A 95,838-nucleotide genomic window follows, 5' to 3' on the forward strand; every position below is an offset into this window, starting at 1 on the left:
GATCCACGTCGGGTAGGCGACCGGGCGATCGTAGACCGGGCCGTCGACGGCGACGGTCGAGGGGTCGACGTCGACGATGCGCTCGCCCTGCCAGTCGATGATGAGGCGTCCGTCGCCGGTGACCTCGCCGAGCACGGAGGTCTCGACCTCCCACTTGTTCACGACGGCCATGAACGCGTCGAGCTTCTCGGGCGCGACGATCGCCATCATGCGCTCCTGCGACTCCGACATGAGGATCTCTTCGGCGGTGAGCGACGGGTCGCGCAGCAGCACGTTGTCGAGCGAGACGTGCATGCCGCTGTTGCCGTTGGCCGCGAGCTCGGAGGTCGCGCACGAGATGCCGGCCGCGCCGAGGTCTTGGATGGCCTCGACGAGCTCGCCGCGGTACAGCTCGAGGCAGCACTCGATGAGCACCTTCTCGGCGAACGGGTCGCCGACCTGCACCGCGGGGCGCTTCTTCGGTTTGGCGGCGCCGGCGCCGTCCTGGGTTGCTGAGCCTGTCGAAGCATCGAAGGTGTCGGAGGCGAGGATGCTGGCGCCGCCGATGCCGTCGCCGCCGGTGCGGGCGCCGAAGAGCACGACCTTGTTGCCGACGCCGGTCGCGTTGGCGAGCTTGAGGTCCTCGTGGCGGAGCACGCCGACTGCGAGCGCGTTGACCAGCGGGTTGGCTTGGTAGACCGAGTCGAAGACGGTCTCGCCGCCGATGTTCGGCAGGCCGAGGCAGTTGCCGTAGAAGCTGATGCCGCTGGTCACGCCGTGCACGACGCGGGCGGTGTCGGGGTGGTCGATCGCACCGAAGCGCAGGGCGTCCATGACCGCGACGGGGCGGGCGCCCATCGAGATGATGTCGCGGACGATGCCGCCGACGCCGGTCGCCGCACCCTGGAACGGCTCGATGAACGACGGGTGGTTGTGGCTCTCGGCCTTGAACGTGACGGCCCAGCCCTCACCGACGTCGATGACGCCGGCGTTCTGGCCCATGCCGACCATGAGGCGTTCCTTCATCTCGTCGGAGACCTTCTGGCCGAAGCGGCGCAGGTAGTTCTTCGACGACTTGTACGAGCAGTGCTCCGACCACATGACGGAGTACATCGCCAGCTCGCCCGAGGTGGGGCGGCGGCCGAGGATCTCCTTGATGCGTGTGTACTCGTCGTCCTTGAGGCCGAGGGCGCCGTACGGCTGCTCCTTCTCGGGCGTCGCGATCGCGTTCTCGACCGAGTCAGGGACGTGCTTGTGGACAGGTGCAGGGGCGGTGGTCACGCGCACTCCAAAGGAAGGGGCCGGCGGGGCGCCTTCAGTCTACCGGCGCGCCCGGGCTGGCTCTCCCGTGCCGGCACCCGCCCGCGCCCGAGCCGGTGCGAGCGTGCATGGGGCGCGCGGCGTGAGCGGGTCAGGAGGCGGGCGCGAGCTCGCGGCCCAGCGCCATGCCGAAGGCGAGGGCCGGCGTGGCCAGCATCCCGCCGCAGAAGGCCTGGCCCTGGAGCATCCCGGATCCGAGGCTCTCGCCCATGGCGTACAGACCCTCGATGGGCTCTCCGTCGCCGTCGAGCACGCGCAGCTGCTCGTCGACCGCGATGCCGGCCGCGCTCGTGACCGAGGTGGCGTGCACGGTGATCGCGTGATACGCGGCCTGCGCGATCGGCCGCGGGCGCACGATGCGGCCGAGGGGGTCTTCGCCGTCGAGATTCTCGTTGTACGCGGCGATCGTGTCGCGCAGGGAGTCGGCCGGGACGTCGATCTTCGCGGCCAGCTCGTCGATCGTCGCCGCGGAGTGGAACATCGGATGCTGCCCGCACCGGGCCCGGATGTCGTCGGCGGTCCAGCCCGGGATGAGCGGCGGGGCGTCGCGCAGGATCGCCTCGTCGAACACGATGTGCCGGATCTGCTCGGGCTGCGCCAGCAGGGCGCTCTCGCGGGCGTCGACGCTCGGCTCGTCTTCGGCGACGAACCGCTCTCCCCGGCGATTCACCGTGATCTCCCACGGGTCGCGCACCTCGGGGCGGTGCTCGGGCCGGCACAGCGTCGCCGAGGGGTAGTCGTATCCGTCGAGGACGGCGCCGAACGAGCTCCAGAAGTTCTCGGCGCCGCGCAGCCGTCCGCCCACCGCCTGCACCATGAGGTGCCCGTCGCCCTGCGACCGGCGATACGCGTCGTCGGCGTAGAGCGTGCGTCCCGAGATGCGCTCGAAGAGCTCGGGGTTCGCGTTGTAGCCGCCGCTGGCGATGATCGTGTGCGCGGCCGTCAGCTCGCTCTCGCCGTCGGCGTGCGAGACGCGGACTCCGACCACGCGCGACCCCTCCCGCAGCAGCGCGGTCACCCGATGCCCGGGCCGGAAGTCGACCCGGCCGGCATCGACGAGCGGACGCAGCTGCGCGTCGAGCACCGCGAGGATCGACCGCGCCCAGTCGGTGCCGACGTAATAGCGGCGCTCGGTGTAGGGCTCGTGGTTGAAGCCGTAGAGGGGGCACTCGGGCGCGAGCGCGAAGCCGCGCTCCATCAGCCAGTCGACGGCTCCCGGCATCAGCTGCACGGCTTTGCCGGCGAGGACCGGGTCGATGGTGCCCTTCGAGATGCGCATCAGGTCGTCGAGGTGCGCGGCCGGGGTGTCGTCGATTCCGTGCGCCCGCTGGATCGCCGTTCCGGCACCGCTCAACCAGCCGGATGCGACGTGCAGGGTGCCGCCCCACTCCGGCGCCGCATCGAGCAGTGCGACCCGTGCTCCCGCCTCGCCGGCCGCGATGGCGGCGGCCATGCCCGACGTGCCCGCGCCGACGATGATGAGGTCGTGCTGCGTCATCGCGGTGTCAGTGCCCGCTCGGTGCCGCCCAGAACGCGAACTTGCGCTTGAGCAGGCGGATGATCGTGTGGCCGATGATGCCGAGCAGCGACAGCACGATCAGCATCGCGAACATGCTCGCGACGTTGAAGTCGTAGTTGTACTGCAGCATCTGGTAGCCGAGGCCGGCCTTGGCGCCGACGAACTCGCCGACCACCGCGCCGATCACCGCGAAGATGATGCCGAGGTCGAGGCCGGCGAAGATGAACGGCGCCGCGTTCGGCAGGCGGAGCTTGAGGAAGATCTGGTACTTCGACGCGCCGAGCGAGCGCATCATCTCGAGCTTGTCCTGGTCGACCGATCGCAGACCCTCGATCACGTTGATGAGGATGGGGAAGAAGGAGATGAACGCCGTCATCACGATCTTCGACAGCAGCCCGAAGCCGAACCAGATGAGGAACAGCGGGGCGAGGGCGATCTTGGGGATCGTCTCGAACGCGACGACGTAGGGGAGGATCGCCTTCTCGATGATCCTCACCTGGGAGATCAGGATGCCGAGCGCGAAGGCGATGATCACGGCGATGAGGTAGCCGATCCCGATCTCCTGCAGCGTCACGCCGAGGTTCTCCCAGAAGGTGTTGGTCTGCACGTGGCCGATGAGCGCCCGCACGATCGCGCTGGGCGGCGGGAGGATGTAGGCGGGCACCTTGAGGAGGGCGGTCAGGCCCTCCCACAGCGCGACGCCGACGATGAAGATCAGCGGGACGAGGACGTACTCGGGCTTCTCCTTGAGTCGTCCTCTCAGGCTGGCGCCGCGAGACGGCTCAGCGGAGAGTTCCGGCACGGCCAGCGTGCGAGTCGAGGTGGTCAATCGATCGCTCCTTCGGCGTTGAAATACGTGCGGATGCGGCTGGTGTAGACGCCGGCTTCGGGGGAGTTCATCATCTGCAGTGCGCGCGGACGCGGGAGGTCGTCGTCGAGGATCTCCTCGATCTTGCCCGGGCGCGGCGACATGACGACGACGCGGTCGGAGAGGAACACGGCCTCCGGGATCGAGTGGGTGACGAAGACGATCGTCTTGCCCGACTCCTTCCAGATCTTCAGCAGCTCGACGTTCATGTACTCGCGCGTCATGGCGTCGAGTGCTCCGAAGGGCTCGTCCATCAGGAGCACCTCCGGGTCGCTCACCAGGGCGCGGCAGATGCCGGCCCGCTGCTGCATCCCGCCGCTCAGCTCCGACGGATACTTCTTCTCGAACCCGTCGAGGCCGACCATCTCGAGCAGGTCCATCGCGCGCTTGCGGTAGACGCTGCGGTCGAGCCGCTGCACCTCGACCGGCAGCATGACGTTCTCGAGGATGGTGCGCCACGGCAACAGGGTGGGCGCCTGGAAGACGAGTCCCGTCTCGCGCATGGGGCCCTTGACCGTCTTGCCGGCGATCGAGACCGATCCGGAGGAGTGCGGGATGAGGCCGGCGAGGATCTTGAGCAGCGTGGTCTTGCCGCATCCGGACGGGCCGACGAGGCTGACGAACTCGCCGCGCTGCACCGTGAGCGACACCTCGGTCAGCGCCTGGACCTTCTCGCCGGTGCGGGTGGTGTAGACCTTGGTGGCATCGTCGACGACGATCCAGCGGCTGGGATCGACCTCGCTCGCCGCGTTCTTCGTGGCAGTCTGCGCCATGCTGATTTCCCTTCGGCTGAGCGACCATTCCGTTCAGAGGAACGGCGTTCCTGTATTGCGAGACTAGACGGTGCTCCCGGAGGCGTCAATAGACGAACCGGTCGAGCCGAGCGCTCCCATGATCTCGATGACGTGGTGCACCGCGTGACGGTAGTCCTCCAGGCGCACGTGCTGATTGGGGTCGGATGCACCCCACGCCCGCCCCACGCCGATGCCCACGATCGGCGGACCGGCGAGGGCGGCCTGGTTGCCCACGAGCGGCGTGAGCGGCTCGATGGCGGGACGGATGCCGAAGGCCCGCTCACCCGCGGCGGCGACGAGCTCGACGAAGGGATCGCGATGATCGGTCGCATGCGGTTCGGTGGTTCCCATCACCTCGATCTCGACGTCGTCGAAGCCCTGCGCCGCGAGATGCGCGCGCAGGGCGTCGAGCACGGCTTCCGACGACTGACCGGGGACGAGCCGGAACTCGAGGGTGGCGGATGCCGCGGCGGGCAGCCGCAGCGTCACGGAGTCGACCGGGCTGCCCGACTCGATGCCGGTGATCGTGAGCGTCGGCTTCAGCCGCAGCGATCGCGGGGCGTCGTCGCCGAACGCCGTCGGGTCGAGCCCCATCATCTCGCCCAGGCGCTCGGCGTCGAACTCGGCCTCGTCGATGAGGCCGAGCGTCTCGTCGTCGACGCCGCGCACGTCGTCGGCGAATCCCGGCAGCGGCACCCGTCCCTGCGCGTCCTGCAGCGACGCCAGGCAGTGCGCCAGGCGCAGTGCGGCGTGGGGGAGCACGCTCGAGTTCTGCGAGCTGCCGTCGCGGCGCAGCCTGCGCACGGTGAGCCGCACGTAGACCAGACCCTTCTCGCTGAGCTTCAGCAGCAGCCGTCCGCTGTCGTCGAACCAGGAGTTCTCCCACAGCGTCGCATCGGAGCGCAGCTCGTCGGCGTGCGCCGCCGCGAAGCTCGCGAGCCCGGGGCTGTGCAGGCTCTCCTTGCCCTCGTGCAGGAAGACCACGGTGGTCGGGAGCGGGAGGCCGGCATCCGCGAATGCCCGGGCGGCGTGCACCCGCGACAGCAGGGCGGCCTTGTCGTCGGCCACGCCGCGCGCGTAGAGCTTGCCGTCGTGGATCTCGGCGGCGAACGGCGGATGCTCGAGGTCGCGGTCGTCGCCGGCGGGCTCGATCTCGACGTCGTAGTGGTTGTAGTGCAGCAGTACGGGCGCGCCCTCGGCGGCCTCGATGCGGCCGAGCACGTAGGGGTGGCTGTCGGCCCACGGGATGCTGCGCGCCTCGGCCCCGTGCGCACGCAGGCTCTGCACCAGGAACTCGCTCGCCTCCTGCATCGCCTCGGGCTGCCAGCGGCGACTCGGGATGCGGCACAGGGCTCGGAGCTCTTCGATGTTGCGGTCGAACGCCGCGTCGGCGGCGTCGTGCACAGGTCGGAGGGCGGGCGTGTATGTCGTCATGAAGCGGACCTCTCGCGGGGAGTCGGCTAGTATTCGGAATACTGTTCCTGTATAGCGAACGCTAGCACGGAGCTCCCCGGTAGTATCCTGCTGGGCTAGCCGCCGGTACCCGGCGGAGCAAGAAGAGGGGGATCCGTTGCCGAAGGAAGCGAACGGCGTCGAGACGGTGAGCACCGGCGTCGACCGGGCACTGCAGATCATCTCCACGATGGCCTCTCACGGCGAGCCCGACATGGGCATCTCGCAGCTCGCCCGCGAGACGGGCATGTCCAAGGCGGTCGTGCATCGGATCGTGCGCACCCTCGTCGCCCGCGACTTCTTCTCGTACGACGACGGCAGTCAGCGCTACGGACTGGGCTCGGGCGCGCTCGTCGTCGGCCTCGCCGCGCTCGAGCGGATGAACGTGCCCGAGATCGCCGCGTCGTACCTGCAGCGGGTGGTGGAGGAGACCCACGAGACGGCGACGCTCTCGGCGCGCATCGGCCATCACCGCACCTACGTCAGGCAGCAGCTCTCCCCGCGCGAGATCCACATGTCGATCCGCATCGGGTCGCAGTTCCCGCTCTACCGCGGCGCATCGTCGCTCGCGATCCTCGGCGCACTCGACGACGACGAGGTGCACTCGATCCTCGACGAGGGCACCGCCGCCGAGCCGGCCATCGACACCGCCCGCGTGCTCGACCAGGTCGCCGAGGTGCGCGAGCGCGGCTACGCCTACTCGCGGGGCGAGCGCCAGCTCGGCGCGGCATCCGTCGCCTGTGCCATCCGTCTCGCCGACGGTTCGGTCTGGGGCTCGGCATCGGTCTGCGGACCCGCCGACCGGTTCACGCCGGAAGCGGTGGCCGATTACTCGGGTCGCATCCACAGCGCCGCCGCGTCGATCTCGCAGGACATCGGCTTCCGCGGCGACATCTACTGACGATCCGACCGGGCGACGCCTCGGTCTCTGCGCACCGCCTTTCTCCGGCGGTGATGCGGCGTGCGCCGACGCACGTTCTTTCGCGTGTTACAGGCAGGCAACATCTGGATGCGACTGTTGACACTGCCCCGGGGTCGACCTATCTTGAGTCGGGAACGTACCGTTCAGTGGAACACCGTACCCCTGGAGGAAACATGAAGTTCAGAACAGCACTAGGAGCCCTGGCAGCATCGGCGCTGCTCCTCACCGGGTGCGCGGCGGCGGAAGGCGGCGACAGCGGGGGCGGGGACTCCGGCGCCGGAGAAGAAGCCGAACTCGTCTACGTCGGCGCGGCGGCCGTGCCCGGTTCCACCCAGATCGGCATGTGGGCCGTGCCCGACGAGCTGGGCTTCTTCGAAGAAGAAGGACTCACCGTCACCCAGGAGCTCGCCGACGGCTCGACCGCCGCGATCCAGGTCGTCGCATCGGGTTCGGCCGACTACACCAACGCCGGCGTCGTCTCGATCATGGCCGCGGTCAACACCGGGGTGCCCGTGCAGGGATACGGCGCGATCGCCCAGAACTACCCCTGGGTGCTCGCGGTCGGAGCCGACTCCGACATCGAAGACCCCGAGGACTTCGCGGGCAAGACGGTCGGCATCATCTCCCTGGCATCCGAGTCGAACGCCTTCGCCCGCGCATGGATGTCGGAGAACGGGCTCGACCCCGACTCCGACGTGACCTTCGTGCCGGTCGGCGCGGGTGCTCCGGCGCTCGCCGCCCTCGACAACGGCGACATCGACGCGCTGGCGCTGTACACCGAGATGTACGCGGCGCTGGAGAACGGCGGGGCGGAGTTCCGGTACTTCGACAACCCCGCGCTGTTCGACGAGATGCCCTCGATCGCGCTCACCGCCAGCGCTGACGTCATCAACAGCGACAGCGACGTGCTCGCCCGTGCGGCCCGCGCCATCTACAAGGGCCTGCTGTTCTCGTACGCGAACCCCGAGGCCGCCGTCCGCATCGGCTACGAGTACTACCCCGAGAAGCTGCCCGAGTCCGGCGACCCCGAGGAGAACATCGAGAACGACACCCGCACGTTCTCGGCCTGGATCGCCAGTGTGATGCCCGAAGAGGGCGATCCCCTCGAGTGGGGCGACTTCGGCGTCATCGAGCCCGACGTGCTGCAGGGCGTGCAGGACTTCGCCATCGCCAGCGGCAACCTCGAGCAGGAGGTCGATCTGGAGAAGGTCTGGACCGACAAGTACGTCGCGCAGATGAACGACTTCGACCGTCAGGAAGTGCTGGACCTGGCCGAGTCCTGGGCGCCGGAGGACTGACCTCTCGAGAAGACCGGGCGCCCCGTCGACGACGAGGCACCCGGTCGTCGGTCATCCCATGCTGATCCCCTTCTCCTCGCTGAACGAGGTCGCCGCCTATCACCTGCTCACGCAGACCGTCGTGCCCCGGCCGATCGCCTGGGTGCTCAGTGCGGATGCCGGAACCGGGCGGCTGAACCTCGCACCGTTCTCGTTCTTCACGGCCATCGCCTCCGACCCGGCGCTCCTCGCGTTCAGCGTGGGCAACCGGCTCGGGGGGCGTGTGAAGGACACCGATGCGAACGCGATGATCGGCGCCCCGCTGGTCGTGCACATCCCGGGCCGCCGCCAGCACGCCGGTGTGCAGGCATCGGCGGCGCCGCTGCCGAATGACGAGAGCGAGCTCGACGACCCGTCGGTCGACGACGCCCTCGACGCGTCGTGGGAGTTCCCGCTGCCGCGTCTCGCGGAGAGCCCGGTCGCCTTCGGCTGCACCGTCACGCGGCGCGTCGAGCTCACCGACGAGCCGGGAGCCCAGATCCTCGTGATCGCGCGGGCGGAGCTCGCCTGGGTGAGCGACGAGGCGGTCGGGCAGGACCGCAAGGGTCGTCTGCGCATCGACCCGCAGACGGTCGACCCGCTGAGCCGGCTCGGCGCCGGACGCTTCGGGGCGACGATGCCCCTCTGAGCCGTCGCCCGCGGGCGGCGTCAGGCGTCGAGCGTCGCCGCGAAGGCGTGGAGCTCGTCCGCCAGGCGCTGGGGCGCGCGCACGCCGATCTGGCCCGGGAGGCCCGGCAGCTTCGCCAGCCGCGCCCCGATCATCTCCGCGCACCGGCGATCGGCGTCGGCGAGGGCGTCGTGCTCGGCGGTGAGGAACAGGACGGGGATGCCGAGGGCGACGAGGGCCGGCACCGGGTCGTAGCGGAAGGTCGCGTTGTAGCCCCAGTTGTAGTGCTCCAGCGCGCCGAGTGCGTCGAGCACCGCCCGGTTCTTCGCCGCGAGGGGCGGGGCGTCCCAGATGCGGGTGTAGCGGTCCCACATGTCGGCGAGGTGCGACCCGTCGGGGGAGACCGCCTTGTCGGGCGCCCAGTGGGCGAGCCGGTCGGCCCGGGTCTCGGGGTCGTAGGCGGGCAGACCGAGGAAGACCGCTCCCCGCGCCTGGCCCTCGGCCTGGCGGGCGACCTCGAGGGCGATCGAGGCCCCCGTGTGACAGCCCAGCACGATGAAGGGCTCGTCGCCCACCGTCTGTCGCACCGCGACGAGCAGGGCGGCCGCGTAGTCGGGCACCTCCCACGACCGCTCTCCCGGCGTCGACCCGCCGTAGCCCGGGGTGTCGGGCAGCATGACGCGGAAGTGCTGCGCCAGCGGCTCGATCGCGGGCTCGTAGACGCGCCACGACAACGGACTCTCGTGCAGCAGCACCACCCACGGGCCGCTGTCGCCCGCGGTGACGACGTGGATCTGCCCGTGCGCGACGTCGGCGTAGGCGCGTCGCGCGGTCATGCGTCGAGTCCGTACAGGCGGGCCGCGTTGCCGCCGAGCAGTGCGTCGAGCGATTCGGGCCGCAGGTCCATCGCCTCGAACTCCTCGATCGCGCGCTGCGGGCGGATCACCGGGAAGTCGGTGCCGAACAGCACCTTCTCGCGGCCGAACGTGTTGATGTAGTGGATGAGCTTCGGGTCGAGGTGCTTCGGCGCGTAGGCGTCGGTCCCGATGTAGACGTTCGGATGCTTGTAGGCCACCGCGATCATCTCCTCCGTCCACGGCCAGCCCACGTGGATGCCGACGAGCTTCGCCTCGGGCAGTTCGCACGCGATGGTGTCGAGGGTCATCGGTCGGCCGACGCTGGGCAGCGGCGCCTCGTCGGAGTAGCGCAGGCAGTGGCCGACCTGCATCTGCACCGGGATGTCGAGCTCGATCGCCTTGGCGTAGAAGGGGTAGTAGCGGCGGTGGTCGGGTGCGAGCTCGAACCAGTGCGGATAGATGTGCGCACCGATGAAGCCGTACTCCTTGACCAGCATCTCGAGCTCGCGGGTGCCGCGCACGCCCTCGGTCGGGTCGATCCCGGCGAGCCCCGAGAACCGGTCGGGGTACTTCTGCACCGCATCGATCACGGCGGCGGGATCGAGCCGCCAGCTCGTCGGCAATCCCACCCGTCCCATCTTCGGGGCGATCAGGAAGGCCCGATCCACGCCGGCCTCGTCCATCATGTCGATGTGCTGCTCGACCGAGAGCCCGCCGAGGGTGCCTTCGCCGGCTCCGATCTTGCCGCCGAGGAAGCTCGTCGACCATGACGGCCGCGACGAGACGACCTCGGGGGTGTACAGGTTGCAGACCGCGTCGATGCGCGGCGTCTTCCGGGTTTCGGACATGTCAGGACGACCTTTCGTCGACGAATCTGCGGGGTTTCAGTGAGCCGGTGGCGCCGTGGATGTCGAACAGGGCGACGCGTTCCACGCGCGGGGTGACGCGGATCGCGGCGCGCACGGCCCGCTGCACGGCATCCGCATCGAGCGCGCCGTCGGCCGTCTCGACGACCCGCAAGACGAGCTCGTCCATGCCGTCGGATGCCGTGCGCACGACCGCCTGGTGCTCGCGCACGCCGTCGACGGCGCCGACCGCCGCGCCCAGGACGGTGACGTCGAACAGGTTGCCGCGCACCTTGACCATGCTGCCCTCGCGGCGATGGTGGGCGACGACGCGTCCGCCGGCCCAGCCGCACTCCGGACACGGTTCGATCGTGTACTCGACGACGTCGCCGAGCACGTAGCGCAGGAAGGCGGTGCCGCGTCGGTCGAGGTGGGTGAGGGCGAGCCGCCCGGGCTCTCCGTCGGACGTGGGTGCCCCGTCGTCGTCGATCGTCTCGAAGAAGAACTGATCGGGCGCCGGGTTGTGGAAGCCCGTGCCCGGCACGCACTCCACGAGACCGCACTGCAGCTCCGACGCGCCGAAGCTGTTCGAGACGACGGCATCCGGCGACCCGACCTCGGCGGCGAGCTGCGTGAGCTGCGCCTGGAGGGCGGGAGGGCACGCTTCGCCGGAGGCGGCGAACATGCGGATGCCGGTGAGCGGCACGTCGGCGCTGCGCGCCGCCTCGAGGATGCGCGCGAGGTAGCTCGGCACGCCCCAGAGCACGGTCGGCTGTGTGCGCTCCAGCATCCGCACGATCTCGGTCGTGCGCCGCGTGACCGGATAGTCGTCGGCGGCCGCGCCGCCGAGGCCGACGACGAGCTCGCATCCGAGTGCCGCCGCGGCGTGGTTCGCCCGGGTCCACGCGCCGTGCGGCTGGGTGGTCAGCGGGAAGAGGTTCGCGATGCGGTCGTCGGCGCTCATCCCGCGGATCGCGGCCATGTGCAGCTGCGCGGTGAGGATGGCGCGGAAGTCGCGCGCGGTCTGGAAGATCGGCGTGGGAGCCGAGGTCGATCCTGACGTGTAGGCGATGTCCCACAGGATGTCGGACGGGTCGGCGGCGTCGAGCCGATACGCCTCGGGGTCGGACGCCAGATCGGACTTGCCGGTCGGAGCGATGCGCGCGAAGTCGTCCAGCGACGCCACCTCGGCGCCCTGCAGCATCTCGCGGTAGCGCGGATGCCGGGTGCGCAGCCGATCGAGCTGCGCGGCGAAGCGCTCCTCCTGCAGGGCGCGCAGCGCCGCGGGGTCGGAGTACACCGCACCCAGGGCGGCCACGCGTGCCCGTGCGCCGCTCACCGGGCGAGCTCCGGTCGCAGCGCGTCGAGGACGTCGGCCGAGGTCGCCACCTGGGCGCTGCTGTAGGCGACGAGTTGAAGCGCCGCGGTGTGGGCCTCGTCGGCCGTCATCGGCGGCAGCCCGTCTTTCGCCGGTACGGGAGGGCACGCCGTGAGGTCGGAGAGGACCGTCACGTCGAAGTCGAGGGCCGCCGCATCGATCGCCGTCGCGAGGCAGCACGAGTGCGTGGTGACCCCGAGGATGACGAGGTGGTCGGCGCCGAGCCTGCGCAGCAGGAGGTCGAGGCCGGTGCCGACGAACGCGCTCTGGCGGCTCTTCTCGATCACGATGTCGCGCTCGTCGATGTCGAGCCCGGGCAACAGCGCGGCGTCAGGGTACCGATGAGCACGCGGATTCCCGAAGCGCGCCGTGCTGCGGCCGAGCGGCCGCGCGTCGGGGACGGCGAACGCGGTGAAGATCACCGGGATTCCGAGCTCGCGCATCCGCGAGAGGAAGGGAACGGCTTCGGCGACGAGGCGTTCCCCGTCGGGGACGGGGAACAGCGCATCGGCGCCGATGAACTCGCTCTGGAGGTCGATGGCGATCACGGCCGTGCGGTGCGTCGGCTGCGGTTCGTTTCGGATGGTCACCGAGGTGCACTCCCCTCTGTCCGTCGACGGCGCCTGACGGGGCCGCCGACATCTAACTTGCCATGACGGATTGACGACCGCAAGCAAAATGGAATACCGTTTCTCTCAGCGGAACGAATGAGAGGGCGACACATGGCGACGACGCACGGACCACTGGAGGGCCTGCGGGTGCTCGACTGCGCCACCATCCTCGCCGCGCCCCTCGCGAGCCAGATCCTGGGCGACTTCGGCGCCGACGTGATCAAGATCGAGCACCCCGAGCGGCCCGACGCCATGCGCGGGCACGGCGAATCCGTCGACGGCGTCGGGCTGTGGTGGACCGAGGTCGCCCGCAACAAGCGCACCCTCGCGCTCGACCTGCGCGACGCGCAGGGCGCCGACGTCTTCCGCCGCCTCGTGCGCACGGCCGACGTGCTGGTCGAGAACTTCCGCCCGGGCACGCTCGAGCGCTGGGGTCTGGGGTGGGACGAGCTGCACGCCCTCAACCCCCGTCTCATCATGCTGCGGGTGACCGGGTTCGGTCAGGAGGGGCCCTACGCCTCGCGACCGGCGTTCGGCACGCTCATCGAGGCGATGAGCGGATTCGCCCACATGACCGGCCAGCCCGACGCCCCGCCCACGCTGCCGGCCTTCGGCCTTGCCGACTCGATCGCCGGGATGGCGGCCGTCTCGGCCGTGCTCATGGCGCTGTACCACCGCGACGCGAACGGCGGCGACGGGCAGATGATCGACCTCAGCCTGCTCGAGCCGATCCTCACCGCGGTCGGTCCCGCGCCGAGCGTCTACGACAAGACCGGGGTCGTGCCGGTGCGACAGGGCAACCGCTCGACGAACAACGCTCCTCGCAACCTCTACCGCAGCCGCGACGGGCACTGGCTCGCCGTCTCGACCAGCGCCGACAGCGTCGCGCGCCGTGTGCTGACCCTGGTCGGCCACGCCGAGGTGATCGACGAGCCGTGGTTCGCACGCGGCTCCTCGCGCGCGCAGCACGCCGACCTGCTCGACGAGTACGTGGGCGGGTGGATCGCGCAGCGCGATCGCGACGCCGTGCTCGAGGCGTTCACCGACGCCGGAGCCGCGATCGCCGCCGTCTACTCGGCCAAGGAGATCGTCGACGATCCGCAGGTGCAGAGCCGCGACACGCTCGTGCGCGTCGCGCACCCCCACCTCGGCGACGTGCTGCAGCACAACGTGCTGTTCCGCCTGTCGGAGACGCCGGGCGGCATCCGCTTCGCCGGGCGCGATCACGGACAGGACACCGACGACATCCTCGCCGAGCTCGACATCGCCGCCGAGGACCGCGACGCGCTGAGGAGCCGCGGCGTTGTCCGCTGATCGCCGGAGCCACCGCAGCTACCTCTACGTGGCCGGCTCCGATCCCCATCGCTTCGAGAAGGCGCGGCACTCCGGTGCCGACGCGATCGTCCTCGACCTGGAGGATGCCGTGGCGCCCGACGCCAAGGCGTCGGCCCGCGAGCACGTCGCCCGGTACGCCTCAGCCGCCGTGGCCGACGAGACCCGCGTGCACGTGCGGATCAACACGATCGCGGGAGAGGTGCCGCACGATGATCTCGCCGCCGCCGTGTGGCCCGGGGTCGAGGCGCTCCGGGTGCCCAAGGCCGAGCATCCCGACGACATCCGCCGGCTCGACGACGCCATCACGGCCGTCGAGGAGCAGCGCGGCATGCCTCCGGGCTCGGTCGCGCTGACCCTCCTCGTCGAATCGGCGCGTGGTGCGCTCGCCATCGCCGACACGGCGGCCGCCTCGGCGCGGGTCAGCGGCATCGCATTCGGATCGAGCGACTTCCTGGCCGACATCGGCGCCGACGGGGGCGATGCGACGGCCACCCTGCACGTGCGGTCGCACCTGGTGCTGGTGGCGCGCGCACAGGGCCTGCTCGCCCCGATCGACAGCGTGACCACCGCCGTGCACGATACGGATGCCGTGGCGCGCGAGGCCCGGTCGGCCCGGGCCCTCGGCTTCTTCGGGAAGTCGCTCATCCACCCGCGGCAGATCCCCGCCGCGCACGACGCCTTCTCGCCCTCCCCCGAAGAGCTCGCCGTCGCCCAGGCCATCGTCGCCGCGGCCGACGACGCGCTCGCCGCCGGGGCGGGAGCCACGACGTTCCAGGGGGAATTCGTCGACCCCGCCATCGTCGCGCGGCACCGCGCGCTGCTCGCAAGGAGGAGCACCCCCTGATGACCACCGCTCTCATCGACACCGTCCGCCGCGGAACCGAGATCTTCGACCTCGGTCGTCCCTTCGTGCCGGGGATGCCGCAGTCGCCGAACCACCCGGCCTACACGCACGCCCTGCAGCGGCGGCACGGCGACATGGTCCGCCCCGACGGAGGATCAGCCGCCAACGACTTCATCAGCATGGGAACGCACGTCGGCACGCACATGGACGCCCTCGCCCACGTGTCGCACTGCGGCGAGCTGTACGGCGGCGTGCCGGTCGAAGACGCCGTCTCCGGCGGACGCTTCTCGCAGCTCGGCATCGACACGGTGCGGCCGCTCGTGACGCCCGGCATCCTGCTCGACATCCCGTCGGCGCGGGGCGTGGAGCAGTGCGATCCGGGATACGAGATCACGCCCGACGACCTCGATCGGGCCGTGGCCGTCCAGGGCGTCGAGCCGCGCGAAGGCGACGTCATCCTCGTCCGTTCGGGATGGGACCGGAACTGGGACGACCGCGAGCGCTACATCGGTCGCGACTCGGGTGTGCCCGGTGTCGGAGAGGCCGGAGCGGAATGGCTCGCCGCGCGCCGACCGAGCGCCGTCGGGGCCGACACGATCGCCTTCGAGCAGATCGCCCCGGGCAAGGGGCACGCGGTGCTGCCCGCGCACCGGGTGCTGCTGGTCGAGCACGGCATCAACATCATCGAGACGATGAACCTGCAGCGCCTCGCCGAATCCGGCCACCGGTCGTTCGTGTTCGTGGTCTCGCCCCTCGAGTTCGTCGGGGCGACGGGCTCGCCCGTGCGTCCGCTCGCGATCGTGGCGGCGGCATGAGCGCCGACGTCACCCGCCGGATCGCGTCCTTCGCGCACGAGGTGCGGGTCGGCGGAGCTCCCGACGACGTGCGCCGCAGCGCCCGGCAGCGCATCATCGACATCGTCGGGCTGCAGCTCGCCGCGCTGCGTCTGCCCACGAGCCAGGCCGCCCTGCGGTTCGTCGCCGAGCAGGGCGGCGCCGCTCAGGCGAGCGTCGTGGGGGCGCCCGCGCGCGTACCGGCGGCCTGGGCGGCCTTCGCGAACGGAGTGCTCGCGCACTCGCTCGACTACGACGACACGCATCTGCCCAGCGTCCTGCATCCGTCGGCCGGCGTGGTCCCCGCCGCGCTCGCCGTCGCGGAGTCGGTGGGCGCCGAAGGCGATGCCGTGCTCGACGCGGTCGCGGCGGGCATCGAGGTGACCGTGCGGCTCGGCATGGCCGGCTACGACCGCGAGAGCAACAACTCGATCTACTTCGAGCATGGGCAGCACGCCACCTCGATCTGCGGCACGATCGGCGCGGCCGTCGCCGCGGGCATGCTGCACGGATTCGACGCCGACCGGCTCACCGACGTCATCGGTGTGGCGGCGTCGATGGCGTCGGGCGTGATCGAGGCCAACCGCACCGGCGGCACCGTCAAGCGCATGCACTGCGGGTGGGCCGCGCACGCCGGTGCGACCGCGGCCGAGCTGGTGCGACACGGTTTCACCGGACCTCCGACCGCGCTCGAGGGCCGCTTCGGCCTGTTCGAGGGCTTCCTGCACGGGCGGGTCGACCTCGCCGCGGTGACCGACGGACTCGGCGAGGAGTGGGCCGTGCCCGGCATCTTCTTCAAGCCGTACCCCGCCAACCACTTCACCCACACCGCGGTCGACGCGGCGCGGCGCGTGCGCGAGCGCGGCATCCGTCCCTCCGACGTCACGGCGGTGACGCTCGAGGTGGCGACGCCCACGGTCCGCACGATCGGCGAACCGCTGGCGGTCAAGCAGAGTCCCGAGACGGGCTATCAGGCGCAGTTCTCGGGCCCTTTCGCGGTGACCGTCGGCGTGTTCGGCGGCGAGGGTCTCGGGGCGGGTCTCGGCGACTACACCGACGAGCTGGCGCAGGATGCCGAGCGCCGCGCGCTCATGGCGAAGGTCGAGGTCGTCGGGTCGCCCGAGTGCGACGCGATCTACCCGTTCCAGTTCCCGTGCGTGCTGCGGGTCACCACCGCGGCGGGCGACACGGTCGTGGAGAAGGTTCTCGTGAACCGCGGTGGTCCCGCCGACCCGCTGAGCGACGACGAGCTCGCGGTGAAGTTCTCGACCAACGCGCAGCGCGCCCTCGCGCCCGAGGCGGTGGCGACGCTGCTGTCGACGCTGTCGGACCGACTCGACGTGGTCGCCGCGAGCGGCGTGCTGCGCACCGCCGCGTCGTCGCCCGCCCTCGCGACAGCGGTCGCAGGATGACGACCCGATGATCACGACGTCGGAGGATGCGGCCGACCTCGTCGACCGGTACCTGCAGTTCTGCGAAGACCGCGATCTCGCCTCGGCGAGTGCGCTCTGGGCCCCCGGCATCCCCCGCATCGAGTTCCCCGGCCCGGTCGTGTACTCCTCGCTCGACGAGCTCGTCGCAGCGAGTCGCGCGCAGTACGCCTGGGTGCGCAAGCGGCGCGACGAGTACGCGGTGGCGACGGATGCCGACGGGGCGTGGACCGTGACGAGCATCGGCCGGCTGTACGGGGTGGGTCTCGACGGCGCCGATTTCGCCGACGTGCGCTACGTCGACGTGTTCACGGTCGGAGGCGACGGCATCCGTGCGCAGCGGGTGTGGAACGACCTCGTCATCGCCGGCATCGTGCCGCCGGTGCGCTGACCGCGAGCCGATCCTCTTTCCGCCCGAGGCGCTGACCGCGAGTCGTTCCTCTTTCCGCCTGGGCGGGACGCGACGATGCCCGGGCGCGGCCGCAGCCGCTCTCCCGGGCATCGTCTCTCCGGTCAGCTCAGCGGGCGGTGCAGGTACTCGCCCCGCGGGTCGCCCACGATCGCACCGTCGACGAGGATCTCCTCGCCGCGCAGCAGCACGTCGGTGACCCGGGCCGTCATCTCGAACCCTTCGAGGGCCGAGTACTCCTGGCTCGATTCCGAATCCTCGGCGTGCACCGTCCAGGGCGAGTCGAGGTCGACGAGGGCGATGTCGGCGTCGTAGCCCGGAGCGAGCAGGCCCTTGCGCGCTCCGAGGCCGTAGCGCTCGGCCGGGGTGCGGCTGGTCATGCGGGCGATCGCGGGCAGCGAGAGTCCGCGACGCAGGCCCTCCGACACCAGACCGGGAAGCAGGTACTCGGCGCCGCCGAAGCCCGACTTCGCGAGGAAGACGTCGTCGCGATCCTCACCGAACTTCATCTCGTCGCGGCAGCAGGCGTGGTCGGAGACCACCCAGTCGATGTTGCCCGCGAGCACGTGGTTCCACAGCTCCTCGACGTCTTCGCGCGGACGGATGGGCGGGTTGACCTTCGCCCCCAGAGGCGCGGTCGTCACGTCGGCGAGGAGGTGCGCGATCGTGACCTCGCGGCGGAAGTCGATGTGGGGGAACGTCGCGGCCATGCGCATCGCGGCATCCAGCGCCTTGGCGCTCGTCAGGTGCAGCAGGTTGATGTTGGCGAGGTCGGTCTCGTGCGCCAGGTAGCTGGCGATCGTGATGGCCAGGCCCTCGGAGTGGGGCGGACGCGAGGCGGAGTACGCCTCGAGGCCGGTCAGGTCGCCGCCCTCGACGATCTTCGTGTACGCGGCCATGATCTCGGCCGTCTCGCAGTGCAGCGACAGGGAGATCTGATCGGCCAGCTCGGGATGCGCCTCGCGGGCGCGCTGCACGCCGCGCATGACGAACTCGAAGTGCGCGTAGTCGTAGCGCTCGTCGGGCGGCGTCATCAGGAACGAGCTCTGATCGGACGAGCGTCCGTGCAGTCCGTGCGAGCCGTAGAACATGAAGATCTTGAACGACGAGACGCCGTGCTCGGTCACGAGGTCGTCGATCTCGTCGATGTGCTCGGCGGTCATCGGCGCGAGGTGGAACGCGTAGTCGATGGTCGAGCGACCTTCGGTCAGCGCCCGCACCTCGGGGAAGAAGTCGGCGTAGGAGCCACCGCGGTTGAGGTAGTACTGGCCCGTGCGCATGTAGGAGATGCCGGTCGTGACACCGCCCTGCGCCGCCGCGCGCGACTCGCTGCGCGTGTCGATGTCGAGCGGGTTGTAGATGCCCCAGTGCTGGTGCGCGTCGACCGCGCCGGGGAAGGCCGTCCGCCCTCGCCCGTCGATGACCCGCGAGGCCCCGGCCGGATCGAGATCGGCGGCGACCTCGACGATCTTCCCGTCCTTCACGGCGATGTCGGCGATGACCGTATCGTCGTGGTCGGGCCGGACCACCTGGACGTTGCGGATCAACAGGTCATTCATGCCAGCTCCTTCTCGTCGGTCCGGCCATGCTATCGAGGCGTTCCTCTCAGCGCAACACCGTTCCGCTATGGGTTGCGGCGCGTTGTGACCCCTCGCGGAAGCTGGGCGCACGTGCGTGCGCCTCATGGACGTGCGGCCGCGACCAGCCGGTCCCTGATGCAACTCGTGAGTTGCATCGGAGCCGCACATGTGCAACTCTGTAATTGCACATAGCGAGCAGGAGACAACATGACGACCCCGACCACGACCACAGTCCCGACCCGCGTCCGCCCCGGCGTCGTGCTCGCCGTGCTGTTCACCGGGGCGTTCGTGATGGGCTGCGCCGAGATGCTCGTCGTCGGGATGATCGACCTCATCGCCGACGACCTGTCGGTCTCGCTCGCCGCCGCCGGAGCCCTCGTCACGGCGAACGCGCTCGGCCTCGCGCTGGGCGGACCGCTGCTCACCTTCCTCACCACGCGGTTCGACCGGCGGTCGGTGCTGCTGGCCGCGGCATCCGTCTTCCTCCTCGCGAGCCTCCTTCCGGCGCTCGTCGCCGACTACCCCGTCTTCCTCGCCGCGCGGGTCGTGATCGGCGCCGTGCAGGGGCTCTTCATCGCTGCGGCCATGGTGACCGCGACGTCGATCGTGGCGCCCGAGCGCTCCGGGCGGGCGATGGCCGTCGTGATCTCCGGCTTCGCGACGTCGAGTGCGCTCGGCCTTCCGCTGGGCACCCTGCTCGGCCAGGCCGCGGGATGGCGCGGATCGTTCCTCACGGTGGTCGTCGTCGCCGCGGCCGTGCTGGCCCTGCTCGTCGTCGTGCTGCCGTCGGTGCCCACCGGTTCCGGCAGCGGCGCCCTCGGCCAGGCGCGCTCCGCGTTCGCGCCGCGCGTGCTCGCCGTGCTGAGCGTCAGCTTTCTCACCTTCGCCGCCATGCTGGCCGCCATCACCTATCTCGTGCCGTTCCTCGACGCGGTCACGGGCGTCACCGGCCCGCTGGTGACGGTGTACCTGCTCGTCTACGGCGTCTCGACGACCCTCGGATCGGCGCTCGGCGGCCGCTTCGCCGATCAGAACGCGTCGCGCATGCTCGTCGTCGGGGCGATCGGGGTGCTGATCGCGCTGGGCGTGATGCTCGCCTTCGGCGCAAGCCCGTGGGCGGTCGGCCTCGCCGTGCTCGGCATCGGCGCGCTCGGGATGGGCACGGCCCCGTCGATCCAGCATCGCGTGGTGACGCTGGCGGGTCGCGGCGCTCCCCTCGCCGCATCACTGCCCGCGTCTGCCGTGAACGCGGGGATCGCCTTCGGCTCGCTCGCGGGCGGCATCGCGCTCGAGCAGCGGGGCCCGTCGTTCGCGGTGTTCACGGGGATGGGGATCGCCGTGGTCGCGATCGCCGCCGCCTGGGCGACCGGGTTCCTCCGGACGAGTTCGTGAAGAAGAAGCTCATCCGAGAGGTCGAGCATTCGCGGAACCAGGTGAAACCCGGCGAGCAATTCGCCGCGGTGTGACGGGCTCGACGCGCTCGTGGGGTCAGCCCGCGCCGCCGTTCCCGTTCCCGTTCCCGTTGTTGTTGCCGTTCCCGTTGCCGTTCTCGTTGTTGCCGTTCCCGTTGTTGCCGTTGCCGTTGTCGTTCCCCTTGCCCTTGGGGGGATCATCGGCGCCGTCAGCCGGTTCATCGACGGGTGGCGCACCGTTCCCCGGGTCGGCCACACCCGGCTCGACCGCGTCGACCTCGATCGCCGGGTCGTCGACGGTCACCGCCTCGACCTCGTTCACCGGCGCATCGCTCATCGTCGCCTCGGGCGCGACCTCGGGCTCCAGTGCCGTGCGCACGGCACTCACGGCCGCCGTTCGCCCCGAGTCGCTCGATGCGGGAGACAGCAGCATCGCCCCCGCGGAGAGGGTCGCGGCTGCGACGACGGCCATCGCCCCTCCGGCCACGATCCACCGCCGGACTCGTCCGGCGTCGGTCGATGCGTGTCCGGCCGCGGTGCCGCGCCTTCTCCTTCGGCCTCGGCCGACCGGCCCCGGCAGGATCGCCGTCACCGCGGTGACCGCGCGAGCCACGCCGTCGCTCGGCAGCGCCTCACCCCCCGACACCACCGCGACCGACGCCGCCGCCGGAACCGGATCGGTCGACACGACCGCGGGCGCCGGCATCCGTCGCTCTGCGGCTCCGCCTCGTTCGAGGCGTCGGGCGAGGCGGGCGACCTCGGCTGCGGTGGGCCGCTGGGCCGGTTCCAGTCTCGTCATCCGCTCGAGCAGATCGCGCCACGCGGGGTCGACCCCGTCGGGGATCATCGGCGGACCCATCAGCCGGGCCACGGCGGCCGCACGGCCCGACACGAGCGACGAGTACCCGCGCTCTCCGGTCAGCGCCTCGAGCACCACGAGCCCGAGCGAGAAGATGTCGCACGCGGTGCCGGGCTCCTGCCCGCGCAGCTGCTCGGGAGCGATGTAGGTCAGCGTGCCGAGCACGATGCCGGGCGAGGTCAGCCGCGACTGATCGAGCGTGCACGCGATCCCGAAGTCGGCGAGCTTGGCGCGACCCGGGTCGGCGACGCGGTCGCGCGGCTTCGTGAGCAGCACGTTCGACGGCTTGACGTCGCGGTGCACGATGCCTGCCGCGTGCGCCACGGCGAGGCCCTCGGCCAGGTCGCGGGTGATGCGCGCGACGGTCCGCGCGGGCAGGGGGCCGTCGGCCATGCGGTCGGCGAGGGTCGGTCCGTCGATGAACTCCATCACCAGGTACTGCGGTCGCCGCGGCTCGAGCTGGGCGTCGAACAGCGCCACGAGAGAGGGGTGGCTGAGCGACGCGAGCACCGCCTTCTCGTTGTGCGCGCGCTCGATCGGATCGACCGGTCCCTCGTCGTTGTGGATCATCTTGATCGCCACGGTGCGGCCGAGGTGGGTGTCTTCGGCGCGGTAGACGGTCGCCATGCCGCCGCGGCCCACGGGCTCTTCAAGCAGATAGCGTCCGTCGAGCAGGGCCGCAGTCGGGGAGACGACCTCGATCGTCATCGCTGGCTCCTCGTCGGTGCATTCGGGTGCATGGTCAGAACGTATTCGGCGGAGATTCCTTCGTCAGCGGCCTTGACGCGGCGCGAAATCCATGGATGCCGCCTCGACGCGAGGAACCGGCCTGCGCGGCACGGCGTGTCAAGGGCCTCTTCGCCGTCGGTGGCCTCCCGTAGGAATGAGGGTGGACGGAAGGGGTACGGCCATGGCCGCAGGAGACATCGAGACTTTTCAGCGCGACGGGATCTGGTTCAACCGCATCGAGGGGGAGTCGCGCACCCTGGGTGCCAGCTTCCTCACCCGGGAGGAGGCGGTGAAGGTCGGCCGCGGGGCGGCAGTCGCGCGGCAGGTCGAGCACACGGTCCGCACCGAGGAGGGGCCGTCGGTCGATGAGAACCCGCACGACGCCCACCCGCGCGACCTGATCTGGTGATGCAGGCGTCATCCGCACCGGGTCCCGCATCCGCGCCCGCGCCCGGGCCCCAGCCCGGGTCGGCGCTCGGGCACGCGTCCCGCGCCGGCGAGGGGATGCTGCTGCAGGCGTGCGTCAACGGCGCGCGCGACGTGGCGCAGCATCCGTGGTTGAGTCTCGATCCCGCGGTGATGGCGGAAGAGGCGGCCGGTGCCGTCGCTGCGGGTGCGCAGGCGGTGCACGTGCACCCGAAGGATGCCGCGGGGCGCGACAGCGTGCACGCCGACGACGTGTCGCGGTGGCTTCGGGCGTTGCGCGCCGCGTGCCCCGACGTTCCCGTGGGCGTGACGACGGGCGCCTGGACCGAACCCGATGTCGAGCGACGGCTCGCCCGGATCGCGGGCTGGACCGAGCTACCAGACTTCGCCTCGGTGAACTGGCATGAGGCCGGTGCCGATGCGGTGGCGGCTCTGCTGCACGATCGCGGCATCGGCGTCGAGGCCGGCATCTGGGATGCGTCGGGCCTCGAGGCGTGGCGGCGCTCGTCGCACCGCGGCCACTGCCTGCGCGTGCTGGTCGAGCTGCCCGACGAGGCGGCTGAGACCGTGCGCGCCCACGCCGAGGGTCTCGTGGCGCACGTCGAGCGCGAGGAGCCCGGCATGCGCATCCTGCTGCACGGCGAGGAGCGGTCGATGTGGCCGGCCTTCGATCTCGCGGTCGAGAGGGGGCTCGATGCGCGGGTCGGCCTCGAAGACGGCATCCTGCTGCCCGACGGGCAGGTCGCGCCGAACAACGCCGCTCTGGTGCGCGCGGCCGTGGGGCGCGCGGGGGAGGCGATCCGATGACGTCGGTGATGACCGGGGGCGTAACATCGGGCTCGAGCACGGGTTCGAGGCCGACGGCCGTCGGCCGACCGCGAACACTTCCGGAGGGACTGCGATGCAACTGGCGATGATCGGACTCGGACGGATGGGTGCGAACATCGTTCGCCGCGTGATGCGCGATGGGCATGAGTGCGTCGTCTACGACGTGAACACGGATGCCGTGCAGGCACTGGTCGCCGAGGGAGCGGTCGGGGCCGACAGCGTGGCCGATCTGGCCGCGAAGCTGGAGGCCCCGCGGTCGGTCTGGATGATGGTGCCCGCGTCGCTCACCGGAGCCGTGGCCGAGCAGGTCGCGGCGGTGCTCGAGCCCGGCGACGCCCTCATCGACGGCGGCAACTCGAACTACCGCGACGACGTGCGTCGCGCGGCTGCGCTGCGCGAGGCGGGCATCGACTACATCGATGTCGGCACGAGCGGCGGCGTGTTCGGGCTCGAGCGCGGCTACTGCCTCATGATCGGCGGACCCGACGAGGCGGTGCAGCGCCTCGAGCCGATCTTCCGCACCATCGCCCCCGGCGCGGGCGAGATCGGACGGACGCCGGGACGCGAGGGCGACCTCGCGCCTGAGGAACAGGGATACCTGCACTGCGGTCCGTCGGGCGCCGGGCACTTCGTGAAGATGGTGCACAACGGCATCGAGTACGGCATCATGGCGGCGCTCGCCGAGGGGCTCAACCTGCTGCACAACGCGGATGCCGGCATTCGCGAGGCGCAGCACTCCGCCGAGATCGCGCCGTTGGAGGAGCCGCAGTTCTACCAGTTCCCGATCGACACCGCGAAGGTGTCGGAGCTCTGGCGCCGCGGGTCGGTCGTCTCGTCGTGGCTGCTCGACCTGACGGCCGCCGCGCTCACCGAGAACCCGTCGCTCGACGGCCTCGCGGGACGCGTGTCGGACTCGGGCGAAGGGCGGTGGACGGTGAAGGCGGCGGTCGACGTCGGCGTTCCCGTTCCGGTGCTGGCGGCGTCGCTGTTCGAGCGCTTCGCTTCGCGCGGTGAGGACCACTTCGCCAACCAGGTGCTCTCGGCCATGCGGCTGCAGTTCGGCGGGCATCAGGAGCTTCCCGCCGGCGACGTGCTCGAGGCGGGCAGCCGCCACGCCGAGTCCGGCGACGCCTGAGTCCCCTGTTCCGGCCCGTTCGTCTCGTTCGTCGAGTGAGGAGCGCACTGCCCCGACGAGTGCACCCGTGGTACGGTCGTCGCGATCGTGTTCCGACCGCAGGAGGTGAGACCCATGTACGCAGCATTCGTCACGGGCGCTCCCCTGCAGCCCACGATCTCGCGACAGAGGTAGTCGCCCGGGAGCGCCGAACAGGCATTTCGCGAAAGGCGACTCCCGTAAACTCTTCCTCTTTCTCTGCTGGTTCTTCATTTGCGGCTCCGTCGCCGTCATCCGGCGCGTCCGATCCCGTCGACGCGACCGACCGGCGCGGCGCGACCGATCCTGTCGACGCGACCGACCGGCGCCCGCCTTCCGGTGAGCGCGCGCTCGTTCTCGGTGGAGGTGGCTCGACGGGCAACGCGTGGCTGATCGGCATCGCGGCCGGGCTGCTCGACGCCGGACTCGACGTGACCGATGCCGACCTGATCGTCGGCACCTCTGCCGGTGCGACCGCGGCGGCTCAGTTGACCGGCGCCGACATCGGCGAGCTGTACGCCGCGAGTCTGGTGCCGCCGCCGAGTCGTCCGATTCCGGCCCGCGCGTCCGACCGTCCGGAGCGCGCGGGCGCACCGGGTGGCGGGTCGAGGCAGGTCTCCTCGTCGGGCGCAGCATCCGCTCGTTCTGGTTCGACGGACGGGCACCCGTCGAACCGACCGGTGATCGATCATCTCGAACGGATGCACCGCCTCATCGCGGCCTCGACGGATGCGGCCGACCTGCGGCGCCGCTTGTCCGACGCGGCTCTCGAGCGCCGCGCGAGCATGGACCCGTCGACAGGCCAGCGGTGGCGAGCCACGGTGGTATCTCGCCTGCCGTCGCCGGCCTGGCCGGACCGTGCCGTGCTTCTCACAGCGGTCGATGCGCGCACGGCGACGCCCGTGGTGTTCGATCGCGAGAGCGGCGTCGATCTGGCGGATGCCGTCGCCGCGAGCTGCTCGAGTGGATTCGCGTACCGCATCGGCGAGCGCGACTTCATCGACGGCGGCTATCGGCGCAACGAGAACGCCGACCTCGCATCCGGCTTCGCGCGGGTGCTGGTGCTGGCTCCTTTCGGCGGGGAGTCGTTCACTCCGGAGGGGTGGGGCCTGAACCTCGCGACTCAGATCGACGAGCTGCGCGCCGGCGGGAGTCGAGTGCAGGTCGTCGGGCCCGAGGCGGACGCCGCGCATCTGTTCGGCGCGAACGCCATGGACGGATCGATGCGTCCGCGCGCGGCGCAGGTCGGGTTCGAACAGGGCCGACGGCTCGCCGACGAGCTCTCGAACTTCTGGCGGTGAGACCCGGGTGCGGTCGGCGGCTCGCGCTCAGCCGGGATGCTCGTTCTGCCGCTGCTTGGGCACCCTCCGGGCTTCGTAGATGAGGATGCCGACGGCCGCGACGATTCCGCCGAAGGTGTAGCCGGCGAGGTGCGCCCAGAAATCGAGGTCGCCGTATGCGATGTCGAACATGATGCTCCTTTCCCGACCATCACCGGCCGGACTTCGTCTCTTCTTGACTCAGCAAAGCACACATACGAGGACGAACCGATATGCTGTCCACCGCTTTGCGTGGGGAGTCACAACACGCCGCATGCCGCCCACCCTTACGGCGTGTCGTGACTCCTCACACCCAACGTGTCCCGCACCGCCCCCTCCCCAGCGCGCCCCCCGCCCCTCCTCAGCGCGCCGCCGGGGCGTCACACGCGCGGCGGCGGCATCCTGTGCCAGGGTGGCGCGTGTGACCGACGCCTCCGCTGTTCCGACCCCGCCGTCCCGCGACCGCCGCACCTCTCTGCTGATCGGGGTCGGCGGCGGCATCCTGGGACTCCTGCCCTGGGTCGTCGGCGGCGGCATCCTCCCCCTCCAGAACCTCTGGGCCTCGCCGACGATGCCCGACGACATGCCGTTCGTGCTGCTGCCGCTGAGCCAGTACTCCGCGACGCTGCTGTTCTCCCTCGTCCTGCTGGGCGGCGTCTTCGCAGGCGTCGCCGTTCGCGTCGTCGCGCGGCGGCGGGAACTGCCGGTGCGGCCGACATCCCTCGGGGTCGCGATCGTGCACCTGGTCGCGGTCGTGCAGGGATTCGCGGTCCTCGCCATAGGTCACGGACTCGGGGTCGGGGGCGACAGCCGCGCCGTGCTGTACGTCGCGGGCATGCTGGGCGGCACGATCGTGGCGGCCGCACTCGCGCAGCTCGGGCTGTGGATGACCTCGCGTCCATCGGTCGCCGTGGCCGCCCTGGGCGTCGCGCTCGCCGCCGTGCCGTTCGCGAGCTGGGTCGCCCGGTGGTTCATCGCGTTCACGGGCGAGGTGTTCCCGCCGCCGTTCCTCCCGACGCTGGTGAACGTGCTGCCGGCCCTCATCGTGGGCGCCGCCCTGGTGTGGTGCGGGGTGCGTCCGGCTCGACGGATCATCGTCTGGATCGTGTCGCTGCTCGCCCTCTGGATGATGCCGGCGTTGTTCACCGCGATCCAGGCGGGGCTCGGCATGCGGGTGCTGCAGGGCGACGTCGTCGAGATGGCGAACGTGTCGGCGCAGGTGTTCCCGATGGCGCTCGCCGAAGTGTGGATGCCGCCGCTCATCGCCCTCGCGATCGCGGTGATCGGCACCCTGGTGCGGATGCTGGCGCAGCGCGACCGTGACGGACGAGGTCACGTGGCTGCGCAGCAGGGTGAGGCGGGGGTCGCGTGACGGACGGCGAGAAGGCACGGCTCGTCGCTTGGGGTGACGAACTGCGGGGCGTGCATCGACGGCTGCGCGAGGCGCTCGCGATCACGCAAGGGGCGGTCGCCGCGGGTGAGCGGCCGGGACGCGAGCTGCTGTTGTTCTGTCACGGATTCTGCACCGCGCTGACCGCACACCATGAGGGGGAGGACCGTGAGCTGTTCCCGGCGATCGCCGCGTCGCATCCCGAGCTGAGCGAGACGCTGCGGAAGCTCGAGCAGGACCACTCGATGATCGGTCACCTGATCGGTGGGCTCGAGCAGGCCGTCGCGTCGGCGGCGACGGCGGACGAACTGGCCGAGCACCTCGAGGGCATCGCCGCGATCATGGAGAGCCACTTCCGCTACGAGGAGCGGCAACTGCTGTCGGTGCTCGACGCTCTCGCGCTGGATGCGGATCCGGCACGGGTGCTCGGCCCGCTCTGAGCGCTCACGGGGTGGCCGGGCCGCCCCCGCGCCAGCCGGACCAGTCGGGCCGATCGACGACGCAGAAGCGGTTGCCCTCGGGGTCTTCCATGATGATGTAGTCGGCGTCGGCCGGACGGCCGTCCCAGTGCACCTCGCGGGCGCCGAGCCTGGCCAGGCGGCGCACCTCGGCCGCCTGGTCGTCGGCGTAGATGTCGAGGTGGATGCGCGGCGGCAGCACCCGTTCCGAGTGGTGGGCGTCGAGCGCGATGCAGGGTGCCTCCGCGTCGCGCGGTTTGAGCACGACCCAGTCGTCGGATGCCGGGTCGCGTTCGACGTAGTCGAGGGCCGCCTTCCAGAAGCGCGACTGCGCCGGCAGGTCGTTCACGCGCATGACGATCGATGCGATCTTCAACATGTGGGTGACGCTAGAGCGCCGGACGGATGCCGCGACAGGCCCTTGCGCCTCGACCGATCATCGCCTCAGAGCCGCATGCATCCGCCGCCGATACACCGCCGACCCGACCGCGCCGGCGATCCCGAGAGCCGGCCCCGCGACGAGCTGTAGGAGCGGATGCCGCAGGGTTGTGATCACGCGCACCGGCCCGAGCGACTCGAGGATGGCGGGACGCGCCCACTCGTCCACGCGCGACTGATACCGCGCGACGGCGGCCTCGATGTCGGCCTCGGCGATCAGGGCGTCCGCGAGAGCACCGGCCGAGCGGATGGCGGTCGACCCGGCGCGGCCACCGGTCGGCGGCATGGCGTGCACCGCGTCTCCGATGGCGGTGATGCGGCATGGCGCCCAGGGGAAGCGCGGTGCTGAGCCACAGCAGGAGATGTGCGCTTCGCAAGGATGAATTCGGCGTATCCGTCCTGTCGAAGTGCACAAGTCCTGCCGAAGCGCACGCGTCCTCGCGGGTGCTTCCAGGGCACCGACGATGTGCCCCACAGCACGAGATGTGCGCTTCGCAAGGACGAATTCCGCGTATCCGTCCTGTCGAAGTGCACAAGTCCTGCCGAAGCGCACGCGTCCTCGCGCGTGTCCCCGGGGCAGTGCGGCGACCGTGGTCAGCGCACGCGTCCGGGCAGGATGCTTCCGGGCACCGACGCTGTGCGCCACAGAAGGAGATGCGCGCTTCGCCAGGACGAATTCCGCGCGCATGCCACCACGCTGCCTGAGCCGCGAGCAGAAGTCACCGGCTGCTGCGCACCTTCCGCCCGGTCGTTGAGCGAGCGAACTTCCCCGGTCGTCGAGCGAGCAAAGCGTGACGGAACACCCCCGACGCCCTTACACCCTCCGTCCGAAGTCGCTCGTCAACCAGCTCTCGATCGACGCGAACGGGAACTCGCGGCCGGCGTGCACTCCCGCGAGAGCGCGCGCCGACCGCATCCGATCGAGCCGGAAGAGCCGCCAGTCGTCGCGGTCGATGTCGTAGGCGACGACATACCAGTGACCGTCGCGCAGGAAGTGCCGGTACGGCTCGACCGTGCGCTGCGTCTCGCGTCCGTGCTGGTCGGTGTAGGCGAGGGCGACGCGGGCGCCGGCGGCGACGGCATCCGCCAGCGTGCCGACGAGGGCGAAGTCGACCGGCGCCGGATCGCCCTGCAGGATCTGCGTCGACAGCGCCGTCGCGGCGGCCCGGCGCCGTAACGTCGGAGACAGGACTTGCTCGAGCTTGGTGCGAGCGACGGATGCCGCGGGGTCGCCGGGCGTCCACGTCTCGAGCACGAGCAACCCGGTGATGATGGTGGCGACCTCGTCGGCATCGAGCAGCAGGGGCGGGATCTTCGTGCCGGGATGCAGTCGATACGCCGCTCCGGGTCCAGGCCGCGATCGCACGTCGTAGCCGAGGTCGCGCAGCCGCTGCGCATCGCGGCGCACCGTGCGGGCGCTGGCGTCGAGGCGCTCGGCGAGGTCGGGCACGCTCCACTCGCCGCCGGTCTGCAGCAGCGACAGCAGATGCAAGGTGCGCGACGATGGGGATTCCACGAATCCATGATCGCTGAGGATGCGGCCGAAATCAGGCCGCATCTCGTCGTACCGTGGCGGAACACGACGAGAGGACGATTATGCGAATCGCAGTCACCAACCCCACCGGCAACGTGGGTCGGCACCTGACGCGGACGCTGGCGCGCGCTGGCATCCGACCCCTGCTGCTGGCGAGGAACCCCGAGAACATCCCCGCAGAGCTGGAACCGTTCGTTGACGTCGCGCAGGCGGACTCGCAGGATGCCGCGCAGGTCGCCGCTGCGACGCGGGGCGTCGACGCGCTGTACTGGGTGGATCCGTCGGTGATGTCCGCCGACCCGCTCGGCGACTACGCGCGCGCGACGGATGCCGTCGTGCGCGCCGTGCAGGAGAACGGCATCGGGCGGGTCGTCTTCCAGAGCAGCGTCGGCGCTGAGAAGCGGCACGGCGTGGGCGAGATCGACGGACTCGCCGCGACCGAGGTCGCGCTCGATGCGCTCGACATCGACATCACGCATCTGCGGTGCGGGTACTTCTTCGCGAACCTGCTGCTCGACCTCGACTCGCTGCGCGCGGGGCGGCTGACGACCGTGCTGCCGGTGGACGCGCCGATGGCGTGGGTCGCTCCGCGTGACATCGCCGAGGTCGCAGCGCTCACTCTGCTGAATCGCGAATGGAGCGGACGCCGCGTGCAGGCCGTGCACGGCCCCGAGGATCTCAGCTGGGCGCAGGTCGCCGCGATCCTGTCGTCGGAGTTGGGGCGGGACGTCGAGGTCTCTCGGGTGACAGACGACGAGATGCTCGGTGCGCTGCGAGGCGCCGGGATGCCGGAGGCGATGGCGCATGCCGTGCTCGGCATGTCGACCGGCATGCGCGTGGGGTTCGTCCCCGAGCAGGAGCGGACCGTCGTCACGACGACACCGACCGGCCTGCGCGGCTGGGTGCGGGAGGAGCTGCTCCCGCTCCTGTGATCCGGGCCCACGCTAGGTCTGTGTGCCGATCGCGAGCGACGTCGATTGCGCCGGCGGGAGCGGCGACGGACAGTAGCAATGTCAGGCGCTTCGGCCTTGGACCAGAGCCTCCGCGATCCCGCGAGACGCAGCGCCACGGCATCCGTCAGTAGCCTTGTCCTATGCCTCGCCCCCGAAGTGAAGCCGCGCGCCGGTCCGTGCTCGACGCGATGCGCGCTGCCGTCGTCGCCGGCGCGTATGAGGCTGTGACGATCGAGGGACTCGCCGAGTCGGCGGGCGTCGCCAAGCAGACGATCTACCGCTGGTGGCCGTCGAAGGCGGCGATCCTCGGCGAGGCGCTGCTCGAGGGCGACCTGCCTGGAGCCGACGTCGAGGTGCCGATCACCGACGACATCCGGGCCGACCTTCACGCATGGTTCTCGGCGATGTCGGCCGGACTCGCCAGCGATGAGGGCGTCGCCCTCGCCCGGGCGCTCATCGCGGTGACGGCCACCGACCACGAGCTCGGAATCGCGCTCAACGAACGGCTGGCGGCTCCGATCCGGTCGTGGGTGACGGAGCGCATCGACAGCGGACAGGTGGCGGGAGAGATCCGAACCGATGTGGATGCCGACGCCATCGCCGATCAGCTCATCGCGATGGCGTCGTACGCGGCGCTCATCGGGCAGCCGCTCAGCGAGGGTCGCGTCGACGAGACGGTCACGCGGCTGCTGCGGGGAATTGCGACGTAGCCGGTCGCTGAGCGAGGACGACGAAGTCGCCTGAGATGAGACGTCGCGAGACTACGGCGTGCAGTAGCCGACGATCGCCTCGGTCGTGGTGCGCAGGTCGGTCACCGCGGCATCCATGTTCCCGGGGTTCCCGGCGAGCGTGTTCTCGCCCTCGGCGATGACGCCGTCGATGCTGGTGGTCCATGCGTCGCGGAGGGTAACGAACTCGTCCGGACCCCCGACCTGACGTATGTCTTCGACCACTCCGCGGACCTCGTCGAGTGCCGCCTGCGCAGCCTCGGGAGTCGGGGAGGTGAGAGAGCCGATCGCGCCGCTCACCTGCACGGCGAGCGACGTGACCGAGCCGCACGCCGTGAGCTTTGACACCTGCTCGGAGCATCCGGACAGCAGCAGGATGCCGACGGCCAGCGCCGCGAGTGCAGGGAGCTTCTTCATGGGTCAAGGGTAATCAGAGACATATGAGCCGGCCGCCTTACACCCTCGCTCACCCTACGCGCGATTTATGCAAAATATCACATTAGTAGTCAAACGCATGCGAATGTAGCCCGCATGAAAACACAAGCTAGAAGTCGAATCGCTTGCACAGCGGGGACGCTCGCCCTGACTGTCGCTCTTGCTCCCGCGGTCGCTCATGCCAGCGCGGCGTCCCCGCTCGACGACCTCGCGGACGTGATCAGTGACGCCGAGGTGATCGCCGTGGGGGCTCCGTCGCCGTCCACCGTCGCCCCTCCAACGCTTGAAAGCGAGGAGGATGGCACTTTCGTGTCGCTGGACGCCGTCGACCTGGAGGTGACCCTGGGCGTCTCATCGCACGCTGAAACCTCGCCGATCGACCAATACGCGGTCGCGGTAGAGGAGTCCGTTACCTACGCCGTGAGTTTGCCCGAAGAGGGAGCGACCCGATTCTCAGCCGTGATCGCCGAACAGTCGGCGCGAAGCCCTGAATGGACGTTTGGCAGCGGTACCCAGCTGTTGCTCCTCGATGATGGATCGGTCTCTGTTTCCGATGCTGATGGATTCATCGCTGGCATCGAATCGCCATGGGCCGTCGATGCCGCCGGGCGGTCCCTCGATACCCACTATGAGATCTCTGGTTCCACTCTCACGCAGGTCGTGAACACGACGGGCGCGACATTCCCGGTGGTCGCCGATCCCACGGTGCAGTTCTTCGGCCCCTACATTCAGGTGCACCTGAACAAGGCGGAGAGTCGCACCGCGATCGGGGGATACGCAGCCTGCGCCGGAGTCCTGAGCAAGTCGCCGGTGCCTTTCGCGAAACTACTCCAGGTGGCTTGCACCACAGTCGCCGCGATTGGGGCGACGCAGCTGGTGGGCAACAAGTGCATCTCGGTGCATTACGTCGTAGGTGTCGGGGGGCCAGCGGGCGTGTGGTGGCCGTGGGTGAGGGACTGCTAGGCAGGCAGTGTGTTGGCCTACATCATCGTCGTCGTCGCGCTTCTCCTTTGGGGTGCTCTGGCCGGATGTGTCGGACAGAGGCTAGGTGTAGCCCTGGCTCTGATCCCCGCTTTGGGATGGTTCGGTGTGCTGGCATGGTTTGGCTGGTTGGGCAACATGGACAGCCCAACTGGCGATGCCCTTCCTGCGTACCTGTTGATCGGTCTGCTCGCGTTCCTGGCCGGCTCAGCGGCCACGACTCGATTGTCGAAATTGCGCGCTGCGCGCAGAGAGCGGCAACCGTGACGCGAAGGAAATTTACCGCAAGTTGAAAGTGCGACCTGCCTCGCTGGGCGTGATCCGCCGATCGATTCGGCGGATCACGCACCGAGCGTCGGACCTACTGCACCGACCATCCCCCATCCGAAGGCAGCACGGCGCCGTTGATGTTTACCGAGTCGTCCGACAGCAGGAACGTGATCGACGCGGCGAGGTGCTCGGCCGTCGCGACGGTGGGGATGGCCTGCTGGAACGGGGCGAGGCGACCCGAACCGTACTCCGACATGTTCGGCGGCATCGGGATGCCGGTGGCCACCCCGCCGGGAGCGACGCTGTTCACCCGGATACCTTTCGGCCCGTACATGAACGCCGCGGACTTCGTGACGCCGATGATGCCGTGCTTGCTCGCCGTGTAGGCGTTGCCCGAGGCGTTGCCGCGCAGGCCGGCCTCGCTGGAGACGTTGAGGATCGCGCCGCGTCCGGCCTTCTCCATGATCGGCAGCACCGCGCGCATGAGCTTGAACGGGGCGGTGAGGTTGATGGCGATGACGCGGTCCCACACGGCATCCGTCGTCTCGCCCGCGGGGGAGAAGTCGTCGTTGATGCCGGCGACGTTCGCGAGGCCGTCGATGGTGTCGCCCGCGGCGGCGATGACGGCGTCGATCGCGTCCTGCTGGGTGAGGTCGCCGGCGACCGTGACGATGTGGGGCTGCTCGGACTTCAGCGCGTCGAGCTTCTCGGCGGAGATGTCGGCGGCGATGACGCGTCCGCCTTCACGGGCGATGCGGGATGCCGTGGCCTTGCCGATCCCGGATGCTGCGCCCGTGACGATCACGGTCTTGCCGGCGAAGCGTCCGGTGGTGGGGGTCTCGGTCCACGAGCCGTCGTCGGCGGCATCCGGAATCTCACCGTCGTTCGCAGCGCGTACCAGATCGTCGATGACCGACTGCGGCAGCTGGCCCTGACTCATCGCGACGAGCTGCTGCAGCGGCAGACCGAGCACGGGTGTGAGGAGTGCGGGATCGGCGCCCGTCTGCTCGAAGAGGCCGCGGATGAGCGGGCCGCCGGTCGGGTCGTTCATCCAGTCGCCGATGGTGGAGTGTGCGGTGAGGGCCATGGGGGTCTCCTTGCTCGTCTGATTCGGCGCCGTTTCGCAACGATGCGTCTCGTTATGGATCAGTGTACGCCTCTTCTGAATCGAGCTGGATCAGAAATGCCTGTGCGCGAGCCCTGCCACCGGCATTTCTGATCCAGCAAGGGGCCGCCTCCAGCAAGAGGCCGCATACAGCACGAGGCCGCATGCGAGCGATCGAACTCGAAGCCGACGTGCCTCGAGTCGGTGACTACACTGCCCTCATGACCGAGCCGACCGAGGCGCCCTCGTCGTCGCTGATCCAGCAGCGCATGGCGCTGCGTCGCCGGCGCTCCTACGCGATCTACATGCTCGTGTCTTCAGTCGTGATCGGTACCTTCTGGGTGTTGACTCTGATCGTCGACGACAGCGCAGTCTGGCGATGGATCGGCGCGGTGGTCTTCACCGTGGGCGTGCTGCTCGCGGCCATCGAGTTCGCGCGCGTGCGCCGAGACACGCGCGCATTCGACGAACGATACGGGTCGGATGCCGGAATGCAGAGGCCCGTTCGGTAGAGCAGGCGGGGTCGGGCGATAATCGGTGCGTGCCAGGTCGTGAACTCAAGCGCCCCATCACGTCGATCGAGCTGCTCCTCGATTCGGAGACCGAGGCGGCCGTCCGCGCCGAGTGGAACGCGCTCGCCGCGAACGGGATGTCGAGCCTCGCCTCGCACGTGTCGGCGAGCAACCGCCCCCATGTGACGCTTCTCGTGCGGCACGATCTGCCGGCCTTCGATGCGCGCGCCCTTCTCGAGCGTCCTTCGTTCAGGGTCACGCTGAGCTCTCCGCTGCTCTTCGGTGGGGGCGAGCGCCGCGTGCTGGCCCGCAGCGTCGTTCCGACCGCCGAACTGCTCGACCTCCACGCGGGCGTGCACGCCGCTGCAGGACGAGGAGACGACGCCCCGCACACCACGCCGGGCGAGTGGACCCCGCACGTGACCCTCGCCCGCCGTCTGCGCCTCGTCGATCTCGCCGGAGCGCTCGAACACGTGGACGGAGAGATCCACGGACGGGCGGTGGGCTTGCGCCGCTGGGACGCGGCGACGGCGACCGTGAGCGAGTGGGGGAGCTTCGGGTGACGGGGGTTCGTCGGATCCTCGGCGATGATCGCCGCCGCCGGGTCCGTCGGTGCCTGGCCGTAGGCTGACGACCTCGGCCGGAGAAGGGATGCCGGCATGGGGAACCCCGGTCCGTCGCTGGCGGCGCACTACGACCTGCGGTCGCAGGCGCAGTCGATCGTCGTCGCAGCGAAGCACGGACCGCTGCAGTCGTTGACCGACCGCGAGCTCGCGATCGCCGACCAACCCCTCACCGTGTATCCGTATCGACTGCAGCGTCGCGTGCGGGCGTGGGTGCGGTTCGGTCCGGAATCGATCCGGGTGGATGCTGTCCTCGTGCGGTCCACACCCAAGGCGGCGGGCATCGAGTTCCGCGCCGGCGATCAGCGGTTCCGCTGCTGGGTGTGGGGGAATGCGGTGGAGCTTGTGGATGAGGTCGGTGGGGAATAGTCTCCGCTGGCCGCATTCACAACCTCACTGGGAAGAACTGCTAGGTAGCGCTCTTCGTGTACCGGGGCGAGAGCACCAAGACAACTCGGCGCCAATACGACTCGCCCTGGAAGCCTGGTTCATCACGGCGTGAGGCCGCAGCGATGAGCACAGACGTCAATGCTGCGATCACGGCGAATATGGGCCCCATCCAGGGGGCCGCTGCGCCGATCGTGAATCCCGTTATGACGACGACGCCGGTGATCAGAATCGCGGCCGAGAAGCCCGCCCACCGGAGAGCTTTTGTTTGGACTCCCATGGCGATCCCGGCGCTCACCGCCAGGGCGCCGGTCAAGACGTAGACGAGAGTCTCGTTGAGGTCTGGCATGCTCGTCACCTTCCTGTGACTGCGGGGCTCAGCAGGGCACGCGCCAAATCACACCGGGCACGGGGAGTGCCGTGAAGAACAGGCAAGTCTTCGGCTTGTCGCCCTCTGCGATGTTGGCCTGCACTTGAATGTAGGATCCGAACGCCGCGCAGCCGATAGAGACGCTCTTCGAAAAGATGACGCACATGCCGACGGCTGCGGCGTAGTCACGCACGCGGGATGTCTCAGACCGGTTGAGTTTCATACCCCACGCGGGTCCTTGCCACATCCAGCTCGGGTCGGCGACGACGGGGTAGACGGTGGACGCATCCGGCGTCACGACCTGGACAAGCTCATCACCCCGGATCGTGTAAGTGGTCTGCACAGGCGCGCCCGTGGCATCGACGGCCCAGGGCGCCGCGATCGGGACGTAGTTGTCACTGCTGTCGAGGAAGATGACTTCACCGGTGTCGCTCATGAAGGGCTGATAGCCGTCCATTCGGTAGCCGAACTCGTGTGGGCTCGAGCTGTCAGCGATCACGGTCTGGATCCGGGTGGATCCGTCCTCGAGGTTCTGGACGGCAACCGCGTCACCGGAGCCATCGGTGGCCGGGTAGACGACGGTACCGTCGCTGGTGACGGTACCGGCGCCGATCGGCATCTCATCAGGCAACCGGATGGATGCGGACAGCGTCTCGTTGTTCGGCGTCGACTCGACGAGGATGGGCTCGGTGGCGTCGAGAGGAATCTGAGACTCGGTGTCGCCGGCCACGGTGTTCAGCGAGCCGTTTGCGACGTCACCGGGAGCGGCGAGCACAGTCGTCGGCGCGACCGCATTGATCAGGTCTGCGACGCCCTCTGCGGTGACTTCCTGCTCCGTAACTCCGTCGCTGGACTCGTCGGCGTTAGCGGAAGGCCCCGCCAGCAGACTTCCCACGATGATTGCGGCCGTGACGGCTGCGCTCGCGACCGTGCGCCGGCCATATCGTGCGAACGTGCTCGGGCGTGCGGTGGGATGACTGTTGGGAGATGGCATGCGATTCCTCTTTCCTGTTCGACGAGACACCGCCGCAGATCACCAGTGCGAAAGACTTCGATCACCAAGAAGCCGACTGACTCTTCGGCGTGCATCGCTCTTTCGGCTATCTAAGTACCCATATGGGGACAAAAGCAATATATTTGGCTACGCCACGGCTGCTCTCCTTCTCGCGCCCTCCGGCACGAAGAGCGAGCGGATCAGCATCCTGCAGGCGCATCGCGAGCTTGTACTCATTGAGATGGAGCGCACGCGCCGGCATCTCGAGGCATTGGACACCGAAATCGACGTGTACCCCGAGGTCACCGCGTCGCGCGAGCGGAAGGCTCGCGCAAGAGTGGAAGACTAATGAAGTAGTCGGCACTCGGCGACGGGCTCACCGTCTCATCGATCGGACTCGGAGCGATGGGCATGAGCGCCTTCTACGGTCCGACCGACGAGGCGGAGGCGATCGCCACCCTGCAGCACGCGGTCGACATCGGGGTGACGTTCATCGACACCGCGGAGGCGTACGGTCCGTTCGAGAACGAAAAGCTCATCGGACGCGCGCTCGGCTCGCGGCGCGACGAGATCACGATCGCTACAAAGGCGTCGACCGAGATGGACGACGACGGCACCATCCGCGGACGCAACGGCACTCCGGAATACATCCGACGGGCGTGCGAGCGGTCGCTGCGGCACCTCGGGATGGACGTCATCGACCTCTACTACCTGCACCGGGTCGATCCGCAGGTGCCGATCGAGGAGAGCGTCGGTGGGCTGGCCGACCTCGTGCGCGACGGCAAGGTGCGGCACATCGGGCTGTCCGAGGCGTCGGCTCCCACGCTGCGGCGGGCGCAGGCGGTGCATCCGATCGCGGCGGTGCAGTCGGAGTTCTCGCTCTTCGCCCGCGACATGCTGCACAACGACGAGAAAGCGACCGCCGACGAGCTCGGCATCGGCGTCGTGGCGTTCTCTCCGCTCGGGCGCGGGACGCTGACCTCGGGAATCCGTTCGCTGGACGAGCTGGCGCCGGAGGATGCTCGGCGAGGGCTGCCGCGCTTCCAGCCCGAGGCGTTCGCGGCGAACCGTCGGTTGGTGGAGCGGGTGGAAGCTGTGGCACGGGAGCGCGGTGCGACGGTCGCGCAGGTCGCGCTGGCGTGGGTGCTGTCGGAGGGTATGGTGCCGATTCCGGGCACGCGAAGACGCGACAAGTTGGCCGAGAACGCGGGGGCGGCGGAGATTCAGTTGAGTGAGGACGAGCGGATCCGGTTGGCGGATGCTGTGCCGGCGGCGGAGGTTGTGGGATCGCGGGATGGGATCAATGCGGAGGTGGGGGCGGACCGGTAGGAGTGAACTCGGCGAGGAGGCACGCTTTCGAGCATCAGCGAGCTGTGCGCCGGACGGCTTGAAATGCCCCAGCTGGTCTGCGGGATCTCGAAGGTGGGCTGCAGCATTTCCGGGCTCGTTCACATGGCACAGTCTTTTTTAGCCCTGACCGACTGTTTCTCCTGTGATCAGACCAGTGAGAATGCCTTTTCGGCCGCTTTCTGGCCGCATCTGAGAAACGTGTGAGCCGAAACGAGGCAGATTCGACGCCCCTCACGGAGCGTCGTTCGACGCCTGAGGACGACGAAATCAAGCACTTCGGGCGTCCCTGTGCCTCGTCGAAAAGTTGAGCAGTCTGCTCTCCGGCGTTACGTCGGTCGGGCGTAGCGGGTCTGCGGACCTGACGGCAGTGCCACGAGCGGCAATGCGTCGTTGAGGCGTGATGCGACGGCATCCAGATCGTCGTCGAAGAGGTCGGCGTAGGTGTCCAGCGTCATCGCGGCCGACGCGTGGCCGAGCATCCGCTGCACAGCCTTCACGTTTGCGCCCGAGTTGATCGCGAGCGATGCGGCGGAGGTCGTGAGGCGTCAGCCTTGGGATCGATGGGTTCGCAGCCTGCACATGGCGGACCGCGTTCGCAAACCATCTCTGTGCGCCTGAGTTGCGCATGTGGTTGATGCGGTCGCCGAACAGCAGCCCTTCCGGTCCCTCGCCGGCGCACGCCTGCTCGATCATTGGAGCGAGCCGCGCGGGGTAAGGCACCGAGCGCTTCTCGTGCGTCTTTGGCGTGCCGACGTGGATCTCGTACGCGATCATCACCGCGTTCTCGTCGATCACGAAGGGTTGCAGTCAGACGGAAGCTTCGCGTATACAGGCGAGGGTCAATCTGGCGACCAGGAGTTCACACGCGGGAACAAGGCCCTCCTAAACACCGCTGATGAGGGGCGCACCATTCGTGTGTTCAACGCTCAGCCTACGTATGCGACCTACGTCGGAGCATTCACGACGGGCGCTCCACTCTGCTCGTTCCACGAGATACCAGGAGCCGACGGCAATGGTCGGCGCGCGATCGTCTTCAACCTCGTGCCCTTGGACGTAGACCCGACGTTGCTCGCTCCCAACCCGGGTCAGCTTCGACTGCTCAAGCCTCAGATCGCCCGGTGGGACCCGCCAGACGCTTCAGGCGTCAACGTGATTGTGGACGCTACTCAGCTCCCGCCCGGCGATCGCGTTGTCTCGCGCCAGGAGTTCCAACTCCAGGCAGACTTCGGACGTTGGCTCACCCAGAGGGGCACGCCGCCCAGCAGGCTGAAGCTCCCTGTCGCGGGTGCGATCATCGAGCCGGACATGTACGTCCAGGCCGAGGGATGGGTTGTTGAGGCCAAGAAATCCACGGGGCGTGAGTATGTCCGCATGGCGATTGGTCAGATACTGGATTACACGCACAACGCCCGTACGTTCGAAGCTCAAGTCACGCCGATGATTCTTCTTCCTGGCCGTGCCGAGGCAGACCTACGGGAGCTGACGGCGAACCTCGGTATCACCCTCGCGTGACGGGGACTCATTCGAGCTGCTTCGGCCCTAGCTCTCCGATGCTTGCGCAGGCGACGATCATTGCCATAGCAGGGATATCGGCGGGAGCCCAGTCGAGCGCCTCGAGCTCGTTGGGTCGACACCAGCGCACCTCCGCGTGCTCAGTCAATCGCGGTTGGCCCTCAACCAGCTGACACCAAAAGGTTGTCAGTTTCGCCACGCCGAAGTCGTACTCGTGTGTCGTTGTCGTCAGCTCGTCGTTCACCTCGACAGTGCATTCGAGCTCCTCAGCGATCTCGCGCTCGAGAGCTGTCCGGGCTGTCTCCCCGGGCTCGATCTTGCCGCCCGGAAACTCCCAATGGCCGGCGAGACGGCCCAACGGACCACGTTTGGCGCACAGCACGGTCCCGTCTTGCACGATCACGGCACCCACCAGGCTGATCTGTTTCCGCACTGCTGTGCCTCTCGATACTACTGCCGGCACACTTTCGACGGTCGCCGACAACACTGATAGCTTCTCGCCTCCAGCGTGCGTGAGCCAGCATAGGTTCCACCGATTCCGCCACGGTGGGACTCGACGATGACGACCGGCTTGTCATCATCAAAGTGTCCGAGAAAGCGCGTCAGGCCCGATGGAAACAAGTTCGCGCCGTATGGCTACTCGACTGAGACAGGAGCCCCCGTCGTGAGCCAAGCCAGGTCATTGTAGGCAGTGTCCCTCGAGTGGTCGTGCCCACATGCGAACTGGTCCGCGCGAATGTCCGCGGCGACAGCCTCGATCTTCGCCTTGATCGAGCCAAGGAGTTCTGCGTCGACGGCTTCGTTGAGGTGGTCGCCCTTCTCATCGAGGTTGAGAACTTGGATGCGGTCGGCCGACTTGCCGGTCAGCTCACGGTACCCGAGGGCGTAGACGCTGAGCTGATCACGAGTCGTCGCGGTCTTCTGTGCGTCCTCGGTCGACTTGAAGTCCACGATCGACACCTCATCGGTCTCGAGCCGCTTGATGAGATCCACGCGGCCGTCAACCGTGACCCCGGGCGCGACGACCACCTCAATCTGCTTCTCCGAGTGCACCGTTCGGGTGAGATCGTCCCCGTGCTCGTCGAAATAGTTCCTTAGTGCCTTCACCGCGGCATGGCGCAACTGGTCGCGCAATGCGGGATACGCGTACGGTGTGTGCAGGTGCCGCTCCACGAGGTCTTCTGCCTCGGCCTTCGTCGGGAGGTCTCCGGCAAGAGCTCTCTTATGCATCTCAGCAAGGGCGTCGTGCAGGCCCTTGCCGTATCCCAGCGCTTCATGGATAGGGGGATTGAACCCGTACATGAACCGCAGCTTGAACTGGTATGGGCACTCGAGGAGATACTTCAGCTCCGAGAACGAGATCGAGATAGCGGGCGTTTCCGTCTTTGGTGTGGGCGCAAGTCGCTCGAGCTGCGGCAGACCCCGGTCCGCAGTCAGCACCCAGTCGGATCCGGACGCGTCGCGAAAGAAGTCGGATTGCCGACGTGCCTGCTGGTTGGTGGCGATCGGTGCCCACGAGAGGTACAGATACTTCTGTGCGCGGGTTGCCGCGACATAGAAAAGTCGGGTCTCCTCCGAGAGCCCGCCACGGTACCTCGACCCATTCGGCACCGCCTCGACCGGGATAACGTGAAATGCGTTGAGTCCGCCGCTCGCGCGGATGGGGAACCGGTTCTTCCGCAGACATGGCACGAACACCGCTGGCCACTGCATCCCCTTGGCTCGATGCACAGTCGTGATGGTGACGGCATCCGGTGTGGCGAAGCCCGCATCCTCGTCCGCCTCCTCGTAGTAGGCGGGCGCTTGGCGTTCGTCCGTGATGAAACGCAAGAAGGTCTCGTACTTACGACGTGGCTCGGAAGCGAAGTTGATCGCTTCGAAGTCGGAGATCACTTGCGAGAACTTGCCGAGCTGGTACATCACCAACTCAGCGCGCGCGGGAGATCCGGGGATTGTGGCCTCACGGATGTCCATTGCTTCTACCACGTCGAGATACAAGCGCTGGATGTTGTAGGTGCCCCATCTATCACCCCTTTCGAAGTCCGCGCCTTCCTGGAGGATCCGGATGCCCCGCGCGAGCAGCGCGGGTGAGCCGAGGAGATCCGCATCGTCGAAGAGAGCGCTCAGTGCAGCCTCATCGATCTCGCGGAGCATGAATCGAAACATGCCTACGAGCGCCGCGATCTCTGGCGCATCGAAAAGGCGCGCGAGCCCCTTGATGATGTAAGGAATGCCGCGCCGGCGCAGCTCGTCGACAAGCGACTCAGCATCCTTGACCGTCCGAAACAGCGCAGCACAGTCCGACCAGGAGAGCCCACGCGGATTCGCGTCTGGTGAGTCTCTGAAAGGCATCCCCCGCAAGGCCTCGACCCTGTCGGCGATCCAGCGTGCCTCCTCGTCGGGATCGCCGAATTCGAGCGCCAGCAAATCGCCTGCCTCCCAGACCTGGTGAGACGCGTACTCCATCGCCTTTGGCAACCGCTCGTCGGCCGGCAGCCACTCGGCGATCATCCGCCCCAGCCGCACGATGCCCTTGGATGAGCGGAAGTTGTCCGTCAGCCCGATCTTGCGTACATCCTCGTGACGATTGGCGAAGGTGAGAATGTTGGACACTTCTGAGCCGCGCCACTGGTAGATCGTCTGGTCGTCATCGCCGACAACGCAGAGGTTCGCCCCCCAGCGTACGAGGCCAGCGATGAGTCGCTCCTGTAGCGGGTTCACATCCTGGTACTCGTCGACCACCACATACTGGACGTCTTCGCGAATGTGCCGCAGCAATTCGAGTTCTGTGGTCGAGAGGTCGGGGTCATGCGGGTCGGACTCGAGGAATGCGACGGCGGTTGCGATCATCGCCGTGTAGTCGAAGTACTTGCGACGGGACAGCAGGTCAGCGTACGAGCGAAGGCTGTCGGCGACGCCATCGGGGACGCGGTCGAAGTCGACATCATCTTCCTGCAGGATGGCGAGTACCTGCATGTAGAGTTTGGAGTCTAAGTATCGCCAGAGCGTCGCACGGCTCGGCGCCGTGGTCGGGCACGTCGTCAACCCCGACTTCACGGATTCGCGGTCGATCAGTAGCCGCTGAGTGATATCGGTCAGAACGCCGTACTTGAATGCCTCCGGCACATACCTCTGCAGGAGGTTCAGCGCGTAACCGTGCATCGTTCCGATGTACATCTCCGCTAGCCCGGTCACCTCGCCGTGCTCGTCTCGAACAATCTTGTGGATGCGATCCTTGAGCTCTGCCGCCGCCTTCTCCGTGAATGTGAATGCGATCACATTTCCCGGCCGCGCCCCGGGGGTCCCGAGGATTCGCGAGATCCGCTGCGAAATTACCTGCGTCTTCCCTGAGCCGGCACAGGCAATGAGCTGAAGAGGCGCCGTCAGCTCGTCTATCGCGGCTTGCTGGGCAGGGGTATAGGTGTTCATCGAGTCGAGCCTATCGAGGCCCGCCGACATCGCGCTGCGCTAGGCGCACGAGGCCAATTGAGTTTGCCTCTGCGGACCCCAAGCCCAGCCAAGGTGCGAGCTCTTGGTTAGGTGCGGAAGGGCACGAGGTCCCCGGCAGCGCGGCATCATCTTGGTCCCGGGGTGGGGGAGAGATTGGGGCGCCGCGCGCGTGTCGCTACTCGTTGGCGACATCGAGAACCTTCATCACCTCGTCGCCGTAGTCGTTAATTACCTTTAGCGCGATCTTGCCGGTGGAAGGGGTATTGAACGGAACTGAAGTCGCGCGGTTGAGCGTTGCCCAGGCATCGGAGTCGATCTCGGCCTTGAGTGCCGTCTTCAATGACTTGAAAGGGTCGTTGTCGCCGAGGAAGTACGCGTGCCGCACGAAGAAGCTTTCTCCGTCGTAATCGGTGTCGATCATCCAGAGCGCGATCTCCTTGGTGGATTTCGACCGCACCTCTCCCGACGTCGGGTCGTATACGTCGATGCCACGTACCTCAACTTGCCACTGCGACCCGACGGCCCGTAGCGTGAGGTCGGGTTCACCGAACACCGTGAAGAGGTTGCCCGAACCGGTCTTCTTGAGCTCCTCACCCATCAACAGATCGACGTTCATGCGCACGACGAGCACTTTGACGCGGCCGAGGTCTCGAATCCCGGCAACAACTGCAAAGCCCTCTTCGTCAGTCTCGACGCCAAGCTGGGGATCAAAGGCGAATCCCAGCACAGCGACAATCGGTGCGCCAGCTTCGACGGCCTCGCGGGCGGCGTTCTTAATGAATGATGCAGACACCGTCCCGTATTGAGGCCCCAGCGCAATCGCGAGTCGATCGCCCGACTCCTTCTGCGCGCCGATTGCCTGCACGAATGCACCCGGATGTGAGTCAATCGACTCAAAGACGAGGCGTTCAGACTTGCGGCCGTTCTGGATACCTGCCGCGCGAAGGTTCGCGAGTATCGACTGCTCGAACGACGGCGTGTCAGCGTCGGTGACGCCAGGGCGAAGAGCGTCCGCCTCGTCGAAGGAGACGCTCCGGTGCGGGGAGAGCGATTCCATAGTGAATGGCCCCGAAACCCGCACCCGTGTTCTGTCCTCCTCAGGCTTGTCGTAAAGCAGTTCGAAATCTGAATGCCGCTGAATCGCCTCCCGGATTTCATGGGAGTTCATACCTTCCTGGATGTCAGGGTTGTTCGCGATCGACTTCAGAGTGATGTGTTGGACCTTCTTGTAGACAAAGCCCTGTCGAAGGTCGCCGCGTGTCACCGCAGGAGCGAGTCCCTGAATGCGTCGGCCGTCGTCGCTGTCGGCTGTAACGTAGTAAGGGAATCTCGCGCCCATTACTCGTTGGCGAGCAAGCGTGAGCGCGACGCGCGAGGTATCGATTGTGATCCAGCGGCGTCCCCATTGCTCGGCGACCTGGGCGGTCGTTCCCGATCCGCACGTTGGGTCAATGACCAGGTCGCCGGGGTCTGTGCACATGAGCATGCAGCGTTCGATCACCGTCGTGTCCGTCTGGACAACGTAGATGGGCTTTCCGGAGAACCCGCGCTCGCCAAGCCCTAGCCAGAGGTTGGTGAACCCGAGGTAGGGGAAATCGTCCAAGTATCGCTTGTATTCCAAGGTCTGTCCAAGCCGAACGAGGCGCCCCGCTGCTCGAAGCTTCTCGATGCCTTGCCTATTGGTCTTCCAATGAGAGCTCGCAGGTAGCCGGTGCGTTCTTCCTTCAAACTCAATATCGAAGCCACCATCGCCTGGCGCGCCAGAACTCACCAGGGGAGTGCCATCGAGGATGCGACCGCCTTCGACGCTGCCGGCGCGTTTTTCAGCCGGGGTCATTGGGCGAAGTGACCCGTCCTCCAGTTCAACCCACGTGTAGCCGGTGGTGCCTTGGCTCCCGTAGATTTTGGCGTCATACAGCTGTCTGTACTTGCGCTTCTTCGCGTCTGTGCTCTTGCCGTACCACAGGATCATGTCGTAGACGCCGTCGATTTCGTCCCCAGAGAATCCGCCGGTCTTGCTAAACGCAATCTGAGAAACGAATGCGTCTCGCCCGAATACCTCGTCCAGCAGACTGCGCACGAGGTGCGCATTTTCGTCTCCAATTTGAACGAACACGCTGCCACTCTCTGTGAGAAGGTCCCGCGCAACGACGAGGCGGTCACGGAGATAGCTGAGGTAGGAATGAATTCCGAGCTCCCATGTATCGCGGAACGCTTTGATCTGTTCGGCTTCACGCGCCGCGTCATCGATCTTGCCGTCCTTCACGTCGCGCTTGGAGGTACGCACCTGCCAGTTCGACCCGAACTTGATGCCGTATGGCGGGTCAATATAGATCATCTGAACCTTGCCGCGGAGCGACTCGCGCTCGGCGAGTGAACACATGACCTGCAGGCTGTCGCCGAGGATCATCCGGTTCTTCCAGGACTCCTCGTGCTGGTAAAACTCAACCGCACTCAGTTCATCCAGTTCATCGAAGTCGTCGAAATCGAAGAGGCTCGGGAACTCGTCGGAAGGAGTGGCCTGCGACTGCTTCCTCAGGTGCTCGATGAGCGCCTGAGGAGCTATCTTCTCCTGGATGTAGATCGGCGGAGCATCAACGACGAGGTCTTCGCCGTCCTGCCCATCCTTCCCCTTCCACACGAGCTGAGGATCGAGGTCGGCGTTGCGTGGATAACGCTGGGGCGGAAGTGCTTCCTTCGTCTCGTCGTAGAAGGTCGCCGCGGCATCCGCGGTCGGGATGTTGCGCCGTCTGTCATCGTGATCGTAAGCGGTAACCTGGGTCGGACGCTTGGGCAGGCGGGGGCGGGCCATCAGACTCCCTCGAAAATGAAGCGGGAAAGAAGATCGGGGTCGCCGATGATCGGGCGGTCCGCGATGTGATCTGCGATCGCCTGGCGCAGTACGTGCTCGGCGTCATCGACGCCAGCCTTGCCAAGTTCCAAGTAGCCCCAGCGTCCGAAGGCTCCGTGGTTGTTCACCGCGGTGCACCACATGTCGCGCGTCGTGTTGGCCTTCGCCTTCGTAGGGCCGGGGCTCTTCTGGCTGCCCGATACCTCGACGATGAGAGTTCGAGGGAAGTCCTCTCCCTCGACCGGAGCAATGCGCAGCAAGAAGTCGGGCAGGTATCGGTGGCTGCGCCCCTGGTGCACGTACGGCACCTCGAAGCCGAGGTGATCATTCTTGACATAGCTCGTCAGAAAACCCTCGTGGACGAGCGTCTCGCATACCTGGGCGATCCTCCTCTCCCACGTGTTCCCATCCTTGCCATCGAGGGTTACGTGAGAGACGTGCGAGTTAGTTGTCTCGAACACCTTCTTACGGGTGTCAAACCATACCGCGTCGGTGCTGTGAACAATCTCACCAAAGCCGAAGATCGGCCGCATCAAAGGTCGACGCGCTTCATCGTCGAGGCGCGCGATCGCGTGACCGATCGCCTCGGCCGCGAGTTGCTGAGGCTCTGCAAGCGTAAGGAATCCCGGGGTGTACCCGACCTCGACGTGCACTTTAGCGCGCATCCATTCTCGCGCGAAGTCGACGAGCTGCGGGAAGAGCCAGGGTCGACGGTCCTCAGGATTCGGGAAGAGGAAGCCGAGAGTGCGCTTGGCTATGCCGAAGACCACCTCCTGCTCTCGCGCTTCGCGGATGCCCTCGATCCGTTCCGTCTCGCCAACAATGCCCGCGGCCTCGACCCAGCTTGGTACCGTCGAACCGCTGATGATCAGGGGGTCGGCCGAGTCGAGATCGAAGATGAGCGGCGCGTCCGGCAGTTCGACCCTGTACCCCGACAGGACGGGGAAGTCGATAGCCAAGTGAGCGCGCTCCTCTAGCGCCTTGACACGGAGGCTCGGCTCCGGCTGCTTGGGCGGGTCGACTGGCTTATCGCTCGGGATGAAAGAGAACGGGATGCCGTAGATGTTCGCGTACTCAGGCGGGAACCGCCCTGTCTCGGGATCCGGTGCGTACGAGCGGCGGCGCAGGCCTCGACCGACGACCTGTTCGCACAGCAACTGCGAGCCGAACGCGCGCACGCCGAGAATATGCGTAACCGTGTTGGCGTCCCAGCCCTCTGTGAGCATGGCCACGGAGACAACGCAACGCACGTCCTCTCCGAGCTTGCCCTTCTTGCCAACGGTGTTCATGACCTCACGCAGCAGGTCGGAGTCATCGAGTTTGCCGACATCGGCGCCCGGATTGGACCTGCGGTACGCCTGCTTGAAGGCATCAATCTCGGCGGCGGCGGCATTCTTGAAGTCATCCTTCATCGCCTCACCGGACTCGAGCTGCTTTGAATCCACGACGATCGTGCGCGGGATCGCTATGTGCTGATCGTTTTCGATATTGCTGAATAGAGGCAGGTTGCCCTTGATGTGGCGCGTCTCGTCACCCTCTCTGACCTCGTATCCGGCGATCCAGTCGTAGACCAGCTTCGAGACCAGCGTGTTCGGAGTTACGACAATCATCACGGGCGGCGGCTCTTCGAGTGGCTTGAGGCGTTCCTCCCAATCGCGGTAAGCCACCTCATACGACTTGTAGAGGGAACGGATGCCGCCCTCGAGCACCGCGGGCATGCTCCACGAACCCGGCGCCGGCAATGCGGCCAGCGAGACCCGCTTCGGCCACGACGGGTCATCCTTGACCTGGTCGTAGAGATGGAGGTATGTGACGAGATTCGCCTGAGCGTTGTCGTCGACCGGCAGACGCGGGACCTTCACGATCCCCGACTCGATCGCATCCATCAGACCGAAGTCGCTGACGACCCATGGGAAGATCGAACCCTCGCCATAGCCGGAGCCCTTCAAGTAGAACGGCGTCGCGGACAGGTCGTAGACCGTCTTGATCCCGTCCTTGCTCCTGTTGCCGTACCGACGGATGTCGATGAGTCCCTTGAACCACACGCGGGCATCTTCGTTCGCCTCCTTGGTGTCGGCGTCAAACTTCTCGTCCAGATCCTTCGGCTGGTAGCAGTGGTGGGCCTCGTCGTTGAAGACGACGATTTCGCCCTTGTCCCGGCCGAGCTTGTCGAGGACCCTCGTGACGACCATCTGCGGAGTTTCTGTGAAGGCGCCCTGATCGGGCTTGCCGGCCAGAAGGAGCTTGCGCGTGTTCGCACTGATGCCCTTACCCGCACTGGTCGTGCGCGGCATGAACTGGTGGTAGTTGATGATGTGGACTTCGGCCCGGTTGAGTTGAGCGCGCAGGTCTTGCGGCACGATCCCGCGCAAGTCGAAGTAGTTGGCGTCGCGTGGCTCGGTCGGCTGAAGGACACGCAGGCGGTCCTTGATCGTAATACCCGGGGCGACGATGAGGAACCGCTTCACGAAGCGTGAGTCCTGCGGCGAGTTCACTTTGTTCAGCGTGTGCCATGCGATGAGCATCGCCATAACGATCGTCTTGCCGGCGCCGGTCGCCATCTTCAGGGCCACGCGCGGAAGGTTCGAGTTATGCTCTGCATTCGCGGCGGCGAGCGTGCCTCGCCAGTCGATGCCCGCCAAGCTCGAGCGGTCATACTTGTCCCGCCCAACGACTTCCGCGAGATAGATCGCGGTCTCAGCCGCCTCGCGCTGGGCGAAGAGGATGCGGTCTTCGCGAGCGGAGTCGGACCAGTGCAGGAGGAGCTTGCGGCTGATGGCGGTGACACCGGGATAACTCTGGCGACGCCAGTCGCGTAGCGCATCGCGGAGCTGGTCGATCTTGTCGTTCCGCTCCACCCGCTCGTCGGTGAGGTTCGAGAAGTCCAGCGTCGGCTGCGGCGCTGCCTTGACCTTTCCGGCGCCCCGCTTGGGTTTCGGGATCGGGATAAAGAACTCGCTGGGGCGACGAGTGTCGACCACGTTGCCGGTCGGACCGCTCGGGCCCATTTCGAAATGGCGACCTGGCTCGTCGTACGCGGAGTTGAGGACGGGGTTGGACAGCGCTGCGCTGACGTCTGACACTGAATCCCTCCCGGATGGTGCACCCCAGCACCTTTCCACCATCCTGCCAGACGGCAGTCGAGCTTCCATCAAGCGTGACTCGCGATTCGCCACACGCACTCAATCAATCAGAAGAATGATCTCGTTCCAAGCACCCTGCGAACCAAGCCGATCACGAAGAGCCCAACGATGTACGCAGCACCCGGGTGAGCGACACCCTTTAGACACACTCCCCCACGCGTAGCTACAACATCGAAAAATCCCTGGATGATGAGCAAAACCCACCCAATCCTGGCGCCATGCGTGGAGGCCTTGAGCGGTGGAAGCGAGGCGTCGAATCCCAAGGTGTTCGACAGGCGATCGGCTACGCGCTCGCGGGCACCTGCGACGCTCACCTTCAGCACTCCCCCGGCGTTGACGCGCTCGAAGCGTATAGTGCCGCCTCCGGCTCGACCGTCTCGCGGTTCGTCGTCGAGAACGGCGTCATCACGACCCACCAACTCAGCGCCGGAGGCCTTCCTGTCTGGCTCACTGGACACGACACGGTCACTGGGGAGGAGCGCGGCCATCAGCGGCTGAGCCCCGACGCCGACCTGCTGCTCGACGGAACGCTCAACCACCCGAAGTCGTACAGCATCGCCGCGCTGCTGCATCCCGAACTCGCGACCGCGTTCGAGGCTCTCCAAGACCGGCTGCGTGAACGCATCCTGCTCACGTGGCAGACGGAGCTCAACGCGCGGCGCGGGCACGGAGAGCTTATCCGCGAGGAGATCACCCGCATCGAGGTCGTCGAGCTGCAGCATCGGCGCTCGCGCGCGCTCGACCCGCACATCCACCGTCACCTCTGGCTGAACATCAAGGTGCTCGGCGCGGACGGCAAGTGGTCGAACCTCGACTTGCGTGTAGCGATGAAGCTGCACACCGTCGTGAGCGCGGAAGGCGAGCTCGCGGCCCGAACCGATCCCGCGTGGCTCGCCGCCCTCGCCCGGCATGGGTACACGCTCGACCACGCCGGCGAACTCGCCGAACTCGCCGGCCACGTCCGACCAGTCTCGCGTCGGTCGGCGCAAATCGAAACTAACCGCGCGCGACTGATCACGGAGTGGTCGGCCGCGCACGGAGGATCTGCGCCCACCGTGGAGGTGCTGCAGCAGATCGATCGCCGCGCTTGGGCTGTGTCGCGTCCGAACAAGCCGGCCGACCTAGATGAGGCGTGGTGGGAGGCGCGCGTCCGCGACGAGATCGCAGCGATCGATCCGAGTCTCACCACCCCTCGCGCACCGGTTCCAGTCGCTGCCACAAACCTCCATGCCTCGACCTGGATCTGCTCGCGGCACAAGCGGTCGACGACGCGGACGAACGGTCCACATCATGCGGCGGGAGGTTCAGCATTCTCGACATCCGCCCGGGTGCAATACGCGCGCTCTCGCGCACGGGCGTCGCTGCGGAACGCGACCGGCTCGACGGCGTGCTCGCCGAGATCACTGAGCGTGCCACGACTGGCGTCTACCGGCTCGTCGCGGACGATCCACCGGCGCACGTCAAGGCGTTCATGGCGACCGAGCCCGTACGCGCCAAGGTGCGTCTCGCCGGCCGACTGGACGTGCTCGCCCGACCCGGGCGCTCGCTCCTCCCGGGCGAGTTGCACCGGCTCGCACCGAACGACGATCGGTCGGCACTGGATGCGTCGCAACGCGTTGCCGCGTGCGCCATCGCTGGCACGGACGGGCTCGTGACGGTGACCGGGCCCGCCGGCGCGGGAAAGACGACGAAGCTGCGCGCGGCGTTCGCGGCGCTCGCGTCGCAACGGCGGCGACTGCTCATTGTTGCCCCCACACTGAAAGCGGCATCGGTGGCGTCTCGCGAGCTCGGGGCCGCGGCATCCAGCATTCATGCCTTGCTTTGGGATCATGGCTACCGATGGGGCCTCGACAGGGCCGGCGCGAAGGTGTGGACCGGGCTTCGAGTGGGAGAAGTCGATCCCAGCAGGGGCGCCGCATATGGCGGACCAACCCAGTACGTGTTGCGTTCTCGCGATCGGGTCGTCGTCGACGAAGCAGGCATCGTCGACCTGCAGACGGCGAACGTCCTCGTCGAGCTCGCGATCGAGCAGGGTTTTGGGCTGGCGTTCGAGGGTGACACGCATCAGGCGTTGCCGGTCGGGCATGCGGGCGCGATGGGTTCTGCGATCCGGCACGCGAACGCGGCGGTCGAGCTCGACACAGTGCACAGGCTCCGCGATCACGAATACGCGGCGCTCACGCTGCGACTCCGGGATGCGGGTGATCGCGAGCGTGCGCTGGCGGTTGCGGTTGCGGACGAGCTTGCCGAACGGGGTCACGTCGACCGGGTCCAACATCACGACGCGGCGCGTGAGCGGATGATCGACGCGTACTTCGAATGGCACGCAGCGGCAAGCGAGTGACGCTGGTATCTGGCGCAAATGCTGAGGCGGATGCGATCAACGACGCGATCCAGCAGCGGCGCGTCGATCAAGGCGAGCTCGACGTCCGCGTCGCCGCGTGGGGAATCGGGCAGCAGCGCATCCTCGTCGGCGACACCGTCCAGACCCGTCGCAACGACCGGCTCACGGGAGTCGAGAATCGCGCGCAGTGGATCGTGCGTGGCATCGGTGAGACCTTCGTCGATCTTGTCTCTGTGGGTGACAGCAGCGAGATGGCGCGCGTGTCACCGAATACGCTCGCGAGCACCTGCAGCTCGCGCACGCGTCCACCGCGCACGGCGTGCAGGGCGACACCGCCGACGCGTCGGTGGTCGGTCCGGATGTGGATGCTGCGGGGCTCTACGTCGGTCTCACGCGCGGGCGGCTGAGCAACGTCGCGGTCGTCGCGCGGACGGATGCCGCGGCCCTCGAGTCACTAGCCGGATCGATGCAGCGCGAAACACCGGAGTTGACGATGCAGGATGCGGTGCGCGCGGCCCAGGCGGAGGTGCGGCGGGCGGCGCGGAACCGGGAGGCGGCCATGGAGACGGGGCCGGTAGTGGGGGCGCCGATTGCTGGGGGCGGGCGGGGGATGTAGAGCCCACCTGATGCGATGGACGGTCCGAATCGGTACACCGAGGTCCAACGAGCAATTCAGGAGCTTGGCGACTTCCGGAGCGGTCACTGCTGTCTCATTCATCCGGGTCCATCGAGAGTCATATGGTTCAGCCACTGCCCTGGTGAGCACGCATGGGCGAGAGTGGGAGACGATTGGTCAGTCGTGCTGCTGGCCGTGGCGTATGGCGAAAGAAGCTGGGCCTGCCGCAAGCGCAACGCGGCCATTCGCCGTCGGCGCGACGTCGAGGGGCGTCATGGGTCTGCGGGGGCGACCCGCTCCGCAGACCGTACGCCGCAGTGTAGGGCTCGTTCTGGGGTCGTCGCCATCAGGGGGCGGCTGGGCAAACGGGCTACGAGGAGCCCGCCCAACCTAGAGTGTCGGTCAAGAGGTGGCCTAGGCTCGGAAGAAGCCGGGGTGATCCGCCCACCGGGCAAGCGGCTCTACGTAGTGCGAAAGGTCCTCACCTTGGAGCGCGGCAGCTAGTTGGTACTCGTCCTGATCTAGCAGCGCAAGCAGAAGGATCGACTCTGGCTGCGTCAGTATCCAGGCATCATCGGGGTCGAATCCATCACTGTTCGCGCCATGAAGCTCCAAGATCTTACGGGCGTCGTCCTCGTGAGCGTCAAGATACGTCGCAACCAATTCGTTCAAGACCACAACATCGTCGTAGCCGTTCCGGGCGAGCGTCTCCAGGACGTCTTTTGTGAGGCGCTCGTCTCCAACTTCCGTGGTCATCCCCGCGAACCGTTGCTCGAGCGATCGGAGAAAGTTGTGGCGCGCGAAGGCGGGACTTTTTTTCACTAGCTCCACTCCCTTCTGCAACTCCTCATCGAACAACTCCACCAGGACTAGAAGCCGACGGAAGATGCGTCTCACGCCCTTCGGAATGCCGTCACTCTTCTTGTAGAGGTAGCGATGCTCCGTCTCGGCCCAGGCATGTTCAGCAAGCGTCCGTATCTGGACTTCGCAGCGAATCGCGGCCCCATCGGCGCCGACCAGGTCGTGTGCTCGCACGTGGACGTGCAGGCCGTGGTAGGCGAGCAGGTTTGGGTCGGCATCCTGCGCTTGATCTTCGACCTTGAACACTTCGAGATCATCGCTCGCCTCCAGCGCCTGCTGTGCGGCTATCTTGTCACCCGCAACCGACACTACGACCCGCACGCCAATGACATCTGGGCACGTAGCCCAGAAGTCCACGTACGCTTTGCGCCTCTGCTTCTTGTACAGTTCGACGGCGTCCTTGGCGCGGCTCACGATCATTGAAGGTCGGATGCCGACAGCGGTGAGCGCTTCACGGATCCGTCGCTCCAACTCGTCCCGCGCAGCGAGGTAAGCAGCTTCATTGGCCCTATAGGCCTCAAACACTGCGCGTGGTTCGTCAGCGGCTGCCATTGCTGCGCACGTTCCCGAGACGACCGCCGGTGATCGTGATGGTGTCACTTCCATTCGCGTCGGACTGAGACACCTGGACGCGCTTCCCATCACCAACGGCTTCCGGGGGAGCGATCACGACGATGTCGTCCGAGTAGTCCAAGCGAAGTCGTCTCAACCTCGTGGCGACTTGAACAGTGTCTTTCGGAAATTGGGACATCGGAACCTTCGCGGTGGAGGCAAGGTGCGACAACTCCGCTTGATGTCCAGTAGGGACATGGTCGCGGACAAAGGTGTGTCCGCTGACCTGACTTGAGTTGGAGGCGAGCTGGGTAACCAATGCTGACTGGACATTGAGCTTGTCCTCCGGGCTCAGCGAGCTGTCGTTGATCGCATTGGTCATTCGGGTCAAGAACTGTTCCGTCAGCACCGACGGTTCTTCCCGCAGCTTCATGCCGAGGAATGCGCTCAAGAAGTAGTTGGCCAGCCCACCGCGGTTCTGAACGTCGGCGAGATCGCCGGACAGTTGGCCAGTAGACGAGGCAGCTCGCGAGAAGACAGCCACCTTGTACACGCGAGCACCGTCCCCGAAGACCAGATCCTTCAGCCGCTCCAAGCGGAACACTTGATGACCGGCGGCGTTGGTCTGCGTTTCGATGCGGATCGCGGCTTGGTGCTCGATCTTCGCCACCACAATGACGTCGTCTTGCCCGAGCGTGCCGACTGCCACCACCAGCAGCCCAGGAAGAGATGTGCCTGGTTGCTTAGACTGCAGCTCGTCCGCCATCGACCGAGATCGCTCGACAAGCGTTTCTGGGTCTTGCCAAATGCCCAAGACGCACGAAGGAGTCGTGCTGTCCACCGCTGTGTCTCGCACGATCGGCAGGTCGCGCGAACGCAGTGCGTCAACGAGACGGCTAGTAAGGAATTCGCGATTCTGCGCGGTCAGTTCCACTGGCTCCTCGGTGAGGGTCAGCTCAAACGGTGCCTCGCGCGAAGCGCGCGTGATCTGATGCATCATGATGTCGCCGAGCGACAGCAGAGAGTAGGACGTCACAGGGGCTCCTTGGCGCTGGTCCCCAAACTTTAGAGGAATCGCTGCCTCCATCGCTCGAATCACGCCGTCAGCGACAAAATCATCCTTGACGAAGTCTCAAGGCGTGAACTCGCCGGCAACAGTGTTCGGTCACCGCACGGGTCGAGACGAACGGCGGTCAGGCATCGCTCGACAATTGCTCGCGCTGCAAGAAATGGGCCAGCACCCCTTTCCTCCTGTCCGGCCTGCTCGCAGACGTTTCTGCCACTCGCTACGCGCGCGGGTCTGGGCGGTGGTTGCGATCATGTGATCCAGGATTGGAGCGGTTGGCATGCGTAGCTCAGAGTGATGCCAACATGGGTGCGATCGGTGGCGGCACTATCGTTTCGCGATCCACATCCATCCGTTGGCATCATGCACAGTGAGTAGAGAAAACATGCCAGAAGGTCGTAGCGGCGGAGCCGCTATGGTGCTCGGAGCGGAGTATCAATCAAGGGTGGCCGCGTGGCTCGCGATACGCGCGCTGACGGGCGGCGACGCTGCCGTGCTCTGGGACTGGCCGCAAAATTCGACGATTGAGCGGATCTACCTGGAAACCGCGACCGCGGTCGATGACATTCGGGTGGAGAATGACCGTGGCGATCACGCGTTCATCCAGGTCAAGCATCGCGTGGACGCCGGACGTTCTGTAGGCACGCCGCTACGCAAGGCGCTCGATCAGTTCGTGCGGCAATCCGCCACTGCCGAAACGACTGACCGGTTCGTGCTCGTTGTGTCGTCGGAGAGCAGCGCAGGCGTGAAGCATGACCTGCCACGAGTGCTTGAACGCATGCGCCGCGAGCAGAGCATCGATGAAGCGACCACGTGTCGCAACGCACGGGAAAGGGCCGTACGGGGAGTTGTCCTCGGCCACTTGAACGCGGTATGGGCAGAGTCGGCGCAAGGTGGGGCGGACGAGCACGACATGCTCAGCCTTCTGAAGAAGCTTTACGTCACGACGGTGGACACTGGCCCTGACGAACCCGCAACTCTTGAAGCCGAGGGCCATCTTCGCGCGATACTGGCAGAGCCGTCCCATGCCCGCGCGGCCTGGCAAGACGTAGTCGCGGCCGCCAGCGAGACCGCAATCCTTCAAACCGGCATGACGTCGGCATGGCTCGCGGATCGGCTGTCGAGTCATGGCTTCCAGCTCGGCTCGCTTCCCGATTACCGAGCGGACATAGGGCGGCTTCAGTCGATCACCGCCTCCGGGATATCTCGCCTGAATCGCTTCCGGAGTCTTCCTGGTGACAATCGGGCGTCCGTCAACATCACCCGCGACTTCGAGGCGGAACTTTATGACGCCTCGGCTAGTGCTTCGCTTCTGATCACCGGCGAGCCCGGCGCAGGCAAGTCCGGGGTATTGGCACAGCTGATCTCCGCGCGGATGACCTCCGCGGACGTAGTGTTCATCGCAGCTGACGCGGTCGCCGGCAGCACGGCGAGCGAGCTTCGCGTGGAGCTCGGGCTCGACCACGACCTAAGCGATGTGCTCGCCCATTGGTTCGGTAATCGCCCGGGGTATCTCGTCATCGACGCCCTTGACGCTGGACGCGGATCTCGTACCCAGGACGCCCTCTTTGACCTCATGAGGGACGTGATCGACCACCGAGGCAGGTTTCACGTGATCGCCTCGATTCGTAGTTTCGACCTCCGGTCGAATGCCGTGCTCGCTCACCTCTTCTCGGGGCAACCGGCATCGGCGGATGAACGCTATCAAGTTCCCGGTCTCAGCCGCACGCGCCACTTCCTTGTGCCACCGCTATCGGACACAGAACTCGGACAGGTGGTGGCGTCCGCGCCGCAGCTTGCAGCGGCGATCGCGTCTGCGGGCATAACCCTGCGGCAGTTGCTCCGTAATCCATTCTGCCTCTGGATATTTGCTCAACTCGCAGGCGACGACAGCCTGCCAGACTACGCGGTAGATACGACCTCGAAGCTTCTGGGGGCGTACTGGGATTGGCGTATTCGCAAGGATGCGCGGGTCGCCGGCAGCAACGAACTCGCCCTCAAATTCCTCTGCGACTTGGCGCTACGTACAGGAACCCTCGCCGTGGACAGGTTCACGATCGACGCCGGTCACATGGACGCGGTGACGAGGCTCCTGAGGGACGGCGTGCTCGTTGAGGTAGCGGGAGCGCGTGGGCCGGATGTCGGCATTGGTTTCGCGCATCATGTTCTCTTCGACTACGCACTCTCGCGCGTGGTGATCCGATACAGCCACAACGTCGCCGAACTGATCGTCCAAGACAACGCGCGTGGCTTACTCGTTGCGCGGCCGAGCTTCGACATGTTCTTCGAGTATTTGTGGTCACTCGATCTCGAACGGGGGGCCTTCTGGCAAGCGACGCTCGATCTGGCGAGGGAGGCAGTACCCGAGGTCGCCAAAACCATCAGCCCCGCGGTCGCCGCTCGTCTAATCAGCGGCCAAAGCGATTGGATTGCTCTGATGTCCCTCCTCGACGACCAGAGGCTCGACGCACTCGCTATCGTGCGTCATCTTGTCGGTGCTCACCTGGCGTCGGAGACCGAGCTGGACGTGGGCGCGGCCAGGGTGTGGGGGGAGCTCTGCGCTGACCTATCGCGCCGACTCGATGATGATGTCGCTCCCGTGGTCAGAGCGCTCGTGCACGATCTGAGCCAGTCTCCCGTGATTAGTGACGCGGAGGTCGCCGGGTTCATCGGGAGTGCGGCGCGCGCCTTGTTTCGCTGGTGCGCCGCTACGGGGCGGAATGAGCGGTTCTATTTGCACGTGGCGATCGCTGCCCTCGTCGCGACATTTGAGTCCGATCGCGACGGTAGCGACGAATTGATCCGCCAGATCATCGAGCCCCAGCGGCTCGCTGACCTCGGCTACTTCGAGATGCCCGCTCTCGCGCACGGGATCGTTCGACTTGCGGATACCGCCCCTCAACTCGTGCGAGACATCTACGTAGCCGCGTTCGAGCACGAAGAAACGTCTCAGGACGCAACATCGCTCTCCCAAGGCATCCTCGGACTGACGTCGAATCGACGACAGGACTACGAATCCGCTCACTACTTGCTCGCACAGAACTACGAACACTTCATCGCGGTAGCCGAGCGCGAGGCGATCGCGGCACTTTCGGCGATTCTGCGTATGTACTCCAGCCGCCTAGGAGGAGGTGATGAGTCGATCGTTATCCCATGGAACGGCGTGGAGGTGCAGGTAATCGAGAGCAACCGCTATTGGACGATGGACAGCGAGTACGACAGTGAGTCGAAGCTTCTCGCGTCGTTTGGCCGGTGGCTCGCTGATCAGTTGGCGACATCGTCTTCGCTGACGAACGACCCGTTCGTTCGAGTACTCGACCACGTGCGAGGTCTCGCCGCCCCCGCGGCCATATGGAGGACTCTGATATCGGCTGCAAGGCCTGACGGAGCGCGGCTTGCTGGTCTAAGTCCACTGTTCGAAGCGCGCGGGGCTCTGCTATCGCGCGGACTGGGACAGCCCATTCGCCAAGCACTCCGCCTCGGCTTCGCCAGCCTTCCCGCCGAAGCCCGCGCGGACATCGAAGTCGCGGTCTTGTCGCTCAGTACAAGTGCGAGCGGATCCCGTGAGCAGATCATGGGAGCGCGGTTGCTCACGGCGCTTCCTGCCGAGGCTCTCATAACGCAGGAGGCGCGAGATAAGCGCGCTGCGATAGTCATGGAGGAGTCGGATTCTGACTCACGGACTTACAACACCGCACCTGCCGAGGATTCGTATGAAGACTGGCGACTTCGCGAGAACGGCGTTGACCCCGCACACCCTGAGCATTCGCTAGTAATCTCGGCGTTGCAGCCTGTAAGGGCAATTCGGAATCAACCGACACCCATGGAAGTGGAACGTGCCCTAGATGGGTGGCGCCACGTTCGAGCGGCCAAAGCGGTCCTCGAAGCTCAGCGGCAAAGAGTGCCGACCCGATTGACTGACTGGGCGCGCAACGAGATTGGTCGCGCCCTCGAGCCAATATGCAGGTCAACGCTACCGCTGGCATTGGATCCGTCAGCGCTCGAAGAACTAGGCGAGATCGCCATCTCTGTCGCAACAACGGCCGACGACTCGGCTCTTGTCGACCTCGAAACCTTCGATGCCACACCCGCGTTGTCCGATTCTGGCCGCGTCGCGGCTGTAGTCGCGATGATGCATATGATCCACCAAGGGGCACATCGAGAGCGTCTATCGCGGGCGGTCTTAGAGCTCACGGGTGACTATGCAGTCGCCGTTCGCTTCGCTATCGCCCGAGGCCTGTACGAGCTCGCCGGCGACGATTCGCCATTCACCTGGGATCTGATCGACGCCCTGGCACGCGACGACTCGGGCGCGGTTCGAACCCTGGTCGTGCGGCTCGAGGCACAGATGGTCGACCGGCCGAGTCTGCTCCTGGAGCGGTTGGTGGCCCGCTACGAAGATTCTGTCGATCTCGGGGCTCGAGGAAAACCCGTCCGCGAGGTTTGCGTCGGAGTTGTCGTCTGGCGGTGGCTCTGGCGCAACGACGATACGTTCAGGGATGTTGTGCTTCAGTGGCTTGCCGAGTCGGAGGACGCGTCGGTGGCAGGCGCGATGCAGGACTACCTCCGGGCCGCTTTGGCAGCAGACGGCGTGGCTGCGCGCGCGATCCGTCAGCGCGGCTTCACCATGGCTCTGGCCGCCATCGCTCACGTGAAGACACTGGTCGAAGCGATTGTAAACTCCCCAGACCCCGGCGCGTCTGCTGCGCTCAGCAGCTCCCTCTGGCATGTCGCAGACGCGATCAGTTCGGACGTCTACTTCGCGTCGGGGGCGTACGGTGGCCGAGACGGGGAGCGGCGTCTACCAGACCGCGCCTTCTTCGACGACGCCGCAGATCTGTTGGACGCGCTAACGGCGATGCCCCACCCGTCGATCATTCATCACATCCTCCAAGTGCTCGACTACTCGGCGCCTGTCGAGCCGTCGATGATCCTCTGCAAGATGGCTGAGGTTCTTTCCCTTGGGCGTGCGGGCGGCTATCAGTACGATCGAATTGGAGCGTCCTTCATGGTCGGGGTCGCGCAGCGCTACCTCGCCGAGCATCGGAGCATCTTCCAAACCGATGACGCCGCGCGCGGTGCACTCATCGAGGTGCTGGACACTTTCGTAGCGGCGGGTTGGCCAGACGCGACCCGGCTCGCATATCAACTCGAGTCTGTGTACCGCTGATCCGGTCCCGCTATTGCCGGGCTAAAGCCACCTCGCGTCGTCTCAACCGGGCGCGGCAAGACGCTCATATCTGCTCGCGCAGTGCGTCGTATGCGGCTCGAAACGCAGGCGTGACATCTCGATCATTCGCACGTGCTCGCCCATCGGCAGGCGAGGGCCCTGCGCGTGAGGATTCACTAGCGAGCGCAGCTCTGAGTTGTCGAACTCGCGAGCCCACTTAAGCTCGTTAGGCGCAATCGAATCGGATGCACACGGCGATGTGGAAGTCGCGGCTGTGGAACTGGAAGATATCGTTGATCACCCATGGGAAGCGTGCGGGTCTTCACCTAGACCAGCCTCCCCTGAGCGTCGATCAGGCCGTAGGCCTTTGTCCAGGGCGGTGGCAAGGTACCGCCCTGGACCGCAAGCGCCAAGCCCCCTCCGGCCTCGCCTTGGATAGCCCCCGTTCTAGAGACCCCGCGGTGGGCGAACTCGCGTTGGATGCGAGCGTGAAGGTCAAGAGGTCGGAGAGGGATAACTCCGCAAGGTCAGTCAGCGCGCATCCGCCCATGCCGCCGAAGATTTCCCGACAGCACGTTCGCGACACCTCGGCCCCACGACTCCCGCGTCTTGTTCGAGCGGGTGTCGGTGATCTCGTCGACGAGCTCCGCGGTGAGCAGCGACTCCATCAGCCCGACCAGCGCCACCCCGAGCGCGAACGGCGCGATGATCGTGAACGTCTCCCACGTCCAGGGGATGTTCGGCACGAAGAGTGAAGGCAGGCTCCGCGGCAGCTCGCCCTGATCGCCGACGGTCGGCACGGTGATCGCGAACGCCAGCACGACTCCGGTCACGATCAGGACTGAGATGAGCGGCGCCCGCACGATCTTGGTGATCCGCGGCATAACGATCATCACGATGATCTCGAGCGCCACCAGCGGATACACCAGCCAAGGCACATCGATCAGCTGCAAGAACTGAGAGCTGAACACGATCGCCAGGGCGCCGCACTCACCACTTGCCCAATAGAGTGAGCCGCGTCCATACATTCCCGGAGGGAGCCCAACCGATGGCCGTGGAAATGAGAATGTGGCGCATCGACGGCCAGCGGCCCAAACCGCTCACCGCAGCAGCGCTCCCCTCCGAGAATGACCTGCACCAGTTCCTCCGCCAGGACCCGTCGCTGCTCGGAACGACCGTGCTCGTCATCGGCAGCGAGGTCATCACACCCTTCGGCAAGCGGTTGGACCTGCTGGCGATCGACGCCGAAGGCAATCTGCACGTTCTGGAACTGAAGCGCGACCGCACGCCGCGAGAGGTCGTGGCCCAGGTCCTCGATTATGGCTCGTGGGTGTCGACCCTCTCTCGGGATGACGTCATCGACATCGCCGAGAAGTACCTGGGGCAACCGTTCGAGGCGTCATTCGAGGAAGTGTTCGGTGTCGCCCCGCCGGACGAACTCAATGGCGAGCTGCAGCTCACCGTCGTGGCATCTGCACTCGATTCCAGTTCCGAGAGGATCGTCACTTACCTGCGGAGCTTCGGCGTCCCGATCAACGCCGTGTTCTTCACGTACATCGAAGACGACGACCGGCGGTATCTCGCGCGGTCGTGGCTCGCAGCATCCGACGACGGAGCGACGAGCAGCCTCGCCAAGTCGACCTCGAAACGCGCGACGTGGAATGGCCTCGACTGGTATGTGTCATTCGGCGGAGACCGCGCCTGGGACGACGCGCGCCGGTTCGGTTTCGTCTCCGCCGGCGGCGGTAAGTTCTATACCCAGACCATCCGCGCGCTGACCGAGGGCGCCCGCGTGTGGGTCAACATCCCGCAGACCGGCTACGTCGGTGTCGGTCGGGTCGTCGGACCAGCCGTGCGATTCAACGACGCGCTCGTCTCGGTCGACGGTCTCCCCGAGCGATTGGCGACGCAAAAGCTCGCGGGGTCGTACACGCACGGAGACGCGACTACCGACGACGACAACGAATGGGTCGTTCCCGTGGAATGGATTCGCACCGTCCCACAGGCCGACGCCTATTGGGAGAAAGGGTTGTTCGCGAACCAGAACAGCGCGTGCAAACTGCGGCAGGAGTTCACTCTCTATCGACTCGCCCAGCACTTCGACGTGCACAACGACGACGAGGCCTGATGCCGGTCGGCGACGTCGAGCGAGCCGTCGCAGCGGCCGCGGCCGAGGACGGCATCCGCCTGACCCCGATGCCGCGCGTCGACTGGCTGAACACCCACGGTCACTTCGCGCTTCCTGCGGCGGCGGCATCCGCTCTTCCGGCTCTGCAGCGGGCGTTCGATGCGCTGGGCGGGGATGAGGTCGAGCAACGCTCGAAGCGGCTCGGCACCCTCCCGAGCGACCTCGTGCACCTCGAGAGCAAGACCGTGGTCGAGGTCGACGAACTCCAGCACTTCACGTCGTTCCGGCTTCTCACGCTGAACCAGCTGCCGACCGAGACCTCCGACGAGTATCGAGCTCTCTGCGCGACCTGGAGCCCGAAGGCAGACAGGTACCGTGCGTCGAAGACGGCGAAAGGCTTTCCGGGAACGCAGGGCAGGGCGCGCCAGCGCGCGTACAACGACCTGCTCCGCGACCTCGTCGCGCCGCTCTTGGGGTATCAGGTCATCCGCATTCCCGCGCCGCTGCTCCCGGGCCCCGAGGCCTACGCCGCAGCGGCGAGCAGGCTGGCCCACCTGCGAGACGCGAGCGCGACCAGCGCGACCTCAACGACGCACTGACGCGTCGCCGCCGCTGACGCCTTCCTCACCGACGCTTCGACAGGCTCAGCGACCCAGGTTCGGGAGGTTGCGGGACGGCACGCTTCGACAGGCTCAGCGACCCAGGTTCGGGAGGTTGCGGGCCGGCGCGCTTCGACAGGCTCAGCGACCCAGGTTCGGGAGGTTGCGGGCCGGCGCGCTTCGACAGGCTCAGCGACCCACGCTGCTCAACGCGGCACCACCGGCACCTCGAGCACCGACCCGCCCGCGACTCCCCATTCCACCGTCGCCTTCCCACTCCGACTCCCGCGATACCGTGTCGGGAAGTGCCCGAACCACGGATTCCGCGGTTCCAGATACCGCCCGGCGATCAGCAGCCGCAGACTCTCGCCCGCCCGGAACAGCGTCGCCGACGGGCTCAGCGGAATCACGACCTCCATCCGCTCGCCGTGGCGCACCGGCTCGAGCGTGCGGAACGTGTGCTCCGGCTGATGCGGATCGCTCACCCCACGATCGAGCTCCCGCAGCGCCAACCGCAGCCGCCCCTGGGCGACGCGGTCGCGGCCGTATCCGTACGAGCCCTCGAACGGCACGGGCGCCCCATCCGCCCACTTCTCCACTCCTACGAACAGGCGCGGATCGCCGCATCCCGACGTCGACACCTGCAGCCGCAGGGTCATCGGCCCGGTGAGCTCGGTGTCTTCGTCGAAGCGGTGCTCGAACGCGGCAGCATCCGTCTTCAGACCGAACGTGACGCTGCCCGGCTCGGCGGGCGACTCCGCACTCAGCGTTCCGCGCGGTCCGAGATGCAACGCCCGCCACTCGGTGCGGGCGAGCGGCCACTCGTTCTCGTCGCGCACCTCGACCACCCGGTCGCGACGATCCCTCACCTCCAGCCGCACGGCGGGCAGCACCGGCACGTCTTTCCCGCGCAGGTGCCGGTCGAAGAACGCGAGCTGGTGCCGGCGCGCGTCGTCTCCGTAGAAGGTGGCCCACTTGGGGCCGCGGTGCGCAAAGGCGTGCCGTTCGGTGGACGCGACCTTCTGGAAGGCGCGCATCGACCCGACGCTGTGCAGGTTCGCGTCGGAGAAGCTCGTGCACTCCAGGATCGGCACCGTGATCCTCGACAGGTCGGGCGTGATCGCGTCCCACCACTCGTCGCGAAGCGGATGCCGACGCCGCTCGGCCGCGAAGTCGGAGTTCAGGCGGGCCACGCGCTTCGTCATGAAGAGCCAGATGCGCGCGAACCCGTCTTCGACGACGCCGCCGGGAGTGAAGAAGTCGCGATACGCGTCGGTGAAACCTTCCCACGGGCAGATCGCCTTCAGCGCGGGCGGCTGCAGCGCCGCCACCTTGTACTGCGACAGCGCGAGATACGACACCCCCAGCATCCCGACCCGGCCCGACGACCACGGCTGCGCGGCCGCCCACGCGATCACCTGAGCGATGTCGTCGGCCTTCTGATCCGACAGCAGGTCGCCGCGCCCCTCGGAATGCCCGCCGCCGCGGGTGTCGAGGTTGATCACGGCATAGCCCTGCTGTGCCCACCACACCGGGTCGGGCGCCTCCCAGCTGGTCTGATCCGAGATGCGCAGCGGCTCCGGCTGATTCATGATGCGGAACTGCGGGTTGACCGACCACCGCCCGCCGCGCTTCCGCTTCGGCACCGCATCCTTGCCGTACGGATGCGCCGACAGCAGCACCGGCAGCGGGCCCTCCGCCTGCGCGGGACGGAAGAGGTTGAGCCGCAGCGTGACGCCGTCGGGCATCCGCACCGGAACATCCGCCTCTTTGACGACGTCGTCCGACATCGGATAGACCGAGACGGGCGGATGCCGCAGCGCACGCATCCGCGCGCGGACGTAGGCCGCCCGGCCCGGGCGCTTCCAGGGCGTGTCGGTGGCAGTCGTGTTCATGGCGGTCCTCGAGACTTGTGGTTTGGAGTGGCGTTCCAATGCTCTGGAACGTCACTCTAGAACATGGAGTACGCTGGTGTCCATGACCGGCGAGAGAATTCCGGAGAACGACTCACGCAGTCGTCAGAAGCGGGTCGGCGACGCGCTGCGGCACGACACGCGCAACCGGGTGCTCGAAGCGGCCGAGGTCGAGTTCACCGCGCACGGCTACGTCGCGACCACGGTTACCCGGCTCGCCGCCGCCGCAGGCGTCTCGGTGCAGACCCTCTATTCCGCCTGGGGCAGCAAGCGCGCGCTCCTGCGCGGGTACATGGAGCGCACCCTCGCCGGGGGAGCGGCCTCGCCCGAGGATGCCGCCGCACGATTCACCGACGACCTCACACCTCGGCAGCGCCTGGAGGAGCTGGCTGACCTCTTCACCGAGATCGCCGACCGCGCATCGACCGGATGGACCCTCTACCGCGACGCCGCCGCGGTCGACCCCGAGATCGCCGACGACTGGAACGACCTGCAGCGCCTGCGGCACGGGCTCTTCACCCGGATCATCGGCGACATCCCCACCGACGCACTGGCGCCCGGGCTCAGCCGCGATGCAGCGGTCGACACCGCCTGGGCGATCGCCAGCCCCGAGACCTTCGATCTTCTCGTCGGGCGCCGCGGGTACACGCCTGACGAGCTGCGCGCCTGGCTGCGACGCACGCTCGTGGCGGCGATCCTCGGGCGGTAGTGCGGCGGGTGCAGTTCACCCCGGGGGATCCGCGCGCCTGACGCCCGGCCGATATCGCTGCACCACCAGGCCCGAGCGGAACTCCGCCCGGTCGACGAGCTCGAGCGGCATCCGTTCGGAGAGCCCGTCGAGCAGGCGGGGTCCGTGTCCGGCGACGACGGGATGCACGACGAACGTGTACTCGTCGATGAGCCCGAGCTCGGCCAGCGCGGTGGGCAGGGTCACGCCGCCGACCGACAGGCCACGGCCGGGCTGCTCCTTCAGCCGCCGGACCGCCTCGCCCGGATCGTCGCGGATCAGCTCGGCATTCCAGTCGACATCGGTGAGCGTGCTCGACACGACGTACTTCTTCGTGCGATCGATCGCCTCCGCGAACGGGATCTCCGCCTCGCTCATCCACTCGGGCCACACCCCGTCGTCCGGCCGGCGCCAGGCCGCACGCATCATCTCGTACGTCACGCGACCGTAGATCTCGGCATCCGCTCGTTCCATCTCGGCCGTCCAGAACCGCATGAACTCCTCGTCGGGAGGGAGTCCGGCCTCGTGATGCACGCTTCCGTCGAGGGTCACGTTGATGGCGTATCGCAGCGGTCTCATGGGTGCTCTCCTTCGGTGCGTCGCGTGTTGTTCGGGACGCTAGCAGGGGGCTCCCCCATTGCCACGTCGTCGTGATCGTTCGGTGTCGGGTGCGGGTGCGCCGTGCCGCCCTCCCCTAGCATTCGAGGGTGAAGAGGTTCTGGATGTTCCTGCTCGGTGGCATCGCGGCGGCGATCTGGGCACTGCTGCTCGTGCTCATCCAACTGCAGAAGGATCTGACTCTCGACGTCGTGTTCCGCCCGTCGTGGCTCTGGCTGATCTTCGTCCTGGCGGTGGTGCTGGTCGTGCTGGCGATCCTCAATCTCCCGTCTCGCCGGACGAGGGGATCGGATGCTGCGCCCGAGGCATCTGCGGGCGGGGCGGTCTCGGGTGGGGCGGCCTCGGGCTGGGCTGTCTCGGGCGGGACGGGTTCGGGCGGGACGGGTTCGGGCGGGACGGTTTCGGGCGGGGCATCTGCGGCAGGGACGGCGTCAGGCGCGCCGGCCGTGAACGCGGCATCCGCCCCCTCGGGCCGTGTTGTCGCCACCCAGCCCGGGGTGACGGTGCACGGCAGGCTGCGCGCGCATCTGGTCATCGGAAGGCCCCGCCGGCACGACGTGGTCTGGAAGGAGACCGGTGCTGCGGCGGGCACTCTGCGGGCGGGCTCCGGGGCGCTCTGGGAGGTCGTCGACGCCGAGGGTGCGACGCTGGGGCACGCCGACTCGGTGACGATGGGCCTCGCGATGCTCGACCTCGCCGATCTGGGCTGGCGCGTCGACCCGACGCCCGCCGCCGACCCCACGGTCGCCGCGAGTTCGGCGTCGGAGGCCGCCGGCCCCGCGGCATCCGAACCCGTCACCATCGTCGACCCGGAGCGTGGAGCGCTCGGCCGCCGACCCCGGCTGCTCGGTGTCGAGTTCCTGGCGCCGGCGCTCAGCGGCGAGTTCGGCCGGCAGCGGTACCGGACCGAGGCCTGGCAGCTGACCAACGGCGACACGGTGGTCATCGTGTCGGACAACGCCGGAACCAGCCTGATGAACATCTCGGAGCACATCGCCGCCGCGATCGACGCGCGATGGGCGGGTTCGGGTCGCCGCCCGATCATCATCGAGGACTGGGACCCTCCGACCGCGACGGGCCGCCGCTTCGTCGTGTCGAACCGGGAGGGCGGACACGTTCCCGTCGACTTCGACGAGCTCGACCGGGCGGGGATCGTGCTGTCGCGAGAGTGACGGAGCGGGTGGTGGCGGGTGGCTCGCGGGTCAGGCGCGGTGCGTTGCGCGGGGGGAGCTTTCGCCGGCGGCGCGTGACGGCGGGTGGGTGCGGGTCGCGGTCATCGAGCCGCTGCGGTGCCTGGCCAGTCGCGCTGTTCGCGCGGCATACCGGCATCCCGATACCCTATCGAACAAATATTCGAAACTCGACTCCCACGCCGCGTAGAATCGAGGCATGGCTCAACTGACCGGCATGCACGAGGCGATGGCTCGCCTCGATTCCGCCTGGTCGGATGCTGATGACATCGCGGTCCTCTCCCGCGAGCAGCTGCTCGCGGTGAACGACGCGATCGGGATGCTGCAGCGACGCCTCGGCGCTCTGCACGTGGCGGTCGCGGCCGGGATCGCTCGCGAATCCCGGGCGGAGCTCGGTCCCGACGGACTCGCGAAGCAGCACGGGTTCCGCACGCCGGCGAAGCTCATCGCCGCGACGACGGGCGTCTCAACGGCCGAGGCGATCCGGCTGGTCGCGGTGGGGGAGGCGACGGCTCCACGCGCCGACCTGGTCGGGGCGCCGCTCCCGGCGCGATACGCGCACGTCGGCGCGGCCCTCGCCGCGGGCGACCTGAGTGCGCAGGCGGCGGGGCTGATCACATCCCTGCTCGAGCGATCCCGGGTCGCCGCCGGCCCCGCCCGGATCGAACAGGGGGAGCAGGCGCTCGTCGAGGCCGCCGTCGGGCTCTCCCTCGACGACGTGCGTCGTCTGCTCGTGCGCGCGGAGGCCTGGCTCGACCCCGACGGCGCCGAGCCGCGTGACGAAGAGCGCCGTGCGGCTCGATCGCTGACGATGTTCGAGCGCGATGGCATGCTGCACCTCAACGCGCGACTCGACATCGAGTCGGCCGCCCCGGTGGTCACTGCGATCCGCGGATTCGTCAGCGCGGCGTTCGCCGCCCGGAAAGAGGCGCCCGCGTCCGAGGCCTCCGACGCAGATCGACGCTCCGTGCCGATGATCCAGGCCGATGCCCTCACGGTGTTCTGCACGCACGTGATCGGATGCGAGAGCCGAGAGGTTCCCCTGGCCGGCGCGACCGTGGTCGTGCGCATGACCCTCGACGACCTGCAGTCCGGCTGCGGATCGGCGACGATCGACGGACTCGATCACACCGTGAGCGCCGGAGCCGCGCGGCGAATGGCGGCCGGTGCCGGAGTCATCCCCTGGGTTCTGGGCGGTGAGAGCGAGATCCTCGACTGGGGGCGCGAACGGCGGCTCTTCACCCGAGCGCAACGCATGGCCCTCGTCGAACGCGACGGCGGATGCGCGATGTGCGGACTGCCGCCCTCGATGACGAAAGCCCATCACATCCGATGGTGGCAACGAGACAGCGGGCCGACCGACCTGTCGAACGGAGTGCTGCTCTGCGAGACGTGTCACCACCGCATTCACGACAACGGCTGGGAGATCGAGATCGACGGCGCGGGCGTCAGCGCGCGGGTGTGGTTCATCCCTCCGCGATACGTCGACCTCGAGCGACCTCCGCGCCTCGGCGGGCGGGCACGGTTCGACATCGCGGCGTGACGATTCGCGGCGCCGGATCGGTGCGGCGGGCGGGCAAGGTCCCCTGGGTCGCTGAGCCCGTCGAAGCGCGCCCAGGAGATCACGATCGCAGTGCGGCACTGCGGCCCGAACTCAGCGGCCCACGGATAGTCCCGACTCAGCGACCCAGACCCGGCGACCGAGGCTCAGCGATCGAGACTCAGCGACCCGAATTCAGCGACCGATTCGCGAGAAATACCCCTCCACGCCGGGATCGAGGGGCGGAACGTCGCGCGGAACCGAACCGTCGCGCAGAGAGGCGGCCGCCATCGCCCCCGCTGCCACGGCCTCGCGCGCGGCGATCGGACTCACCACCGTCGGCACACCGCGAGCCACGTGGGCGAGGAACTCGGCGATCGTCAGTACGTCGGCATCCACGTGACCGCTCGCGTCGCCACCGATCGGGTACTCCACATCACCGGCCATCTGCCACTCGTGTCGGCGATTCCACACCTTGACCACGCCGCCGGCCGTGTCGCCGACGTTCTCCAGCCGACCCTCCGTGCCGATCACGGTGTAGTTCCGCCAGTAATCGGGCGTGAAGTGACACTGCTGGTAACTGGCCAGCACCCCGTTGTCGAGCGTCATCAGCATCATCGACACGTCTTCGACGTCGACCACCGGGTTGAGCCCGGTGTGAGCCGCCGGCGGCCAATTGTCCATCGAGAACCACTCCGGCATCGACCGCGACGATCCCGAATGCCGATCGGCGATCCCGCCGTACAGCATCAGCTCGCCCATGCCCACGACCCGCCGCGTGTACCCCGACGCGAGGTAGTGGATCACATCGATGTCGTGACTGCCCTTCTGCAGCAGCAGCGAGTTGGTGCGCGTGCGATCGGCGTGCCAGTCCTTGAAGTAGTAGTCGCCGCCGTTGCCGACGAAATGCCGCACCCACACCGCCCGCACCTCGCCGATCTCACCGCGCTCGATGACGCTGCGCATCGTCTGCACGACGCTCGAATGGCGATAGTTGTGCCCGACGTACAGCCCGGTCCCCGTCTCGGCCGCCGCCGTGAGAATGCGGTCGGCCCCCTCGACGCTGATCGCCAGCGGCTTCTCGAGGTACACGGCGATCCCGGCGCGCAGCAGCGCGACCGCGACCTCCTCATGCGTGTCGTCGGGGGTGGTCACGATCGCGGCGTCGATCCGCCGATCGCCCGTCTGGGCTGCGATCAGCTCCGCCACCGAGGAATGGACGGATGCCGTCGGGTGCAGCATCCGCCCCCGATCGCGCCCCTCGTCGGTGACGTCGACGAGGGCGACGACCTCCGCCGCATCCGGCGCCGAGGCGACGTGCGCGGCGATCCCGCTGCGCGCGCCGAGCCCCACCGCGGCCACCCGCAGGGGTCGGGTTCGTGTCGCTGTTCCGTGCGATCCGCTCTTCATGGCTGCCTCTCGTGCTCGTGGGGGCTCGACGTCAGTATCCGGCGAACTCGACCGGCGCGCCCAGCGACGGCGTGTCGCGCAGCTCGGCGACGGATGCCGTTCCGGCCAGGTCGAGCACCACGACGGTGTTCCGGTCGGCGCGCAGCAGCGGCGCCGGGATGTACAGGGTCTCCTGCGGGCCTTCGGCCCGATACCGCCCGAGCAGGAACCCGTTGATCCACACGAATCCACGCTCCGCGCCGGGAAGGGCGAGATGCGCGTCGGCCGCCTCGGGCAGCTCGAACGACCCGCTCGAGAAACGCGGTCGGCCGCTCCGATCCTCGACCACCGGCACGCCCTGCGCCTCCGGCCGCACCAGCAGGTCGAGCTCGCTCGCCCCCCACCGATCCAGCGGCAGCGGATGCATCTCCCACCCGTGCACCTTGCGGCGCTCGACGCGCACATGCCCGAGAATGCCCTTGCCCTGCCCGAGCATCGGGCCGTAGTTGATGCGCCCCTCGTTCTCGACGACGATCTCGAGATCCACCGCGCGACCGGCACCGGTGATGGGGAGCACCGCCGTCTCGTCGGTCGAGACGCCGAGCAGCACCCCGTCGACGAACACGAGAGCGCGATCGTGCAGTCCGGTGATCGTCAGCGTGGTCTCCTCGGGCGGCAGCACCGGCCGCGACCGGTAGAGCATCAGCCCCGAGGCCAGCGAGAGCTCGTCGAACGAGCGGGTCTCCGCCCGCCGGACGGCGGGAGAGACGGATGCCGCGGCCGCCAGCAGGTCGCTCCCCGGGGTGAGCTCGATGCGCTGCGGCGCGACCACGGCGGGCGCGGGCGGCAGAGCGGCCGAGATGTCGCCCCCGTACTGTCCGAACAGCTCGCGGAAGGCGTGGAACTTGCCTGTGAGACGGCCGTCCTCGCCGACCGGGGCGTCGGAGTCGTAGCTGGTCACGGTGGGCGAGAGCACGCCGTCGTCTTCATTGGCGCCCGACCACAGACCGAAGTTCGTTCCGCCGTGCGCCATGTACACGCTGACCGATCCGTGCTCGAGGATGCCGCGCAGCGTGTGGGCGGCGCTGTCGACCGACCGCGTGTTGTGCCCCTTGCCCCAGTGATCGAACCAGCCGTCCCAGAACTCCGCGCAGAGGAACGGCTCGACCCGGCCGCGCTCGCGCAGCAGCGCCACCGCGTGATCGGGGTTCGTGCCGAACGTCGCCGCCGCGAGAACGCCGGGGAGCGTGCCGCCGTCGAACATGAGGTGCGTCGGACCGTCGGCCGTGTACATCAGCTCCGACACGCCCCGCTCGCCCATCGCTTCGCGCATCCATTCGAGATATCCGGTGTCGTCGCCGAAGCTGCCGTACTCGTTCTCGATCTGGAAGGCGACGATGGGCCCGCCGAACGCCGCCTGCAACGGCACGAGCTCCGGCAGCAGGTGGTCGAACCACTCCGCGACCACGTCGAGGTAGGCGGGCTCGAGGCTGCGCACCCGGGGGCCGGTCTGCGCGGTCACCCACGCCGGGAACCCGCCGTTGTCCCACTCGGCGCAGATGTACGGCCCGGGTCGCACGATCACGTCGAGCCCCTCCGCCTGCGCGAGGCGCACGAAACGGCCGATGTCGCGCGCCCCGCCGAAGTCGTGCGGGTCGGAGTGCAGCTGGCGGTGGAAGTTCCAGGCGACGTACGTGTCGACCGTGTTCATGCCCATCGCCGCGAGGCGGCGCAGCCGGTCCTGCCACAGGTCGGGGTGCACCCGGAAGTAGTGCATCGAGCCGGCGAGGATGCGATGCGGGCGCCCATCGCGGAGGAGCGCATCGCCCTCGACGGTGAGCAGGGGAGCGGGGACGGTCATACGGGCGACTCCTCTGTCGGCGTGCACCCGCCCGAGCGGCGGGAACGATACACGGGAATGTTATCGATGACAGCTTAACCCGACAACCCGCACGGCACGTGACTGATTCATAGGAAAAATAGGGCTTGGCAATATGTCACCGATCACATACTCTGGTCACCATTCGGCGTCGGCCGTGAACTTCCCTGCATCGAAGGAGACACAGTGAACAGAAGACTGACCGTTGCGGCAGCAGCGACCTTGACGGCCGCGGCGGCCCTTGCGACGCTCACGGGATGCGGATCGTCGGCCTCCGGCGACGGCGGCAGCGCGTCGCTGAGCTACATGATCTGGGACACCAACTCCAAGGAGCCCTACGACAAGCTCATCGAGGCGTTCCAGAAGGAGCACCCCGAGATCGACGTCGAGGTCACCGCCGTGCCGTGGGACCAGTACTGGACGAAGCTGCAGACGCAGGCGTCGAGCGGCTCGCTGCCCGACGTGTTCTGGATCAACGAGCCGAACTTCCAGCTCTACGCGTCGAACGACACCCTGGCTCCGGTCTCCGACGACTACGACCCGAAGGAGTTCCCCGAGGCGCTCGTGAAGAGCTACACCTACGACGACAAGGTGCTCGCCGCCCCGCAGACGTACCACACCATCGGAGTCTGGTACAACGCCGACATCTTCGAGCGCGCGGGCGTCACGCCGCCCGCCGCCGGCTGGACGCTCGACGACTTCACCACCGCCGCGAAGGACATCGCGAAGGCGCTGAAGGGCGAGGGCGTGTACGGCGCAGCATCCGTCCCCGGCGCGGCACAGGAGACCTACTACAACACGATCGTGGAAGAGGGCGGCGAGGTCATCTCGGAAGACGGAACCACCTCGGGCTACGGCGACCCCAAGACCATCGAGGGCCTCAAGATCTGGACCGACCTGATCGCCGAGGGCGCCGCGCCCACCGTCGACCAGCTCGCCGAGAGCCAGGCGCTGCAGTACTTCACGAGCGGCAAGCTCGCCATGCTCTGGTCGGGCGGCTGGCAGGCCAACAATCTGAAGGACTCCGAGATCGTCGACTCCGTGAAGGTGGCCCCGCTGCCCCAGGGTCCGTCCGACCTCGTGACCACCATCCAGGGAGCGGCGAACGCCGTGGCGGCGAACTCGAAGAACCTCGAGGCCGCGCAGAAGTTCCGCTCGTTCCTCACCGGGCAGGAGGCCTCCGAGATCTTCGGTGAGGCCGGCCTCGGCATCCCGGCCCGCACGTCGGCCGCCGACTCGTTCACGAAGGCGTTCCCGAACTGGGATCTGCAGCTCTTCGTCGACCAGGCCGCGCACGCCGCGCCGTACCCCGTGTCGCTGAACACCGCGACCTGGAACCAGCTCGAGGTCGAGTACCTGACCCCGGCGTGGAAGGGCGAGAAGCCGGTCGAGCAGGCGGCGAAGGAACTCGCCGCCGCCATGGACGAGGCGCTCGCCAAGGAGAAGCGCTGAGCCATGGCGATCACCACGGAACTCCCCGGGCGGGTGGCGGCAGTCACCCGCCCGGCGGGGCAGAAGGCGCGCCGCCGGCGCAGCAGCAGGACCGACGGAATCTGGCCCTGGGTGTTCCTCACCCCCGTGCTCGTCCCCCTCGCCGTCTTCTTCCTGTGGCCCCTGCTGCGCACCGTGTGGTTCAGCTTCACGAGCTGGTCGTTCCTCGGCCAGGCGGAGTGGACCGGCCTCGACAACTACGTGCGGCTGTTCACCCGGCCCGACCTGCTGCAGGCGCTCGGCAACACCGCGCTGTACACGCTCGTCGCGTTCCTCAACGTGCCGCTGGCCATCGGTCTCGCCGCGCTGATCAACACCTCCGGCCTCCGCGGCCGTCGCTTCTACCAGGCGATCTACTTCCTGCCCGTCATCACGATGCCGGTCGCCGTCGCCATCGTCTGGCGGATGCTGTACAGCGGTGAGTTCGGGTTCATCAACTACGGTCTCAGCCTCATCGGCATCCAGGGTCCGTTCTGGCTGTCGCAACCGGTCGTCTCGGTCATCGCGATCGGCATCGTCGGCGTCTGGTTCTCGCTCGGCCTGAACCTCCTCATCTTCGGTGCGGCGCTGCAGAGCATCCCGCGCGAGGTCTACGAGGCCGCCGAGATCGACGGCGCCGGCCCCATCCGCCAGTTCTTCTCGCTGACGCTCCCGCTGCTGACCCCGACGACGTTCTTCATCTCGGTGCTGACGATGATCGGCGGCATCCAGGTCTTCGACCTCATCTTCGTGATGCTCGGCACCGGCCCCAACGCCCTGCAGGCGCGCACCCTCGTCTACTTCTTCTACTCCGAGGGGTTCATCAACAACGACAAGGGATACGCCGCCGCGATCGGCGTGGTGATCATCGCGATCATCGCCGCGCTCACGGCCGTGCAGTTCCGCCTCCAGAAGAAGTGGGTGCACTATGTCTGAGCTGGCCGCCCCCGACCTCGTCCGCCGTCGCCGTCGTCGGCCGTTCGCCACGCACGTGCGGCTCGCGATCGTGCACCTGGTGCTCGCCGTCGGCGCGATCGCCATGGTCTTCCCGTTCGTCTACCAGGTGCTCGCGTCGTTCATGACGAACACGCAGGTCACCTCGGTGCCGCCGACCCTGTGGCCGACGTCGTGGGACTTCGACAACTTCATCGCCGTCTTCGAGCGGATGCCGTTCTTCCGGCAGATGGGCAACACCGTCGTCATCACGGTGGCGAACACCGTCGCGACCGTCGCCATCGCCGCGCTCGGCGGATACGTCTTCGCGCGCATGCGCTTCCGCGGACGCGGATTCATCTTCGGCCTGATCCTGTCGATGCTCATGGTGCCCGGAACCCTGCTGCTGCTGCCGCAGTACCAGACCATCCAGGCGCTCGGCTGGCTCAACACCATCCCCGGCATCGTGGTGCCCGGCATCGTGAGCGCGTTCGGCATCTTCCTCATGCGGCAGTTCTTCCTCGGCCTGCCCGACGAGCTCGAAGAGGCGGCGCGTCTCGACGGCGCGAACCCGTGGCAGACGTTCTGGCGCATCATGCTGCCGCTCGCGTCGCCCGGTCTCAGCGCCCTCGCGATCCTCACCGTGCTCGGCACCTGGTCGGCGCTGCTCTGGCCGCTCATCATCGTGAACAGTCAAGACGCGATGCCGCTCGCGGTGGGCCTGGCCTCGTTCACGGGTGAGTACGGCTCGGAGTACCCGTCGATGCTGGCCGCCGCCCTGATGGCGCAGATCCCGATCTTCGTCTTCTTCCTCCTCATGCAGCGTCGGGTGATCGACGGCATCGCGTTCTCGGGTCTCAAAGGATGAGGGTCGGCATGGCCGGGGGAGTATCGTCGGTGGAGGGGCGTCGGCCGGGACGCACGCAGGCGAGAGCAGGGAGCCACGTGTCGCAGATCGCGAAGGAGTCCGAGCACTCGCGCCCTCCCGGCATGATCGACGTCGCTCGGCTGGCGGGCGTGTCGTCGCAGACGGTCTCGCGCGTGCTGCGCGATCACCCGCACGTGAGCGAAGAGACCCGCAGCCGGGTGATGGATGCCGTCAACGCGCTCGAGTACCGCCGCAACAACGCCGCCCGCGCGCTGTCGTCCGGCCGGAGCCGGCTTCTCGGGCTGATCCAGCTGCGCGTCAGCTCGTACTCGCGCGCCGCGTTCGCCGACGGGGTCGAGGCCGAGGCGCTGCGCGCCGGCTACACGGTCACCACGGGCACGGCCGAGTCCGCCGACCCGGCCGCGGTGGCCGACGCGATCTCGCGCGCGATCGACCAGGGCGTCGAGGGTGTCATCATCGCCGTGCAGGTCTCGAACGCGCACGACCGGCTCGACCGCCTCACGCACACGATCCCCTGTGTCACCGTCGACGGGTTGCTGCGCGCCGGACCCGACATCGTCACGCTCGACCAGGTCGAGGTGGGCCGGCTCGCCACCGAGCACCTGCTCGGGCTCGGTCACGACACCGTCTGGCACGTCGCCGGACCGGGCGGGTGGCACGACACGAGCGGGCGCACCCAGGGCTGGCGCGACGCGCTCGTCGCCGCCGACCGCGAGGTGCCGCCCGTGCTGCACGGCGACTGGTCGGCCCGGTCGGGCTACGACAGCGGACAGGTGCTCGGACGCATCCCCACCGCGACGGCCGTCTTCGCGGCCAGCGATGACATGGCGTTCGGGGTGCTCCGCGCGCTGCACGAAGCCGGACGCCGGGTGCCCGACGACGTGTCGGTCGTCGGCGTCGACGACATCCCTCTCGCGGAGTACTCCGTGCCCCCGCTCACCACGGTCGCCCAGCCCTTCGCACATCTCGGTCGCCGCTCGGTGCGGTCGCTGCTCGAGGCGCTGAACGAGCCCGACTCCGGCGCCGACATGGCTCCGCCCGCGCTCGAGCTCATCGTGCGCGGCAGCACCGCCCCGCGCGCCTGACCCGCAGGGCGCGGGCGTTCGGGGTGCCGCCGGGTGCGCCGGCGTGCGCTTCGGAAGGCGATGTGCGCTTCGGAAGGACGGATTGAGGCGCAGCATCCTTCTCAGGCGTACTTCTCCGTGCCTGGTGCTCGGCGTGCGCCGGCCCCCGGCGGCAGGTGTGTGCTCCGGAAGGAGGTGTGCGCTTCGGAAGAAGATGTGCGCTTGAGAAGGACGGATTCGCGCGCAGCATCCTTCTCAGGTGCACTTCTCCTTGCCTGGTGCCCGGCGCCGTGAGACTGGCATCGATAACCACGACAAAGAACCAGCGATGCCGAATTCGCAGCAAACCCTTGCCTCCTCCATATGGCATCGATAACATCAAGTCACCCCCGAGAACAGATTTCGCGTCGTCGAGATGCGGTTCTCGCCCCCTCGAAGAAGAAGGAGCACGACATGACCCACCGACGACGCCGGCACGCGCTGGCACTGGCGACGGCGATCCTCGCCGTCGGGGCGCTCGCCACCCCCCTTTCCATGGCGAACGCCCAGACGATCCCCGAGCCGACGGCATCCGTTCAGCCGTCCGACGCTCCGGATGCTGCGCCCGAAACCGCCGCACCCGAGACGGCCGCGCCCGAGACGGATGCGCCCGACGACGCGACCACCGACGCACCCGAGACCGCAGCTCCGGAAACCCCCGATGCTCCCGCCACCGATGCTCCGGATGCCGCCGACGCACCCGTGCTCACCACGAACGGCAGCGAGTCGGTGCTGTGGGACCCGGGCCCCACGTCGCGCTGTTTCAGCGTGATCACCGAGCCCCACGACATCCCCTCCTTCACCTGGCGCGACACGTCGGGCTGTGACGAGATCGACGCCCAGGGCCGTCAGGACCCGAACCCGAACTGCTGGCCGACCACCGAGGTGGGTGCCGACGGCTTCCCGAAGTACATGGGCTACGTCGGCGCATGGGGCCCCACGTGCCCGGCCTGGCGCATCAACACCTGGGGCTGGGACCACCGCACCGAGTGGAAGAAGAACCCGGGCTTCGACGTGGGCATCACCGACGGATCCCCCGGTGAGTCGCTGCAGATCGCGCTGCACAACAACGCCCGCAATCTCCCGGCCGACAAGGTCTGCCTGCTGCGCGAGAACACCATCTCGTACGACTACCCGCCGAGCGCGCTCAAGCGGATGCCGGGCCTCGACGAGAACCTCACCGTCACCTACAACGCCAACGTGACCGGCGGCGGCGACGCCGAGGACTACGGCTGCGCGACCGAGCAGCGCTCGATCCTGACCACCGACATCATCTGGGTGGCACCGAACCCCGACTACGACCCGAACTGGAAGCCGGGCGACTCGCTCGTCGGCCGCTGGTCGGAGCGCACCCACCTCATCTCGGTCGTGCACTACAACCCGAACGACTGGTCGACCGCCGGCGCCAAGCCGAAGGACGGCGTGCTGTGGTGGAACAAGTGCGAGAGCATGGAGACCATCACGGTCGGCTTCAAGAAGAAGGAGAAGCAGGTTCCCTACGCCGACGGATGCCGCGTCACCATCGCCGCGCCGCAGTACATCGAGGAGGGCGTCACGACGCCGATCAATATCGACGTGACCGCTCTCGTGAAGCAGTACGCCAAGAAGTACCTCGGCCAGGGCGCGAAGGACGCGATCGACCCGGAGGCCAAGGTGCGCGCCGTGCAGGTCGTGTCGAGCAACATCGGCAGCGACACCGTCTCGGTGATCGACTCCATCGACTTCCGAGCAGGAAGCTGACCCGCGCGAGGGCCGGTCGGGGTGTTTCCCCGGCCGGCCTTCGTCGTGTCATCCGGCGTCAGTCCCGGCGTCAATCCCGGCCGCCGGCCCCGCCGCCTCCCACCGCAGCAGATCGCCGGGCTGGCAGTCGAGCGCCTCGCACAGCGCGTCGAGAGTGGTGAAGCGCACGGCCTTCGCCCGGCCGTTCTTGAGCACCGCGAGGTTGGTCGGCGTGATCCCGATCCGCTCGGCGAGCTCGCCCACGCTCATCTTGCGGCGGGCCATCATCACGTCGATGTCGACGACCACGGGCATCAGATCACCTCGTTGTCGAGTTCGGAGCGCAGCGTCTTCGCCTCGGCGTCGCGATCGATCGCCTGGCGCAGCAGCGCCTTCATCACGACCACGAGCAGCGCCATCCCGCCGAGCACCAGCGACGCGCCGCACACGAGTCCGACGATGCCCGGCGCCGTCGATCCGGGTACCAGCACGATGGCCAGCGCCAGGGCCAGCACGGCGGCGAAGAGGATCGCGCCGATGATCACGTCGACGTACCGGAACGACGACTCCGAGAAGATCGACCCGCGGCGCACCTTGGTGAGCAGCATCCACACGCAGACCCCGAAGACCTGCAGGGTTCCGACGCCGAGCACGACGACGCCGACGAGGAAGATGCGCCCCCACAGCTCCTCGGCCGCGAGGTCGAGCCACAGCAGTGGGGCGATGAGCGCCTGCACTCCCACCGACCCCACCAGCGCGATCGCGATCACGACCCGCAGCACGATGATCGTCATTCTGTTCATGCATCCACTCCTTCATCGAAGAACAACGATAATCTATCGTTTATCGTTCGATCCGGCAAGACTCGCACCGCACGCTCAGGCTGAACGATATATCGTTGGATATCGTTCGATCCCATTCCAGGAGGCATCATGAACACCAACGCATTCCCCTTCGGCGGAACCGGCAGCGACGGCGGCCCCACCCTCGGCAGTCTCTTCGGCGGTGCAAACGGCCCGGCCAGCGCGATCTTCGAGGCCATGGATCAGCTGCGCAAGTCGTTCGAGCAGCGTCCGAGCGGCGGTTCGCGCATGGCCCGCGGCGACGTCCGATCCGCGGTGCTGTCGCTGCTCGCCGAGCAGCCGATGCACGGCTACCAGATCATCAACGAGATCGCCGAGCGCAGCGGCGGATCGTGGAAGCCCAGCGCCGGTTCGGTCTACCCGACCCTGCAGCTGCTGGCCGACGAGGGACTCCTCACCGCCGACGAGCAGAACGGCCGCAAGACCTACTCGCTCACCGAGGCGGGACGAGCGGTCGCCGCCGAGTCGTCGGAGACCCCGGCCCCCTGGGTCTCGTCGTCGAAGGGCGACGAGGGATCGCGCGACAACGCCCGCTTCCACGCGCTGCCGAAGGCCGGCGTCGACCTCGCCGCCGCGGCCGCCCAGGTCGGGCGCAGCGGCTCGCCCGAGCAGGTGCGCCAGACCATCGAGGTGCTCGACGAGGCCCGCCGTAAGCTGTACACGATCCTCGCCCAGGACTGACGGCCGGCCCGGCACCCATGCTGATCGAGGGACCGTGCTGATCGAAGGGAACGGCGCATGACGGATGCCGCAGCGCAGGGCGTGCACCGCGCCCGGTACCGTCGCATCCTCAACTTCGCCGCTCGCGAGTTCGCCGCCGTCTGGTGGTACGAGCTCGTGCTGCCGCGGTTCGGCCTGTCGTCGGTCGCCGAGCGCACCCGCGGGCCGCGCATGCAGAGGTTCGCCCGCCGGTTCCACGTCCTCGCCGTGGAGCTCGGCGGGCTGATGATCAAGGTCGGGCAGTTCATGTCGTCGCGTCTCGACGTGCTCCCGCCCGAGATCACGGCCGAGCTCGAAGGGCTTCAGGACGAGGTGCCCGCCGTCCCCTTCGCCGGCATCCGCGCCGTCGCCGAGGCCGAGCTCGGCATGCCTCTCACGCGCGCCTACGCCTGGTTCGACGAGAATCCGGTGGCCGCGGCATCCCTCGGTCAGGCGCATCGCGCCCGGCTGTCGGAGACGGATGCCGCCGACACCGGGCTCGACGAGGTCGTCGTGAAGGTGCAGCGGCCCGGCATCGACCAGATCGTCGCGGTCGACCTCGCCGCTCTCCGCCGGGTCGCGCGGTGGGCGATGCGGGTGCGGCTGGTGGCCGACCGGGTCGATGCGCCCGCGCTCGTCGAGGAGTTCGCGCAGACCAGCCTCGAGGAGATCGACTACCTCCACGAGGCCGCGAGCGCGGAGCGCTTCCGCGAGAACTTCGCCGGAGATCCGCGCGTCGGGGCGCCCGAGATCGTGTGGGAGCGGTCGACGCGCAAGGTGCTGACGCTGTCGGACGTCACCGCGATCAAGATCAACGACACGGCCGCGCTGCGCGCCGCGGGCATCGACCCGTCGCGGGTCGCCGACGTCTTCGCCGAGGTCATGTTCGACCAGGTGTTCACGCACCGCTTCGTGCACGCCGACCCGCATCCAGGGAACATCTTCGTGACGCCCGTCCCTTCGACCCGGGAACCGGGCTTCCGGCTGACGTTCATCGACTTCGGCATGATGGCCGACGTTCCCGACAGCCTCCGCGACGGCCTTCGGATGCTGCTCATCGCCGTGACCGCCCGCGACAGCCGCGGACTCGTCGCCGCCGCGCAGGAGATCGGCGTTCTGCTCCCTTCGGCCGACACCGCCGAGCTCGAGCGCGCGCTGACCGCCCTGTTCGCCCGGTTCGGCGGCATGGGCTTCGCCGAGCTCAGCACGGTCGACCCCCGTGAGTTCCGCGACTTCGCCGACGAGTTCGGCGACATGGTGCGCTCGCTGCCGCTCCAGCTGCCCGAGAACATGCTGCTGCTGATCCGCGCGGTCTCGCTGACCTCGGGCATGTGCAGCGGTCTCGACCCCGCGTTCAACGTGTGGGATGCCGCCGAGCCCTACGCGGGTCGGCTGCTGCGCGACGAGTCGGGCACCCTGATGCAGGACATGGCGCGGCAGGCGATGGCGACGGCTGCGGTGACGATGCGTCTGCCGCGCCGCATCGACGACATCATCACGCGCATCGACGACGGCACCGTCTCGTTCGACACCTCGCGCCTCGAGCGCCGTCTCGACCGCCTCGAAGGCATCGCTCGCCGCATCGCGTCGGGCGTGCTGTTCGCCGCGATGCTGGTCGGCGGGGCGCTGCTGGTCGCCCCGCTGCCCCCGCTGGGCATCACGCTGATCTGCGTCTCGGTCCTGCCGCTGCTGCACTCGCTGTTCGCGCGCGTCAGCCGACGCTGACGCGCGTGCACCCTCGTCAGGCCGGGACGTCGCCCTCGGCGGCGGAGGTGATCCGCGCCGCCATGCCGGCGAAGATGAACCCGTGGAAGGGCAGCACGGCCAGCCAGTAGAGCCGTCCGCTCAGCCCGCGCGGGAAGAACACCGCCCGCTGCTCGTAGCGCGCGCCCTGATCGACGGCGATCGCGCGCAGCTCGAGCCACGCCGCGCCGGGCACCTTCATCTCTGCACGCAGGCGCAGCAGCCCCGACCCGTCGGCGCCCGGCTCGGTGACCGCCTCGACGCGCCAGAAGTCGATCGCATCGCCGACCCGGGCCGCGCTGCGACTGCGTCGGCCGCGGCGGAGCCCCACGCCGCCGACCAGTCGGTCCATCCAGCCCCGCACCGCCCAGAGGAACGGTGACGAGTACCAGCCGTTCTCGCCGCCGATGCCGATGATCACCCGCCACAGGTCGTCGACGGATGCCGTCGTCTCGAGCGAGCGTGCATCGGTGAACACCGTGCGCCCGGCCCAGTCGGGGTCGCTCGGCAGCGGGTCGCTGGGCGCGCCCGAGACCTCGGCGTCCTGCCAGCTGGTCTCGATGGTGTCGGCGTCGAGGCGTCCGAGTGCGAGCGCCACGGATCGGCGGTACGGGGTCAGCCCGCCGTCGGGCGGCGGGATCAGCTCGTCGACGGCGTGGTCCTTCACGACGCACTCGTTCTGCAGCGACGCGACGAGGGGCCGGGCGATCGCGCGCGGCACCGGGGTCACGAGATTGACCCAGTGCGAGGCGAGCCCCGGGGTGAGCACCGGCAGAGCGGCGATCGCCCGCTGCGGAAGGCCGGCCTCGACCGCGTAGCCGTTCATCATCTGGCCGTAGCGCAGCACGTCGGGACCGCCGATGTCGACGGCGCGGTTCACGCTCTCATCGACCCGCGCCGCCCCCAGCAGATAGTGCAGCACGTCGCGCACGGCGATCGGCTGGATCCGGTTGCGCACCCACTTCGGCGCCGGCATGTACGGCAGCACGTCGGTCAGGTGGCGGATCATCTCGAACGAGGCCGAGCCCGACCCGATCACGACGCCGGCCTGCAGCACGAGCGTCGGCACGCCCGAGTGCAGGAACGTCTCGCCCACCTCGACGCGCGAGCGCAAGTGCGGCGACAGGCGCACGTGGTCGGGATGCAGCCCGCCCAGGTACACGATGCGATGCACGCCGGCGCGCGCCGCGGCATCGGCCACGGTCGTCGCCGCGCGGCGATCGCTCTCTTCGAATCCCCTCCCGGCGGTCATCGAGTGGATCAGGTAGTACACGACGTCGACGTCGTCGACCGCTGCGGCGACGGCGTCGGCCTCCTCGGCCGCGCCCTCGACGATCTCGCAGTCGGATCCCCACCGGAAGGATGCCGCGCGCGCGGCGTCGCGCGCCAGCACCCGCACCCGGTACCCGGCGTTCTGCAGGCGCGGCACGAGGCGTCCGCCGATGTAACCGGTGGCCCCCAGCACGAGCGCGCGCGGCGCGGTGCCGTCGGCGCGCGGGACCGCCCGGAGGGCCTCTTCGCGGCCGGTGGGCTGGGTGAGCTCGGTCATGGGTCGAGCGTAGGCCGCCCCGCCGACACCCGGGTAGCGCGTGCAACTCGGGGGTTGCGTACCGGCTACCGGTGTGCAACTCTTGAATTGCAGAAGCGAGCGGAACCGCCCGCGGAGAGGACCACCATGGAGAACACGACCGCGAACCCCGGCTCCGTCGTCGACGAGGAGTCGTTCTCGGTGCGCCGCAGCATCCGCATCGCCGCGCCCGTCGCGAAGGTGTGGCGTGCCGTCAGCGAACCCGAGCAGATCTCGCGCTGGTTCGGCCGGGCCGAGCTCGACGGGACCGGCGCCGGCGCCACGGGGCGCATGACCTTCCCGGACGACGACGCCATCCCGCTGCGCGTCGAGGAGCATGACGAGCCGCACCGGATCGCCTTTCGCTGGGGCAACGACGACGCCGCGGGCTTTCGCCGGCCGGTGCTCGACGTGGCGACCTCGACGGTCTTCACCTTCACTCTCGAGCCGATCGACGACGGCACCCTCCTGACCGTGGTCGAGACCGGATTCGAGCGCACCTCGGCGCCGCTGGCGAACCTCGAGAGCCACCGCACGGGCTGGGACGCCGAGCTCGACAAGCTCGTCGCCTTCGTCGAGAGGGCCGTCGGAGGCGACGCGTGACCGCCCCGACGCTGGTGCCCGTGCTCGCCGCGCTCGCCGACGAGACGCGATGGAGCATCCTCACCGCTCTCGGTGAGGGCGACGCGTCGGCCTCGGCCCTCGCCGGGCGCCTGCCCGTGAGCAGACAGGCGATCGCGAAGCACCTCTCCGTGCTGCAGGAGGTCGGGCTCGTCGAGCCCGTCCCGGTCGGACGCGAGGTGCGCTTCCGCGTGATCGGCAGCGAACTCGCCGCGACCGCCGCCCGGCTCGACGCCATCGGCCGAGAGTGGGATCGCCGTCTCGCCGCGATCAAGGAGATCGCCGAAGGGCTCTGATCGCGCGCGCCGGTACGTCGTCGCCGGCGTGGAAGGATGGGCTGTCGATCGCCGCCCGTCCGGCCGAAGAGGTTCAGGCCCCGCCCGCGTCCTCCTCGTGCGAACGGATGACGTCGCGGAGCTCCTGATCGAGATCGGAGGCCTCCTCGATGGCCGACGTCATCCCGGCGAGGAAGCGGGTCACCACGGCCCGCTCCTGATCGGTGAGTTCGTCGACGAGCGCCAGCATCCGCCGGTGCATCGCACCGAGGGTGGCCTTGACCTCGTCGTCGCTGTGCACGGTCGGGACGACGACCCCCGCGCGCCGATCGGTGGGATGCGGCTCGCGCCGGGCGTGACCGCCCTTCTCGAGGCGGTCGATGAGCGTCGTCGTCGAGGCCGTGGAGATGTCGAGCATGCGGGCGATGTCGATCGGTCGCACGATGCGCCCGGCCTTCTGCTCGCGCAGCAGGAAGCGGAGCGCCATCAGGTCGGTCTCGTTCATGCCCATGGATGCCCGGGTGCGCGCCCGCATCGCGGTCTCGGCCGCGCGGTAGCGGCGCAGCATGTTGAGCACGTCGACCGTGCTGACGCTCTGCCCCTCGGGGTACCAGTAGCCGGAGCGCGAGAACTCCTCTTCCCTGCGCTCCATCACGCCACCTCGCCGCTCTCCTGCGAGCGGGCGACCTCGCGCTCCAGCATCTCGTTCGCGCCCGCTTCGACCTCGATCGGGACGATCTGCAGCGCGCCGCCGGTGACGGCCTCGTTCTCGGCGGCGATCACCTGGGCGATACGCCAGGAGGGGATGTCGGGGAAGCGCTGCTGCAAGCGATCGAGCATGCCGGTATATGAGATGAATCCGGCATTCTCGAGTGCCTCTGCTTCAGCCATGGCATCCTTCCCGACGGCAGACGTCCCTCCATCATCGCATTCCGCGGGAGCGGAGGCGCATCCCGTCGATTCCTCGCCTGTCTCGTAATACGGTCGTCGAGTAGCATGGAGGGATGGAAGGGGAGGGGAACGCCATGAGCACACGCACGCGCACCGACGTCCCCGACCTCGTCCGCGGAGTCGAAGACCTCCGCCGGGCGGAGGCCCAGCTGACGCGTCGGCTCCTCGCCGTGCGTGCTCCGAACGACACCGACCGGGCCGCGATGCGCTTCATCGCCCAGGCACCCGCCGACGCGCCCGTGACACCGGGCGGTCTGGCCGCCCACCTCGGCGTGAGCACAGCGGCCATCACCACGCTCATCAAGCGGCTGCAGGAGCGCGGTCAGATCATCGTCGCGACGCATCCCGCCGATGCGCGCTCGAAGGTGCTGCGCCCGTCGCTGCGCGACCTGCACTCCCCGTCCGACGAGCTCTCCGACCGGATCCAGGCGCTCGCCGCCGAGTTCACCGACGAGCAGGCGTCTCACGTCGCGCGCTTCCTCTACCGCCTCGTCGAGGAGATCGACGACCTTCCCTGACCACCCGACTGGCTTTTAGCTAGTTAGACTAGTAATCTAATCCTCGTCCGATTCTTCGTGAGGGGGAAGTCATGGGAAGCCTGAACTACGCCAGCACCGCGGTGCCGATCGAGATGGACGACCGGCTGCTGGCCCATGTGCGCACGGTGGCCGTCACCAAGCTGAGGCGGGGCGAGTCCTTCGCGCTCACCGTGCCGAAGACGAGCCAGGCGAGCGAGACGCTCTGGCTGCACGCGTCGATCCCGCTGCGCTTCGACGTCGCCGACGACATGCCGCTGGACCGTGAGCTGCTCACCGCGATGATGACCGCGGCGAACTCGTCGGGCGGTCTCGACCTCACCAACCACCGGATCACCGCGAAGCTGCCGCGTAGTCAGCATCTGCAGGCGATGAGCGCATGATTCGTATACGTATTCACGGAGCAGACATTCCGCGAACATAGGCTTCCCTAAGTAAGGTGCATACGTATACCATCACCCGTATGGGACACACACAGCATCGAGCACTGCCGGTACTCGCCCTTGCAGCCGTGGGCATCGTCGCCCTCACCAGCTGCGGCGCGGGCTCCCGCACTGACAATGAGAACTCCACGACGGTGTCGTGCGACTACACAGCACCCGAAGGCAAGACGACGGTCAACGTCCTCGCCTACAACTCCTCGGCGATCGACCCGTTCACCGACACGATGGTGTCGAGCTGCTCGACCGACGACGTCACGCTGAAGCACGACCCGATCGACTTCGGCGGACAGGTCACCAAGACGACCGCCACCCTCGCCGGCGACACCGGCACCTACGACATCATCGAGACCTACGGCTTCGTCATCCCCGGCTTCGGCGAGGAGGAGAAGCTCGTCCCCCTCAACGACCTCTGGGACAAGTACGCCGACGACTACGGTCTCGACGAGATCAGCGAGTCGATGGTCGAGGGCATGTCGTACGACGGCGAGATCTACGCCATCCCCATGCAGGCCCAGATGTTCGTCATGGCCTACCGCACCGACATCTTCGACGACCTCGGCCTCGAGGTCCCGACCACGTTCGACGAGATGATCGACGCCGCCGAGGCGATCAAGGGCGCCGGCCTCATGGAGTACCCGATCGCGCTGCCGTGGCTCGCCACCGCCGACGTGACGACCGGATTCGAGGGTGCGATGAACTCCCTCGGCGCCGACTTCGTCACCGCCGACGGCGAGGTCACGCTCGACACCCCCGAGGCCAAGCAGGCCGTCGAGGCGATGCTCGCGCTCAAGCCCTACATGGACCCGCAGGTCACCACCTTCGACCAGCCCAAGGTGCAGCAGCAGATGTTCAACGGCACCGCGGCCATGTCGATCATGTTCTCGGGTCGCATGTTCGACCTGACCCTGCCGGCGAACTCCAAGCTGTCCGACTCGTTCGGGTTCGCGGGTGCGCCGAAGGTGACCGCCGATGCGGAGTACTCCTACAACCGTCTCTCCATCGACGGCTGGTCGATCCCCTTCAACACGAAGCTCGACCACGACATGCTGTTCCAGATGATGGCCTCCGCCGTCAGCGAAGACGCCTCGAAGGCCTCCGTCCCCGCCGCCTACCCCGCGCGCGAGGGCATGGTCACCGAGGAGAACTCGCCGTACGGTGCCGCCGCCAACGACTCGATCGCCAGCGCCATGCCGCCGATCGTGTCGCCGATCATCGCCGACATCACCAACGAGATCCGTCCGATCCTGGTCTCGATCCTCAACGGCCAGGTCTCGGTCGACGAGGGACTCGCGCAGATGCAGACCGCGGGCGAGAAGATCGCCGGCTGACCACCGACCGACGTCATGACTGTGGCCTGAGCGCGAGTTCAGGCCACAGTCCGTCCAAGGGAGGACGCAAATGAAGGCACGCGAATTCTGGCTGCTCTTCTTCCCGAGCCTGCTGGTGATGGGCGCACTGCTGGTGCTCCCGCTGGTGCGCACGGTGCAGTGGGGCTTCGAGCAGGTCCGCTACGGCAGCCCCGGAACCTTCGTCGGGCTCGAGAACTTCACCGACGCATTGACCGATCCGCGCTTCCACAAGGCGGTGCTCTTCACGGTGACCGTCACCGTCGTCACCACCGTCATCCTGCTGGTGTTCGGTTACATCATCGCCACCGGCATCAACCGCATCACCACGTCGCGTCCGCTGGTGCTCGGCATCATGCTCGTCTCGTACGTGCTGCCGAACCTCGTCGGCGCGGTCGCCTTCTCGTGGCTGTTCGACGACAACTTCGGCGGCGTCGTCAACCGCCTGATCGCCTTCTTCGGGGGCACGCAGGTGCTCTGGTTCACCGACCAGGTCCCGAACGCGATCCTCGTGATCGCGAACACGGTCTGGCACATGCTGCCGTTCGCGATGCTCATCATCCTCGCAGGCCTGCAGGGTGTGCCGAACGAGCTGAAGGAAGCCGCCAAGATCGACGGCGCCAACGCGTTCCAGACGCACATCAGCGTGATCATCCCGACGATCCGCGGCGTGCTCGGGTTCGTCACCCTGATCACGATCATGGACGTCCTGCGCATGTTCGACAACCTGATCCCGCTGTCACCGCAGGCCCAGAACATCGGCAACGAGTCGATCATGCTCTACGTCTACTCGGTGGCGTTCGCCGACGGCGCCGAGAACCTCGGCCTGGGCAGCGCCATCAACGTCCTGACCATCCTCCTGATCCTCATCATGCTGATCCCGTTCATCCGGGGCATCTTCAAGGAAGCGAAGGCCGAACGATGAGTCTCACCTCCGCAGAACTGTCCACACGGGCCATCGTCACCGGCGACGCACCGAAGCGCCGCCGCCGCGGCGGCCCAGGCCGTCCGCCCGTCGTCACCGGCCTTCTGCTCGGCCTGCTCTGCATCGTGATGCTGAGCCCCTTCATCTGGATGACGCTCTCGGTGACCAAGCCGACCGATGTCGCCTTCTCCAACCCGCCCGTGCTGTGGGACTATCAGCCCACACTGCAGGCCTTCGTCGACCTGTGGCAGACGACGTACTTCGCCGACTACCTGGTCAACACGCTCGTGGTCGCCGTGGTCTCGACCGTCATCGCCCTGGTCATCGGCATCCCGGCGGCCTATGCCCTGTCGCGCTTCCCGAGCTACGTGTCGGCGATCCTGCTGGTGCTCGCGCTGATCTTCCGCGCACTGCCCCGCTTCTCGGTCGTCCTCCCGATGTACGACATCAGCCGGGCGCTGGGCATCTACGACACGACGTTCGCCCTCGCCATCGCCCTGGTCGCGATCAACCAGCCCTTCACGATCTGGCTGCTGCGCAACTTCTTCGCCGAGATCCCGCGGGAACTCGACGAGGCGGCGATGATCGACGGCTGCACGAGGATCGGGATGCTGCGCCGCGTCATGATCCCGCTGATGGGGCCCGGCATCCTCACCGCCGGCATCTTCGTGTTCCTGTTCGCGTTCCAGGAGTACCTGACCGCGCTGGTGCTCACCGACACGTCGTCGAAGACGGTTCCGGTGTTCATCGCCACGCAGCTCGGGCAGACGCTGCCCATGCTGCAGCAGGCGGGTGCCGCGTCGATGCTCCTCACCATCCCGGTGTTCGTGATCGCGTTCATCGCCCAAAAGTATCTCGTCGCCGGCCTCAGCGACGGCGCCGTGAAGGGCTGACATGTCGCCGTCGGTCCTCCTGCCGGGCATGAACTGCACGGCGGACCTCTGGACCGGCGCGAGCCCGACCGGGGCGATCCAGCCGGTGCTGGATCGCCCCACCATGTCGGCCCAGGTCGACGCTCTGCTCGCGACGCTGCCCGAGCGCTTCGTCCTGGTCGGACACTCGCTCGGCGCGATCGTCGCGATGTCGCTCGCGCTGACCGCTCCCGAGCGGGTCGCCGGTCTGTGCCTTGTGTCGACCAACGCCAAGGCGCCGACGCAGAGTCAGCGCGAGGGCTGGCGCGAGTGGCTGGCCGAGCTCGACCGCGGAACGTCGCCGCGCGCGCTGCAGAACAGCATCCTCGATCCGTTGCTCGGGGCCACGGTGGCCCGTGAGCATCCCGCGCTGGCCGAGCGCACGCTGCGCATGGGCGACGACACCGGTGCGGAGGTGCTGCGCGCGCAGCTGCGGATGCAGCTGACCCGCACCGACCTGCTCGCCCGCCTGCCCGAGCTGCCGACGCCGACGCTCGTCGTGTCGGGGCTCGACGACGAGATCACGCCGCCGCACTTCCACACCGAGATCGTCACGCGGATGCGCGACGCCCGGCTCGTGACACTCGACGCCGGGCACCTGCTGCCGCTCCAGCGGCCGCGCGCGTTCGCCTCGCTGCTGCGGTCGTGGCAGGGTCAACTCACGGATGCCGCCGCCGGAGCCGCGCGGCGCTGAGGGGTCACGCCACGCGTTCTGCAGGAGATCTCCCAGAATGAAGGGCGGATGCCGGAAAAGCGCCCTTCATTCCGCGAGATCTCCTTCATTCCGCGCGAGCGGACCATTCCGCGCGAGCGGACGCTGCGGATCCGTACGCGGATGCCGCGGGTCAGCGCTCGGGCGAGGCCAGGTCGCGCAGGTGCCGCATGAGCGACGAGGCGAGGTTGTAGACCACGAGGTCGGCACCGGCGGCGAAGGATGCCTCGGCAGCGGCGCGCGTGCCGACGATGTCCATCCGCAGCGAGCCTGACGCAGCGAGGGCGGAGTGCACGGCGGCGATCGCGTCGGGCACGGGCATGTCGTCCGGGCCCGAGCTGGCGGCGAGATCCGCCGGACCCACCAGGATGCCGTCGAGCCGGGGCGTCGCCACGATCTCGTCGACAGCGGCGACCCCGCCCGGCGACTCGATCATGCCGAGCACGAGCGTGTTCTCGAGGTACCGGGCGAGGTGATCCGCCGGGGCGACCTCGCCGAAGCGCCCCGCCCGGCTGTAGGTCGCGAACCCACGACTGCCGACCGGCGGATACAGCGACGCGTCGACGAGCGCTGCGGCATCCGCCGCCGTGTCGAGGTGGGGGGCGAGGATGCCCTCGGCGCCCTGGTCGAGCACGCGCAGGATCTGTCCGCGGTCGTTCTCGCCCACCCGCACGATCGCCGGCACGTCGTGCACGGCCGCGAGGGCGATATGGTTGCGCAGCGCCACGATGTCGGCGGGACCGTGCTCGCAGTCGATGAGCACGAAGTCGAACTCGGCCACCGCGAGCATCTCGACGAGCTCTTCGGACGGCATCCGCAGCAGGGCGCCGATGAGCTTCTCGCCGGCGTTCGCCCGCGCACGCAGAGACGTCATCAGGCGACCATACCGGCGGAGAGATCGACGTCGGCGCCGACCATGCCCGGCATCCCGAGCATCGCCACGACGGCGGTGCCGACCTCGTCTTCGGTGATCATCCGACCGAGCGCCGCACGCGAGACGAACACCTGCTCGGCGTCGTCGACCGACGTGCCCGACCTCTCGGCCTCGAGCCGGAAGTTCCGCTCCATGCGCGGACCCTGCACCGGGCCCGGCGAGAGCGAGTTCACGCGCACACCCGCGGGGCCGACCTCGAACGCCAGCGTCGACGTGAGGCCGATGACGGCCATCTTCGAGGCGCAGTACGGCGTGCGATGGGCGAGCGGGCGCTTGCCCGACACCGAGGCGATGTTGATGACGTCGCCGTCGCCGCGCTCGATCATGCCCGGCAGCAGCGCCCTGCAGAGCAGGAAGGTGCCGCGCACGTTCACGTCGAACACCTCGTCCCAGGCGTCCACGTCGATGTCGGTGAGGGCGGCGACCGGTCCGGGGATGCCCGCGTTGTTGACGAGGATCGACACCTCCGTGTCGGCCAGAGCATCGCGCAGGGCGTCGACGGAGGCGGCATCCGACACATCGCACGCGATGCCGCGGGCGCGTTCGCCGAGACCGGATGCCACGGCGGCGAGCTTCTGCTCGTCGCGCCCGACCACGACGACCTCGGCGCCGGCGGCGTGCAGCGCGCGGGCGATGGCCGCCCCGAGTCCGCTGCCGCCGCCGGTGACCACGGCCACCCGGCCCGTGAGGTCGGTCATCGCGCGTCTGCGCCGACCGCCGCGTGGCTCTCGTCGATCCAGGCGAACCCGGTGCCGGCGTGACGCCAGGCGCGGGCGTCGCCCGAGCGCGCGTGGCCTTCGAACAGCTCGACGCGGGCGGCGCGGCCGCACACCGCTCCCAGCTCGGCCGAGGAGTCGGCGTTCTGGATCTCCTGGTAGGTGACGGTGCGCAGGTACTTGCCCACCCAGAGGCCGCCGGTGTAGCGGGCCGCACCGAGGGTCGGAAGGACGTGGTTGGTGCCGATGACCTTGTCGCCGTACGACACGCAGGTGTTCTCGCCGAGGAACAGCGCGCCGTAGTCGTGCATCTTCGTGAGCGCCTCACGCGGGTTCTGCGTGAAGATCTGCACGTGCTCGAACGCGAAGTCGTCGGCGATGCGGTAGGCCTCGTCGAGGTCGTCGGCCACGATGACCTGACCCCAGTCGCGCCAGGCGGGGCCGGCGTAGTCGCGCGTCGACATGCCGGGGAGGATCTTCTCGATCCAGTCGATGACCTCCTCGCCGAGCTTCTGCGAGGTCGTCACGAGGACGGCGGGGGAGTCGGGGCCGTGCTCGGCCTGGGAGAGCAGGTCGACGGCGGTGAAGAACGGGTCGGCGTGCTCGTCGGCGACGATGAGGATCTCGGTGGGCCCGGCGAACAGGTCGATGCCGACCTCGCCGAACAGCTGGCGCTTGGCCTCGGCGACGTAGGCGTTGCCCGGGCCGGCGATCATGTTGACGGGGGCGATCGTGTCGGTGCCGACGGCCATGGCGGCCACGGCCTGCACACCGCCGAGGATGTAGATCTCGTCGGCGCCGGCCATCTTCATGGCGGCGACCGTGGCGGCGGGGATCTCGCCGCGGATCGGCGGGGTGCAGGCGACGACGCGCGGGACGCCGGCGACCTTCGCCGTGATGATGGTCATGTGGGCGGATGCCGTCAGCGGGTACTTGCCGCCCGGGATGTAGGCGCCGGCGGCCTGCACCGGAACGTGCTTCTGTCCGAGGAAGACGCCGGGGAGCGTCTCGACCTCGATGTCGACGAGCGAGTCGCGCTGCGCCTGGGCGAACCGGCGCACCTGCGACTGCACGAACTCGATGTCCTCGATGACCTGGGCGGGGAGCGTGCCGATGATCTCGTCGATCTCGGCGTCGGAGAGGCGGTACGACTCGGGGCTCCAGTTGTCGAACTGCTCGGCGTAGCGCCGCACGGCCGCGTCGCCGTTCTCGCGGATGTCGCCGATGATCCCCCGGACCCGTTCGGCGACGTCCTGCTGCGCGGTGTCCGCGAACGTCTTCGTCGGCGCGGACTTCAGATGCAGGGGCATGGCCCATCCTTTCGTTGCATACGTATGCTCCGATTATGACCGCGTATGCACGGAGGCGTCAAGGGCGCTAGGATCGTCCGGTCGAGGGGAGGGCCGCCGATGGTCGTCACGAGTCGGGACGTCGCGCGACTGGCGGGAGTGTCCCAGCCCACCGTCTCCCGGGCCCTGCGCGACGATTCGCGGGTGTCGGATGCCACGAAGACGCGGGTCCGCGAAGCGGCCCAGCTGCTCGGCTACGTGCCCAGCGAGGCCGGTCGGGCCCTGTCGTCGGGCCGCACGCGCCGCATCGGACTGCTGCTGACCGACCTCGACAACCAGTTCTACTCGCACATCATCGCGCCGGTGCACCGCGAGCTCGAACGGCTCGGCTATCAGCTCATGCTGCACACCGAGACCGCCGACAACGACACGATCGTCGAGCGCCTGCTCGCCAACGGCCTCGACGGCCTGATCCTCGCGACCACGACGGTCGAGTCGGCGGCCCCGCTGCGCCTGCGCGATCGCGGGCTCCCGTTCGTGTACTTCAACCGCACGGGGGCGCTGATCGAGGCGGATGCCACGGTGGTGGATCCCGTCCCCGGGTACCGCGAAGCGGTCGACGCCGCCGTCGCGCTCGGGCACCGCCGGTTCGGCGCCGTGCTGGGCCCGAGCAACACCAGCACCGCGCAGGCGCGGGAGTCGGCGCTGCGCGCGGCCCTGCTCGCGCACGGCATCGCCCTCGCCGAAGACGACACCCGGCGGGTGCCCTACAGCGCCGACGAGGGTGAGGCGGCCGCCGCGTCGCTCCTCGCCGGAGACGACCGCCCGACCCTGCTGTTCTGCGGCAACGACGTCGTCGCGTACGGCGTGCTCAACGCCGCGCACCGAGCCGGTCTCCGCGTTCCCGACGATCTTTCGGTCGTGGGCTTCGACGACCTCCCCGAGGCGTCGTGGCCCATCATCGATCTCGCCACGGTCGGCTACGACATCACCGGCATGGCCGAGGCCGCCGCCGATCTCGTGGTGCGGCGCATCGAGGACCGGTCGGCCCCGATCGAGAACACCCGCTTCGCCTCGGTGTTCGTCCCGCGCCGCACCCTGGCCGACGCGCCGGCGCGCTGACGCGGCATCCGTCCCGACACCCGTGTGTCGTCGAAGTGCGCCTTGCACTCATCTGTGCATACGCATACACTGACGAAGGAAGCCCGCGATCATCGATGAACCGCGGACTCGTCTGTCTAAGGAGTGAAACGCGTGTCTCTCGACCCGGTGGCCTACCTGCCGTACAAGGACCCCGACGACTTCATCCGTGAAGTCACCGACCTCATCTGGGTGGATCGCTCGATCCACTACATCCGCGAGAACTACGAGCCGGACTCCATCGTCCACGGCGCGTACGGCACCTCCACGACGCGCGACGAGGTCATCGAGGGAACGCTCATGCGCATCTCGTCGACCCCTGACCGCACCGGTCAGGCCGCCGACGTGATCTGGGAGGCGCGCGGCGACGACGCCTTCCTCAGCTCGCACCTCGTGCTCTCGGGCCACCTGCAGTCGTCGGCGCACAGCTACACCATCGCGAACTGCCTCTACCGCCGGGGCCGCATGGTCGAGGAGTGGGTCGTCCGCGACTCCCTCGCCGGCGCCCTCGAGACCGGTGCCGACCTCGACGAGCTCGCCCGTGCACAGGCCTTCCGCGGCTACACCGGGTCGTGGACCGAGCCGGCGCAGCCCGACGTCATCGCGAAGGGCGACTCGGGCGAGCGGCCCGACGACTACCGCTCCGAGGTCGAGACCGTCATCGACATGATCCAGACGGTCTGGAACGAGCGCGACCTGCAGAAGGTCGAGAAGTACTTCCACCGCGATCTGGTGCTCCAGACGGTGGGCAACAAGGTCGTCATCCGCCCCGAGGGCTACCGCCGCGCACTGCTGCACTTCCTGGAGGCGTTCCCGGGCGGGCAGTTCGAGATCCGCGACATCCAGACCAACTACGACGTGCGCTACGCGGGTCTCCGCGTCGCCGTGACGTGGAAGTTCACCGGCCTCTACAACGGCAAGCCGAACTACGGCCCGCTCACCGGCAAGCCCGTCGACGTGCTCGGCATCTCGCAGTTCACCTTCCACAACGGCGCCCTCGTCAAGGAGGTCCGTCTGTGGGACGACATCGCCCTGCGGGCCCAGATCGCCGGCATGCGCGGCGACGAGCCGGTCGGCCCCAGCAACATCTACTGATCGATCCCCCGATCACCAAGGAGAAGAAGAAATGAGCAACGCCATCGTCGACAGGACCGACGTCATCGTCGACGCGAACGAGATCGAGCGCCGGACCATCCGTCGCTCCGACTGGGTGCCCTGCAACTCGGCATTCATCGACTGCCGCACGCCGGGGTCCGATCAGAAGGAGAACTACTCCTTCATCGGCGCCGGTGTCTCGCAGAACGCGAACCAGTACGTGAACCTCGAGGAGAACCACGGGTTCAACACCGGTGCCGCGGGCATGCCGAAGGGCATCTCGAACAACCTGCACCTGCACTTCACGGCCGAGGTGTTCATCAACCTCGGTGGCGAGTTCCGCCTCCGCTGGGGCGTCGACGGCAAGCAGGGCGAGTACATCAGCCACGACGGCGACATCGTCACGATCCCCACCTGGATCTTCCGCGGCTTCACGAACGAGGGTCCGGACGACGGCATCCTCTACACCGTTCTCGGGCGCGACGACAACGGCGGCATCATCTGGGGGCCGTCGGTCCTCCGTGAGGCGGAGTCGTACGGGCTGCACCTCACCGCCGACAACAAGCTCATCGACACCGTCGCCGGCGACGTGCTGCCCGACGACGTGCCGCTCATCAAGCCGATGAAGCAGCACTACATCGACGAGCTCACCACGTACACGGTCGAGGACATGCGCTCGCGCGTCATCCAGCCGGGCGACCGCACCTACTCGTCGGCAGCGCTGCTGTGCGCGGCCGTCGACGGCGGTCGGGTCGAGCTCGCCACGGTGATCGGCTACGGCATGAGCGAGAACCGCCGCCAGGTGCCCAACGTGCACGAGCCCCACTCGTTCAACCTCGCATGGGTGAAGGCCGAGCCCGGTCAGGGCGTGCTGCGTCACCGTCACGACAAGACGCAGGCCCTGCTGTTCAAGACCGGCCGGTGGGAGGTCACCCTCAACGGCGACCCGTCGACGACCGTGAACCTGGGCGCCGGCGACACCTTCTCGGTCCCCGAGGGCGCCTGGCGCGAGTACCGCTGCGTCGAGGGCGACGAGACCGGTTCCGGCACGGTGCTCGTGATCAACGGCGGCGACGACCGCGTCTACCTCGAGTGGGCCCCCGAGGTCGTCGAGGCGGCTGCGGCCGCCGACTGGACGATCGACCCCAACGGCTACCTCGCGCCGCTCGGCGTGATGGTCACCGCCACCGAAGACGACTGAGACCGGCGGAGCGCGAGGGGCGGAAGGCCCCTCGC

General features: G+C 68.0%; 88 protein-coding genes and 2 pseudogenes (1 of these 90 running past the window's edge). 51 read left to right on the top strand and 39 right to left on the bottom strand.

Annotation, left to right across the window (positions count from 1 at the left end):
- The 5 genes from purL to AB3M90_RS12065 all read right to left on the bottom strand — a co-directional run.
- Positions 1–1,260, bottom strand: partial view of a phosphoribosylformylglycinamidine synthase subunit PurL gene (gene purL / locus AB3M90_RS12045; protein WP_412952240.1) — the 5' portion only. The gene continues 1,113 nt to the left of window position 1, outside the view; the window shows 1,260 of its 2,373 coding nt (coding positions 1–1,260); it begins with the start codon at positions 1,258–1,260; its stop codon lies beyond the left edge, outside the window.
- Positions 1,261–1,390: 130 nt separating this feature from the next.
- Positions 1,391–2,797 (bottom strand): FAD-dependent oxidoreductase, encoded by a 1,407-nt coding sequence (locus tag AB3M90_RS12050; protein WP_412952242.1) that lies wholly within the window; start codon positions 2,795–2,797, stop codon positions 1,391–1,393.
- 7 nt (positions 2,798–2,804) lie between these two features.
- Positions 2,805–3,647 carry an ABC transporter permease gene (locus AB3M90_RS12055; protein ID WP_412952243.1) on the bottom strand — a complete coding sequence of 281 codons (843 nt, stop codon included), beginning with the start codon at positions 3,645–3,647 and terminating at the stop codon, positions 2,805–2,807.
- Positions 3,644–4,459 carry an ABC transporter ATP-binding protein gene (locus tag AB3M90_RS12060; RefSeq protein ID WP_412952244.1) on the bottom strand — a complete coding sequence of 272 codons (816 nt, stop codon included), beginning with the start codon at positions 4,457–4,459 and terminating at the stop codon, positions 3,644–3,646. The genes AB3M90_RS12055 and AB3M90_RS12060 overlap by 4 nt, the downstream gene beginning before the upstream one ends.
- A gap of 63 nt (positions 4,460–4,522) precedes the next feature.
- Entirely contained in the window at positions 4,523–5,914 is a 1,392-nt protein-coding gene (locus AB3M90_RS12065; protein WP_412952246.1) for a M20/M25/M40 family metallo-hydrolase, read from the bottom strand.
- A gap of 136 nt (positions 5,915–6,050) precedes the next feature.
- On the opposite strand from AB3M90_RS12065, the gene AB3M90_RS12070 reads away from it, so the two are divergent.
- From AB3M90_RS12070 to AB3M90_RS12080, 3 genes are all read left to right on the top strand, one after another.
- The gene (locus AB3M90_RS12070; RefSeq protein WP_412952248.1) at positions 6,051–6,833 is read left to right on the top strand and encodes an IclR family transcriptional regulator; all 783 of its coding nucleotides are present in this window, start codon (positions 6,051–6,053) and stop codon (positions 6,831–6,833) included.
- Positions 6,834–7,027: 194 nt separating this feature from the next.
- Positions 7,028–8,152, top strand: a complete 1,125-nt coding sequence (locus AB3M90_RS12075; protein WP_412952250.1) for an ABC transporter substrate-binding protein — start codon at positions 7,028–7,030, stop codon at positions 8,150–8,152.
- A gap of 58 nt (positions 8,153–8,210) precedes the next feature.
- Entirely contained in the window at positions 8,211–8,819 is a 609-nt protein-coding gene (locus AB3M90_RS12080; protein ID WP_412952251.1) for a flavin reductase family protein, read from the top strand.
- 20 nt (positions 8,820–8,839) lie between these two features.
- Here AB3M90_RS12080 and AB3M90_RS12085 read toward each other — a convergent pair whose 3' ends face one another.
- The 4 genes from AB3M90_RS12085 to AB3M90_RS12100 are packed head-to-tail and all read right to left on the bottom strand — an operon-like array spanning position 8,840 to position 12,468.
- A complete protein-coding gene (locus AB3M90_RS12085; RefSeq protein ID WP_412952253.1) occupies positions 8,840–9,634 on the bottom strand; it encodes an alpha/beta fold hydrolase in 795 nt (264 codons plus the stop codon).
- On the bottom strand, positions 9,631–10,503 hold the full coding sequence (locus AB3M90_RS12090) for an amidohydrolase family protein (RefSeq protein ID WP_412952254.1): 873 nt from the start codon (positions 10,501–10,503) through the stop codon (positions 9,631–9,633). Before AB3M90_RS12090 ends, AB3M90_RS12085 begins: the two co-directional genes overlap by 4 nt.
- A 1-nt stretch (position 10,504) precedes the next feature.
- Positions 10,505–11,839 carry a phenylacetate--CoA ligase family protein gene (locus tag AB3M90_RS12095; protein WP_412952255.1) on the bottom strand — a complete coding sequence of 445 codons (1,335 nt, stop codon included), beginning with the start codon at positions 11,837–11,839 and terminating at the stop codon, positions 10,505–10,507.
- Entirely contained in the window at positions 11,836–12,468 is a 633-nt protein-coding gene (locus AB3M90_RS12100) for a cysteine hydrolase family protein (protein ID WP_412952257.1), read from the bottom strand. The genes AB3M90_RS12095 and AB3M90_RS12100 overlap by 4 nt, the downstream gene beginning before the upstream one ends.
- Positions 12,469–12,600: 132 nt before the next feature.
- Between AB3M90_RS12100 and AB3M90_RS12105 the strand changes: the two genes are divergently transcribed.
- From AB3M90_RS12105 to AB3M90_RS12125, 5 genes are read left to right on the top strand one after another with little or no spacing between them, the layout of a single operon-like run.
- Entirely contained in the window at positions 12,601–13,803 is a 1,203-nt protein-coding gene (locus AB3M90_RS12105; protein ID WP_412952258.1) for a CaiB/BaiF CoA transferase family protein, read from the top strand.
- Positions 13,793–14,668: an HpcH/HpaI aldolase/citrate lyase family protein gene (locus AB3M90_RS12110; RefSeq protein WP_412952260.1), complete on the top strand. Its 876-nt coding sequence runs from the start codon at positions 13,793–13,795 to the stop codon at positions 14,666–14,668. Before AB3M90_RS12105 ends, AB3M90_RS12110 begins: the two co-directional genes overlap by 11 nt.
- A complete protein-coding gene (locus tag AB3M90_RS12115) occupies positions 14,668–15,483 on the top strand; it encodes a cyclase family protein (RefSeq protein WP_412952261.1) in 816 nt (271 codons plus the stop codon). Before AB3M90_RS12110 ends, AB3M90_RS12115 begins: the two co-directional genes overlap by 1 nt.
- A complete protein-coding gene (locus AB3M90_RS12120; RefSeq protein ID WP_412952263.1) occupies positions 15,480–16,913 on the top strand; it encodes an MmgE/PrpD family protein in 1,434 nt (477 codons plus the stop codon). Before AB3M90_RS12115 ends, AB3M90_RS12120 begins: the two co-directional genes overlap by 4 nt.
- A gap of 7 nt (positions 16,914–16,920) precedes the next feature.
- Entirely contained in the window at positions 16,921–17,322 is a 402-nt protein-coding gene (locus AB3M90_RS12125) for a hypothetical protein (RefSeq protein ID WP_412952264.1), read from the top strand.
- A gap of 122 nt (positions 17,323–17,444) precedes the next feature.
- On the opposite strand, the gene AB3M90_RS12130 is transcribed toward AB3M90_RS12125, so the two are convergent.
- Entirely contained in the window at positions 17,445–18,899 is a 1,455-nt protein-coding gene (locus AB3M90_RS12130; protein ID WP_412952266.1) for a dihydroorotase, read from the bottom strand.
- 228 nt (positions 18,900–19,127) lie between these two features.
- Here AB3M90_RS12130 and AB3M90_RS12135 point away from each other — a divergent pair, with 228 nt between their 5' ends.
- Complete coding sequence (locus AB3M90_RS12135; protein WP_412952268.1) at positions 19,128–20,312, top strand: MFS transporter; 1,185 nt, start codon at positions 19,128–19,130, stop codon at positions 20,310–20,312.
- A 96-nt stretch (positions 20,313–20,408) separates the two neighbouring features.
- Here AB3M90_RS12135 and AB3M90_RS12140 read toward each other — a convergent pair whose 3' ends face one another.
- The gene (locus AB3M90_RS12140; RefSeq protein ID WP_412952269.1) at positions 20,409–21,899 is read right to left on the bottom strand and encodes a serine/threonine-protein kinase; all 1,491 of its coding nucleotides are present in this window, start codon (positions 21,897–21,899) and stop codon (positions 20,409–20,411) included.
- A 202-nt stretch (positions 21,900–22,101) separates the two neighbouring features.
- Here AB3M90_RS12140 and AB3M90_RS12145 point away from each other — a divergent pair, with 202 nt between their 5' ends.
- The 4 genes from AB3M90_RS12145 (at position 22,102) to AB3M90_RS12160 (ending at position 25,628) form a co-directional block, all read left to right on the top strand.
- On the top strand, positions 22,102–22,329 hold the full coding sequence (locus AB3M90_RS12145; protein ID WP_412952271.1) for a DUF2188 domain-containing protein: 228 nt from the start codon (positions 22,102–22,104) through the stop codon (positions 22,327–22,329).
- Positions 22,329–23,153: a 3-keto-5-aminohexanoate cleavage protein gene (locus tag AB3M90_RS12150; protein ID WP_412952273.1), complete on the top strand. Its 825-nt coding sequence runs from the start codon at positions 22,329–22,331 to the stop codon at positions 23,151–23,153. Before AB3M90_RS12145 ends, AB3M90_RS12150 begins: the two co-directional genes overlap by 1 nt.
- Positions 23,154–23,247: 94 nt before the next feature.
- The gene (gene gnd, locus AB3M90_RS12155) at positions 23,248–24,309 is read left to right on the top strand and encodes a phosphogluconate dehydrogenase (NAD(+)-dependent, decarboxylating) (protein WP_412952274.1); all 1,062 of its coding nucleotides are present in this window, start codon (positions 23,248–23,250) and stop codon (positions 24,307–24,309) included.
- Positions 24,310–24,506: 197 nt separating this feature from the next.
- Complete coding sequence (locus AB3M90_RS12160) at positions 24,507–25,628, top strand: patatin-like phospholipase family protein (protein ID WP_412952719.1); 1,122 nt, start codon at positions 24,507–24,509, stop codon at positions 25,626–25,628.
- 27 nt (positions 25,629–25,655) lie between these two features.
- Here AB3M90_RS12160 and AB3M90_RS12165 read toward each other — a convergent pair whose 3' ends face one another.
- Positions 25,656–25,799: a hypothetical protein gene (locus AB3M90_RS12165; protein ID WP_412952275.1), complete on the bottom strand. Its 144-nt coding sequence runs from the start codon at positions 25,797–25,799 to the stop codon at positions 25,656–25,658.
- 268 nt (positions 25,800–26,067) lie between these two features.
- On the opposite strand from AB3M90_RS12165, the gene AB3M90_RS12170 reads away from it, so the two are divergent.
- Positions 26,068–27,018: a hypothetical protein gene (locus AB3M90_RS12170; protein WP_412952277.1), complete on the top strand. Its 951-nt coding sequence runs from the start codon at positions 26,068–26,070 to the stop codon at positions 27,016–27,018.
- A complete protein-coding gene (locus AB3M90_RS12175; protein WP_412952278.1) occupies positions 27,015–27,476 on the top strand; it encodes a hemerythrin domain-containing protein in 462 nt (153 codons plus the stop codon). Before AB3M90_RS12170 ends, AB3M90_RS12175 begins: the two co-directional genes overlap by 4 nt.
- 4 nt (positions 27,477–27,480) lie before the next feature.
- Here the strand turns inward: AB3M90_RS12175 and AB3M90_RS12180 are convergent, their stop codons facing one another.
- The 3 genes from AB3M90_RS12180 to AB3M90_RS12190 all read right to left on the bottom strand — a co-directional run bounded on the left by AB3M90_RS12180 (position 27,481) and on the right by AB3M90_RS12190 (position 29,448).
- A complete protein-coding gene (locus tag AB3M90_RS12180) occupies positions 27,481–27,873 on the bottom strand; it encodes a VOC family protein (RefSeq protein WP_412952279.1) in 393 nt (130 codons plus the stop codon).
- Positions 27,874–27,930: 57 nt separating this feature from the next.
- The gene (locus AB3M90_RS12185; protein WP_412952280.1) at positions 27,931–28,227 is read right to left on the bottom strand and encodes an FAD-dependent monooxygenase family protein; all 297 of its coding nucleotides are present in this window, start codon (positions 28,225–28,227) and stop codon (positions 27,931–27,933) included.
- A gap of 519 nt (positions 28,228–28,746) precedes the next feature.
- The gene (locus AB3M90_RS12190) at positions 28,747–29,448 is read right to left on the bottom strand and encodes a helix-turn-helix transcriptional regulator (RefSeq protein ID WP_412952281.1); all 702 of its coding nucleotides are present in this window, start codon (positions 29,446–29,448) and stop codon (positions 28,747–28,749) included.
- Between the two features lie 80 nt (positions 29,449–29,528).
- Between AB3M90_RS12190 and AB3M90_RS12195 the strand changes: the two genes are divergently transcribed.
- Both AB3M90_RS12195 and AB3M90_RS12200 read left to right on the top strand, forming a co-directional pair.
- Positions 29,529–30,398 (top strand): NmrA family NAD(P)-binding protein, encoded by an 870-nt coding sequence (locus AB3M90_RS12195; protein WP_412952282.1) that lies wholly within the window; start codon positions 29,529–29,531, stop codon positions 30,396–30,398.
- 161 nt (positions 30,399–30,559) lie between these two features.
- The gene (locus tag AB3M90_RS12200; protein ID WP_412952284.1) at positions 30,560–31,129 is read left to right on the top strand and encodes a TetR/AcrR family transcriptional regulator; all 570 of its coding nucleotides are present in this window, start codon (positions 30,560–30,562) and stop codon (positions 31,127–31,129) included.
- A gap of 51 nt (positions 31,130–31,180) precedes the next feature.
- Here AB3M90_RS12200 and AB3M90_RS12205 read toward each other — a convergent pair whose 3' ends face one another.
- Positions 31,181–31,564: a hypothetical protein gene (locus AB3M90_RS12205; RefSeq protein WP_412952285.1), complete on the bottom strand. Its 384-nt coding sequence runs from the start codon at positions 31,562–31,564 to the stop codon at positions 31,181–31,183.
- Positions 31,565–31,678: 114 nt separating this feature from the next.
- Here AB3M90_RS12205 and AB3M90_RS12210 point away from each other — a divergent pair, with 114 nt between their 5' ends.
- Entirely contained in the window at positions 31,679–32,545 is an 867-nt protein-coding gene (locus tag AB3M90_RS12210; protein WP_412952287.1) for a hypothetical protein, read from the top strand.
- 9 nt (positions 32,546–32,554) lie between these two features.
- Positions 32,555–32,830: a hypothetical protein gene (locus AB3M90_RS12215; RefSeq protein ID WP_412952289.1), complete on the top strand. Its 276-nt coding sequence runs from the start codon at positions 32,555–32,557 to the stop codon at positions 32,828–32,830.
- 94 nt (positions 32,831–32,924) lie between these two features.
- Here the strand turns inward: AB3M90_RS12215 and AB3M90_RS12220 are convergent, their stop codons facing one another.
- Positions 32,925–33,920 carry an SDR family NAD(P)-dependent oxidoreductase gene (locus tag AB3M90_RS12220; protein WP_412952290.1) on the bottom strand — a complete coding sequence of 332 codons (996 nt, stop codon included), beginning with the start codon at positions 33,918–33,920 and terminating at the stop codon, positions 32,925–32,927.
- Between the two features lie 239 nt (positions 33,921–34,159).
- On the opposite strand from AB3M90_RS12220, the gene AB3M90_RS12225 reads away from it, so the two are divergent.
- The 3 genes from AB3M90_RS12225 to AB3M90_RS12235 all read left to right on the top strand — a co-directional run bounded on the left by AB3M90_RS12225 (position 34,160) and on the right by AB3M90_RS12235 (position 35,442).
- Complete coding sequence (locus AB3M90_RS12225; protein ID WP_412952292.1) at positions 34,160–34,450, top strand: hypothetical protein; 291 nt, start codon at positions 34,160–34,162, stop codon at positions 34,448–34,450.
- Between the two features lie 29 nt (positions 34,451–34,479).
- Complete coding sequence (locus AB3M90_RS12230) at positions 34,480–35,013, top strand: 2'-5' RNA ligase family protein (RefSeq protein WP_412952294.1); 534 nt, start codon at positions 34,480–34,482, stop codon at positions 35,011–35,013.
- A 96-nt stretch (positions 35,014–35,109) separates the two neighbouring features.
- Entirely contained in the window at positions 35,110–35,442 is a 333-nt protein-coding gene (locus AB3M90_RS12235) for a hypothetical protein (RefSeq protein ID WP_412952296.1), read from the top strand.
- Between the two features lie 40 nt (positions 35,443–35,482).
- Here the strand turns inward: AB3M90_RS12235 and AB3M90_RS12240 are convergent, their stop codons facing one another.
- Positions 35,483–35,809 (bottom strand): hypothetical protein, encoded by a 327-nt coding sequence (locus tag AB3M90_RS12240; protein ID WP_412952298.1) that lies wholly within the window; start codon positions 35,807–35,809, stop codon positions 35,483–35,485.
- 28 nt (positions 35,810–35,837) lie between these two features.
- A complete protein-coding gene (locus AB3M90_RS12245) occupies positions 35,838–36,824 on the bottom strand; it encodes a hypothetical protein (protein WP_412952299.1) in 987 nt (328 codons plus the stop codon).
- A gap of 390 nt (positions 36,825–37,214) precedes the next feature.
- Here AB3M90_RS12245 and AB3M90_RS12250 point away from each other — a divergent pair, with 390 nt between their 5' ends.
- Complete coding sequence (locus AB3M90_RS12250; protein ID WP_412952721.1) at positions 37,215–38,153, top strand: aldo/keto reductase; 939 nt, start codon at positions 37,215–37,217, stop codon at positions 38,151–38,153.
- 347 nt (positions 38,154–38,500) lie between these two features.
- Here AB3M90_RS12250 and AB3M90_RS12255 read toward each other — a convergent pair whose 3' ends face one another.
- A complete protein-coding gene (locus AB3M90_RS12255; protein WP_412952301.1) occupies positions 38,501–38,671 on the bottom strand; it encodes a hypothetical protein in 171 nt (56 codons plus the stop codon).
- Between the two features lie 130 nt (positions 38,672–38,801).
- On the opposite strand from AB3M90_RS12255, the gene AB3M90_RS12260 reads away from it, so the two are divergent.
- Positions 38,802–39,686: an SRA domain-containing endonuclease gene (locus tag AB3M90_RS12260; RefSeq protein ID WP_412952303.1), complete on the top strand. Its 885-nt coding sequence runs from the start codon at positions 38,802–38,804 to the stop codon at positions 39,684–39,686.
- A gap of 7 nt (positions 39,687–39,693) precedes the next feature.
- Here AB3M90_RS12260 and AB3M90_RS12265 read toward each other — a convergent pair whose 3' ends face one another.
- From AB3M90_RS12265 to AB3M90_RS12280, 4 genes are all read right to left on the bottom strand, one after another.
- The gene (locus tag AB3M90_RS12265) at positions 39,694–40,119 is read right to left on the bottom strand and encodes a (deoxy)nucleoside triphosphate pyrophosphohydrolase (protein WP_412952304.1); all 426 of its coding nucleotides are present in this window, start codon (positions 40,117–40,119) and stop codon (positions 39,694–39,696) included.
- A gap of 203 nt (positions 40,120–40,322) precedes the next feature.
- Positions 40,323–43,115, bottom strand: coding sequence for an ATP-dependent helicase (locus tag AB3M90_RS12270; RefSeq protein WP_412952306.1), 2,793 nt, complete (start codon positions 43,113–43,115; stop codon positions 40,323–40,325).
- A gap of 196 nt (positions 43,116–43,311) precedes the next feature.
- Positions 43,312–45,948, bottom strand: a complete 2,637-nt coding sequence (locus AB3M90_RS12275; RefSeq protein ID WP_412952307.1) for a site-specific DNA-methyltransferase — start codon at positions 45,946–45,948, stop codon at positions 43,312–43,314.
- Positions 45,948–49,070, bottom strand: a complete 3,123-nt coding sequence (locus tag AB3M90_RS12280) for a BPTD_3080 family restriction endonuclease (protein WP_412952309.1) — start codon at positions 49,068–49,070, stop codon at positions 45,948–45,950. Before AB3M90_RS12280 ends, AB3M90_RS12275 begins: the two co-directional genes overlap by 1 nt.
- A 278-nt stretch (positions 49,071–49,348) precedes the next feature.
- On the opposite strand from AB3M90_RS12280, the pseudogene AB3M90_RS12285 reads away from it, so the two are divergent.
- From AB3M90_RS12285 to AB3M90_RS12295, 3 genes and pseudogenes are all read left to right on the top strand, one after another.
- A pseudogene (locus AB3M90_RS12285) lies at positions 49,349–50,236 on the top strand (relaxase domain-containing protein); the annotation flags it as partial.
- Positions 50,237–50,265: 29 nt separating this feature from the next.
- Positions 50,266–51,474 (top strand): AAA family ATPase, encoded by a 1,209-nt coding sequence (locus AB3M90_RS12290; RefSeq protein WP_412952310.1) that lies wholly within the window; start codon positions 50,266–50,268, stop codon positions 51,472–51,474.
- On the top strand, positions 51,450–51,881 hold the full coding sequence (locus tag AB3M90_RS12295; RefSeq protein ID WP_412952311.1) for a hypothetical protein: 432 nt from the start codon (positions 51,450–51,452) through the stop codon (positions 51,879–51,881). The genes AB3M90_RS12290 and AB3M90_RS12295 overlap by 25 nt, the downstream gene beginning before the upstream one ends.
- A gap of 623 nt (positions 51,882–52,504) precedes the next feature.
- Here AB3M90_RS12295 and AB3M90_RS12300 read toward each other — a convergent pair.
- Both AB3M90_RS12300 and AB3M90_RS12305 read right to left on the bottom strand, forming a co-directional pair.
- On the bottom strand, positions 52,505–53,503 hold the full coding sequence (locus tag AB3M90_RS12300; RefSeq protein WP_412952312.1) for a hypothetical protein: 999 nt from the start codon (positions 53,501–53,503) through the stop codon (positions 52,505–52,507).
- The gene (locus tag AB3M90_RS12305; RefSeq protein WP_412952313.1) at positions 53,490–54,539 is read right to left on the bottom strand and encodes a nucleoid-associated protein; all 1,050 of its coding nucleotides are present in this window, start codon (positions 54,537–54,539) and stop codon (positions 53,490–53,492) included. Before AB3M90_RS12305 ends, AB3M90_RS12300 begins: the two co-directional genes overlap by 14 nt.
- A 475-nt stretch (positions 54,540–55,014) precedes the next feature.
- On the opposite strand from AB3M90_RS12305, the gene AB3M90_RS12310 reads away from it, so the two are divergent.
- A complete protein-coding gene (locus AB3M90_RS12310) occupies positions 55,015–59,739 on the top strand; it encodes an NACHT domain-containing protein (protein WP_412952315.1) in 4,725 nt (1,574 codons plus the stop codon).
- Between the two features lie 532 nt (positions 59,740–60,271).
- On the opposite strand, the pseudogene AB3M90_RS12315 reads toward AB3M90_RS12310, so the two are convergent.
- Positions 60,272–60,734 (bottom strand): annotated as a pseudogene (locus AB3M90_RS12315) (SulP family inorganic anion transporter); the annotation flags it as partial.
- Positions 60,735–60,748: 14 nt separating this feature from the next.
- Between AB3M90_RS12315 and AB3M90_RS12320 the strand changes: the two are divergent.
- The gene (locus tag AB3M90_RS12320; RefSeq protein WP_412952316.1) at positions 60,749–61,867 is read left to right on the top strand and encodes a DUF8606 domain-containing protein; all 1,119 of its coding nucleotides are present in this window, start codon (positions 60,749–60,751) and stop codon (positions 61,865–61,867) included.
- On the top strand, positions 61,867–62,466 hold the full coding sequence (locus tag AB3M90_RS12325; protein WP_412952317.1) for a DUF7255 family protein: 600 nt from the start codon (positions 61,867–61,869) through the stop codon (positions 62,464–62,466). Before AB3M90_RS12320 ends, AB3M90_RS12325 begins: the two co-directional genes overlap by 1 nt.
- A 206-nt stretch (positions 62,467–62,672) precedes the next feature.
- Here AB3M90_RS12325 and AB3M90_RS12330 read toward each other — a convergent pair whose 3' ends face one another.
- Positions 62,673–64,361 carry a CocE/NonD family hydrolase gene (locus AB3M90_RS12330; protein ID WP_412952319.1) on the bottom strand — a complete coding sequence of 563 codons (1,689 nt, stop codon included), beginning with the start codon at positions 64,359–64,361 and terminating at the stop codon, positions 62,673–62,675.
- 82 nt (positions 64,362–64,443) lie between these two features.
- Between AB3M90_RS12330 and AB3M90_RS12335 the strand changes: the two genes are divergently transcribed.
- Entirely contained in the window at positions 64,444–65,088 is a 645-nt protein-coding gene (locus AB3M90_RS12335) for a TetR/AcrR family transcriptional regulator (protein WP_412952320.1), read from the top strand.
- Positions 65,089–65,103: 15 nt separating this feature from the next.
- Here the strand turns inward: AB3M90_RS12335 and AB3M90_RS12340 are convergent, their stop codons facing one another.
- Positions 65,104–65,685: a dihydrofolate reductase family protein gene (locus AB3M90_RS12340; RefSeq protein ID WP_412952322.1), complete on the bottom strand. Its 582-nt coding sequence runs from the start codon at positions 65,683–65,685 to the stop codon at positions 65,104–65,106.
- A gap of 128 nt (positions 65,686–65,813) precedes the next feature.
- Here AB3M90_RS12340 and AB3M90_RS12345 point away from each other — a divergent pair, with 128 nt between their 5' ends.
- Together AB3M90_RS12345 and AB3M90_RS12350 are read left to right on the top strand one after the other, a co-directional pair.
- On the top strand, positions 65,814–66,896 hold the full coding sequence (locus AB3M90_RS12345; RefSeq protein ID WP_412952323.1) for a hypothetical protein: 1,083 nt from the start codon (positions 65,814–65,816) through the stop codon (positions 66,894–66,896).
- Positions 66,897–67,113: 217 nt separating this feature from the next.
- Positions 67,114–68,457: a DUF222 domain-containing protein gene (locus AB3M90_RS12350; RefSeq protein WP_412952325.1), complete on the top strand. Its 1,344-nt coding sequence runs from the start codon at positions 67,114–67,116 to the stop codon at positions 68,455–68,457.
- A gap of 192 nt (positions 68,458–68,649) precedes the next feature.
- Here the strand turns inward: AB3M90_RS12350 and AB3M90_RS12355 are convergent, their stop codons facing one another.
- Positions 68,650–69,864, bottom strand: a complete 1,215-nt coding sequence (locus AB3M90_RS12355; RefSeq protein ID WP_412952327.1) for a Gfo/Idh/MocA family protein — start codon at positions 69,862–69,864, stop codon at positions 68,650–68,652.
- A gap of 31 nt (positions 69,865–69,895) precedes the next feature.
- Entirely contained in the window at positions 69,896–71,704 is a 1,809-nt protein-coding gene (locus tag AB3M90_RS12360; protein ID WP_412952329.1) for a glycoside hydrolase family 35 protein, read from the bottom strand.
- Between the two features lie 204 nt (positions 71,705–71,908).
- Here AB3M90_RS12360 and AB3M90_RS12365 point away from each other — a divergent pair, with 204 nt between their 5' ends.
- The 5 genes from AB3M90_RS12365 (at position 71,909) to AB3M90_RS12385 (ending at position 77,857) form a co-directional block, all read left to right on the top strand.
- On the top strand, positions 71,909–73,174 hold the full coding sequence (locus AB3M90_RS12365) for an ABC transporter substrate-binding protein (RefSeq protein ID WP_412952331.1): 1,266 nt from the start codon (positions 71,909–71,911) through the stop codon (positions 73,172–73,174).
- Between the two features lie 3 nt (positions 73,175–73,177).
- Positions 73,178–74,128: a carbohydrate ABC transporter permease gene (locus AB3M90_RS12370; RefSeq protein WP_412952332.1), complete on the top strand. Its 951-nt coding sequence runs from the start codon at positions 73,178–73,180 to the stop codon at positions 74,126–74,128.
- The gene (locus AB3M90_RS12375; protein WP_412952334.1) at positions 74,121–74,993 is read left to right on the top strand and encodes a carbohydrate ABC transporter permease; all 873 of its coding nucleotides are present in this window, start codon (positions 74,121–74,123) and stop codon (positions 74,991–74,993) included. The genes AB3M90_RS12370 and AB3M90_RS12375 overlap by 8 nt, the downstream gene beginning before the upstream one ends.
- 8 nt (positions 74,994–75,001) lie before the next feature.
- A complete protein-coding gene (locus AB3M90_RS12380; RefSeq protein ID WP_412952336.1) occupies positions 75,002–76,099 on the top strand; it encodes a LacI family DNA-binding transcriptional regulator in 1,098 nt (365 codons plus the stop codon).
- Positions 76,100–76,531: 432 nt separating this feature from the next.
- Positions 76,532–77,857: a hypothetical protein gene (locus AB3M90_RS12385; RefSeq protein ID WP_412952338.1), complete on the top strand. Its 1,326-nt coding sequence runs from the start codon at positions 76,532–76,534 to the stop codon at positions 77,855–77,857.
- A gap of 48 nt (positions 77,858–77,905) precedes the next feature.
- Here AB3M90_RS12385 and AB3M90_RS12390 read toward each other — a convergent pair whose 3' ends face one another.
- Together AB3M90_RS12390 and AB3M90_RS12395 are read right to left on the bottom strand one after the other, a co-directional pair.
- Positions 77,906–78,151: a helix-turn-helix domain-containing protein gene (locus AB3M90_RS12390; RefSeq protein ID WP_412952339.1), complete on the bottom strand. Its 246-nt coding sequence runs from the start codon at positions 78,149–78,151 to the stop codon at positions 77,906–77,908.
- A complete protein-coding gene (locus tag AB3M90_RS12395) occupies positions 78,151–78,639 on the bottom strand; it encodes a DUF2975 domain-containing protein (RefSeq protein WP_412952341.1) in 489 nt (162 codons plus the stop codon). The genes AB3M90_RS12390 and AB3M90_RS12395 overlap by 1 nt, the downstream gene beginning before the upstream one ends.
- A gap of 129 nt (positions 78,640–78,768) precedes the next feature.
- On the opposite strand from AB3M90_RS12395, the gene AB3M90_RS12400 reads away from it, so the two are divergent.
- Both AB3M90_RS12400 and AB3M90_RS12405 read left to right on the top strand, forming a co-directional pair.
- Positions 78,769–79,380 carry a PadR family transcriptional regulator gene (locus AB3M90_RS12400; protein ID WP_412952343.1) on the top strand — a complete coding sequence of 204 codons (612 nt, stop codon included), beginning with the start codon at positions 78,769–78,771 and terminating at the stop codon, positions 79,378–79,380.
- A gap of 57 nt (positions 79,381–79,437) precedes the next feature.
- On the top strand, positions 79,438–81,123 hold the full coding sequence (locus AB3M90_RS12405; RefSeq protein ID WP_412952344.1) for an ABC1 kinase family protein: 1,686 nt from the start codon (positions 79,438–79,440) through the stop codon (positions 81,121–81,123).
- A 16-nt stretch (positions 81,124–81,139) separates the two neighbouring features.
- Here AB3M90_RS12405 and AB3M90_RS12410 read toward each other — a convergent pair whose 3' ends face one another.
- Complete coding sequence (locus AB3M90_RS12410) at positions 81,140–82,690, bottom strand: SDR family oxidoreductase (protein ID WP_412952345.1); 1,551 nt, start codon at positions 82,688–82,690, stop codon at positions 81,140–81,142.
- Positions 82,691–82,816: 126 nt separating this feature from the next.
- Here AB3M90_RS12410 and AB3M90_RS12415 point away from each other — a divergent pair, with 126 nt between their 5' ends.
- Both AB3M90_RS12415 and AB3M90_RS12420 read left to right on the top strand, forming a co-directional pair.
- Positions 82,817–83,311 (top strand): SRPBCC domain-containing protein, encoded by a 495-nt coding sequence (locus AB3M90_RS12415; protein WP_412952347.1) that lies wholly within the window; start codon positions 82,817–82,819, stop codon positions 83,309–83,311.
- Positions 83,308–83,625 (top strand): ArsR/SmtB family transcription factor, encoded by a 318-nt coding sequence (locus AB3M90_RS12420; RefSeq protein WP_412952348.1) that lies wholly within the window; start codon positions 83,308–83,310, stop codon positions 83,623–83,625. The genes AB3M90_RS12415 and AB3M90_RS12420 overlap by 4 nt, the downstream gene beginning before the upstream one ends.
- A 73-nt stretch (positions 83,626–83,698) precedes the next feature.
- Here AB3M90_RS12420 and AB3M90_RS12425 read toward each other — a convergent pair whose 3' ends face one another.
- Together AB3M90_RS12425 and AB3M90_RS12430 are read right to left on the bottom strand one after the other, a co-directional pair.
- Complete coding sequence (locus tag AB3M90_RS12425; protein WP_412952349.1) at positions 83,699–84,256, bottom strand: MarR family winged helix-turn-helix transcriptional regulator; 558 nt, start codon at positions 84,254–84,256, stop codon at positions 83,699–83,701.
- Positions 84,256–84,495, bottom strand: a complete 240-nt coding sequence (locus AB3M90_RS12430; RefSeq protein ID WP_412952350.1) for a hypothetical protein — start codon at positions 84,493–84,495, stop codon at positions 84,256–84,258. The genes AB3M90_RS12425 and AB3M90_RS12430 overlap by 1 nt, the downstream gene beginning before the upstream one ends.
- 134 nt (positions 84,496–84,629) lie before the next feature.
- Between AB3M90_RS12430 and AB3M90_RS12435 the strand changes: the two genes are divergently transcribed.
- The 6 genes from AB3M90_RS12435 to AB3M90_RS12460 all read left to right on the top strand — a co-directional run bounded on the left by AB3M90_RS12435 (position 84,630) and on the right by AB3M90_RS12460 (position 89,410).
- Positions 84,630–85,073, top strand: a complete 444-nt coding sequence (locus AB3M90_RS12435; protein WP_412952352.1) for a MarR family winged helix-turn-helix transcriptional regulator — start codon at positions 84,630–84,632, stop codon at positions 85,071–85,073.
- A gap of 71 nt (positions 85,074–85,144) precedes the next feature.
- A complete protein-coding gene (locus tag AB3M90_RS12440) occupies positions 85,145–85,474 on the top strand; it encodes a DUF7882 family protein (protein ID WP_412952354.1) in 330 nt (109 codons plus the stop codon).
- A gap of 80 nt (positions 85,475–85,554) precedes the next feature.
- A complete protein-coding gene (locus AB3M90_RS12445; RefSeq protein WP_412952355.1) occupies positions 85,555–86,862 on the top strand; it encodes an ABC transporter substrate-binding protein in 1,308 nt (435 codons plus the stop codon).
- 70 nt (positions 86,863–86,932) lie between these two features.
- The gene (locus AB3M90_RS12450) at positions 86,933–87,805 is read left to right on the top strand and encodes a carbohydrate ABC transporter permease (protein WP_412952357.1); all 873 of its coding nucleotides are present in this window, start codon (positions 86,933–86,935) and stop codon (positions 87,803–87,805) included.
- Complete coding sequence (locus AB3M90_RS12455) at positions 87,802–88,698, top strand: carbohydrate ABC transporter permease (protein ID WP_412952359.1); 897 nt, start codon at positions 87,802–87,804, stop codon at positions 88,696–88,698. Before AB3M90_RS12450 ends, AB3M90_RS12455 begins: the two co-directional genes overlap by 4 nt.
- Position 88,699: 1 nt before the next feature.
- The gene (locus tag AB3M90_RS12460; RefSeq protein WP_412952361.1) at positions 88,700–89,410 is read left to right on the top strand and encodes an alpha/beta fold hydrolase; all 711 of its coding nucleotides are present in this window, start codon (positions 88,700–88,702) and stop codon (positions 89,408–89,410) included.
- A gap of 151 nt (positions 89,411–89,561) precedes the next feature.
- On the opposite strand, the gene AB3M90_RS12465 is transcribed toward AB3M90_RS12460, so the two are convergent.
- The 3 genes from AB3M90_RS12465 to hisD are packed head-to-tail and all read right to left on the bottom strand — an operon-like array spanning position 89,562 to position 92,388.
- The gene (locus tag AB3M90_RS12465) at positions 89,562–90,302 is read right to left on the bottom strand and encodes an HpcH/HpaI aldolase family protein (protein ID WP_412952363.1); all 741 of its coding nucleotides are present in this window, start codon (positions 90,300–90,302) and stop codon (positions 89,562–89,564) included.
- A complete protein-coding gene (locus tag AB3M90_RS12470) occupies positions 90,302–91,060 on the bottom strand; it encodes an SDR family NAD(P)-dependent oxidoreductase (protein WP_412952365.1) in 759 nt (252 codons plus the stop codon). The genes AB3M90_RS12465 and AB3M90_RS12470 overlap by 1 nt, the downstream gene beginning before the upstream one ends.
- Positions 91,057–92,388 (bottom strand): histidinol dehydrogenase, encoded by a 1,332-nt coding sequence (gene hisD / locus AB3M90_RS12475; RefSeq protein WP_412952366.1) that lies wholly within the window; start codon positions 92,386–92,388, stop codon positions 91,057–91,059. The genes AB3M90_RS12470 and hisD overlap by 4 nt, the downstream gene beginning before the upstream one ends.
- Positions 92,389–92,487: 99 nt before the next feature.
- On the opposite strand from hisD, the gene AB3M90_RS12480 reads away from it, so the two are divergent.
- The 3 genes from AB3M90_RS12480 to AB3M90_RS12490 all read left to right on the top strand — a co-directional run bounded on the left by AB3M90_RS12480 (position 92,488) and on the right by AB3M90_RS12490 (position 95,803).
- On the top strand, positions 92,488–93,489 hold the full coding sequence (locus tag AB3M90_RS12480) for a LacI family DNA-binding transcriptional regulator (RefSeq protein ID WP_412952367.1): 1,002 nt from the start codon (positions 92,488–92,490) through the stop codon (positions 93,487–93,489).
- 132 nt (positions 93,490–93,621) lie between these two features.
- Entirely contained in the window at positions 93,622–94,602 is a 981-nt protein-coding gene (locus AB3M90_RS12485; protein ID WP_412952369.1) for a nuclear transport factor 2 family protein, read from the top strand.
- 31 nt (positions 94,603–94,633) lie between these two features.
- A complete protein-coding gene (locus AB3M90_RS12490) occupies positions 94,634–95,803 on the top strand; it encodes a cupin domain-containing protein (RefSeq protein ID WP_412952370.1) in 1,170 nt (389 codons plus the stop codon).
- The last annotated feature ends 35 nt before the right edge of the window (positions 95,804–95,838 follow it).

The sequence above is a fragment of the Microbacterium martis genome (genome assembly GCF_047246685.1).
In the GTDB taxonomy this organism is placed as follows: domain Bacteria; phylum Actinomycetota; class Actinomycetes; order Actinomycetales; family Microbacteriaceae; genus Microbacterium.

What these genes read in the sequence shown, in the direction of transcription:
- AB3M90_RS12050 (WP_412952242.1), bottom strand. Translation starts at nt 2,797, where the DNA reads ATGACGCAGCACGACCTCATCATCGTCGGCGCGGGCACGTCGGGCATG.
- AB3M90_RS12060 (WP_412952244.1), bottom strand. Translation starts at nt 4,459, where the DNA reads ATGGCGCAGACTGCCACGAAGAACGCGGCGAGCGAGGTCGATCCCAGC.
- AB3M90_RS12065 (WP_412952246.1), bottom strand. Translation starts at nt 5,914, where the DNA reads ATGACGACATACACGCCCGCCCTCCGACCTGTGCACGACGCCGCCGAC.
- AB3M90_RS12075 (WP_412952250.1), top strand. Translation starts at nt 7,028, where the DNA reads ATGAAGTTCAGAACAGCACTAGGAGCCCTGGCAGCATCGGCGCTGCTC.
- AB3M90_RS12080 (WP_412952251.1), top strand. Translation starts at nt 8,211, where the DNA reads ATGCTGATCCCCTTCTCCTCGCTGAACGAGGTCGCCGCCTATCACCTG.
- AB3M90_RS12085 (WP_412952253.1), bottom strand. Translation starts at nt 9,634, where the DNA reads ATGACCGCGCGACGCGCCTACGCCGACGTCGCGCACGGGCAGATCCAC.
- AB3M90_RS12090 (WP_412952254.1), bottom strand. Translation starts at nt 10,503, where the DNA reads ATGTCCGAAACCCGGAAGACGCCGCGCATCGACGCGGTCTGCAACCTG.
- AB3M90_RS12105 (WP_412952258.1), top strand. Translation starts at nt 12,601, where the DNA reads ATGGCGACGACGCACGGACCACTGGAGGGCCTGCGGGTGCTCGACTGC.
- AB3M90_RS12115 (WP_412952261.1), top strand. Translation starts at nt 14,668, where the DNA reads ATGACCACCGCTCTCATCGACACCGTCCGCCGCGGAACCGAGATCTTC.
- AB3M90_RS12120 (WP_412952263.1), top strand. Translation starts at nt 15,480, where the DNA reads ATGAGCGCCGACGTCACCCGCCGGATCGCGTCCTTCGCGCACGAGGTG.
- AB3M90_RS12125 (WP_412952264.1), top strand. Translation starts at nt 16,921, where the DNA reads ATGATCACGACGTCGGAGGATGCGGCCGACCTCGTCGACCGGTACCTG.
- AB3M90_RS12130 (WP_412952266.1), bottom strand. Translation starts at nt 18,899, where the DNA reads ATGAATGACCTGTTGATCCGCAACGTCCAGGTGGTCCGGCCCGACCAC.
- AB3M90_RS12135 (WP_412952268.1), top strand. Translation starts at nt 19,128, where the DNA reads ATGACGACCCCGACCACGACCACAGTCCCGACCCGCGTCCGCCCCGGC.
- AB3M90_RS12140 (WP_412952269.1), bottom strand. Translation starts at nt 21,899, where the DNA reads ATGACGATCGAGGTCGTCTCCCCGACTGCGGCCCTGCTCGACGGACGC.
- AB3M90_RS12145 (WP_412952271.1), top strand. Translation starts at nt 22,102, where the DNA reads ATGGCCGCAGGAGACATCGAGACTTTTCAGCGCGACGGGATCTGGTTC.
- AB3M90_RS12150 (WP_412952273.1), top strand. Translation starts at nt 22,329, where the DNA reads ATGCAGGCGTCATCCGCACCGGGTCCCGCATCCGCGCCCGCGCCCGGG.
- gnd (WP_412952274.1), top strand. Translation starts at nt 23,248, where the DNA reads ATGCAACTGGCGATGATCGGACTCGGACGGATGGGTGCGAACATCGTT.
- AB3M90_RS12165 (WP_412952275.1), bottom strand. Translation starts at nt 25,799, where the DNA reads ATGTTCGACATCGCATACGGCGACCTCGATTTCTGGGCGCACCTCGCC.
- AB3M90_RS12180 (WP_412952279.1), bottom strand. Translation starts at nt 27,873, where the DNA reads ATGTTGAAGATCGCATCGATCGTCATGCGCGTGAACGACCTGCCGGCG.
- AB3M90_RS12195 (WP_412952282.1), top strand. Translation starts at nt 29,529, where the DNA reads ATGCGAATCGCAGTCACCAACCCCACCGGCAACGTGGGTCGGCACCTG.
- AB3M90_RS12200 (WP_412952284.1), top strand. Translation starts at nt 30,560, where the DNA reads ATGCCTCGCCCCCGAAGTGAAGCCGCGCGCCGGTCCGTGCTCGACGCG.
- AB3M90_RS12205 (WP_412952285.1), bottom strand. Translation starts at nt 31,564, where the DNA reads ATGAAGAAGCTCCCTGCACTCGCGGCGCTGGCCGTCGGCATCCTGCTG.
- AB3M90_RS12210 (WP_412952287.1), top strand. Translation starts at nt 31,679, where the DNA reads ATGAAAACACAAGCTAGAAGTCGAATCGCTTGCACAGCGGGGACGCTC.
- AB3M90_RS12220 (WP_412952290.1), bottom strand. Translation starts at nt 33,920, where the DNA reads ATGGCCCTCACCGCACACTCCACCATCGGCGACTGGATGAACGACCCG.
- AB3M90_RS12225 (WP_412952292.1), top strand. Translation starts at nt 34,160, where the DNA reads ATGACCGAGCCGACCGAGGCGCCCTCGTCGTCGCTGATCCAGCAGCGC.
- AB3M90_RS12235 (WP_412952296.1), top strand. Translation starts at nt 35,110, where the DNA reads ATGGGGAACCCCGGTCCGTCGCTGGCGGCGCACTACGACCTGCGGTCG.
- AB3M90_RS12240 (WP_412952298.1), bottom strand. Translation starts at nt 35,809, where the DNA reads ATGCCAGACCTCAACGAGACTCTCGTCTACGTCTTGACCGGCGCCCTG.
- AB3M90_RS12245 (WP_412952299.1), bottom strand. Translation starts at nt 36,824, where the DNA reads ATGCCATCTCCCAACAGTCATCCCACCGCACGCCCGAGCACGTTCGCA.
- AB3M90_RS12270 (WP_412952306.1), bottom strand. Translation starts at nt 43,115, where the DNA reads ATGAACACCTATACCCCTGCCCAGCAAGCCGCGATAGACGAGCTGACG.
- AB3M90_RS12275 (WP_412952307.1), bottom strand. Translation starts at nt 45,948, where the DNA reads ATGGCCCGCCCCCGCCTGCCCAAGCGTCCGACCCAGGTTACCGCTTAC.
- AB3M90_RS12295 (WP_412952311.1), top strand. Translation starts at nt 51,450, where the DNA reads ATGGCACGCAGCGGCAAGCGAGTGACGCTGGTATCTGGCGCAAATGCT.
- AB3M90_RS12300 (WP_412952312.1), bottom strand. Translation starts at nt 53,503, where the DNA reads ATGGCAGCCGCTGACGAACCACGCGCAGTGTTTGAGGCCTATAGGGCC.
- AB3M90_RS12325 (WP_412952317.1), top strand. Translation starts at nt 61,867, where the DNA reads ATGCCGGTCGGCGACGTCGAGCGAGCCGTCGCAGCGGCCGCGGCCGAG.
- AB3M90_RS12330 (WP_412952319.1), bottom strand. Translation starts at nt 64,361, where the DNA reads ATGAACACGACTGCCACCGACACGCCCTGGAAGCGCCCGGGCCGGGCG.
- AB3M90_RS12335 (WP_412952320.1), top strand. Translation starts at nt 64,444, where the DNA reads ATGACCGGCGAGAGAATTCCGGAGAACGACTCACGCAGTCGTCAGAAG.
- AB3M90_RS12340 (WP_412952322.1), bottom strand. Translation starts at nt 65,685, where the DNA reads ATGAGACCGCTGCGATACGCCATCAACGTGACCCTCGACGGAAGCGTG.
- AB3M90_RS12350 (WP_412952325.1), top strand. Translation starts at nt 67,114, where the DNA reads ATGGCTCAACTGACCGGCATGCACGAGGCGATGGCTCGCCTCGATTCC.
- AB3M90_RS12355 (WP_412952327.1), bottom strand. Translation starts at nt 69,864, where the DNA reads ATGAAGAGCGGATCGCACGGAACAGCGACACGAACCCGACCCCTGCGG.
- AB3M90_RS12360 (WP_412952329.1), bottom strand. Translation starts at nt 71,704, where the DNA reads ATGACCGTCCCCGCTCCCCTGCTCACCGTCGAGGGCGATGCGCTCCTC.
- AB3M90_RS12370 (WP_412952332.1), top strand. Translation starts at nt 73,178, where the DNA reads ATGGCGATCACCACGGAACTCCCCGGGCGGGTGGCGGCAGTCACCCGC.
- AB3M90_RS12375 (WP_412952334.1), top strand. Translation starts at nt 74,121, where the DNA reads ATGTCTGAGCTGGCCGCCCCCGACCTCGTCCGCCGTCGCCGTCGTCGG.
- AB3M90_RS12380 (WP_412952336.1), top strand. Translation starts at nt 75,002, where the DNA reads ATGGCCGGGGGAGTATCGTCGGTGGAGGGGCGTCGGCCGGGACGCACG.
- AB3M90_RS12385 (WP_412952338.1), top strand. Translation starts at nt 76,532, where the DNA reads ATGACCCACCGACGACGCCGGCACGCGCTGGCACTGGCGACGGCGATC.
- AB3M90_RS12390 (WP_412952339.1), bottom strand. Translation starts at nt 78,151, where the DNA reads ATGCCCGTGGTCGTCGACATCGACGTGATGATGGCCCGCCGCAAGATG.
- AB3M90_RS12395 (WP_412952341.1), bottom strand. Translation starts at nt 78,639, where the DNA reads ATGAACAGAATGACGATCATCGTGCTGCGGGTCGTGATCGCGATCGCG.
- AB3M90_RS12400 (WP_412952343.1), top strand. Translation starts at nt 78,769, where the DNA reads ATGAACACCAACGCATTCCCCTTCGGCGGAACCGGCAGCGACGGCGGC.
- AB3M90_RS12405 (WP_412952344.1), top strand. Translation starts at nt 79,438, where the DNA reads ATGACGGATGCCGCAGCGCAGGGCGTGCACCGCGCCCGGTACCGTCGC.
- AB3M90_RS12410 (WP_412952345.1), bottom strand. Translation starts at nt 82,690, where the DNA reads ATGACCGAGCTCACCCAGCCCACCGGCCGCGAAGAGGCCCTCCGGGCG.
- AB3M90_RS12415 (WP_412952347.1), top strand. Translation starts at nt 82,817, where the DNA reads ATGGAGAACACGACCGCGAACCCCGGCTCCGTCGTCGACGAGGAGTCG.
- AB3M90_RS12425 (WP_412952349.1), bottom strand. Translation starts at nt 84,256, where the DNA reads ATGGAGCGCAGGGAAGAGGAGTTCTCGCGCTCCGGCTACTGGTACCCC.
- AB3M90_RS12430 (WP_412952350.1), bottom strand. Translation starts at nt 84,495, where the DNA reads ATGGCTGAAGCAGAGGCACTCGAGAATGCCGGATTCATCTCATATACC.
- AB3M90_RS12435 (WP_412952352.1), top strand. Translation starts at nt 84,630, where the DNA reads ATGAGCACACGCACGCGCACCGACGTCCCCGACCTCGTCCGCGGAGTC.
- AB3M90_RS12440 (WP_412952354.1), top strand. Translation starts at nt 85,145, where the DNA reads ATGGGAAGCCTGAACTACGCCAGCACCGCGGTGCCGATCGAGATGGAC.
- AB3M90_RS12445 (WP_412952355.1), top strand. Translation starts at nt 85,555, where the DNA reads ATGGGACACACACAGCATCGAGCACTGCCGGTACTCGCCCTTGCAGCC.
- AB3M90_RS12450 (WP_412952357.1), top strand. Translation starts at nt 86,933, where the DNA reads ATGAAGGCACGCGAATTCTGGCTGCTCTTCTTCCCGAGCCTGCTGGTG.
- AB3M90_RS12455 (WP_412952359.1), top strand. Translation starts at nt 87,802, where the DNA reads ATGAGTCTCACCTCCGCAGAACTGTCCACACGGGCCATCGTCACCGGC.
- AB3M90_RS12460 (WP_412952361.1), top strand. Translation starts at nt 88,700, where the DNA reads ATGTCGCCGTCGGTCCTCCTGCCGGGCATGAACTGCACGGCGGACCTC.
- AB3M90_RS12465 (WP_412952363.1), bottom strand. Translation starts at nt 90,302, where the DNA reads ATGACGTCTCTGCGTGCGCGGGCGAACGCCGGCGAGAAGCTCATCGGC.
- AB3M90_RS12470 (WP_412952365.1), bottom strand. Translation starts at nt 91,060, where the DNA reads ATGACCGACCTCACGGGCCGGGTGGCCGTGGTCACCGGCGGCGGCAGC.
- hisD (WP_412952366.1), bottom strand. Translation starts at nt 92,388, where the DNA reads ATGCCCCTGCATCTGAAGTCCGCGCCGACGAAGACGTTCGCGGACACC.
- AB3M90_RS12480 (WP_412952367.1), top strand. Translation starts at nt 92,488, where the DNA reads ATGGTCGTCACGAGTCGGGACGTCGCGCGACTGGCGGGAGTGTCCCAG.
- AB3M90_RS12490 (WP_412952370.1), top strand. Translation starts at nt 94,634, where the DNA reads ATGAGCAACGCCATCGTCGACAGGACCGACGTCATCGTCGACGCGAAC.